Here is a 110761-nt window from a genome sequence, read left to right as displayed (position 1 = left end):
CGCAGATGAACCCCGCCGTCACCCTCGCCCTGGCCGCAAGGCGCGCGTTGCCCTGGGCCGATGTCCCGCCCTACCTCGCCGCGCAGACCCTCGGTGCCATCCTCGGCGTCTGGCTCGCCCACGCCATGTTCGACCTGCCGATCCTGCAAGCGTCCACCACCGCCCGCACCGGCGCGGGGCAATGGACCGGCGAATTCGTCGCGACCTTCGCCCTGCTCTCCGTCGTCTGGGGCTGCGCGCGCCGCAACCCGGCCGCCGCGCCCGCCGCCGTCGCGGCGGTCATCACCGCGGCGTATTGGTTCACCTCCTCGACGTCCTTCGCGAACCCGGCCGTGACGATCGCGCGCGCCCTCTCCGACACCTTCGCCGGCATCCGTCCCGTCGACGCACCCGCCTTCATCGCAGCCCAACTCCTCGGCGCCGCGGCCGCGACGGCGCTGGATGCCTGGCTCGCCGGCGATACGCGCCGCGCGCTCTACGCCCCGGGACGCCGCTCCACCGGATAGGCGCTCGAAAAGATCTCCTCCACCGGCGGATGCCCGAGCGTCCGCCGCGGATACCCCGCCATCACCCGCCCGAACTGCGCCTGCGCCCGCGCCGTGAAATCCTTCCAGTCCACGCCGGGGATCGCCCCGCCCTGCACCGACGCCCGCCCCCCCACGATCACGGTCGAGCAGTCTGTCCCCCGCCCCGCGATCATCATCGTCTGGATCGGATCGATCACCTGCCCCAGATGCGGTGCCGACAGGTCAAACACCGTGATGTCCGCCATCGCCCCGACCGCCAGCCGCCCGAGGTCCGGACGCCCCAACGCATCGGCACCGCCCACCGTCGCCGCGTCGTAGTAATCCTCCGACCGGCACGCCATCGCGTCGCTCTCCACGACGCGGCACAGCATCATCCCCGCCTGCATGTTCGCGACCATGTCCGCCGGCCAGGTATCCGTCCCCATCCCCATCCGGATGCCCGTGCGCCGGTACCGCGCGAAACTCTCGATCACGTTCCCGCCCCGCGCCGAGACCAGCGGGCAATGAACGATCGCCGCGCCGCTATCCCGGATGATCTCCAGGTCCCGCCCCGGCCGCGACACGCGCGACGACCCCGACACGAAGGTCCCGTGCGGCAGCAAGGCCCATGGCCCGAGCGCCCCAAGACTCTCCAACCACTCCGGCGGACTCATCCCGCGCAGCCGCAGCACCAGCTCGTACTCGATCCGCGACTGGCAGCAGTGCTGCCGGAGCGGTACGCCCATCTCCCGCGCCGCCGCGGCACCGCGCCGCACAAGCTCTGGCGTACACGTCTCCACGCGATCCGGCGCCAGCATCGTCCGCACCAACCCGCCCGCGCGCCCCTCGAAGGCCTCGCAGAACCGCACGGCCTCGGCCAACCCCGCCAGCCCCCGCTCCTCGTCGAAGACGGTCCCGATCGTCCCGTCCGCCTCGACGACCTGATTCCCTGTCCGATACGCCGGCCCGAGATACACCCGCAGCCCCAGCCCCTCCGCGATCTCCCCGGCAGACGCGAACTCGTCCCAGGTCTCTCCCCATTCCCGGTAGAACAGCGATGCGATCGGCAACGCCGTCGTGATCCCGTTCCGCAGCAGGTGCGCGAAGGCGTAGCGCTTCTGGAAGACCAGCTCGTCGGTCGAAACCATCTCCACCGGCCCGCCCTCGACGTAGTCCCGCGGCCAGACCCGCCCCTTCTTCCAGGCCGGCCCGTTGTCGTAGCCGAGGATCGTCGTATCGAGGTCCGACAGCGCATCCAGGTCCACGAAGCCCGGCCCGATCAGCGCCGCGCCGTAATCCACGCGCCGCGCAACCTCCCCCGGAAACCCGTGCCCGACGAAGACGACGCGCTCCCCCTCGAACACCAGTTCTCCCTGCTCGAACAGCCGGTGCCGCCCGCCCACATGCCCGACGACCCACCGCGCCGTCAGCAGCGTCCTCCCGTCGAGCCGTCCCCACGGCAGCATTGGCGACGCCACGCCGCTCACGCCGCCCCCACCACCGCGACCCCGTTCTCCGCCACGATCCGCCCCCGCCGGATCACCATCCGATCCGCTGACCGGTCCACGACCAGCGACGCAACGCTCTCCGCGGGAAGCAGCACGAGGTCGGCCCAGCACCCGACGTCGAGGCCGTAACCCTCGACCCCCATCGCCGCCGCCCCGCCCTCCGTGCAGACGCGCAGCGCCATCTCCACCTCGTCGTCGCGCCGCAGGTTGTTGCGCAGGCCCAGGATCATCGCCCGCTCCAGCATGTCCCCGTTGCCGTAGGGGCTCCACGTGTCGCGGATCCCGTCATTCCCTGCGCAGACCACCACCCCCGCGCGCCGCAGCTTCGCGACCGGCGGCACGGGACGCGATGGCGCCCCCGTCGTCATGATCGCGATCCCCGCCGCCGCGACCGCCTCGATCAACCCATCCATCTCCGGCGCGCCGAGGCAGAAGGCGTGGCTCACCACCACCCGCCCGGCCATCCCCAGCGCCCGCGTGCGCTCGACGATCAACTCCATCGAGAACCCACCCATCTCGCCGGGCTCGTGCAGGTGGATGTCCACCGGCCGCCCGTGCTTCTGCGAGAGCCCGAACACCGCATCCAGGTGCCCCTTCGGATCGCGGTCCATCGAACAGGGATCGAGCCCGCCCACGACCTCCGCCCCCATCGCCAGCGCCTGGTCCAGCAGCTCCAGCGTCCCCGGCCGCACGAGCAGCCCCGACTGCGGGAACGCCACCAGTTCGATGAACTGCACGTCGCGCAGCGCGTCGCGCGTCGCCATCACGCCCTCGATGCCCCACATCCCGTGTTCGGTATCCACGTCCACGTGGCTGCGGATATGCGTGGAGCCGTAGGCCAGCGACCGCACGGCCTGGCGCATGGACTGCGTCCCCGGCTCGATCCCCAGGCGCCGCTTGTTCAGCCGCTCGTTGTCGATCTTGTCGATCAGCCGCGGCCCGACCTCGTTCCGGTACCACGGCAGGCCCAGCATGTTCTTGTCGAGGTGCGTGTGTGCCTCGACCAGCCCGGGGATCGCGATGCGCCCCGCGCCCTCGATCACCCGCGCGCCCTCCGGCGCCGCCAGCCCCGCCCCGACCGCCGTGATCCGCCCGCCCTCGACGCGGATGTCCGCCTCCGCCCCGCCCCAGGGCCGCACGCCCCGCACCAGCAGCACGTCGTCCATTCCGCCCATTCCCCGTTCCGTTACGGCGGACGATGCGGCGACCCGGTGCCGGGTGGAAGGGCGTCGCAGGCCGGTGACCGTGCTTGGCGAGGAAGGCCTCGGGATGCTCGGTCGCCGAACGATGCAACCCTCTCCGGGAGGCACCTACGGATCAAGGAAATTATTGACAGAAGGAGACAGGTGGCCTAGGTTCCGCTGCTCGCGTTCAGGGAGGCACGACGTGGACCCGTCCGCTCATCCCGCTGGGCACCGCCCCTCTCTCAGCAACGCGCCGTTCACCGTCCTGCCGCCGGCCGAGCCGCGAGCCTGTCTCCTGTCCGACGGCAGCGGGCCCGGGCGCCGGATCACCAGCGCGCCGCACCGATATCAGCCCCCAGGCGCTCTTCCCTGCCACCAGAACGCGCTGCTCGCCGGCGCGCCGCGGCCCGCCCCTGCCTTTTGTCCGAAGCCCGCCGACGGCCCGCGAACCCCGAAGCCGGGGCACCGCACCGGTGACTCCACACCCGCTCCGCGCCGAGCCCATGCTCTTCGTCACGGACCTCCCGGCGGCCCTCACCTTCTGGTCCCGCCTCGGCTTCGCCGAACGCTTCCGCTGGGGCGACCCGCCCACCTACGCCGGCATCGCCCGCGGCGGCGCCCACCTTGCCCTCCGCCACGTGGACCGCCACCCCTTCACGGCAGCCTTCCGGGCCGAAACCCCTCAAGCCCTGTCCGCGGTCATCACCCTGGACGACGCCGAAGCCCTGGCCCGTGAGTTCACGGCCGCCGGCTTCCCCGTCACCCTCCGCGACGAGCCCTGGGGCGCCCAGACCTTCATCCTGGCCGACCCCGACGGCAACCTCATCCTCGTCGCCGGCCGTGGCTGACCCGCGCCCCTTTGGTCCGAAAGGCGCCCGCGCCCCGGAAACGGGGGCGCCCCCGCCGCCTTGGACCCGTGAAACTTCCGTGTTAGACGCCCGCCCCACCAGCGGCCGGGGGGTCCCCTCCGCTGCGACGGATCATGGGCCCGGCACCCCATCGGGGCGGTTCGCCCACAGGAGAGACGAGCGCGATGAGCGAGACCGCCGAGAAGGTGAAGAAGATCGTCGTCGAACACCTCGGCGTCGAAGAGGGCAAGGTGGTCCCGGAGGCCTCCTTCATCGACGACCTCGGCGCGGACTCGCTCGACACGGTCGAGCTGGTCATGGCCTTCGAGGAAGCCTTCGGGGTGGAAATCCCGGACGACGCCGCCGAGAAGATCACGACCGTCGGCGACGCCATCAAGTACATCGACGAGCACAAGGCGGCCTGAGCCGCCCCTGGTGCGTTGAGGGGGGAATCCTGCCGGGACGCGGCATGATTCCCCTTTTCCGCATCGGGAGCCCGTTTCAGGACGCGGGAGAGCACCCTTGTTCGGCCACTTGACCACCCCGCGGCGCGTCGTCGTCACCGGCATGGGCATCGCCTGCCCCCTCGGCGTCGGCGTGGAACACGTCTGGAAGCGCATGCTCGCCGGCGAGTCCGGCATCGGCGCCATCCAGTCCTTCGATGTCTCCAACCTGCCCGCCAAGATCGCCGGCCAGGTTCCGGTCGGTACGCGCGCCGAGGGCGGTCTCGACCTCAACGAATGGATCCCGGTCAAGGACCAGAAGAAGATGGACCGCTTCATCCAGCTCGCGCTGGTGGCGGCCTCCGAAGCGGTCGAGGATTCCGGCTGGACGCCGGAGACGGAGGAAGATCGCTGCGCCACCGGCGTGATGATCGGCTCCGGCATCGGCGGCCTGCCCGCGATCTATGAGGGCGCGCAACTCGTCCTGCAGGGCAAGCACCGCCGCGTCTCGCCCTTCTTCATCCCCTCCGCGCTGATCAACCTCGCCTCCGGCCACGTCTCCATCAAGTACGGCTTCAAGGGCCCGAACCACGCCGTCGTCACGGCCTGCGCCACGGGCGTGCACGCGATCGGCGACGCCGCGCGCCTCATCGCCCTCGGCGATGCCGACGTGATGGTCGCGGGCGGGACGGAGGCCGCGGTGAGCGATATCGGCATGGCCGGCTTCGCTGCCTCCCGCGCGCTCTCCACCGCCTTCAACGACACCCCGCCCAAGGCGTCCCGCCCCTGGGACAAGGACCGCGACGGCTTCGTCATGGGCGAAGGCGCCGGCATCGTCGTCCTCGAGGAATACGAACACGCGAAGGCCCGTGGCGCGAAGATATACGGGGAGGTCATCGGCTACGGCATGTCCGGCGACGCCTACCACATCACCGCCCCCGCCGAGGGCCATGAGGGCGCCTTCCGCGCCATGCGCGCCGCCTTCAAGTCGGCCGGCATCACCCCCGCCGACGTGCAGTACATCAACGCCCACGGCACCTCGACGCCGCTCGGCGACGACCTGGAACTCGAGGCGGTCGAGCGCCTCTTCGGGGAGGACGCCAAGGGCGTCGCCATGTCCTCCACCAAGTCCGCCATCGGCCACCTCCTCGGCGCCGCCGGCGCCGTGGAGGCCATCTTCTGCCTCCTCGCGATGCGCGACGACGTGGCGCCGCCGACCCTGAACCTGGACGAGCCGTCGAAGGAATCGCCGATCGACCGCGTGGCCAACCACGCGCAGCCGCGGAAGATCGACACCACCCTGTCGAACTCCTTCGGCTTCGGCGGCACCAACGCCTCGATCATCTTCCGCGAGGCGGCCTGACGGCCAACTCAAGCGGATGTTCCGCTTCCTCCGGTTCCTGCTGGTCCTCGTCCTCCTGCTTGGCGGGGCCGTGGCGGCGGCCGGCGCCTTCGCCTGGTCCCGCCTCACCGCCGCGGGCCCGTTGACGGAGCAGAAGACCGTCGTCGTCCCCCGCGGCGCGAATACGGAGGGCATCTCGGAAGCCCTCCTCCGCGCGGGCGTCATAGACAGCGGCCCCTCCTTCACCATTGCCGCGTGGGCGACCCGCCCCGAGGGCCCGCTCCGCGCCGGGGAGTACGTGTTTCCCGCCCGCGGCTCCCTGCGCGATATCCTCGAAATCCTGCGCACCGCGCGCCCCGTGCAGCGCCGCCTGACGATCCCCGAGGGCCTGCTCGCCCGCCAGATCGTCACGCTCCTCGACCGCACGGAAGGCCTGACCGGAGAGACCCCCGCCATCGAGGAGGGCGCCGTCCTCCCCGAGACCTACGCCTATCAATGGGGCGACACCCGCGCCGCCGTCGTGCGCAAGGCCACCGCCGACATGGGGGAAACCCTGCGCGAGGCCTGGGCCGCCCGCGCCCAAGGACTTCCGCTGCAATCCGCCCGGGAAGCCCTGGTGCTCGCCAGCATCGTCGAGCGCGAGACGGGGCAAGCCAGCGAACGCGCGAAGGTCGCGAGCGTGTTCATTAACCGCCTGCGCCGCGGCATGCCGCTGCAGTCCGACCCGACCGTCACCTACGCCGCGACCGACGGCGCGACGCTCGACCGCCCGCCGACGCGCGCGGAACTCGACCGCGACCACCCCTTCAACACCTACCGCGTGCGCGGCCTGCCTCCAGGCCCCATCGCCTCCCCCGGCAAGGACGCCATCCGCGCGGTCACGCGGCCGGAGAACACGGACTTCCTCTTTTTCGTCGCCGACGGCACGGGCGGCCACGCCTTCGCCCGCACGCTGGAGGAACACAACCGCAATGTCGCGCGTTGGCGCGAGGGCCGCGAGGCCGCCCGCGCCGCGACGCCCGCAGCCGCCTCCACACCCGCCACGCCGGCGCCCGCCCGCTGATGCGGGCCCCTTCCGCCGCACCACACCGATGCCCCTGACCGGCTGGCCGCTCTGGTGGCGGCTGCTCGTCATCTCCGCGATGTGGGGCACGGCCTTCCCGATGCTCCGCTACGCCGCCGCGCACATGCCGCCCTTCGCGCTCTCCTTCGCGCGTGGCGTCGTCTCTGCCGTCGCGCTGCTGGCCTTCGCCTACGCTACAGGCGCCCTGCGCGGGCTGCGCGGCGGCTTCGTGCGGAACGGCCTCATCCTCGGCACCACCAATGGCTGGCTGCCGAACGTGATGACCGCAACGGCTGTCATCACGCTCGCCGCCGCCTCAGCTTCGCTCATCCAGTCCACGGCGCCCCTCTTCGTCGCCGTGCTGTCCTTCCTCTTCCTGCCGCAGGAACGGCCGACGCCGCGCACCTTCGTCGGGCTGGCTGTCGGACTGGTGGGCATCGCCGTCATCCTCGGTCCCGGCGCGCTGGCGGGCGGCGCGGGGCTGCTCGCCGGATTGCTGATGGTCGCGACGGCGCTCTCCTATGCCACGGGCACGGTCTATGTCCGCTGGTACCGGCCGGGTTCGCCCGTCGCGCTGTCCGCGGGGCAGCAGGTCTTTGGGGCGATCGGGGCGGGGCTGCTGAGCCTCTCCTTCGATGCCCCCGCCGCCTACGACCAGCGGTGGCTCGTCTGGGGCGCCGTCGTGTGGATCGGCATCCTGTCCTCCGCCGTGCCGCTTACGATGTTCCTCTCGCTCGTGCAGCGTGCGCGGGCCACGGACGCTTCCATGACGGGCTACCTGCAGCCGGTCTTCGCCGCCATCGTCTCGGCGATCCTGCTGGGAGAGGTGCCGGAAGCACGCGTCTTCGCCGGCGGCGCCGTCGTGCTGCTTGGCGTCTGGCTCGCGACGGGACGGCGCGACAGATGAGACCGGGACGCGGTTGATCCGCACCCCACGGCTGCGCGAGGTTCCGCGCGCCAAGAGGTCCCACCATGCACATCAACGGAGAGCAGGCGGATGTCGTCCGCCGGCGTGCCCATGAACTCGTCACGGGTGTCCTGCCCTTCACGCGCGGCGACCCGACTTATCAGAAGGTTTGCGCCGGATACTCGCCGGGCTACGGCACGTCCTGCACCTTCCTGCCGCACTGGATGCTGCTCCAACTCGGCGTGTCGAAGGACAACGACACGCGCGGGGTGAAGGGCACGCATCGTGGCCTCATCAACCGCGAGGACGCGTCGCGCGGGACGAAGATCGTCCCGGGCGACGGGGTCTCGGTCATCGCGAACAGCAAGGCCTTCGTCCGGCGCACCGCGGCGAACAAGGGCGCAATGCCGCAACGCGGCGACATCGTCATCATCCAGGCCGATCCGTACAAGCAATCCTACGAGCACGTCTTCGTCTTCCTCGGCACCATCGACGACGGGACCTGGGACACGGGCGAGAGCGGGCAGGCGCGCTCCAACGCGGACAACGGCGCCTTCGAGGCCCTGCGCAAGCAGCGCAAGGTGAAGGCGGGCGACGCGAAGATCATCGCCCTGGCCGCGGACGGGATCCCGGACCGCTACGTGCAAGGCTGGCTCGACATCTCCCTCCTCGACTACGTGCCGGAACTGCTGCCGCAGTGACGGCCGATGCCGGGCCGTAATCGTCCTGCCTTCGTTCGAGTGTTGCGCCTGGTAGCCCCGGAGGAAGGCGCTGCCTTCCTCCGGACCTCCATCCGCCAGGGGACGCGTCCCCTGGACCCCACTCTGTAAACGCCCCGGTTCGGAAGGTGGTCCCCACGCGGCGCAAGCGTGCGTGGGGACCACCTTCCAAGCCGGCGCATCCTTTACGGAACGCGGTCCAGGGGGCCGTTGCCCCCTGGTGGGTGGAGGGTCCGGGTGGAGGGCAAAGCCCTTCTCCCGGAGCAGTTGGCGCAACACCCGAACGCGACCAGGACGATCGCTCCCGGCATCAGTACCCGCGCGCCGGGTCCACGCGGTTCGGGGCTGGGCGGCCAGCGGCGATGGCGTCGAGGTTGGCGAGCAGGATGTCGAGCGTGCGGTCGTTGTACGTCGCTGGGTCGTCGGAGGACACGTGCGGCACGACCGTCATGCCCGGCGTGCGCCACAGCCGGTGACCGGGCGGCAGGGGCTCGGGCACCGCGACATCGGTGACGCAGCCATCGAGGTGTCCCGCGTCCAGCAGGTCGCAGGCCGCGTCCTGGTCCCAGACCGCGCCGCGCGACATGTTCAGCACCTTCGCGCCGCGGGCCAGCAGCGACAGGCGGCGGCGGTCGATCAGGCCGCGCGTCGCTTCCGTCAGGGGGCAGCAGAGGGCGAGGAACTCTGCCTCCGGCAGCACCGCGTCCAGGTCCTCCGTCGCACGGACCTCGTCGCAATCGGGGTGCGGCTCTGCGCGGGTGCGGATGCCCGTGACGCGCATGCCGTGGGCGCGTGCGTGCCGGGCCGCGGCGCCGCCGATCGTGCCAAGGCCGACGACGGCGAGGCGACGTCCGGCGAGGACGGAGCCGAAGCGCGGCTCCCAGCGTTTCGCGCGCTGCGCCGCGGCGATGCGCGGCATGCCCGCCGCGAGCATCAGCAGGCCCATCAGCGCGAACTCGCCGGCCTTGTCGGCATGCGCGCCGCGGTTGTTCAGCAGCAGCACGTGGGGCGGCAGCCAGTCGAAGGGCGCGAGGCGGTCGAGGCCCGCCGAGGTGCAGGAGATCACGCGGAGACGCGGCGCCATCGCGCGGAGATCGGCGCCCACGAGCCGGGCGCGGACCTGCTTCGTCCAGGTGACCAGCACCTGCGCCTCCCGGATCGCGGCGGAGAAGCCGGCGTCGTCCTCGGCGAGCGACACGTCGTGGTCGCCGCCGTGTCGGTCGAGCGCGGCGCGCCACTGGACCGGGGTGACGGCGAAGAGAGCCTCGCCGGGCAGGTTCTGGATGTGCACGCGCATCGCGGCAGGCAGCGCCGGCGCGGGGCCCCCGGTCAAGCCCTCGCGCGGAGGGCATCCCCGCCATGAAGCAGGTCCACACAGGACGGAATTGCCCGACGGGGTGGAGCCGGCTCTCGGGTGGCGGCCTGGACCCGTCGAGGCCGAACGTCGGCCCGGGACCGCGTCGTTCAGGTCTTCGGCGCGCCGGCGAGGAGCAGGCCCTCGGCGTAGGCCTCCCGGTCCTCCCGCCGGCGGAAGGGGTAGGTCCGGATGAAGTCGTGGACGTTGAAGCCGGGCTCCCGCTTCAGCAGGGCCTCGAGGAAGGTCTTGGCTTCCCGCCCCTGCCGCAGGTGGCCCATCGCCGCGAGGAGCGGCTTGTAGGCATTGGTGAAGTCCGGCGTGGCGCGGACCGCGCGGCGCCCCGCCAGCACCGCTTCCTGGAAGTCGCCGGCGAAGAAGTGGGCGATCGTGAAAACGGTGCCGAGGACGCGGTCGTGCGGGTGGTTCGGCGTGAGGCGGCGGTAGCGTTCGAGCCGGTTCAACGCCTCCGCGGGCCGGCCGAGATAGGTCTGGGTCGCCGCGGAGAGCGCGAGGACGGAGGCCTGGTTCGGGTTCAGCTCGAGCGAGCGCTCGAGGTAGTAGTTGCCGCTGTCGAGGTCGCGGTGGAGGAAGGACGACACGTGGCCGTAGACCGCGAGGGCTTCCGAGCTCTCCGGGTCGAGGCTGATGGCCAGGGCCGCCAGGCGCTCGGCCTCGTCCATCGCGGCGACCGGGTCGCGGGCCCAGCCCTGGCCGACCTGGAAGACGTGCCAGCGCGCGGCCCAGGCGGCGGCGGTCGCGTTGTCCGGTTCCCGCACCACGGCCTCGGCCAGCATTTCCCCGGCATGGGCGAAGGAGTCGGAGCGGAGCGTGTTGAGGAGCGGGATGGCGCGCAGCACGAGGTCCCCGACGGAGGTCGCGTGGGGACGGGTACCCTCGATATGCGCGATCGCCGGGGCGAGCCGGGCGACGAGCGCGAGCAGCGGCTCCCGCTCCACCTCCCCGACCGAGCCGAGGTCGAGCGCAAGGCGCGCGCTCCAGAGCGGTCGGGCGAGGCCCGAGACGTCGAGGAGGGAGAGGACGACCGCCCGTTCCCCCGACCGGCCTCGCACGGCGCCATCCACGACGTAGTCCAGGCCATGCGCCCTGAAGGCCGCCTCGGCCCCGCCGCCGCGCAGGTGCATGAGGGCGATCGGGGCGATGACGTCGAAGTCGCGAGACCGGGCGAGCTCGAGTGCGGTCTCCTCGGCATAGGCCAAGCCCAGTGCCTCGGTCTCGGCGGGCCCGGTTGCGGCGAAGGGCAGGACGCCGACCCGCGGGCGGCGGGGCGCCGCGGGATCCGCCCGCGCCGGCGCCGCAAGCAAGGCCGGAACCCCGCGGGCGACGAGCGCGCTGCCGCCCCGGATCTGCGCCGCGAGGTCGCGGGTCTCGGGCGAGGGATCGACCTCCAGCGCGCGGCGGAGGGCGGCGCGGCAGCGCTCGTACTCGGCCAGCGCGCGGGCGCGGTCGCCGGCCTCGGCGTGGAGGCGCATGAGGGTCCGCCAGGCCCCCTCCTGCGTGGGGTCGAAGGCGACGAGGCGCTCGGCGAGCGCGATCGCGACCTCCGGTTCGCCGCGGGCGCGTTCGAGGGCCGCCTCGCAACGGGCCCGGAAGCGCGCGGCCCAGGCCTCGCGCTCGCCGATGAGCCATTCGGAGAAGGCCTCGCCGATGTTCTCGAGGCCGTCGAGGAGGGGGGCGGTCCCGACGTCCGGGATCACGTCCTCTTGGTCGAGGGCGAAGAGGTCCACGGCCAGCGAGGCCGGTTCTATCCGAAGGCTGTCCCGGTCGGCGCGGAGGATCCCGGTGTCGCCGATCGCGCGGGAGAGTTCGGCGACCGCGCCGCGCAGGCTTCCCCGGGCCTCCACCTCCCCAGAACGTTCCCAGAGGAGGCTCGCGAGGCGACCGCGGCTGACAGGCCGGCCGCGGGCCAGGACGAGGAAGGCGAGGAGCGCGCGGCTCTTGCGGGTGGGGAGGGGCCGCTCCGCGCCGTCCGGACCGGAAAGGCGGACCGGGCCGAGCAGGGTGACGCCGACGGGCCGCACTGCGCACGGGGAGGGGCTGCCAGGCGTTCTGCCTGGCGAAGCGTCTTCCAGCAGGGCGCGATGGCTTCGCACGTCAGCCGTATGGTGATCGAAAGGGGCGTCCGGTAAAAGCGTCCCGGCAGGTGGGGCAGCGTCCCATTCGTGGCACGGCGGCCGGATGGTTTGGGGCAGGTGACGTTGGAAGACGGTCGTTGGGGCGAGGACGGGCTGACGGGCGCGGGCAGGCTTGCCCGCGTTGCCGCCGGCCGGGGGCGCCACGATGCATGACGAGGCTTGGCGCGCCGCGCTGGCCGCCGCGGTCCGTTCGGCGCTGACGGAGGGCATGCGGGGGGCCGACGACCCCATGGCGTTCCTCGGCGCGTCGCGGGAGCAGCTCGGTGCCCTCGTCCGGGAGATGACGATCCGGGCGGACGGCGCCCCGGACGGCGAGGTCAACCTCGCCGTCGCGCAGGAGGTCGAGCAGGCGATCCGCGACATGATGACGCGCCTGTTGAACTGACCGGGCGCACGGCGCGATGCCGGCCGTGGCCGGGGTGGCGGGCCGTGGCGTCACGTGCTGCCGACGTGGCTGGCCCGCATGCGGCGAAGCATCGCGTCCGCCACCAGACCCCCGGGGAGGATCGGGGGAGTCGGTCCGCCACCCCGTCGCCGCGGGCGGGCTCGCCGGACCGGAGCAGGTGGTGGGCGAGGCCGAGCGGCGTCAGCGGATCGCCGCCGGGCAGGCTGAGGTCGTCCAGGTCGTACAGGGCGCCGGCCGGGGCCTCCACCTCCAGCCGGGTGACGCGGCCGGTTCGGTCGTCGCGCCGCCGGGGACGCAGGACCTCCGACGTCACGTCGTGGTTCCCGAGGAAGAGGATGCCCTCCGTCCGCAGGGCGATGACGCCGCGCGGGCCGGGGGCGGGGCGGGTGAGGTGGACCGCGCCCCGAACCGTATTCCAGGGGTTGAAGGGATTGTAGGTGCCGGCCGCGAAGGCGAGGACCGGTCCGGTCTCCCCCCGGGCGAAGACGTCGTGGCGCCAGAGGAGGTCGTCGGCGCGCACCTCCGGGCGGGCGAGGAGATCGCGGTAGAGCCCGAGCGTCTCGGCGGGCGAGGCAGCGGCGAGGGCCGACCATTCCTCCAGGGTCTCGGCGGTGAAGGTCAGGTGGACGAGTCGCCCACCCTCCTGCCGCGCGTGCCATTCGAGGTCCGGCGACTGCTGGCGACGGTGGACCGGCACCCGGATGAGGGTATCGCCACGCCGCTCATGCAGCAGGCCGAGGCCGAGGGTCGCGGCGGCGAGGTGCTGCCGCGGGAGGGCGGCGTATCGCGGGAAGGCCAGGTCGCGCATGGGCATCTCCGTCTGGGCCCGATCGGCCCGGGGAGCGGGGTCGCCCGCTCCGTGATCCGGACCTGCGGCCGCAGGGCGGGACAGGTCGAGGTCCGCCCAGGTCCGGACGGGAACGGGAGGGAACGGCGCGCCGGATGATCCGGCCGGACACGGCCCCCGCGCGGGATCAGCCCTGGGCGCCGATCAGCCGCTGCGCGACGAGCGCGCGCTCGACCGCGCCGAGGAGGTTCGCCGCGGCATCGCGCCCGGTCGCCTGCGCGTAGCAGGCGAGGTTCTGGACCACGTGCTCCAGGCGCGCACGCCCGTCGCGTGCAGCGATGTCGGTGGTGAGTTCGTCCTGGGTCATGGGACCTCCTGCATGTCAGGCCACCACGGGCCGGTGGGGGGTAGGCGGCGCGGCGCCGGCGGCGCCGTTCCGGTTCTCCGCCTCCGGGCGGAGGGCGTAGATGACGGCGCCCGCGACCATGACGGCCATGGCGAGCGCATCGGCGAGGGGCGGCACCTCGCCGAGGACCGGGAAGGCGAGCGCCGCGGTGATGGCGGGGGTGAGGGAAAGGCAGACCGTCGCGGGGGCCGCGCCCAGGAGGCAGATCGTGCGGTTCACCGCCACGAGCCAGCCCACGCCGACGACGAAACCCTGGAAGCCAACCTGGAGGGCGAGGGCGCTGGACGGGAGGGCGGCGATGTCTTCGAAGCCACCCGTCGCGGCGAGCGCGAGGACGCCGCCGGCGCCGGAGAAGACCGCGACGAACGCAGCGCCCTCGATCGCGCTGAAGCCCGAGTTCTTGAGGCGGGCGAAGTAGCTCGCGCCGAGGAAGGCGGAGCCGCAGAACATCGCGTAGCCGATGAGGGCTTCGCCGCCATCGGCGGCTTCGAGGCCGGCGAGGGCGGTCGCGCCGCCGGCGATGAGGAGGACGCCCGCGACGGCACGGCGGGAGGGGACGGTGCCGAGGAAGAGGCCGAGGATGACGCTCATCACGGGCATGAGGCCGAGGCCGAGCGCGGCGCCGTGGGCCGCGTGGACGTGGACGAGGGCGCCGGCGACGAGGAGCGCGAGCGGCGTGCCCTGGAGCACGGCGAGGATAGCACCTTCCCGCCATTCCGCTGCGCCGAGACGGCGGCCGCGGAGGAGCAGGGGGCCGAGCACGAGCGCCGCGACGGCGTAGCGCAGCGTCGTGATCTGGAGCGGCGACAGGCCCTGCGCGGTGACGCCGAGGCGGGTGATGACCGGGAAGGCCGCCGAGGTGAGCAAAGCGGCCCCGATCCAGGCCGCCTTCACCCACCAGGCGCGGGTCGGGGCCGGCCCGGCCATCAGTCGCCCCCGTGCGGGGAGTCGAGCCGCTTCCGGTCGCGGCGCGACTCCGCGGCGTAGGCGCCGGGACGGCGGTTCGGGTCCGTGTTGGGACGGACGAGGGTGTGCCGGAAGGCGTCCCATTCCGCGCCGCCCCAGGCGTCGAGCCCTTCGACGACCTCCATGCTCTCGAGCACGGCGTCGGTCAGGGTCGCGCGCTGCACGGGCTGCGCCTGGATCAGCGGGAAGCCGGCCTGGAGGCGCACGGGCTGGCCGGTGCGGCAGAGGCGGATGTTCGTGAAGATGGGGCCGAACCAGCGATCGGTCTCGACGACGCCTTCATACTGTTCGTAGCCGAGGTCGCGCGGGGCGTTGGCCGGCGGACGGAGAAGGAGGTTCCAGCCCGGCGCGGTGCGCGCGACGAGGCCGGTCCAGATCTGCACGACGCCCGGTTCGGTGAGCGCGGCCAGGAAGGTGGGTGAGAAGCCCTGCACGTCCGCCGGCGCGTGCGCGTCGAAATGCGCGGCGAAGTCCGGGAACTGCGCGACGCGAAGGGGATACCAACCTTCGGCCCCGTCATAGGTCCAGTTGACGGTGGTGCCGCCATCCCAGACGAATTCCATGTCCATCGGTGGGAAGAGGTGCCAGCCGAAGGCGGCGGCGGAGGTCACGGCCTCGCAGTGACGGTAGGCGCGGATGGGGAGCGTGCCGTAAGCGTCGCGTCCCGCGCGCTGCGGTGCGCGGGCGCCGGGAATGACGGAGAAGAATCGCGCGATGGGGCCCGCGACGGGCGCCGCCGCCGTCCCGCTCGCCGCCGTCATCGGTGCTTCATAGCCCATCGCGACCACATCCCACGGGGTAGAGGAGGACGCCCCTGTGCGCGCCGTACGGAACCTTGCGGCCCGGGGCGCGTGGCCCCGGGCCGGCATTCAGGGACGCGTCAGATCGCGCGCTGGAGACCGCCGAGCGAGACGCGGCCGGCGTCGGAGACGGTCTTCGAAGCGGTGACCAGGACTGCCTTCTGGAGGCCGCCCGTGGAGACGCGGCCGGCGTCGGACACCGCCTTCGGCGCCACGATGGTCTTCTGGAGGCCGCCGGCGGAGACGCGGCCGGCATCGGTCACGGTCTTCGGGGCGGTGATGACAAGGGACTTCTGGAGACCGCCGAGGGAGATGCGGCCCGCATCCGCCACCGCCTTCGGGGCGACCGCGATGGTCTTCTGGAGGCCGCCGGTGGACACGCGGCCGGCATCGGACACCGCCTTCGGGGCGGCGACGATCGCCTTCTGGAGGCCGCCCGTGGAGACGCGGCCGGCGTCGGACACCGCCTTCGGCGCCACGATGGTCTTCTGGAGGCCGCCGGCGGAGACGCGGCCGGCATCGGCCACCGCCTTCGGGGCGGTGATGAGGAGGACCTTCTGGAGACCGCCGAGCGACACGCGGCCCGCATCCGCCACCGCCTTCGGGGCGACCGCGATGGTCTTCTGGAGGCCGCCGGTGGACACGCGGCCGGCATCGGACACCGCCTTGGGGGCGGTCAGGAGGACGGGGGTCCGGAGATCGCTCATGCTGTCGTTCCTTCGCTCGGTGGATCGTTCGACCGCGGCGGACCTCGCGGGTCCGTGTTCGGTGGACGAAAGACAGCACGGCACGCGTCATCGCTGCGTCAGGGTATCGTGAGCGCTGCGTGAAATCGGCGACGCGGATCAGAAAGCCGTGCGCGTTCCGGCCGGCGGGCGTTTGACGCCGGAACGGGAAGAGCGCCGTCTGGGAGTAGGTCGGGAGGCCGGGCGGTGCCCGGCCTGCCCGTCAGGCGCGGCCGCCGGGGATCACCCGCAGTTCGGGCGCGCGGGGACGGGCGCGCGTCACGGGGCGCAGGGCGGGCCAGCCGTGAAGCAAGGCGAGGACGTCGGCAAGGAGCTCGTCCACGCCCTCAAGCCCCTCGGTGCGCGCGAACTCGGCCAGCCGCTCGATGCTGCGGAGCAGAGCGGGGTCCGGGCTGTTCGCGGACGCTTCGCGCGCCATGGCCTCTTGTCCTACGCGCACGCGTTCCGGGAAGGGCCGCGCCGCGACGCCGCATACCATCAGAAACCAATCCGCGTTGCAAACACGACGATGCGATCACGGGACGAGTGCCGCCGGAGGAGGCGTCGCCCGGGCGGGGCCTGGGGGGCGCGGTGGTCCGGGGCGCCGGGGCCGTCACGGGCGTGGTCAGCCCTCCTGGCACTGCTGTCGGGGCCCAACGGTCGGGGCCCAGCCTTTCGGCCCGTCCCCGAACCCGGCGGGCTCGCGGGCCGATGGATCTACGCGGCGGGCGTGCCGGGACCGTGGAGGTGGCACGCGACGCCACCCTGCCCGGTCGCGGTCCAACCGGGGTAGGCCGTGGCGCAGACCGGCAAGGCGCGGGGGCAGCGCGGGTGGAAGTGGCAGCCCCGCGGGGGACTGGCGGCGGAGGGGAGCTCGCCGGTGAGGCGGGGTAGCGCGCCGCGCAGGGCTGGATCGGGAACGGGCGAGGCGTCGCGCAGCACGCGCGCGTAGGGGTGCAACGGATCCCGCAGGACGCGGTCCACCGGCCCTTCCTCGATGATGCGACCCAGATACATCACCGCGACACGGTCGCAGAACCAGCGGACCACCGACAGGTCGTGGCTGACGAAAAGGAAGGAGAGCCCGCGCCGCCGCTGCAGGTCGCGCAGAAGCAGCAGCACCTGTGCCTGCACCGAGACGTCGAGGGCGGAAACCGGTTCGTCGGCGACGATGAGTTCGGGCTCGACCGTCAAGGCACGGGCGATGCCGATGCGCTGGCGCTGGCCGCCGGAGAATTCGTGCGGGAAGCGGTCGAGGGCCGAGGGCGGGAGGCCGACTTCCTCGAGCAACGCCGCGGCGCGGTCGCGGGCTGCGGGTCCGCGCGCGATGCCGTGCAGGCGAAGCGGTTCGATCAGGGCGGAGCCGATGGTCTGCCGCGGGTCGAGCGAGGAATACGGATCCTGGAAGACGATCTGCATGCGCTGCCGCAGTGCGCGCAGGTCGCCGCCGCGCGCGGCGGTCACGTCCTGCCCGCGGTAGAGGACGCGGCCCGCATCGGGTTCGATCAGTCGCAGAAGGGCGCGGGCCGCGGTGGACTTGCCGCAGCCGGATTCGCCGACGAGGCCGAGAGCCTCGCCGGGGGCGATGGAGAAGGAGACGCCGTCCACGGCGCGGACCGTCACCGTCTCCCGCTTCGGGAAGCCGCGCGTGACGGTGAAATGCTTCCGTAGCCCTTCCACCTGCAGCAGCGGGGCGTATTCGGGCGACCGGTTCACGTTGCGCGGCTGCGCCGCTTCACGATCGGTCGCCATCATTCCGCGCGGAGCTTCGGGTCGGTTGCGTCGCGCAGGCCGTCGCCGACCATGTTGAGGCCGAGGACGAGGAAGAGGATCGCGACGCCAGGCGCCACCGCGAGCCAGGGGGCGTCGAGGATGTTCTCGAACCCGTCGCGGGTCATGCCCCCCCAGGTCGGGGTGGGGGGCTTCACGCCGAGGCCGATGAAGGAGAGCGATGCCTCCACCCGCACCGCCGTCGCGAGCCAGAGGGAGGTCATCACCAGCACCTCCGGCAGGATGTTGGGGAGGATGTGCCGGAAGAGGATGCGCGCATGGGAGAAGCCGAGGGCACGGCCGCCCTCGACGAAGGCGCGTTCCTTCAGGGCGAGCGTCGGCGCGCGCGCGATGCGGGCGAAGGGCGCGATCGCGGTGAGGGCGATGGCGAAGACGAGGTTCTGGAGGTCCGGCCCGAGCAGCGCGACGACGATGAGGCCGAGGATGAGCGAGGGGAAGGAGAGCAGGACGTCCATCACCTGCATGGTGATGAGATCGGTGCGGCCGCCGATGTAGCCGGAGACCATACCGATGACCCCGCCGATCACCGCCGCCACGGCGATGGCACCGAGCGAGACGATGAGCGAAATGCGCGCGCCCCAGAGGAGGCGTGACAGCACGTCGCGGCCGAACTGGTCGGTGCCGAGGAGGAATTCGGCGTTCGGGGCGACGAGGCGGTTGATGACGTCCTGCTCCGCCGGGTCGGTCGGTGCGATCCAGGGGGCGAGGATCGCGGCCAGCGCGATGAGGATGCAGATGACGGCGCCGATCGCCGTCGTGGGGTTGGCGAGGGCCTTGCGAAGGGCGCGCGAAAGCGCGTTCGGGCGCGCGGGGGCGCCGGCCGTCGTGACGCTCACGCCTTCACCCTGGGATCGAGCACGCCATAGAGCAGGTCCGTGACGAGGTTCACGACGACGATGAGGAAGCAGTAGATCACCATCAGCCCCTGCAACATCGTGTAGTCCCGCTGGTTCAGCGCGCCGACGATGATCTTGCCCAGCCCAGGGCGGTTGAAGACGATCTCCGTGAGTACGGAATTGCCGATGAGGATACCGACGTAGAGGCCGACCACCGTGACGACGGGGATCGACGCGTTGCGCAGGCCGTGGACCCAGACCACGCGTCGCCAGGGGACGCCCTTCGCGCGCGCGGTGCGGATGTAGTCCTCCGACAGGCTTTGCAACATGGCGCTGCGCGTCACGCGGGTGACGTACGCGGCCATGACGAGGCCGAGGGTGATCGCGGGCAGGATCAGCTTGTGCAGGCGGTCCATCGGGTCCGACAGGTCGGCGTTGCCGATCACCGGGAAGATGCGCCAGTGCAGCGCGAAAGCCAGAAGCAGGAAGATGCCGGAGACGAAGACGGGGAAGGAGAGGCCGAGGAGGGAGAGCAGCCGCGCCGCGACGTCGATGACGCGGTTTCGATGGAGCGCGGCGGCAATGCCCGCGGGGATGCCGACGACCACGCCGATCACCAGGGAGGCGAGGGTCAGGTCGAGGGTATGGGGGAGGACGGCGGTCACCTCCTCCAGGATCGGGCGTCCCGTGACCATGGAGCGGCCGAAATCGCCGGTGAGCGCGGAGGTCACGAAGGACAGGTATTGCGCCCCGATCGGCTGGTCGAGGCCGAGGCGGGCGCGCACGGCGGCCGCGGCCTCCGGCGTCGCCTGGTCGCCGAGGATGACGAGGGCCGGATCGCCGGGGATGACGCGGACGATCAGGAACACCAGCGTCAGCACGGCCAGCAGCGTCGGCGCCGCCGCGAGGAGACGGCGCGCGACGAAGCCGAGCATTACCGGAACCGCGTCCCTTCCGTGATCAGCGGCCCGAGCGACATGGAGCCGCGGAGATCGTAGCCGTAGTCCAGGTTGTCGCGGCGGGCGAAGACCAGCAGCGTTTCGAAGAGCGGCACGCCGCAGACATTCTGGACGAGGATGCGCTGCGCCTCGGCCCAAAGGCGCATCTGCTCCTGCGGGTTCGTGGACACCCGCGCCGCGTCGATCTGGCTGTCGGCCTGGTTGCAATGGGAAAAGTTCGTCACGGCCGTGGGTGTCTGGACGATGCTGCGGCCATGGAAGAACTGGGTGAGGTAGATGTCCGCCACCGGGAAGCGCGCGGCGGCGTAGTAGACCATCGGGGAAAGGTTCTGGCGGATCTGCTGGTGGAAGGTCGCGTGCTCCACGACCTGCAGGTCCAGCGTGATCCCGGCGCGGCGGAGCTGCTGCTGCACGACCTGCATCGCGCTGAGCATTTCCGGCAGCTGGGTATGGATGGCGCGGATGGTGATGCCGTTGGGATGGCCGGCCTCGGCCAGCAAAGCCCGCGCGCGGGCCGGGTCGTGCGGCAGCAGGCCGACGTCGTTCGTGAAGCCGAGGTAGCCGCGGGGGACGAGCGATTGGCCTTCCCGCGATACGCTCTCACCGCGCCAGCGCACGAGTTCCGCGCGGTTCACCGCATGCGCGACGGCCTGCCGCACGCGGATGTCGTTGAAGGGCGGCATGGAGGTGTTGAGGTTGAGGATCGCGAGCTCGCCCGGCTCGAACACGTCCACGATCGTGTTGGGGATCTGCCGCGTGCGGTTCTGCCAAGCCTGGTCGGAACGGCCGTAGTTCAGGTCGAGTTCCCGGGCCTGGAAGGCGAGGTCGCGCGAGGCGTCCGACGGAATGAAACGGTAGGAGATCCGGGGGATCTGCGGCGTACCACGGAAGTAGCCGGCATGCGCCGTGAGTTCCGCCGACTGGTTCGGCGTGACGCGGTCCATCGCGAAGGGGCCGGTGCCCACGGGGTTGCGGGCGAAGTCGGCGCCGCGTTCCTCGACCGCTCGGCGGGACACGATGTAGCCGCCGGAATAGGCCGTGAGGATGCCGAGGAGGGAGGGCACGTTTTCCCGCAGCGTGATTCGGACGGTGTGGGGGTCCACGGCCTCGATCGCCTCGAAGGCGCGGAAGTCGGCGGAGAAGGCGGAGGACTGCGCGTTCGCGGCCTTGCGGAGGGAGAAGACCACGTCGTCGGCGGTGAGTTCGCCGTAGTTGCCGTGGAAGCGCACGCCGCGGCGAAGGTGGAAGGTCCAGGTCTTCCCGTCCTCGCTGCTTTCCCAGCGCTCGGCCAGGTCGGGCTCGACCTCCGCCGGGTTGATGGATCCGGGCTTGAAGCGGACGAGGCCGTTGAACATCCAGGCGACGACGACGCGGTCGGGCGTGGAGACCGCGAAGTGCGGGTCGAGCCGGCCGATGTCCTGCGCGGCCATGCCGACGCGGAGCGTCCCGCCCTGGCCCTGCGCGACCGCCGCGCCGGATGCCAGCGCGAAAGCCCCTGCGAGAAGTGCCGTCCCGAACCGCATCCCCATTCTCCCCGTTTTCGTGACGCGATCAGACCCTATTCCAGCCGGGTCTTCCAGGGGTCCTCGGCAGGCGCCGCGTGGCCGGCGAAGCGCTCGATGCCCAGGCCGTCGAGCGACGTGTCGCTGCGGCCGTCGAGGACGAGTTCGGCCAGCACCGCGCCGACGGCGGGGCCGAGCATGAAGCCCTGGCCGGAGAACCCGAAGGCATGGATCAGCCCGGGCGTCGTGCGGGACGGGCCCATGACGGGCAGCGCGTCGGGCATGCCGCCGTCGATACCGGTCCAGGAGCGGATGACCATCGCGTCGCGCAGGACGGGCAGGATCTCGATCGCGCGGGCCATCGCGTTGAAGGCCGGGGCGGGGAGCGGACGGGAGACGGGGATGGAGGCGTCGGATTCGCCGCGGCCGCCGCCGAAGATGACGTTCCCCCGGCTGATCTGCCGCAGGTACACGTCGCCGCCGACGACGCCGAGGTTGTGAGGGCAGATCGCGGGCAGCGGTTCCGTGACGAGCATGTTGGGATTCAGGGATTCGATCGGCACGGGCTCGCCGAAGGTCGCGGCGACGCGGCCGCCCCAGTAGCCCGCGGTGTTCAGCAGGATGGGGGCGATGAAGGTTTCGCCGTTGGCTTCCAGCGCGAAATCGTCGCCTTGCCTTGCCATCCCGGTGACGGCGTGGCGTTCCAGGATCGTCGCCCCGGCCTCCCGCGCGACGCGGGCCAGGGCGGGGGCGAGGAGGCGGGGGTTGGCGGCGCCGTCTTCCTCCAGCAGCGAACCGGCGACGACGCGGTCCGAGAAGGCGGGGACCTCCGTGCGGATGGCGTTGCCGCCGATCATGCGGGGCCGCAGGCCGTATTCGGCGGCCTTCGCGTTCCAGCGGAGGAGTTCGGCCTCCTCCGCCTCGTTGCGCGCGAGCTTCAGGTGGCCGCAGGCTTCGAACTCGGAGTCCGTGCCGCAGATGTCCCGCATCCGCGACCACATCTGGCGCGACCGCAGCGCCAGCGGGATCTCGGCGGGGTGGCGGCCCTGCTGACGCACGCCGCCATGGTTCACGCCGCTCGCCTGGGAACCGACGAGCCCGCGTTCGAGCAGGATCACGCGGGCGCCCCGTTGTGCCAGGTGCAGGGCGGCGGAACAGCCCGCGCCGCCGCCGCCGAGGATGAGGACATCGGCCTTCACGGAGGCCTTCATGCCGGTACTGCCACGGGAACGGGCTTCACCGGCGGCTGGCCGCGGAGGCGCCCGACCTCCTCGACCGTGCAGCCCAGCGCGGCGGCCAGCACTTCCGCCGCGGGCGGGCCACAGACGCGCCCCTGGCAGCGGCCCATGCCGACCCTCGAAAAGGCCTTGGCGCGGTTGACCTCGGGTGCCGCGCCGGTCGCGGCGGATTCGGATGCCGCGGCGCGGAGGTCGCCGGCGGTGACGGATTCGCAGCGGCAGAGAATCGTGTCGTCCGGCATCGCAGCCGCGAGGTGAGCGGGGAAGGGGAAGGCGGCGTCGAGGGCCGCACGGAAGCGGGACTGCCAGGCGAGGACGCGGTCAAGGCGCGCGGCCTCGCCCCCATCCACGGTCATGCCGTGGTCCGCCATCAGGGCGAAGGCGGCGCGGCGGCCCGCGAGTTCGGCGGCGTCCGCGCCGGCGATGCCCGCGCCGTCACCGGCCAGGTAAATGCCGGCGCGTGCGGTGCGGCCGACGGCGTCGCGCTCGGGCACCCAGGCATGGCCCGAATGGTCGAAGCGGAAGGGGATGCCGGCGAGGTCGGCGAGCTGCGCCTCGGGCTTCAGGTGCCAGCCCATGGCCACGGCGTCGCAGGCGATGGCGTGGTCCTTCCCGCCGGCATCGGTGAAGTGAACGGCACCGACCGCCGTATCGCCCGTGATCGCGCGGGGCGTCGCCCCTTCGAAGACCGGCACGCGGGCGGCGCGGAGGGCGGCGACGTAGTACAGGCCCTTGGCGAAGGTCGCGGGCCCCAGCAGCATCCGCGGCGCGGCGGCGGCTTTCGTGGCGAAGGGCGTGGTGTCCACGACGGCCGCGACCTCGGCGCCGGCCTTGCGGTACTGGTGGGCGCAGTACCAGAGCAGCGGGCCCGTGCCGACGAAGGCGACGCGGCGGCCGATGGCTGCCCCCTGCGTCTTCAGCGCGACCTGCGCGCCGCCGACCGTCGTCACGCCCGGCAGGGTCCAGCCGGGGATTGGGATGACCCGGTCCATCGCGCCGGTGCAGAGGATCGCGGCATCGAACGGGACCTCCGCGCGGTCGGTGCCGGCGGCCAGCGTGTCGATCAGGTTGGCGGTGCGGCGGATGTTCCAGACCAGCGTGTCGGGGCGCCAATCCGCCTTCATGCGGGCCGCGTCGGCGGCGGCGTGCAGCGACTGTGCCCGGCGGGCCTCGAAGCCGTAGAGGTCGCGGTGGGAGCGGGTGAAGCCGGCGGGCGGGCGCTGGTAGATGCGGCCGCCGCTGGTGGGGCCTTCCTCGATCCAGACGGGGGAGAGCCCGTGTTCGACCAGCGCCTCGACCGCGCGCGTACCGGCCGGGCCGGCGCCGACCACCACGACCTTCATCGGCGCGTCACGGCCATGCCGTCCTCCGCGAGGGTGGTGCAGGCGCGGCGGGTGCCGAGCCCGTCCACGCGCATCCAGCAATCCTGGCAGGCGCCCATGAGGCAGAAGCCGGCGCGCGGGCCATCGCCGAATTCGGAGGTGCGGAGATGGCCGAGGCCGCCGGCGAGGATGGCGGTCAGCAGCGTGTCACCGCGCTTCGCCGCGACGGGCGCGCCGTCCACGGTGAAGGTCAGCGCGGGGCGGTCCTGGTCTAGCAGGCGGATGAGGGTCACAGGCCCCTCCTCACAAGAACGGTTCCAGGCGCCAGTTCACGAGCATCTCCCCGACGGTGGCGGTGTTGGGCAGGCGCAGCGCGGTCTCGACGAGGGCGGCGACGTCCTCCGGCCGCGTCATGGCGTCGCGTGCGACGGCCGTCACGTGCGCGGTCATGTCGGTGTCCACGAAGCCGGGGCAGACCGCGGTGGCGCGGATGCCGGCATCCCAGCCCTGTTTCCGGATGGCCTGTGTCAGCGCGACCACCGCGAATTTGGACAGGGAGTAGCCCGTGTTCTCGTTGGCGACGCGCTTGCCGGAGAGGGATGCGATGTTGACGACCCGACCCTCCCCACAGGCCGCGAGGTGCGGCCAGGCGTGGCGTGTCAGGCGCATCGGGCCCTTCACGTTGACGCGCCACATCAGGTCGTGGGCGCCTTCGTCCTCGTCGAGGAAATTGGCCATGGGGTTGATCCCCGCGGCGTTGACCAGCGCGTCCACGCGGCCATGCGCCGCAACGGCCTCCGTGACGAAGGAGGCGGCGAGGGCCTCGTCCTCCGCCTCGTAGCGATGCACCGTCAGGTTGCCGCGGGGCTGGAGCGACGACGGATCGCGCACCCCCGCTGCGACGGCGTAGCCGATGTGCAGAAGGCGGTCGACGACGGCGGCGCCGATGCCGCGATTGGCGCCGGTGACGAGGGCGACGCGACCGAAGGGGTCAAGCACGGGTCTTCTCCGCGACGTGGCAGCGGACGGAATGGCCGGCCGCAATGGGGGCGAGGCGCTGCGGGTCGTCGCAGCCGTCCTGGCGCAGCGGGCAGCGGGCGGCGAAGCGGCATCCCCGCGGCATGGCGTCAAGCGGCGGCACGCGGCCAGGGATGGCAGCGAGTTGCTGGTGGTCCAGGTCCAGGCGCGGGATCGCGGCGAAGAGGGCGCGCGTGTAGGGGTGCGCCGGCGCTGCGAAGACGGCACGGACCGGCGCTTCCTCGACCACCTGGCCCGCATACATCACGGCGACGCGGTCGGCGATCTGGGCGACGACGCCCATGTTGTGGGTGATGAAGACCACGGCCATGCCGTGGCGGTGCTTCAGGTCATCCAACAGACCGAGGACCTGGGCCTGGATGGTGACGTCCAGCGCCGTCGTCGGTTCGTCGGCCAGCAGCACGGCGGGGTCGCAGGCCAGCGCCACCGCGATCATCACGCGCTGGCGCATTCCGCCGGAGAACTGGTGCGGATATTCGCGCAGGCGCGTCGCGGCGGAGGGGATCTTGACCTCCTCGAACAACTCGCGCGCGCGCTCCAGCGCGGCCTTGCGGGAAATGCCCCGGTGGATGCGCAGCACCTCCGCGACCTGGTCGCCGACCGTCATCACGGGGTTCAGCGACGTCATCGGTTCCTGGAAGACCATGCCGATGCGGTCGCCGCGGAGGCGTTCCTTCTCGCGCTCCGGCAGGTGCGCGATCTCCGCGCCGTCCAGGCGGATGGAGCCGCCGGCGACGCGGCCGCCGGGGGCTGCACCAGGCCCATGATGGACAGCGCGGTCACCGACTTGCCGCAGCCGCTCTCGCCCACCACGGCCAGGGTTTCGTCCCGCGCGACGCGGAGGGAGACGCCGTCCACTGCTGGATACCAGCGGCCGTTGATACGGAACTCCGTACGCAGGTCCTCGACGTCAAGCGCGGGAACCTTCAGCGCGGGACGGGGGATCACCTCGCTCATGGGCCGACCTTGGCCGCGAAGCGGGCCGGGGTGAAGAGAGGGGCCGGAAGAATCGCCTGGGGCGCGGACCCGGGACCGGCCGCGGCCAGTCCCGGTTCCCCTACGCCGCGTCGTGGAACGGGATGCCCAGAGTGTGGCGCAGGCCGGATCGCACGCGGCTGACGCCGTGCCGCATCGTGACCCGGTAGGTCCCGCGCGAGCCGCGGACCGGGCGGTGATGGGTGGCGAAGACCACGCCCTCCCCCTGCCGGAGCGGCACGACCTCCACGCGCGACTGCATGCGCGGGCGCTGTTCCGTCAGCACGAACTCGCCGCCGGTGAAGTCGCGCCCGGGATCGGAGAGGAGGAAGGCGACCTGCAGCGGGAAGACGTGTTCCCCGTACAGGTCCTGGTGCAGGCAGTTGTAGTCGTCGGCGACGTAGCGCAGCAGCAGCGGCGTCGGCCGGCGCTGCCCCGCCGCGTGGCAGGTGGCGAGGTAGTCGTCGTGCTCCGCCGGGAAGTCCCTACCCGTCCAGCGGGCGGCGAGGGGCGCGAGCCGCGCGTAGAAGGCCCGGCGCAGGCCGGCGACGAGCGCCGGTAGGGGCGCGGCATAGTACCCGTACTCGCCGCGCCCGAAGCCGTGCCGCGCCATCACGATCCGGCTGCGGAACAGCGACGCATTGTCGTAGCCCGCGGCCAGCGCGGCGCATTCGGAGGGCGTGAGGAGCGGGCCCGTCGTCGCGCAGCCCGCCCCATCCAACGACGCTGCGATCGCGTCGTAGTCCAGGGCCGCGACGCGCGGCGCGACCGTGTCGGCGACGGCGTTCATGCCGCGGCTCCCCGCCCCGCCTCGCCCCGGGCCTCGCGGTCGAGGAGGGCGCGCTTCCGCTCGATCCCCCAGCGGTAGCCCGCGAGGTCGCCGCCGATCCGCACCACGCGGTGGCAGGGGATGGCGATCGCGATCGCGTTGTTCGCGCAGGCCGCGGCGACGGCGCGGACGGCGCGCGGCTGCCCGATGCGCTCCGCGATTTCCGTATAGGTCGCGGTCGTGCCGGCGGGGATGTCGCGCAGGGCCGCCCAGACGCGCTGCTGGAAGGCGGTGCCCTGCACGTCGAGCGGCAGGTCGGTGCCGGTGGTCGGCCGCTCCACCAGCGCGACGACGCGCGCGACCAGCGCCTCGAACTCCGCATCGCCGCCGATCAGGCGGGCCTTGGGGAAGCGGCCCTGCAGGTCGTCCAGCAGGGCCGTCGGATCGTCGCCGAGGGCGATGGCGCAGATGCCCCGTGCCGTCGCGGCGACGAGGACGGCACCGAGCGAGCATTCGCCGATCGCGAAGCGGATCTCCGCCCCGCGCCCGCCGTCGCGCCATTCGCCCGGCCGCATGCCGAGGATGGCGTCCGCCTTCTCGTAGAAGCGGGAGGAGGAGCCGTAGCCCGCGCCGTACAGGGCTTCCGTCACCGACCCGGCCTCGGCCAGTTCGGCCCGGACGCGTACGGCGCGGTGCGCGGCGCCGTAGGCGCGGGGGTGACGCCGGTCACCTCCTTGAAGACACGGTGGAAGTGGAAGGGGGACAGGCCCGCGGCTTCGGCCAGCGCGGCTAGGGGCGGGGTCTCCTCCGCCTCCTCGATGGTGCGGCAGGCCTTCGCGACGGCGGCGGCGTGGCGCTCCGCGGGGCTTTCGCCGGCGGGGTGGCAGCGCTTGCAGGCGCGATAGCCCGCGCGCTCGGCCGCGGCGGGAGTCGCGTGGAAGCCGATGTTCTCCGTCCGCGCGGGGCGGGCGGCGCAGGAGGGGCGGCAGTACACGCCCGTCGTCAGCACGGAATAGACGAAGTGCCCGTCGGCCGCGCGATCGCGCGCCCGCACGGCGCGGAGGCGCGCGTCGTCGTCGGGGTAGGGGAGGGTGGTCTCCCGGGTCATCTCGGCCAGCATGGCAGAACTCCTTCGGGTCGTCCGTTTCGGATGGTCCGAAGATGCGGCGGGGGCTTTCCGGAAGCCCCCGCCCCTTGCGGCGCAATCGCAGATCGGGCGCGCCGGATTGGACCGCAAGCGGCGGAGCGCGGGGTTGGGCGGGGCGGGGCATGTCGGGACATCCCTGGAGGACCCTGCCGTGAACCCCTTGCCCCGTCTCCTCGCCGCCGCGGGCGGCATTCACCTCGCGGACCAGGTTACGGTCGCCGCGCTGCCGCTGACGGCGGTGCTGGTCCTGGGCGCCGGGCCGGGGACGGTGGGGGCGCTGCTGACGGCGCAGACCCTGGCCTGGCTGCTGCTGTCGCTGCCCGCGGGGGTGCTGGTGGACCGGGTGGGGCCGGTGCGGCTGCTGGCGGCATCGGGGCTGGCGGGGGCGGCGGGGTTGGCCGTGGCGGCGCTCGGGACAGGGTCGGCGGTGGTGCTGGGGATCGGGTCCTTCCTGGCCTCCGCGGGGACGGTGACCTTCGTCCTGGCGGCGGGGTCGGCGGTGCCGGCCCTGGCGGGGCGCGCCGACCTGCCGGCCGTGAACGCGCGGCTGGAGTTGGCGCGGGCCGTCGTGACCCTCGCGGCGCCGGCGCTGGCCGGATGGCTGGCGGAACACGGGGCGATCGCCTGGGCCTATCCGCTGGCCGCTGTCGGGGCCTTCATCTGCTGGGTGGCGGCGAGTGGATTGCCGGCGGCGCCGGTCCCGGCCGTGGACCGCCCGCCCCTGGGGACCCAGTTGCGCGAGGGCGCGGCCTTCGTGACCGGCCAGCCGATCCTGCGGGGTATCGCGCTGTGCGCCGTGTGCTGGAACTTCGGGTTCTTCGCGCTCCTCGCCGCGTACGTGCCGTTCGGGCTGGGTGCGGCAGGGCTGGATCCCGCGACGCTCGGGACGGCGGGGATGGGCTACGGCGCGGGGCTGCTGCTGGGGGCGGCGGCGGTGCCGGCCGCGATGCGGCGGCTCGGGGCGAATGCGGTGCTGGTCTTCGGGCCGGCGGCCTCGGTGGCAGCGCCGTTGCTCATCCTGGCAGCCGCACTGCCGGGGGCGCCGGGGGCGCTACTGGTCTTCGCGGGGCAGTTCCTGCTGGGCTTTGGGCCGATGATGTGGCTGGTGTGCCAGGTCAGCATCCGGCAGGCCGTGACGCCGCCGGCGCTGCTGGGGCGGGTGGGGGCAACGATCCAGGTTGCGATCTACGGCGTGCGGCCGATCGGGGCGCTGGCCGGCGGCGCGGTTGCCGCGACGCAGGGGCCCGCCGCCGGCCTGGTCCTGGCGGCGCTGGCCTTCGGATTGTCGCTGCTGGTGGCCGTGGTGTCCGACCTGCGCCGGCTGCGGGCCATCCCGGCCTGAGGCGGGCTGGCACGGCGGAGGACGCTTCGATGGCCAGAGCCCCCACGCCACGGGCCGAGCCGCGGGCCCGGTCGGGTGAAGCCCGCTGCCGGCCGGCTAGACGGGACGGTCGCCCTTCTCGACCTTGAGGGTGCGGTTATCGACGCCCGGGAGCATCTTGGCCGGGTCGCGCGTGACGATCACGTCCACGACGGTCGGGGTGGACGTGTTCGCCAGGCCTTCCCGAATCGCGTCGGGGATGCGGTCGGGATCCTCCACGCGGATGCCGCGGCAGCCCATGGTGTTCGCGATGGCCGCGTAGTCCATCTCGACGAGGTCGGAGGACTGGTAGTTGCCGTGGCCATACACCGCGTGCTGCAGCGCCTTCACGTAGCCGGAGGCCGCGTTGTTCACGACGAAGAGGATCGGGGCGACGCCGGTGCGCCGCGCCGTCTCGAGATCCCCGAGCGTCATGTTGAAGCCGCCATCGCCGGTCAGCGCGGCCACGCGCCGGTTCGGCCCGACGCCCAGCTGCGCGCCGATGGCACCGGGCAGGCCGTAGCCGATGGAGGCGAAGCCGCGGTCGGGGACGTAGTGACGTCCCGCCTTCTTCGTCTCGAACAGCAGCCCGGTCCAGTGTCCGGCGAAGCCGCCATCGGCCACGAGCACGCCGTCCTCCGGCATGAGCCGGTTCAGTTCGCCGATGAGGCGCGCAAGGTTGATGGGGCGCTCCGTGCTCTCCAGCCGGTCGCGGGCGTCGTGCTTCCACTTCGCCATGCGCGGCGCGACGGTGGCGGCCCATTCCGACCGTTCAGGGCCCGCACGGTCGTGCTTCCGGCCTTGCAGGGCATCCGCCAGATCGGTCAGGCCCGCCCCCATGTCGCCCCAGAGCGCGACGTCGCAGCGGGACGTCCGCCCGAACTCCTCCGCGAGGATATCGAGGTGGATGACGGGCACGCCCTCGGGCAGCAACTGGAAGCGCTTCGTCGCGATCTCCCCGAGCTTGCAGCCCGCAACAATCAGCAGGTCGGATTCCGCGATCAAGTCGTTGGCGATGCGCGAGTAGCGGCCGAAGAGGCCGGCGTTGAAGGGATGGGAACAGGCGATCGCGCCCTTGCCCGAGATGGTGTGGGCGAGCGGGATGGATCCCTCCTCCACCAGCCGCAGGCAGGGATCGTAGGCGACGGAGAGATGCGCGCCGCCGCCCACCAGCAGCATCGGGCGGCGGGCGCGGGCGATCATCGCCGCCGCACGCTCCACGTCCTCCCGCGCCGGGCGGGACCGCACGGCGGGGATGCGGGTGATCCGCTCGGGGACCTCGAAATCCGTGGGCGAGAACTCGTGTTCCCCGTGCGCCACGTCCTCCGGCACGTCGAGCACCACCGGTCCCGGTCGGCCGGAGGTCGCGACGGACAGCGCGCGGCGCAGCAGTTCGGGGATGCGCTTCGTGCTCTCGACTCGGATCAGTTCCTTCGCGGCGGGACGGAGAATCTCCACCTGCCGCGCCTCCTGCGTCATGTTCTTCCAGGCGTGGTCGCGGTTGGCGTCGCCCGTGATCGCGACGAGGGGCGTGCCGGCGTTCAGCGCCTCAACGAGCGCGGTGACGAGGTTGGTCGCACCCGGGCCGAGCGTCGCGTCCGCGAAGCCGACCCGGCCCGTGACGCGGGCATAGGCGTCGGCGGCGAAGCAGCCCGTGCGTTCGTCGTTGATGAGGAAGTGGCGCAGGCCGAGCGCCCGGCAGGCCTCGTAGAAGGGCAGCAGCTGGAAGCCGCCCATCCCGAAGATCGGGCCGGCGCCGGCGGCCTGGAGGGAGCGGGCCAGCGCCTCCCCGCCTGTCATCCGCACGGCGGTCGCGTTGGGGAGGGCGTCCATGTCGAAGCTCCTAGATGTCGGCTCGCCTGGAGCGCGGATGTCTGACCACGATTGGCCGATACGGTCGAACGGGGGTGCGTATGGCTTCCGACATCATTCCACTCCGCCTCGACCGCCCTTTGTGGAAGGTTTCTTCCTCGAAGCGGTATTGAGCGCCACCGCGGCGCGGACGAGCGCCTTGAGCGCTTCCTCGTCGATCCGATGGCCGTCGCGCAGGTCGATGGCGCGGCGGGTGTTGCCATCGAGGCTGGCGTCGAACAGACCTGACGGATCGTTCAGCGAGGCGCCCTTGGCGAAGGTCATCTTCACGACGCTCTTGTAGGTTTCGCCGGTGCAGATGATCCGGGCATGTGACCACACCGGCACGCCTCGCCACTTCCACTCCTCGACCACCTCCGGGTCGGCCTTGCGGATGAGGGCGCGGATCCGGGCGAGCAGCGTGCCGCGCCAGTCCTTCAGCTCCTCTATCCTCATGTCGATCAGGCGCGAGGGCGATTGCAGCGGCAGTCCCGGCCCGGCGCCGTTCTTCGTCGCCTGCATGGTCCTTCAGATCCGGACCAGCGCATGGGCGGCGCCGGCGACCTGCGCTTCGGTCAGGCGATGCAGGTCTTCCAGGGGCTTCGCGAAGGGTACGGGCGCGCGGGGACCGCCGAGGCGCACGGGGGCCGCCTTCAGGTCTGCATGGGCGTGCTCCACAATGTCGGCTACGATCTCCGCGCCGAACCCGCCGGTCTTCACGGCTTCCTGCACGACCAGCAGCCGCCCGGTCTTCCGGACGGAGGAGAGGACCGCGTCGCGGTCCCAGGGCCAGAGCGTCCGCAGGTCGAACAGGTCGACGCGGACACCATCGGCCACCAGCATCGGAACCGCCGCCTCGCAGATGTGGCGCATGCGGGACCAGGTGACGATCGTCACGTCCGGCCCTGCCGCGACACGTTCGGCGCGGCCGAGTTCCGCCGGCCCGGCATCCGGGTCCACGTCGCCGCGGACCTGCCAGAGTTCCTTGCTCTCCATGTACACGACGGGATCATCGCAGCGGATCGCGGCCTTCAGCAGCGCGTGGTTGTCCGCGGGCGTCGAGGGCGTCACCACGACCAGCCCGGGCACGTGCACCCAGAAGGCCTCGGTGGATTGCGAATGCTGCGCGGCGATGCCGGTGCGCAGGCCGATGGGCTGACGCACGACCAGCGGCACGCGGACCTGCCCGTCGAACATGTAGCGGATCTTCGCGGCCTGGTTCACGAGTTCGTCGGTGGCGCAAAGGGCGAAGTCGGCGAAGCGTAGTTCCGCGACGGGGCGCGTGCCGCAGACCGCGGCGCCGACGGCCGCGCCCATGATCGTGTTTTCGCTGATCGGCGTGTCCACGACGCGCTGCGATCCGAACATCTGCTGCAGGCCGCGGTACTGGCCGACGAGCCCGCCCTCCGGGCCCAGGTCCTCGCCCAGCGCCCAGACCAGCGGGTCCCGCTGCATCTCCTGCCGCAGGGCGAGGCAGGCGGCCTCGACATAGGTCATCTCGGTCATGCGAAGCGCGCCAGTTCTTCGGGGGCGCCGAGGTCCTGCACGTCCGTGAAGGCCTCGCGGAGCGGTGGGAAGGGCGCTACCTCGGCGTCCGCGACGTAGCCCGCGACCGCGGCGCGCGCGTCCGCCGCCGCGGCGTCGATCGCGGCGTCGGGCACGCCGGCGGCGCGCAGGGCAACTTCATAACGCTCGATGGGATCGTCCTTCATCCGTTCCGCGTGTTCGGCGGCGTCGCGATAGCCCGCCTTGTCCGGCGCGAAGTGGCCGCGCCGGCGGTAGGTGCGGAGGTGCAGGAAGGCCGGGCGGCGTTCGGCCCGCACTTCATTCACCATGCGCGTCGCGATGGTGACCACCGCGTCCAGGTCGTTGCCGTCGGCGCCTTCCGCCCGCACGCCCAGCGCCTCGGCGCGGGCCATGGGGCCGGGTCCTGCGGTCACGTCGGCGGTCCGGGTGGTCGCGGCGTAGCCATTGTCCTCGCAGACGAAAAGCATCGGCAGGCCGATCGCGGCGGTCCAGTTCAGCGCTTCCAGCAGCGGGCCGCGGTTCATCGCGCCGTCGCCGAACATCGCCGCGGCGATCCGGTCCTCACCCTTGATGATCGCGGCATGGGCGGCGCCGACCGCCAGCGTCACGCCATCTGCCACGACCCCGTTCGCGCCGAGCATGCCCACGCCGAAATCGGCGATGTGCATGGACCCGCCCTTGCCGCCGCAGGTGCCGCCGGCGCGCCCAAAGAGTTCCAGCATCATCGCCCGGGGATCGGCGCCCTTCGCGATGGCGTGGCCGTGGCCGCGATGGGTCGAGGCGAGCCAGTCGTCGCGCCGCAGCGCCGCGCAGACGCCGACGGCGACGGCTTCCTGCCCGATGGACTGGTGGACGGAGCCGCGGATCGCGCCGGCGAAGAAGCCCTCGGCGGCCGCTTCCTCGAAGGCACGGATGAGGTGCATCGTACGCAGGCGGGCCAGGCGGACGTCCGTGGACGGCGGGCGCCCGGCCTCGCGCGGGTCCGCGACACGCTGATCCATCCGGCGCTTCCCTCGATCCCTGGGCAGGATGGCAGCGCGGTTCGGCCGCCGGGGCAAGTGGGGGAGGCAGGCTTGCAGCACGCGCTGGTCCGGATGGTGCGCGACAGCGCGACGGTCTTCCGGCCGGAGGATGCGGGCGGGGTCCGGCTCGCCGCCTCCCATGCCGGGCGTTACGCGGCGCATCTCTGCGCCTCCGCCGGGCTGCGGGCGGCGATTCTGCACGATGCGGGGGTGGGGCGGGACGGGGCGGGGATCGGGGGCTGGACCTCGCGGACGGGTTCGGGATGGCCTGCGCGGCGCTGGACTACCGGTCCTGCCGGATCGGGGACGGGGCCGACGGGCTGGCGCGCGGCGTCGTCTCCCACGCCAACCGGGTGGCGCGGGCGACGGGGGTCCTGCCCGGGATGGCGGCGGCCGAGGCGCTCCGGCGGCTTGATGCCGCGGCGCCGCAGCCCCCTCCCGCCCGGCGCCGCCAACGGAGGCGCGGGAGTTGCTGCCCGGCTACCCCCGTCCGGTCTGGGCGCTGGATTCCAACGGGCTGGTGAACGCGGGCGACATCGGCGCGGTGATCGCGACGGGCAGCCATGGCGGCCTGCTCGGCGGACGGCCGGAGACGGCAGTGAAGCAGCCGGTCTTCGGCGCCCTCTACAACGATGCGGGGATCGGGGTGGACGAGGCCGGGGTGTCCCGCCTGCCCGCCCTGGACGCGCGGGGGATCGCGGGGGCGACGGTCTCCGCGATGTCGGCCCGGATCGGGGAGGGGCGGTCCACGGCAGCCGATGGCGTGCTGTCCCGCGTCAACGCCACCGCCGCCCGGCTGGGGCTGCGGGAGGGCATGCCGGCGCGGGAAGCCCTGATGATCCTGGCGAAGGCCGCTGCGGCCTCCGTGCGTTGACGGGGACGGGCCTGCGAATCATGGTGCCGCTTTAGCGGGACCCTGCCGGGATGGACCTCCCCACCCGTCCCACATCCGTCGTCGAATGCGACGCGCGGGTGCTGGACAGCGCGCCGGTCGGCCGGCGCTACCACCGCCTGGTCGTCGCGCCGGAGCATCCGCTTCCCGCCGTGCGGCCGGGCCAGTTCTTCCATCTGCTGTGCCGGGACGCGACCGGCGGCCCCTACCTGCGCCGCCCGATGAGCGTTTGGCGTGCGCGCGGCGACGGCGAACTCGGCTTCCTGCTGCACGTCACGGGCCGCGGCACGGCAGCGCTGGCGACCTTGCGGCCCGGCGACGTGCTGCCGATCGTCGGGCCGCTCGGCGAGGGCTTCCGCCTGGACCCGGCCTGGCGTCGTATCCTCATCCTCGCCCGCGGAGTCGGCCTCGCGACCCTCGCCCCGCTGGCCGAGGCCGCGGCGGCCGGGGGCTGCGCGGTGGATGCCGTGCTGTCGGCCAAGGCCGCGGCGGACCTGATGGCCGAGGAGTTCGTCGGCACCTCCCGCACGGAGGTCTTCCCCGTCCTGGACGAGGACGGCACCTCGGACCTGCCGACGGTCGAGGCCCTGCTGCGGCAACGCTTCGCGGAGGCGCGGCCGGACGCCGTCTTCACCTGCGGGTCCAACCGGCTGCTGCTGTTGCTGCAGCGCCTCTCGGCGGAACACGGCATCCCCGGCCAGGTCGCGCTGGAACAGCAGATGGCCTGCGGCCTCGGCATGTGCTTCTGCTGCGTACGCCCGATCCGCGGCGAGGACGGCACGCTGGAGAACCTGCGCGTGTGCACCGAAGGGCCGGTCTTCGACCTGGCAAAGGCGGTGTCGTGGTGACCCCGGACCTGTCCGTCCGTATCGGCAACGTCGTGCTGAAGAACCCGGTCATGCCCGCCTCCGGCACCTTCGGGCCGGAGATGGCGAAGGCATTCGCCTTGGACCGCCTCGGCGCGCTCGTCACGAAATCCGTCACGCCGGAACCGCGCATCGGCAACCCGCTGCCCCGCATCGCGGAAACGGAAGGCGGGATCCTGAATTCCATCGGCATCCCTGGCAAAGGCCTGGACGCCTTCATCGCGAAGGCCATGCCGGAGTGGAGGTCCTTCGGCGCGCCGGTCGTCGTCTCGCTCTCCGCGCCCAGCGTCGCCGCTTTCGCCGAGGCATGTGCGCGGCTGGACGACGTTCCCGGCATCACGGCGATCGAGGGCAACATCTCCTGCCCCAACCTCGAGGAAGACGGCCGCGCCTTCGCCGTGGCGCCCGAGCCCGCCGCCGCCGCGACGGCCGCGATGCGCCGCGCGACGCGGCTGCCGCTGTGGATCAAGTTGTCCCCCAATACCGGCGACATCGCCGCCGTCGCGCGGGCGGTTGAAGATGCCGGCGCCGACGCGGTTGTCGCCGTCAACACCATCCTCGGCCTCGCCATCGACATCGAGGCGCGGCGTCCCCGCCTCGGCAACGTCATGGGCGGCTTTTCCGGCCCGGGCTTCAAGCCCATCGCGCTGCGCATGGTCTGGCAATGCGCCCACGCCGTCCGCCTGCCCGTCATCGGCTGCGGCGGCATCGCGACGGCGGAGGACGCGATCGAGTTCCTGATGGCCGGCGCCGCCGCGGTACAGGTCGGCACCGCCACCTTCGTCTCGCCGAACGCGATGCCGCGGGTGATCGAGGGGCTGTCGGAGTGGTGCGCGCGCCGTGGCGTCGCCTGCGCCTCCGACCTGATCGGTGCCGCACTTCCCGCCCGCCCCGTCCCGAACGCCGCGGCCCCCGATGCCGAAGGCATCGCTGCGGCCCCCGATACCGAAGGCATCGCCGCGGCCCCCGATGCCGAAGGCATCGCCGCGGCCCCCGATGCCGAAGGCATCGCCGCGGCCCCCGATGCCGAAGGCATCGCCGCGGAATGAGGAACGACCCGGACGAGGCGTCGCTCGCCGCGACGCTGCTGGAGGGCTTCGCCGCGCTGTCCGCAGACGGCCACGGCATCACGCGCCCGGCCTACAGCGCGATCGAATCCGACTGCCTGAACTTCGTCGCAGAGGTTGCGGCGCCGCTCGGGCTGGAGGCGCACCGCGACGCCGTCGGCAACCTCTGGCTCGCCCCGCCGGGCCTGGGCGACGCGCCGGCTCCGGCCTGCGGGTCGCACATGGATTCCGTGCCGCAGGGCGGGAACTTCGACGGCGGGGCGGGCGTCGTCGCGGGGCTGCTGATCGCGCTGCGCGCGGCGCGGGATGCGCTCCCGATGCGCGCGCTGGCGCTGCGCGGCGAGGAATCGCCCTGGTTCGGCGCGCCCTATGTCGGCACGCGCGCGGCCTTCGGCGCGCTCGACGCGACGGAACTGGCACGCCCGCGCCGGGACACGGGCAAGTCGCTCTCGACCCATCTGCGGGAGATCGGCGGCGACCCGGCCGTCGCGGGCGGCGGCAAGCCCGTCCCCGAACTCCTCCGCACCACCGCCTTCCACGAGCTGCACATCGAGCAAGGCCCGGTCCTGGTGGATAAGAGCCTTCCCGCCGCCGCCGTCTCCGCCGTGCGCGGCCACCGGCGATGGTCCGAGGCCTCCTGCACCGGGGAGGCCGGGCATTCCGGCGTCGTCCCCCGCCACCTGCGCGCGGACCCGATGATGGCGGTCGCCGAACTCCTCTACGACCTCGACACGCTCTGGGCGAAGTCCATCGAGGACGGGGCGGACATGGTCATCACCGCGGGCATGGTGAGCACCGAGCCCGACCTCGCCGCCGTGACGCGTATCCCGGGACGCGTTGCCTTCTCCCTCGATATCCGCAGCGGCGACCGGGCGACGCTGGACGCGGCGCAGCGCTTCGTCGCGCGGCGCTGCGCCGACATCGCGGCGGTGCGGCGCGTGCGCTTCGACATGGGCCCGCTGGTGCAGGCCGCGCCGATCCGGCTGGATTCCGGCGCCGTCGAAGCCGCGCTGCCCGAACCGATCACCCTTGTCTCCGGCGCCGGCCACGACGCGGCGGAGTTCGCGCGGCGCGGCATGCCGGCCTCCATGGTCTTCGTCCGCAACCGCAACGGATCGCACAACCCGCAGGAGGCGATGGAGATTCCGGACCTCATGGCGGGGGTGGACGCGCTCTACGCCGCGCTGCGCCCGCGCGCCTGACCGCCCCTGGCGCGCCCCCGCGGAAAGGTGGAGCCTTCGGCCAACCCCGAGGAGCCTCCATGCCGGACCCCGACGCGATCCTCGACCACTTCCTGAGCGCGCCGGCGGCGACGCTGCCCTCCTACGCCGCGGACGGCCGCCTGTACTTCCTGAACGACGCCGCAGGATCGGCCCAGGTCTGGGAGATGATGCCCGACGCCACCGCCCGTCCACGCACCGCCCACCGGGACGCGGTCTCCTGGGTATCCGGCAGCCCCGTGGATGGCGGCGCCGTCTTCGGCCGCGACGCGGCGGGCGACGAGCGCATCCAGCTCTACCATCTGCCGCCGGACGGCGACCTGCGGGCCCTGACGGCCGCCCCGACGGTCATGCACGGCTGGGGCGCCTGGTCGCCGAACGGCATGGCCGTCGCCGTCACGGCGAACGCGCGCGACCCCGCCCACGCCGATCCCTGCATCGTCCCGCTGGATGGTGGCCCGATGCGGCGCCTGCGCGACGTGCAGGGCCCGCACGAACTCGCCGCCTGGCACCCGGATGGCGGTTCCATCCTCCTCGCCTCCGCGCCGCGGGCCTTCGAGAGCGTGCTGCACCGCGTGGATGCCGTGACCGGCGACGCGGCGCCCGCGACGCCGGGCGGCGAGGACCGGCGCCACAACAACCCGCGTTGGCGGAAGGACGGCGCGGGCTTCTGGCTCCTGACCGACCGCGGCCGCGAATATCTCGGCGTCGCCTGGATGGAACCCGGCGGCACCCCGCGCTTCCTGCACACGCCCGACGCGGACGTGGAGAAGCTGGAGGTCTCGCCGGACGGCCGCACGCTCGCGGTCGTCGTCAACCTCGGCGGTTGGTCGCAGCTGCGCTTCCTGGACGCCGCGACGGGAGGAATGGTCGCGACGGCGGCGCACCCGCCGGGCGTCATCCAGAGGATCACCTGGCACCCGGATGGCACAGGGGTCGCCTTCGACCTTCTCCAGCCCACGCGTCCCGGCACGATCTGGGAGGCTGCGACCGACGGTACCGCGCGCCTGCTCTTCGCGGCGAGCGGAGCGCCGGCCGGCGCCCGCCCATGGGAGGAGGACTCGTTCGAGGCCCATGACGGCACGGAGATCCCGACTTTCCTGATGCGCCCCGAAGGCGACGCACCGGAAGGCGGCTGGCCCGTCCTGATCTGGGTCCATGGCGGGCCCGAGATGCAGGCCCTGCCGAACTGGCGCCCCGACCTGCAATCCATCGTGGCCCTCGGCATCGCGGTGATGGTGCCGAACGTCCGCGGATCCACCGGCTATGGCCGCGGCTACGCGGCGCTGGACGACCGGGAACTGCGCATGGACGCGGTGCGCGACGTGGCCTCCGCGCATGCCTGGCTGTCCGGCCGCCCCGACGTGGATTCGGGCCGCATCGCCGTCATGGGCCAGTCCTATGGGGGGTGGATGACACTCATGGCCGTGACTCACCATCCCGGCCTCTGGGCCGCGGGCGTCGAGTACTACGGCATCGCGCGGTGGAAGACCTTCTTCGAGCGAACGGGGCCCTGGCGCGTCGGTCACCGCGCCGCGGAATACGGCGACCCCGTGCGGGATGCCGACCTGCTCGAAACCCTGTCCCCGCTGCACAAGGTCGATGCGATCCGCTGCCCGATGTTCGTGGCCCAGGGCCTGACAGACCCGCGCGTCCCCCCGCATGAGAGCGAGCAGATCGTCGCCGCCCTGCGGGCCCGAGATGTCCCGGTGGATTACCTGACCTTCCCCGACGAGGGTCACGGCTTCCTGAAGCGCGACAATCGCCGGACCGCCTACCGTGGCGTCCTGGCCTTCCTGGCGCGGCATTTGCTCCGAACTGAATAACCGAAGGGGAGACGACGATGCGACGCAGGACCTTGCTGGCCGCCACGGCGGCGCTGCCGACCCTTTCCGCCCCGGCGCTGGCGCAGAACGCGAATCGCGTCCTGCGCTTCGTGCCGGAGGGCAACCTCAACAACCCCGATCCCGTCTGGACCACCACGACCGTCGCCCGGAACCACGGGCTGATGATCTGGGACATGCTCTTCGCCCTCGACGACACCTACGCCCCCCAGCCGCAGATGGTCGAGGCGCACGAGGTCTCCGAGGACCGCCTGACCTGGCGCTTCCGCCTGCGCGAGGGCCTGCGCTTCCACGACAACGAACCCGTCCGCCCCGTGGACTGCATCACGAGCATCCAGCGCTGGGCCCGCCGCCGCCCGCTCGGCCAGACGCTGCTGGAGCGGACGGAGGAGATGACGTGGCCGGATGACCGGACGATCGTCATCCGCCTGAAGCGCCCTTATTCGCTCATGCTCGAGACGCTCGCCGACTACTGCTTCATCATGCCGGAGCGCATCGCGAAGACCGATCCCTTCACGCAGATCACCGAATTCGTGGGGTCCGGTCCCTTCTCCTTCCCGCGGGATCAATGGATCTCCGGCTCCCAGGCCATCTACCTGCGGAACGAGAACTACCGCCCCCGCTCCGGTGCGCCGAACTTCGTGTCCGGCGGCAAGGTCGTGCACTTCGACCGCGTGGAATGGCGCGTCATGCCGGACTACGCGACGGCCGTCTCCGCCCTCGGCAACGGGGAGGTTGACTGGGTGCAGCAGCCCCAGGTGGACCTGCTGCCGCTGATGCGCCGCAACCGTCAGATCCGCGTCGCGGTGAACGACAGGATCGGTGTCATCGGCATGGTTGCGTTGAACCAGACGCAGCCGCCCTTCAACAACCAGAAGCTGCGCCAGGCCCTGCTGCCCGCGCTGAACCAGCAGGACTTCGTCACCGCCGCGCTCGGCACGGAGCCTGAGCTGTTCAAGGTCCCGGCGGGCATCTTCACCCCCGGCATGCCCATGGCGAATGACGAGGCGCTGGACGTCCTGACCGGCCCGCGCAACCTCGAACGCGCCCGCCAGATGGTGCGGGAGAGCGGCTACAACGGCGAACGCGTCGTCCTGATGTCGCCGACGGACTACCCCGCGACGATGGCGATCGCGCAGGTCGCGAACGACCTGTTCAAGCGCATCGGCCTGAACGTGGACTTCGCCGTGATGGATTGGGGCACCCTCGTCCAGCGCCGCGCGAGCAAGGAGCCGATCGACCGCGGGGGCTGGAGTGCCTTCTGCACGACCTATGAAGGCCTGACCGTTGCCAACCCCGCGACGCACATTCCGCTGCGCGGCAACGGCCCGCAGGCCTGGTTCGGCTGGCCGGTGTCGCCGCGGCTGGAGGCGCTGCGGGAGCAATGGCTGGACGCGCCGGACCGCGATGCGCAACTCTCCATCGCCCGGCAGATGCAGCGCATCGCTTTCGAGGAAGTGCCCTACCTGCCGACGGGCCAGCACTTCAACCCGACGGCCTACCGCACGAACCTCGTGGACATCGTGCCCGCGTCCTTCCCTATCTTCTGGGGCGTGCGGAAGACCTGACGCCCCGGCCGGACCGGGGCACCACGCCCCGGTCGCCCTCCCCTCAGGGCGCACGTAACGACGCGTTTCTCCGGTTCTCCGGATGTTCACCGCTACCCCGGCGCATCCTACATCCGGGCGTCTCCACCCGAACGCCAGGAACGCACCGATGTCCGGCAAGAAGATCGTTCCGCTCGCGGCCCTCCTTGGCCTCTCGGCCTGCGCCGTCGTCCCGCCCAGCGCACCGAGCGTCTACGTCCTTCCCCCCGCCGGGAAGGACTACGCCCAGTTCCAGCGGGAGGACCTGGGCTGCCGCGCCCAGGCCCAGGCGCAGGTCGGCGACGTCACCGGCGCGCAGCTCGCGTCCAACAACACGGCCGTGGGCAATGCCGCCGTCGGCACGGCGCTCGGGGCGGTGGCGGGCCTCGCCATCGGCTCGCTCACCGGCAATGCCGGCGCGGGCGCCGCGATCGGCGCGGGGACGGGCCTGGTCGCCGGTTCCGCCACCGGTGCGAACGCGGCGGCAGCGACCTCCGGCGGGCTGCAGCGGCAGTACGACGTCGTGTACCTGCAATGCATGACCGCGGCCGGAAACACGCCGCCGCCCGCGCCGACCGTCGCGGTGGTGCCGGGCGCCCCGTACTACGGCTACGTCGGCCCGAGCGTCGGGCTGGGCTTCGGCTTCTATGGCGGCCGGTACTACTACCCCCACCGATACGGCTACTATCGCGGCTGGTGATCGGCGGTCAGGCCGCGCGACGCTCCTGCGCGCGCGGCTGCCACCCGCTGCCGTAGAGCCAGTCGAAGACGTCCAGCCATTCCGCCTGCGACTTCGCCCCCATGATCTGGTTGCGCAACGCGGCATGGGCGCCGACGGGGTGGTACACGTGCTCCCCGATCGCGCGGGACTGCAGCACGACGCGCGCGGTCCGCAGCACCCGCGCGTCCTGGTAGGCGACTAGCGCTGCGGGGATGTCGCGGGGATGGTCGGACAGGCACTCGCCGAGCGTCACCGCGTCCTCCATCGCCATGCAGGCCCCCTGCGCCAGGTATTGCAGCGTGGGGTGCGCGGCGTCGCCCAGCAGCGCGACGGGGCCATCGGTCCAGCGCGTCACCGGCTCCCGGTCGCAGAGGACCCAGTACTTCCAGTCGCGGCCCGCATGGATCAGTTGCTGCGCGCGGGGATGCACGTGCGCGAAAAGGCGCAGCACCTCCCCGTGCGGCACGGGGACGCCTGCGGCGGGTTGCGTCGCGTCGTTGTGCGCGGTGACGACGAGGTTGAAGGTCTTCCCGTCCGACAGCGGGTAATGCACCAGGTGCACCTTCGGCCCGCACCAAAGCGCCGCGGCGTTCCAGCGGATGTCCGCCGGCATCTGCTCCGTCGGGATGACGGAGCGGTAGGTGGTGTGGCCGGACACGCGGGGCTTGCCGTCGCCCACGAGTTGCGCGCGCACCATGCTCCACAATCCGTCCGCGCCGATCAGCGCGGCGGCCTCGAGCCGCTCGCCGGAGGCCAGCACGGCCGTGGCCCCACCGCCCGCCGTCTCGTAGCCAGCGATTGCCGCGTTGGTCCGGAGCGTGATCCGCGGGTCGGCCTCGCAGGCACGCAGCAGCACGCGGTGCAGTTCCCCGCGGTGCACGACGGCGTAGGGGTTGCCGAAGCGGGCGCGGAAGGCCTCGCCCACGTCGACGTGGCAGACTTCCTCGGCCGTCGCCGCGTCCATCATCACCAGGCGGTCCACGTACACGGCGGTCTTTCGCGCACCCGCCGAGACGCCCAGCGCCTCGAAGGCTCGGAAGGCGTTGGGGCCGAGCTGGATGCCCGCCCCGATCTCTCCCAGCTCCGCCGCCTTCTCCAGCACCAGAACGGGGAACCCCGCGCGGGAGATGGCCAGCGCCGCCGCCAGCCCGCCGATGCCGCCGCCGGCGACGATGATCCGTTCGTCCATGTTCATCCCACCGCGCGCAGGGGTGCCGAAGTGACGTCGTTGTGCAGGGCCGCGAGTTCCGCCAGCAGCCGCAGCGCCGTCCGCCGGTCCGCGGCGGAGAGCGGTTCCAGCAGCCGATCCTGCACGCGCCGCACCGCCGGCGCCGCGCGCCGCAGCAGCGCGTGCCCGGCCGGCGTGGCGCGCAGCAACTTCACCCGCCGATCCCCCTCAGCAGCGTCACGGACGATCCAACCCTTCGCCTCCAGCCGCTCCAGCACCCCGCCGAGCGTCGAGCGGTCGAAGGCGATGAGGGAGGACAGCCGCGTCGCATCCACCCCCGGATGGGCCGCGATCGCCGACAGCGCCGCGAACTGCAACGAGGTCAGGTCAAGCGCCCCGCATTCCTCGGCGAAGATGGCGCCGTGGGCCTGGTGGATGCGCCGGATCAGGTGCCCGGGCATGGCGTGGATATCCAGCACGATTGACAGCATACGGATTGAACGTATGCTGTCAAATGAGGAAACACGGAAGCGCCGGATGCCACAGGACCTGCACGCCCTTCTCGGCGACCTCGTCATCGCCAACCGCATCCTGGCGCATGAGGGCGTGCTGGACGATTTCGGCCACGTCGCCGTGCGGCACCCGGAACGTCCTGATCGGTTCTTCTGCTCCCGTTCCCGCTCGCCCGAACTCGTCACGCGCGACGACCTCCTGGAATTCGACCTGGACGGCACGCCGACCGACCCGAAGGGCCTGAAGCCCTACCTCGAGACGGTCCTGCACGCCCGCCTCTTCGCCGCGCGCCCCGACGTGAAGGCGACGGTGCACCACCACGCCCCGGCCGTCCTGCCCTTCACCGTCACCGACGTGCCCCTGCGCCCCGTCTTCCACATGGCGGCCAGCCTCGGCGGCCCCGTGCCGGTCTGGGACAGCCGCGACGAGTTCGGCGACACCAACATGCTCGTGGACACCATGGCCAAGGCCGACAGCCACGCGCGCGCCCTGGGCGGCGGCACCTCCGTCCTGCTGCGCAACCACGGCGCATCCAACGCGGCGCATTCCCTTCCCGCGCTCGTCTTCATCGCCGTGCGCATGATGCAGAACGCGGAATTGCAGTACCGATCCATGTCCCTCGGCACGCCACGCTTCCTGACGGAGGGCGAGATCCGGTTGACCGCCGACATGCAGATGAGCGAGCGGCCGCTCGACCGCGCCTGGGCCTATTACCGGGCACGCGCGGGCTACGGGGGGATCTGACGTCATGGAACGCCGCGCGCTCCTTGCCCTCGCCGCCGCCCTGCCCACCGCGGCCCCACGGACGGCCCGGGCACAGCGCCGCGCCGTCCGTCTCATCGTCCCCGCCGCGCCCGGCGGCGCCATCGACGTCCTCGGCCGCCTCTACGCGCCGAAACTTGCGGAAGCCCTCGACCAGACTTGGGTCGTCGAGAACCGCTCCGGCGCCAACAACACCCTCGGCGCGGCCGAGGTCGCGCGCTCCGCGCCGGACGGCCAGACCTTCCTCGTCAATGCCGACATCCACGTCATGGCGAAAGCCGTGATGCGGAACGCGCCCTACGACCCGGTGACCGACTTCACCCCGATCGCCCGCCTCGCCAACGCACCGATGGTCCTCGTCGGCCACCCGCGAAGCACGCCGGAGGGCGGCGTCCCCGCCCTCGTCGCCGCCATGAAGGCGAACCCCAACCGCTTCTCATTCGCCAACTCCGGCACCGGCGCCATGGGCCACCTGGCCACCGCGTCCTTCCAGTCGCGCGCCGGAACCGAGGCGATCATCGTCGCCTATCGCGGCACCGCGCCCGCCCTGACCGACGTCGTCGCGGGCAACGCGCAGCTCATGGTCGCCCCGCTCGGCTCCGCCCTGCCGCAGATCCAGGACGGGCGCCTCCGCGCCTACGCCATCATGGGCCCGAACCGCTCCTCCCGTGCGCCGACCATCCCGACAGCCGCCGAGGGCGGCTTCCCCGACCTGAACTTCACCCTGTGGTACGCGATCTGGGCCCCCAAGGGCTTCCCGGACGCCGACGCGGACCGCCTGAACGCCGCCGTACAGGCGGCGTCCCGCGACCCCGCCATCGCGGCCCGCGTCGCCGAGCAGGGCGCCGAACCCGTCACCGAAGACCGCGCCGCCTTCACCCGCTTCGTCGCCGCGGAGGCCGAGCGCAACGGCGCCATCGCCCGCGCCGCGGGGATCGAGCCGGAATAGGCCGGCCGTCGGGCCTCCCTGCCCCCAGCCCCGTTCCTCATGGACGGCGACGGAGCCGCCGCGTCAGAAGTCGCTGACGCGGCCCTTCCGCTCCCAATCGCCGAAGCGGGTGGGCTCCGGCCCGGCCGGCCCGCCGATTTCCTTCGGCAGGGGCGTGGGGACAGGCTTCGGGGCCTCGTTGACCGCTGGCGCAGGCGGCGTCTTCGTGTCTTCGTGCGTGGTCATGCCGTCCCATCTTGGGGGTCGGGACGGGCCTGTCATGGGGGATGCTTCGATGGGCGGCTATGCCCGCACCGCGCTGCTCATGGCGGCGCTCACGGCGCTTTTCGTGGCCCTCGGCTATGCCCTCGGCGGCGCCGGCGGGATGCTCGTCGCCTTCCTCATCGCCGCGGCGACGAACCTGTTCGCCTGGTGGAACTCGGACGCGGTGGTGCTGCGGATGCACAACGCGGTCCCGATCGGGCCGGAGGTCCACCCCCGCCTGTACCGATTGACCGCCGCCCTGGCCCAACGCGCCGCCCTGCCCATGCCCGCCCTCTACGTGATCGAGGAGGACCAGCCCAACGCTTTCGCCACGGGCCGCTCCCCCGAACGCGCCGCCGTGGCGGTCACGGCCGGCCTGCTGAACACGATGCCGGAGGAGGAACTGGCCGGCGTCATCGCGCACGAACTGGCGCATATCCGCAACCGGGACACGCTGGTGATGACGGTCACCGCCTGCCTCGCCGGCGCGATCGGGATGATCGCGCAGTTCGGCGGGCTGTTCGGCGGGCGCGACCGGAACTCCCCCTTCGGCGCGATCGGACTGATCCTGCTGATCATCCTCGCCCCGCTCGCCGCGATGCTCGTCCAGATGGCGATCAGCCGTTCCCGGGAATACGAGGCGGATCGGGTGGGCTCGGCCATCGCCGGCTCGCCTGCCGGCCTGGCGAACGCGTTGCGGCGGCTGGAATCCTACCGCCACCAGCTCGTCAACGGCGCTGCCGAGGCAAACCCCGCGACCGCGCACCTCTTCATCATCAACCCGCTCTCCGGCGCCCGCTTCGACAACCTGTTCTCGACGCACCCGAGCACGGAACACCGCCTCGCCGCCCTCGCGCAGCTCGGGGGCGGGGACGGCGGCGCCCCCTTCGGCGGTTCAGCTGCCCCACGCGCGCCCCGGCCCTGGGACCGCTTCACCAACCGGGCGGCGGCTCCGCGCCGCGGTCCTTGGGGGTAGCGCAGCCCCTGGTCTGGCGCCCGGGCATCGCTTGCGGCAGACGCCGCCCGGGCGTCTCATGCCGCCATGTCCAGCACGTCCCGCGACGGTCCCGACGACCGACCCATCATGCTCCTCACCGGCGCCAGCCGAGGCATCGGGCACGCCACCGTCAAGCTGTTCCAGGAGAAGGGTTGGCGCATCCTCACCGTTTCCCGCCAGCCCTTCGACGAGGCCTGCGCCTGGCCCGCCGCGCGCTGGAGCCACATCCAGGCGGACCTTGCCGAGCTCGCGCAGGTGGAAACCCTAGCCGCCACCGTGCGGTCGCGCCTGCCAGCCGGACGCCTCCACGCCCTCGTCAACAACGCAGGCATCTCGCCGAAGGGACCGGACGGCGCGCGCCTCGGCGTGCTGCTGAGCGACGCGGATGCCTGGACCCGCGTCCTCAACGTTAACCTGATCTCCACCGCGCTCCTCGTCCGCGCCCTGCTGCCGGAACTCGAGGCGGCGCGCGGTTCCATCGTGAACGTCACGTCCATCGTCGGCTCCCGCGTCCATCCTTTCGCCGGCGTCGCCTACGCCGCCTCGAAGGCCGCGCTCGCGACGCTGACCCGTGAACTCGCCGGCGAACTCGGCCCGCGGGGCATCCGCGCCAACGCCATCGCGCCGGGGGAGATCCGGACATCCATCCTATCGCCCGGCACGGACGAACTCGTCGCCCGCGACGTCCCGATGGGCCGCCTCGGCGAGCCGCGGGAGGTCGCGGAAACCATCCACTTCCTCTGCTCGCCCGCCGCCTCCTACATCAACGGCACCGAAGTCCACATCAACGGCGGCCAGCACGTCTGACGTAGGGTCTCCCGGGGTTTTCTTCTTCGGGGTGTTGCTCTTCGTGGCCCCGGAGGAAGGCGCTGCCTTCCTCCGGGCCTCCATCCGCCAGGGGACGCGTCCCCTGGACCCCATCTTGTTGAACGCCCCCGGCTGAGGGTTGGTCTCCGCGCGAGCTTCCGCCGCGCGGAGACCAACCCTCAGCCACGGGCATCTCTTTGAGGAACGCGGCCCAGGGGGCCGCTGCCCCCTGGTGAGTGGAGGGTCCGGGAGGAGGCAAAGCGCTTCTCCCGGAGCAACAGGCGCAACAGCCCGAAGAAGCGGACCCCCGGGGAAACCCGGCGTCAGTCCACCTCGGCGCCGGCCATGGCGAGGATGGTGGCGAAGGCCAGTTGCATGTCATGGAGGGACCGCGTGGGCTCGACGTCGATGTACTCGTCCAACGTGTGCGCGCCCGCGCCCGCGCCGGCCGACACCGCGATGCCCGGGATGCCGAGCGAGATCGGGATGGACGCGTCGGTCGAGGACGCGACCGTCTTCGGCGCGAAGCCCAGCGCGTCCGCGGCCGCTCGAGCGTGCGCGACCAATTCGCTGGACGTGTCGATCGCCCCGGCGGGGCGGTCGCCGATGACCTTTACCTCGGCGGTCACGGGGCCCTTGGACGTGTCGCGCGCCGCGTTCTCCTCGGCTACCGCGCGCTGCACGATCGCGTTGAAGTCCTCGTCGATCCGGCGCAATTCCGCAGCGTCGTCGGATCGCAGGTCCACCTCCAGCCACATCTCGTTGGGAATGGAGTTCACCGACGTCCCGCCGCCCACCACGCTAGCGGAGAAGGTCGTGCGCGGCGTCTCCGGTACGCGCATCCGCGACAACGCGGACATTGCTCCGGCCATCGCAAAGGACGGTGAGACGATCCCGAAATCCATGAAGGAATGCCCGCCCGGCCCCCGGAAGCTCACGCGGTAGCGCCGCGAGCCCGTGGCACCGGAGACGATGGTTCCCATCCCCATCGGCCCCTCGACCGACACGAACCCCTGGATGCGCCCTGCGTGGTCGCCCTTCGTGAACAGGAACCGCACGCCCCGCAGGTCGCCCAGCCCTTCCTCGCCCACATTGCCGACGAAGAGGATGTCGTGCCGCGTCCGGATCCCCGCCGCGTTCATCGCGCGCAGGAAGGCCAGGTTCATGGCGAGCGACCGCGTGTCGTCCCCGATTCCCGGCGCATAGATCCGCGTCCCCTCCCGCCGCGGCGTCAGGTCCGTGCCGGCCGGGAAGACCGTGTCCAGATGGGCCGCGACGCAGACGAGCGATCCGTTCCCGGTGCCGCGCCGCAGGCCGAAGGCATTGCCCTCCGCATCCATGGCGCAGTCCTCCAGCGCCTCGGCCCGCAGCATGTCGAGGTAGTGGCGCCCCCGCACCTCCTCCCCGAAGAAGGGCGCGGGGATCTGGACGAGTTCCAGCGTTTCCTCGACGAAGCGGTCGTGGTGCGCGGCCAGGTGTGCCAGCGCGGCCTTCCAGGCCGGGCTCGCCATGATGCGCGCCACCGTATCCGTCATCGCTCCGTCATCCTTGCTACCCTGCGGGGATGGGCCAGAGGCGTGTTCGTGACAAGGGCGGTCCGGCCGGACCGCGGTGCGGCACGCCTCGGTTACACCCCCGATCCATTTTGCTGGCGGGCGCGCCGACGTCCCCCGTAACGTCCGGACGATGGGCGACCGGGCGGCCCCGTCCGGGTTGCCGGCTTTTCCATCGATCAGAGGGAATGCCCGACGATGCGCATGAAATTCCTGGCAGGCGGCGGCGCCGCGCTCTCCCTGGCCTTCCTGGTCGGGCTCGCCTTCGGGCAAGCCGGCTTGGCGCAGCCTGCAGTGCCGACCCAGAACGTCGGTGTCGTGGTGAACCGGACCGCCACGATGGACCTCGGCCCGGAGATCGAAGGCATGGCGGGGCGGCAGCTGCGGCTGCGCGTCATCACCATGGCACCGGGCGGGCTCTTCGCCGAGCACAGCCATCGCGACCGCCCGACGGTGGAGTTCGTCCTGAGCGGCGGTGCCGTCGAGTTCCGTGGCAGTGCGCAGCAGACGGTCCGGGAGGGCGAGTCGATCCTGTCGGACCGGAACACGACGCATTGGTGGCGGAACGACGGCTCCGTGCCCGTGGTGTTCATCGCGGCCGACATCTTCCGCCCGCAGTGAGACCCGCGGCCAGGGCGCCACGTGCCGCGCGGGGTTTGCCCGCGAGGCCGCGACCGCCTGGCCAGGACAGTCTTGGCCGGGCGGCCCGCGCGGCCGACGGCCGTTAGGGCACCATCACCCGGATCGGCGCCGGCGCGTCCTCTACCACCAGCGGTGCCGTTCCCGCCGGGTCGCCATCCGCCTGGGCCGGCGCCCCCGCACCGTCCAGCGTCACGCGGCTGGCGCGATGGATCGCGATTCCCGGCAGCCGCGGCAGCAGGTCCAGCGGCAGCAGCGCCCCCGCCAGCGCTGCCCGCCCCCAGGCACCGGGCATCAGCGCGACGTGGAAGCCCGGCGCCAGCGGCGTCGCGCCTGGCGCCAGCAGGTGCCGCCCGGCGTAGAGCCGCCCCTTCGTTACGACGACCGAGGACGCCAGCCGCGCCGGCGCGCCATCCATCGCCACCGACAGCGTCGGGAAGCGGTAGCGCGGCAGCCCCACCATCGCCTGCCACACATAGGCCCCGCGCCCGATCGCACGCTTCAGCCCGAGGTCCAGCCCGTGCACGACCGAGGCATCGAAGCCCACCCCCATCATCTGCACGAAGATCCGCACCCGCCCGTCCGGGAACCGCCCGAGCCCCGGCCACAGCGACAGCGCGCGTCCATGCCGCAGCACCATCGCCGCGTATTCCGGCCGCAGCGGCACGCCCAGCTCCAGCGCCAGCACGTTCGCCGTCCCGAGCGGCAGGATGCCCAGCGCGGCCTCGCCGCCCATCAGCCCCGACGCCACCTCGCTGATCGTCCCGTCCCCGCCCGCCGCGACGACGAGCGTCGCGCCGTCCCGCGCCGCGTCGCGCGCGATGTGCTCGGCATGGCCGGGATGCGTCGTTTCCATGACGGTCGCGCCGGGCAGCAGCGCGAGCGCACGTTCCAGCCTGCGGCGGCGGCGCGCGCCCGCCGCGGGGTTGAACACGATGAGCAAGGCATCCCCGGAGCAGCCCGAATCCGCGCCCCCTAACGCAGGGGAAACCCGCGACGAAACCTGCCGGCATCAGGATTCAACGAAGCGTCACATAACGCGGGAACCGATGCGGGATTCAAGGAACCTTCACAAGCCATGAGGGAATCGCAGCGTTACAGGCGCAGCAACACAACTCCGGATGGAGTCGGATGCACGACGCGCAGACCCAGCGACGCTACCGCACCGTCTTCCTCTCCGACGTTCACCTGGGCACCCGTGGCTGCCGCGCCGACTTCCTCGCGGACTTCCTGAAGTCCGTGGAGTGTGAGCGCCTCTTCCTCGTTGGCGACATCGTGGATGGCTGGCGCCTGAAGAAGTCCTGGTACTGGGACCCCACGCATGACGAGGTCATCCGGCTGATCCTTCGTATGGCCCGCCACGGCACCGAGGTCACCTACATCCCCGGCAATCACGATGAGATGTTCCGAGACTGGCTGGGCCTGGAGATCGCCGGCGTAAAGCTGGCGCGCGACGCGGTGCACGTTACCGCCGACGGTCGCCGCCTGCTGGTGATCCATGGCGACGAGTTCGACGGCGTCATCCGCTACGCCAAGTTCCTCGCCCATCTCGGCGACTGGGCCTATGACTGGGCCCTGACGATCAACCGCGTCTTCAACGCCGCGCGCCGCCGCCTGGGCTATCCCTACTGGTCGCTCTCCGGCTGGCTGAAGCGCGGCGTGAAGGAAGCCGTGAAGGCCATCGACCGCTTCGAGGTCGCCCTCGCGAACGAGGCGCGGACCCGCGGCCTGCAGGGCGTCGTCTGCGGCCACATCCACCACGCCGAGATGCGCGACATCGGCGGCATCGCCTACATGAACGACGGCGATTGGGTCGAATCCTGCACCGCCCTCGTCGAGCATGCCGACGGCCGCCTTGAACTCGTGGACTGGGCGGCGGAGCGCCGCATGTCGCTCTGGCCCGCGACGCGCGGCGGCCAGGGCCGCGTGCCCGTCCCGGCATAAGGGGTCCGCGCACTGCCCGACTCCGCACCGGCCGCCGAGGGGCTGCCGCCGCCACCCGCCAGGATCCTCATCGTGTCGGATGCGTGGCACCCGCAGGTCAACGGCGTGGTGCGCACGATGGACCGCGTCGTCACGGAACTCCGCGCCGGGGGCGACACGGTCGAGGTGATCGGGCCCGACCGCTTCCTCAACATCCCCGCCCCGTCCTACCCGGAAATCCGCCTCGCCGTCCTGCCGCGGCGGCGACTGACCGCGATCGCGGACGCATTCAAGCCGGATGCCGTGCACATCGCGACCGAAGGCCCGCTCGGCTGGGCCGCGCGCGGCCTCTGCCGGCGTCGCGGGTGGCGCTTCACGACCTCCTACCACACGAAGTTCCCGGAATACGTCCACGCTCGCATCCGCGCGCCGGTGTCCTGGTCCTGGTCCGTGCTGCGGCGCTTCCACGGCGCGTCCCGCGCCGTCCTCGTCGCGACGCCGTCCCTCGCGCGCGAACTGCACGCGCGGGGCATCCACCATACCCTGCCCTGGACGCGCGGCGTGGACCTCGAGCGTTTCCGCCTCGAACCGCGCGAGCTCTTCGAGGGCCTGCCGCGCCCCGTCTTCCTTTATGCCGGCCGCGTCGCCGTCGAGAAGAACATCGAGGCCTTCCTCTCCCTCGACCTGCCGGGATCCAAGGTCGTCGTCGGCGAAGGCCCGGCCCGCGCCGGGCTGATGGCCCGCTTCCCCGACGCGCACTTCACCGGCTACCGCGACAACGGCGTGCTCGCCGCGTCCTATGCCGGGGCCGACGTCTTCGTCTTCCCCTCGCGCACCGATACCTTCGGCCTGGTGCTGCTGGAATCGCTCGCCAGCGGCACGCCCGTCGCGGCCTTCCCTGTCACCGGGCCGCTCGACGTGATCGGCGACGCCCCGGTCGGTGCTCTCTCCGAGGACCTGCGGGACGCGTGCCTGAAGGCGCTGGGCGCGGACCGGGCGGCGTGCCGCGCGCATGCCGAACGCTTCTCCTGGGCGACCTGCGCCGCGCAGTTCCGCGCAGCCCTCGCCCCCGTACGGATGGAGGAAATGGCCTGATGGACGGCAGCCTGGGCACGGCCCGCTCGACGAAGCGGGACGCTGCCCCCGATCGGGGCCGGCCCGCCGGCGGCTTCGCCTTGTTCCTGAAGCGCTGGGCGGCGAACCCGCTGCAGATGGGAAGCGTCGTCCCCTCCTCTTCCTCGCTCACCCGCCGCATCGCGCGCCTGACCACCTGGGGCGAGGACGAGATCGTCGTCGAGCTCGGCGCCGGCACCGGCGTCGTTTCCCGCGCGCTGCTTGCCGCAGGCCTGCCGCCGGAGCGCCTGCACGTCGTGGAAATCGTGCCGGAGATGGCCGAACACCTCCGCGAAACGCTCCCGGGCGTGCGAGTCGTGACCGGCGACGCTTTCACGTTGCCCGACCTGATTCCGCGCCACCTGCACGGCCGCGTCGGCACGGCGATCTGCGGCATTCCGCTGGTGCTGCTGCCGCTCGACCAGCAGCGCCGCTTCGTGCAGGCGGTTGAGGCGGTGTCGCCGGGGCGCGGCTTCCTCCTCTACACCTACTGCATCACCTCGCCGCTTCCCTACCGCGCGCTCGACCTGTCGGCGAAGCGGGAGGCCTGGACGCCGCTCAACCTCCCTCCCGCGAGCGTCTGGCGCTACGTGCCGCGGTAGCCCGTAAGGTCAGGTCGCCCCGCGTACCGCCCGCAGCGTCTCCGGCAGGCTCAGCGCCAGCGTCGCCATCGAGATCAGCGACGCGGTCTGGCAGTAGGCGCAGAGCGCCTGGTTGTCCCGCCATTCCTCCCGTGCGAGGCGCAGATTCGTCGCGACGTCGAATGCCGCCTTCAGTGTCAGCGCGACGGGGATGGCGGGATTCCGCTCCGCCCGGGTCCGCCCGCCCGCCGCGGCCAGCGCCGCCGTCAGCCCGTAGGTGATCGTCATGAGGAAGGCGTCGGGCGTCTGCAGCCGCGCATAGGCGTAATCCGAGGCGTTCACCCGTTCGCTGTCGAAGACATCCACCGGCGGATCCGGCAGCCGCCGCAGCATCCCGAACTGGTACAGCGAGACGACCTGCCCGATCGCCGTGCCGATGAGCGACAGGCCCACCATCCAGCGCCTCCGACGCAGGTCGGGGTCGGTCTCCAGCCGCATCTCGCGCGACAGTCGGGCAGGGGGCGGGGCCATGGCAGGTCTCCGATGAACCCCGGCCGAACGACGCGCCCGCCGCGCGGGTTGCCCGGCCCGGATCGCCGGCCAGGCGCCGTCACGCGGTCGAGACGAAACGGTCTTGCACCTGACCCGCGGCTTACGTCGGCGCGTCACGCCCCGGTGCTACCCGCCGCGTGATCGCCGCACGGCGGCGAAGGGGGGAATGAAGCACCGATGATCCGGACCGTGCTCGCCGGCGCCTTCGCGCTCGGCCTGACCGTCAGCGCCACCACCGCCGAGGCGCAGCAGCGCCAGCGCTTCGAATACTGGTACGGCCTCACCGGCCAGCTCGGCGAGGTGATGGAGCAGCACTGCCGCCGCTTCAACGAATCGCAGACCCGCTACGAGGCGGTCTGCGTCGGCCAGGGCGGCTACGACCGCGCGGAGCAGAACACCATCGCCGCCTTCCGCGCCCGCCAGCACCCGACGCTGGTGCAGATCTACGACGCGGGCACGGTCAACTTCATGCTCTCCGGCGTGACCTACAACGCCGTCCAGTTCGCCCGCGATTTCGACATGCGCCTGAACTGGGCCGACTACTTCCCGGGTATCTCCGCCTACTACGCGACCTCACGCGGGGACATGTGGTCCTTCCCCTACAACTCCTCGACCGCCGTGATGTACTGGAACCGCGAGGCCTGGCGCAGCATCGGCCGCAACGAGCCACCCGCGACCTGGGAGCAGATGGAGCGCGACATGCGCGCCCTCCGCGCCGCCGGCCATGCCTGCCCGCACACCTACGACTTCGATACCTGGCAGTCCGTCGAGCAGATGTCGGCCATCCACGGCGAGCCGATCGCGACGCGCAACAACGGCTATGACGGCCTGGACGCGGAACTCCTCGTCAACCGCGGCCTGATCCCGCGCCACCTCGGCAACCTCCAACGCTGGACGGGCGAAGGCCTGGCGCGCGTCAACACCGCGCAGACCGGCCGTACGATCATCCAGGCCTTCGCCGACGGCACCTGCGCGTCCATGCTTTCCTCCATCGCAAATCACGGCGTGGTCGGCCAGACGGCGCGGGAAGGCCTGGACTGGGGCGTCGCGATGATCCCGCTCTACGAGGGCTACCAGCGCCGGAACTCCCTCGTCGGCGGCGCCTCTCTCTGGGTGCTCCAGGGCAAGTCGCGTGAGGAATACCAGGCCGCCGCCGCCTTCCTCGACTTCGTGCTGACCCCGGCCGAGGTGAAGTGGATGCCACGCGTGACCGGATACATCCCGATCACCCGGCCCGCCTTCCGCGAGATGCAGCAGGAAGGCTTCTACGCGGCCCCGCCCTATGCGGGCCGAGAGATCGCGATGCAGTCCCTCACAGCCACCGAGCCGACGCCGGTGACCCGCGGCATCCGCCTTGGCAACTTCACCTCGATCCGTGCCGAGATCCGGTCGGAATGGGAAGCCGCCGCGTCCGGCCGCAAGACGATCCAACAGGCGCTCGACGACGCGACGATCCGCAGCAACCAAGTCCTCCGCCGGTTCGAGCAGACGATGCGCGGCCGCCAGCTCCCCTGATCCGTGCCACGGCCCGCGGCGGGTGCCGCCGCGGGCCGGACATTCCCCTTCCCCTCGGGTGTCCATGACCGGCAAGCGCGTCACCTTCGACAACATCCCGCTCGCGGTCGCGCTCATCGCGCCGCAGCTCCTCCTCGTCTTCACCTTCTTCTACTGGCCGACGGGCGAGGCGCTCTACTGGGCCTTCACGCTGGAACCGCCCTTCGGCGGCGACAACCAGTGGGTGGGGTGGCAGAACTTCACGACGGTCTTCGGCGACGCGCTCTACTGGAACTCCGTGCGGACCTCCGTGATCTTCGCACTCGCCTCCACGGCGATGGCGATGGGGATCGCGCTGCTGCTCGCGCTGTTCGTGGATCGCCAGTTGCCGGGCTACAAGGCGTATCGGTTCCTCTACTTCCTGCCCTACGCGGTGGCAGCACCGGCCGTGGGCCTCGCCTTCCGCTTCATCTTCGCCCCCGACGCCGGGCTGATCTCCGCGGTCAACGCCTTCTTCCCCGGGATCTGGAACCCCGCGCTGGATGGCAACGACGCGCTGATCCTCGTCACGGTGGCCAATGCCTGGAGCATGGTGGCCTACAACTTTGTCTTCTTCCTCGCGGGGCTCCAGTCCATCCCGCGCTCGTTGACCGAGGCCGCGGCGATGGACGGGTCCGGCGCGGTGCGGCGCATGCGGGACATCCAGTTGCCGCTCCTCGCGCCAACGGTGTTCTTCCTCATTGTCATCAACGTCACCGACAGCTTCGTGAACTCCTTCGGCATCGTGGACATTATGACGGGCGGCGGTCCCGCGCGCGCGACGGACCTGATGGTGTACCGCATCTATTCCGACGGCTTCCGCGGGAAGGACTACTCCCTCGCCGCCGCGCAGAGCATCGTCCTGATGCTCCTTATCGTCGTCCTGACCTTCGTCCAGTTCCGCTACGTCGAGCGGCGCGTGCACTACGTCTGAGGGGAAGCCGCCATGGTCGAACGTACGCCGATCCTCAACGCCCTGACGCATCTGGTCATGCTGTCCGGGCTGATCCTGCTGCTCTTGCCGCTGTACGTCGTCTTCGTCGCCTCGACGCATGACTTCCGCACCGTCAATACCGTTCCCCTGCCGCTCTTCCCCGGCGACCGCATGATCGAGAACTGGACGGCGGTCTGGAACAGCGCGGGCTTCGGCCCGAAGATGCTGAACTCCCTGATCATGGCCACCGGCGTCACGGTCGGGAAAATCGTGCTTGCCGCACTGTCTGCGTTCTCCATCGTGTATTTCCGCTACCGGCTGCGGATGGTCTTCTTCTGGCTGATCTTCATCACGCTCATGCTTCCGCTGGAGGTGCGGATCGTCCCGACCTACGCCGTGGCGGCCGACGTCTTCCGCCCGCTCGGCGCCACGGTGAACACGGTGCTCGACACCATCGCCGGAATCCGCGTGGCCTTCCCGGAATGGAGCCTCCTCAACTCCCATGCCGGCCTGATCCTGCCGCTCGTGGCGACGGCCACCGGAACCTTCCTCTACCGCCAGTTCTTCCTCACCGTCCCCGACGAGCTGGCCGAGGCCGCGAAGATGGACGGGGCCGGCGCCTTCCGCTTCTTCCGCGACGTGCTGATCCCTCTGTCCCGCACGAACATGGCGGCGCTCGCGACGATCATGTTCGTCTATGCCTGGAACCAGTACCTCTGGCCGCTTCTCATCATCACCGACGTTGCGAACTACGGCACCGCGACGATGCAGTTGCAGCGCCTGGTGCCCGGGCCGAACTTCGGGGAGCCGCCGCGCTGGCACACCGCGATGGCCGGCACACTGATGGTGATGCTGCCGCCACTTCTCGTCGTGATCTTCATGCAGCGCTGGTTCGTGCGCGGCCTCGTCAACACCGACCGGTAGGTTCAGCCCATGGCCGACATCACCCTCCGCGGCGCCCGCAAGTCCTACGGCAAGATCGAGGTCGTGCACGGCGTGGACCTTGCCATCGCGCATGGCGAGTTCGTCGTCATCCTCGGCCCCTCCGGCTGCGGCAAGTCCACGCTGCTGCGGATGATCGCGGGGCTGGAATCCATCTCCGCCGGCACGGTTGAGATCGCGGGCCGCGTCGTGAACGACCTGGAGCCGCGGGAGCGCGGCTGCGCCATGGTCTTCCAGAACTACGCCCTCTACCCCCACATGAGCGTGGAGCAGAACATCGGCTACGCGCTGAAGGTGGCGGGCGTTCCGCGGGCCGAGCGCCGGAAGCGGGTAGAGTCCGTGGCTGCCGTCGTCGGCCTCGGCGACTTCCTGGACCGCAAGCCGATGCAGCTCTCCGGCGGCCAGCGGCAGCGCGTCGCCATCGCCCGCGCGATGATCCGGGAACCGAAGGTGTTCCTGTTCGACGAGCCGCTGTCGAACCTCGACGCGAAGCTCCGTGTCCAGATGCGGGTGGAGATCAGGCGGCTGCATGCGCGGATCGGGGGGACGTCGGTCTTCGTCACGCATGACCAGACCGAGGCGATGACGCTCGCCGACCGGATCGTCGTGATGAATGCCGGTCGCATCGAGCAGGTCGGCACGCCCGCCGAGGTGTACCGCCGGCCGGAAAGCCGCTTCGTCGCGGGCTTCATCGGCACGCCGCCGATGAACCTGCTGGAGGGAGAGATCGCGGGACCCGGGCAGGTGCGCCTCGCCGACGGGACGGTGCTGCCCTTCGATCCCGCACGCTTCTCGGGGCGCCCCGGGCAGGCCGTGACCTTCGGCATCCGCCCGGAGAACCTGCGGCCCGCCGAGGCGGGGATCCCGATGGCGGTGGACGTGGTCGAGGAACTCGGCGCGGGCCGGCTGGCGCACGGGGTCTTCGCCGGGCGCGAGTTCGTGGCGGCGCTGCCGGAGGAGAACGAGGTGCGGGCCGGGACGAGCCTGTCGCTGCACCTCGATCCCGGTCTGGTGCATCTCTTCGAGGCGGGGACGGGTCGGCGCTTGCCGGCGGCCGGGGCGACCGCGACGGAGCCGGCGCGGGACCTCGCCCCAGCCTGACGCGGGGCCGCAACCCCGCCCGACCCGCCCCGTTCCGCCCCCGCCCCCACGGGGGACCGAACGGAGCCCCGCTTGCCCGAAGTCCGCTTCGTCGCGATGACGATCGTCTGCGTCGGCGTCCTGCTGGCGATCGCGCGGCTGCTGCGCCTGCCGCCTTCGATCGTCGTGTTCTCGGGCGGGCTTGCCTCGATCCTGCTGCCGGGGCCGCTGCCGCCGGTGCGCGTGGACCCGCTGATCGTGCTGGGGCTGCTTCTGCCGCCGGTGCTGTATGCGGGGGTGACGGACCTGTCGCCGGCGACGCTGCGGCACGCGGCCTGGCGGGGGTCGCGACGGGGGCCGTTCTGACGATCTCCCTCGTCGCGGCGGCCGGGTACGCGACGCATCTGCTGTTGCCGGGGCTGGATCCTGTGGCCTGCCTCGCGGTCGGCGTCGCGGTCGCGGTGGCGGAGCCACGGATCGCCGTGGACACCGGCGCGATCCGCGCCCTGCCGCGGGCGATGGCGGACGCGCTCAGCGCGCAACTCGCCTCGGCGCCGCTGGTCGGCGTGTCGCTCTCGCTCATCGCGGCGAAGGCAGTGGGTGGGCCGCTGCCGACGGCGGGCGGGATCGCGCTGACCTTCCTGAAGGATCTGGCGATCGGCGGGACGCTCGGGGCAGCGCTCGGCTTCGCGATCGCGGCGCTGCGGCGGCGGCTGACGGATGCACCGGCCGAGGCGGCGCTGTCCTTCGCGACGCCCTTCGCGGCGGCGGCGGTGGGGGACGTGCTCGGGCTCAATCCCATCGCGGTGCTGATCGCGGCGGGGCTGGTGCTGGCCTGGCGGTCGGTGGACCGGGAAACCGGGAGTCGATCGCCTCGCCGGAGGCGCGGCTGCTGGTGCGCGACCTTTGGGCGGCGCTGGCGGCGGTACTGAACGGGGCGCTGTTCTTCCTGATGGGGCGGGCGCTGCCGGAGGCGCTGGGGGTGCCGCGGCGCTGCCCTGGACGACCCTCGCGGCCACGGCGGCGGCGCTGCTGCTGCTGTGTGCCGTGGTGCAGTTCGCGGTGTCCTGGGCGACGCTCGCGGCACCGGCGGCGCCGGGCGTGCCGCGTGAGGGCGGGGGGCGCGTGCCGTCCTGGCAGGCGGCCGCCGTGCTGTCCCTGACGGCGGGGCGGAGCGTGGTGGCGCTGGCGATCGCGCTGGCGCTGCCGGCGCAGGCCCCGGACGGGACGCCGTACCCGGCGCGGGACGCGGTGGTGGCGCTGGTGGCGATCGCGGTCATCGCCTCGCACCTGCTGCAATGGGCTGTCCTGCCGGGGATGCTGCGCTGGGCGCGGCCGGCGGGGGAGCAGGAGGCGGAGGAGGAGACCGCGGAGGCGCGGCATGCGGCCTCTGCCGCCGATGCTGACGACCCGGAGGCGGCGCGCCGGCGGCTGCGGGCGCTGCGGGACGAGGACCGGATCGGCGACGCCGCGATGCATGCCGGGGAGACGGCGGCGGCGCTGCGGGCCCGGGCGGCGGAGGTGGCGGAGCCGGAGGCGGGCGGGCGGGGGTGATACCCGCGGGTGACCCGCGCGCGGTGACGGGGCGCGTCGGCCCTGGGCGGACGAGGGGTTGGCTTGGTGGTTGCGGGCGTGGAGCATCGGCCGCGCCCGGTCCGCAGCGACGGAGCGTGGTGCCGGGCGGGAGGTCAGCGCTTCCGGAGATGGGTTCGTGAGCGGGCGTGCCGGGTCGGTCGGGAGGTGGTTCGGACCGAAGGCGGCCGGGGCGGTTCCGGCGGGGGTGTTGCGGGCGTTCGGGCGGGGCGTCAGGTGCCGAGCCGGGCCACGGGGGCGGCGGCTTCGAGGGTGAGGCCTTCGGGCGCGAAGCGGAGGGCAGTGGTGCCGTGCCAGGCACGGCGGAGGTTGTCCTCGATCAGGCGCGTACCGAAGCCGCGGCGGGTTGGGGGCGTCACCGGGGGGCCGCCGGCTTCGACCCAGCGGAAGCGGAGGATGCGGTCGGGGCCCGCGCCCTCGAGCGTCCAGGTGACGGCGACGCGGCCGCCGGGGACGGAGAGGGCGCCGTATTTCGCGGCGTTCGTGGCGAGTTCGTGCAGGGCGAGGGCCAGGGCGAGGGCGGCGTTGGAGCCGAGGCGGACGGGCGGGCCTTCGGCCACCAGGTGGTCGCCGCCGGCGCCGTGGAGGGCGATGATGCCGCGGAGGAGGTCGCGGAGGGTGGTGTCGGCGCGGCCTTCGGCCAGCAGGTCGTGGGCACGGGCGAGGGCGCGGAGGCGGGCGCCGAAGGCGTCGCGCGCGGCGTCCAGCGTCGGGGCGCTGCGGAAGGTCTGGGCGGCGAGGGCCTGGACGAGGGCGAGATTGTTCTTCACGCGGTGGAGGAGCTCGGCCATCAGGAGGCGCTGCTTTTCCTCCGCGCGCTTGCGGTCCGTGATGTCCTGGACGACGCCGCGGAGGCGGAGGGGCTGGCCGGAAGCGTCGCGCACGATCTCCCCGCTGCGGGAGAGCCAGCGTTCTTCCCCGGTGTCGGCGCGGTGGATGCGGAACTCGACGCTTGGCTGGATGCGGCCGGCGGCGCGGTCGGCGGGGCTGGTGACGGCGGACCAGTCTTCCGCGAAGACCTGGGCGCGGATGGAGGCGGGGGTCATCGGCGCGTCCGGGGCGACGCCGTAGATCGCGCGGAAGCGGGGGAGGCGAGGAGGATGTTGGTGGCCACCTCGATCTCGAAGGCGCCGATGCCGCCGGCTTCCTGGGCGAGGCGGAGGCGTTCTTCGGCGTCGCGCAGGGCCTGGGCTTCCGCGGCGCGGTCGCGGAGGGTGCGGCGGAGTTCGAGCTGGATCATCACCTGGCGGGCCAGGCGGGAGAGGGTGCGGCGCTGGAAGTCCGTGAGCCTGCGAGTGCGGGTGTCGAGGACGCAGACGGTGCCGATCGGCAGGCCTTCCGGCGTTTCGAGCAGGGCGCCGGCGTAGAAGCGGATGCCGTTGGCCGGCGTGACGAGGGGGTTGCGGGCGAAGCGGGGGTCTTCGCGGGCGTCCGGGACCTCCGTGATGCCGGGGGTGAGGATGGCCTTGGCGCAGAAGGAGGAGTCGAGGGGGGTGGAGTCCACGCCGATGCCGACTTCCGCCTTGAACCATTGGCGGTCGGTCGCGACGAGGTTCACGACGGCGATGGGGGTGCCGCAGATCTCGGCGGCCATGGCGGCGATGTCGTCGAAATCCGCTTCGCGCGGGGTGTCCAGGATCCCGTAGCGGAGGAGGGCGCGGAGGCGTGCGGATTCGTCCCAGGGCGGGGCCGGTGGGCCGCGGTCCGGGGCCTCGGCGGCCGGGGGCGGCGCGACCAGATCCATCGCGGGGAGGAACGCACCTGAATCGGGCGCGGCGCAAGCGGCGGATGGGGTGGGTTCGGGCCGTTGGGGAGGGTTTCGGACAAAAGATTCCGTGCGGGGCGGCGGCGGGGTGCCGGGGTGGGTCGGTGCCAGGGCCGCACCGGGCCCGCGCTGGACCCGCGCTGGGTGCGGACGGGCTTGCGCCGGTTGCGGGCGGGACCGCGCGGAGCGGGGACAGGGTCGCGCCGAGTGCGCGCAGGCTCGCGCAGGGCGCGGGAGGGCTGGCGGGGAGCGCGGGCCGGCGCGCGGTGGGGTCATGGCCAGGCGAGGCGGACGGAGCGGCGGATGTAGGGGCGGCCACCGGCCATGCGGTGGAGGCGCTTGAGCGTGGCGATGAGGGGGCGGGCGCGCCGGCGCCAGGCGGGCCAGGGCTCGGACGGGCCCTGGGCGAGGGTTGGGGCGACGCGGTGGCGGAGGATGTCGGCGAGCCAGGGGTCGGGGAGGAGCCAGGGCGGGCCATCCAGCGCGGATTCGAGGCCGAGGCGGCGGATGAGGAAAAGAAGCCGCAGGCCGCCGAGGCGGGCGGCGCGACGGGCGGCGCGGACGATGAAATGCTCGATCCGGCGGAGGGGGTGGTTGGGGTAGTCGCCGAGGTCGGCCAGTTCCTCCAGCAGGCGATGCCAGAGGCCGTTATGCGTGGCGCGGCGGAAGAAGCGGGCGATGGTGTCGGGCTTGCCGGAGAAGCAGGAGACGTCGCGCCAGGGGATGGTGGGGCCGCGGACGACGAGTTCGAAGATGGCGTCCATGCGGGCGCGGAGGTCGGCGACGGTGCGGCCCTGGGGGGCGCGGTTCCAGAGGAAGGGGTGGAGGGCGAGCCACTCGTCCTCGGTCAGGGGCATCCAGGGGCGGGGTGGGGTGAGGCGGTGGGGGTGGGTCGGGTGGAACATGGGCGATCCCTGTATCGGAAGATGATCCTATGACGCTCTAGGACTATTGTCAAGAACCGGCTGACCTAGTATCCTTGCTTGATCGGGTCGGTAGCCGGGCTCTGTGCTGTTCTCGAAAAGAGCTAACTACCGAAGACTTGTTTGGTCGAAGTTATCGTTCGAAGGAGGTGAAAGGTCCTGAGTTACAGATCGATCTCCGACCCTGGCGCCATCAAAAAACATGCTAACGCGATCCGCGATTTGGCGGACGCCGAGAAGGAAGCCCTCGGTTTCCTGCCAGCCGCGGCCTACGATGAAGCAATAAGTCGGAATCGCGTTATCGCAATGCTTGACTTATCTAAGTCGCCGCACCAACTGGCTGGATTCGTTCTTTTTAGTGGCGTTTTTCCAAATGCACGCATTCAACAGATCGCTGTGGCGAGCGAGCACAGGCAAAGGGGCGTAGCCACGGCGCTACTTACTGAGGTAGTTGCAAGACATGAGGCGCAGGGATACCTACGCATAACTGCTGCGGTTGCAGATGATCTGTTGTCGTCACAGGCGTTTTATGAAAAAAATGGCTTCGTCGCGACAATAACCCGTAAGGGCGGTAGCGCGCGTGACCGCACCATAATCGTGCGCGCCAGAGACCTGGACAACGATCATCTTTTAGTTGCGACTGACCCCTCATCGAACATCCGTACTCCGGCAGTCGATCTAGGTTTGCGCATCAGGGGGGCTGGCTTGGCGCCACTCTATTCGATGGATCTGAATGTCCTTTTCGACGCTATTCGGGATGGGAGGGCGAGAGCGGAGGTTGCTCAGCGGGTGATTGGTGCGGCACTCAAGCATAAGGTTCGTCTGGCTGTAGCGCATGAATTCTTGGTAGAGTTGAACCGAAATGCCACTCCTGGAAAAGAGGATCCGATCCTTGCTCTGGCGCGTCACCTTCCGCGCTTGACGGCCACGAACGGGGAGGAGGTCGTTGCGCTCGCAAGCAGGATTCTGAGAATTGTCTTTGGTTCGGAACCATCTACCGGAGGTTACACCGTTCAGGCCAAGAGCGATGCGCGTCATCTGGCCGAAGCTGCTTTGGCAAGAGCGTCCGGTTTTCTGACAAGCGACGGCCAAGTACTTAGTGCAAGGCGGCGTTTGTTTGAGGAGGTTGGAATTGACGTGCTCTCGCTCGATGATTTCGCGCTAATGATTGACGACCTCTCAGCGTCTCAGGGGCTTGGTTCGCTCATACCCCAATCGGACATGACATGGGAGCAGGTCACGCCCGCACTTGGTAGAGCTTATTTTGAGCAAAGTGTTGAAGCTGCTCGGATATTTATGCAGTTTCAAGAGGCCCAGTCAGCGAACTTAGTCGTTGAGGGCCTCAAGGAAGGAAATGAGCTCGTTGGGCTGGCTGCTCGTTTACGCCACCCTGCACTTGACTCGGCGGCTCAGGTTCTGATCCACGTGCGACCGGACCATGTTCGGAGCGATCTCCTGGCGGATGCTCTCCTGAATAGCCAGTGCGAGCAAGCGTGCATAAATGGCCCGGTAATGATCGAACTTCAGGATCTGCCTGGACAAACCGTGCTGCGCCGTACCGCTCTGATGCATGGCTTCATGTCCCCCGAACGTGGCATCATGGCCAAGGTAGCAGTTGGAAGGCCCATCACGGAAAGGAACTGGCCCAGAATTTCCCGAGTTATCCAACGGCGGGCAAATCTACGTCTGCCCGACAGCATCTTTGGCCACGATCCTGGATACGAGATCGCTTTCAACAATTCTGCTGGCCAATCTGTAAAGGTAACGCTTGCCGGGCTGGAAAAAGCCCTCGGACCAACTCTTTTTGCTTGGCCTGGTCGTCTTGGGGCTATCGTACCGATTGCGCAGCACTTCGCTGACGAACTACTCGGAACTGCGCGGCAGGCGAGTATGTTCAGCCCTAAAGAGGCGGGGATATCTAGCATCAAGACTTATGTCTGTACGCCGCGCGTTGCGCCGATGCTTAATCCCGAAATGCCTATTCTATTCTATGAGTCTGTGCGGTCGGGCGGCCGTGGCGCTGTGATTGCATCGGCAAGGATCGTTGATGGTATCATCGTGAACAAGACACGTCTGCCTGCTCAGCAAATGCGACGCTCGGTGATAGAGGACGTCGATTCTTTCTCCTCTTCCGAAGAGGTCTTGGTTGTGACATTCAATAACGTCCTTCGTTTTCCGAGGCCAGTTAATCTTCCGAAGCTTCGCCTAATTGGGGCGGTTGGCCCAAATAATCTAGTCACTACTACCCCTATCTCATCCGAGACGCTTGTTGCTATTCTCGAGTTTGGCTGGAACAATGTCTAACTTCCAGGACGCACTCATATCTATACACCGCATCCATGTCGATCGTATTCTGGCTGGCAGAAAGACAATCGAGGTTAGGCGGCGTTTCCCCGGCATATCTCCAGGTACGCGACTATGGATTTACGAGACGCGACCCACTGGCGCACTCGTCGGCTTTGTTACGGTAAGCTTCTTAGACCGTGCAAATCCTGATACTCTTTGGAATCGTTATGGCTCGGATACTGGACTGGCGCTGACCGACTTTTTAGCGTACCTACAAGGGACGACGACAGCGGTTGCTATAGCCCTTTCAGATGCAAGACGCATTGCGCCTGTAGCACGTGAGACATTGTCCTCGATTCGCACCCGCTTCCATCCGCCCCAAGTTATGACCAAACTGACTGAAAAGGAACAGGTCATTCTGCGTAACTTGGTGGAAGGCGATGGATCTCTCTTGGGCAGTCAGTAAGACTCGTCCCAAACCTACGAACTTGACTCCACGAGATCAGGTCAAGATATCCGGTCAGATCGTCAGTCGTGCGCTGAGATGCGGGGTGACCTGACCATCTCCCAGAACTAGTTTGGCTAGCCTCTGCTTCCCGCCCGGAACACCAACAACAACCCCGACAGCGTCAGCGCTCCCCCGACGACGTCGGCCCAGCCCAGGACTTCGCCTAGGAAGGCCCACCCTAGGACGGCGGCGACGGGTGGGGCGAGGAGTTGGAGGGCGGAGGCGGTGCTCGCGGGGAAGCGGCGGAGCATGAGGAAGAGCATGGCGTAGCCGCCGATGCCGACCACCGTGATGGAGTAGAGCATCCCGGCCAGCACGGCGGGGGAGGCTGCGGTGGGCGGCGCGCCCTCCTTCAGCAGCGCGAGGGGGAGGAGGAGCAGGGCGCTGACGAGGCTCTGGCCGAAGGTGGCGGACCAGAGGTCCACGCGGCCGCGGGCCGGGGCGAAGGCGAGCAGGCCCGCCGCCTGGGCGGCGGAGGCGAGGAGGGCGAGGGCGACACCCAGGGCCTCGTCGGCCGCGGAGGTGTCGGCGTGGGGGGCGGCGATGCGGGCGCCGCCGAGGACGGCGACGCCGGCCCAGCCGAGGGCGAGGCCGAGCCAGGCCATGGGGGCGGGCGGCGGCCGGCCACGACCTCGCCGAGGGCGACCATGAGGGGGTGGAGGCGCAGATGAGGGCGACGAGGCCGGAGGGGATGAGGGCCGTCGCCCACCAGGAGAGGGCGAGGTAGGCGCCGGTGCCGAAGAGGCCCATCGCCGCGATGCGCGGCAGGTCGGCGCGGGCGGGCCTGCGGGCGCCGGTGGTCCAGGCGATGGCGCCGAGGAGGGGGGCGGTGATCGCGAAGCGGATGGCGAGCGCCCAGAAGGGCGGCCATTCCAGCACGACGACGCGTGCCGAGTTGAAGGCGGAGCCCCAGACCAGGACGAAGGCGGCGGCGAGGGCGAGGTCGGCGGGCTTCATCCGCGCGTGGGGTGGGTGGTCACGCGGGGGATGATGGCGGGGGTGGGCGTTCCGGGCCAATGCCGGGGCTGCATGGGAGGGGGTCGTGTGGGTGGCCCCGGGGAGGCGCTGCCTCCCCAGACCGATGCGCGAACGCGAGCGTTCGCGCAGCGACGGGGGGTGAACGCACCCCCCGGATCCCGCGATCTGTTTTGAGCGTCCCCTTGGTGAGGCCCCCCACTTCGGGAGCCTCACCAAGGGGACATTCCCATAGTCCGCGGGTCCAGGGGCGCGTTCGCCCCTGGCGGAGAGGGGTCCGGGGAGAGGCAGGGCCTCTTCCCGGGGCCGATCAGCGCGACGCTTCCAGCCGCCGGAGGCGTTCGAGGATCTCCGCCCGCTCCGTTTCGGCACGGCGGGCCATGCGGCCGAGCGTGCCCATGGCGAGGAGGGTGAGGGCGGAGACCGCTCCGGCGCCGGCGTAGAGGATGCGGGCGCGGGACCATTCGGGGCCGAGGAGCGGGGTGCCCTGGAGGGCGAGGGCGGCGCAGCCGAGGAGGGCGAGGGCGCCGATGGCCTGGAGGGCGCGGAAGAGCATCGGCGCGGGTCAGGCGACGTTGGGGGCGTGGCCGTAGGAGACGTCGGGGCGGGGCTCGGGCGGGGCGGCGCCGCCGTTGGGGGCGAGGGTCAATACGCCGCGGCGGGCGAGGGCGGCGTCGAGGGTGTTTTCCAGCAGGCAGGCGATGGTCATGGGGCCGACGCCGCCGGGGACGGGGGTGATCCAGGCGGCGCGGGGGCGGGCCTCGTCGAAGGCGACGTCGCCGGTGAGGGTGTTCTCGGGGAGGCGGTTGATGCCGACGTCGATGACGGTGGCGCCCTCGGCGATCCAGTCGCCGCGGACGAGGTTGGGGCGGCCGACGGCGGCGATGAGGATTTCGGCGCGGCGGCATTCGTGGGCGAGGTCGCGGGAGCGGGAATGGAGCATCGTCACCGTGGCGTCGGCGGCCAGCAGCAGGGCGGCCATGGGGCGGCCGACGATGGCGGAGCGGCCGAGGACGGCGGCGCGCGCCCCGGCCAGCGGGATGCCGGCGTCGCGGAGGAGGTGCATGACGCCCTTGGGCGTGCAGGGGACCAGGCCGGGGAGGCCGGCGGCGAGGCGTCCCGCGTTGACGGGGTGGAAGCCGTCCACGTCCTTCGCGGGGTCCACGGCCTCGATGATCGTCTGGGCGCGGATGTGGGCGGGGAGGGGGAGCTGGACGAGGATGCCGTCCACGGCGGGGTCGGCGTTGAGGCGGCCGACGGCCGCGAGGAGTTCGGCTTCCGAGGTGGATTCGGGGAGGTGGAGGGTGGCGCTGTCGAAGCCGGCGTCCTTTGCGGCCTTGTCCTTGTTGCGGACGTAGACGCCGGAGGCCGGGTCCTCGCCGACGCGGACGACGCGGAGGCCGGGGCGGAAGGGGAGTTGCGCGATGCGGTCGGCGAGGGTGGCGCGGAGTCGGGCGGCCGCGGCCTTGCCGTCCAGGATGCGGCCGCGGGTTCCGTCGGGCACGGGGCTCAGGCCGTGAGGCGCCAGAGGGCGGGGAAGACGGTGACGTTGAGGAAGATGCGCAGGGCCTGGAGGAGGAGGATCAGGACGAGGGGGGAGAGGTCCACGTTGCCGAGGTTCGGCAGGATGCGGCGGATGGGGCGCAGCGCCGGTTCGGTGACGCGCCAGAGGAAGTCGCCGATGGACCAGACGAAGCGGTTGCGGGTGTCGAGGACGTTGAAGGCCGTGAGCAGCGAGTAGATCGCGGCGGCGATGAGGAGCCAGATGTAGACGGCGATGACCTGGTCCACGAGCCAGAAGAGGGCGGTCATCGGCGGTGCTGTTCCTTGCGGGGCCTTGGATGAGGCAGGGCCGTGGACGGGAGATTGCGGGCGTGTATGGCGAGGCCGGGGGGCCGCGACAAGGCGCGGGGCGGGCGGTTCGGGGCGGGTGTGGCGGCGTGGCGGGGCCTGGGTTTCGGCCGCTTGACGCGGGGCGCGGGGCGGAGGATACCGCCGCCTCTCGCGACGGGGCCCAAGCCGTCGTGCTGGTGGTTACGGGGCTGTAGCTCAGTTGGGAGAGCGCGTCGTTCGCAATGACGAGGCCAGGGGTTCGATTCCCCTCAGCTCCACCATCCACCGTTCCGATCGCATCGTCTGGACGCGCCGTTGAGCGGGCGGTTGCTCGCGGTTTGCACGCTGGCGCCTTGGCCCGTGCGGAACGGGTATGCGCTGCGCGTCCACAACCTGTTGCAGGCGTTGGCGGGGCGGTGGCGGGTCACGCTGGTTTCGCCCGCGGGGGCGGAGGGGCTGGGGCTCGAGGGGGTGGAGCATCGGCCGGTGGATTTGCGGGGGCCGGGGCTGACCTATCCGTGGCGGTTCGACGGGGGCGGGCTGGCGGCGGCGATCGGGGCAGCGGTGCGGGACGTGCGGCCGGACCGGGGGTTAGTCTGGCCTGGGGCCGAAGTGGCCTGGCTGTCCGGGGGCGGGCGGCCGCCGGCGGTCATGGACATGGTGGATTGCAACCCGCTGGAGTTCTGGCGCGGCGCCCTCGCATCCGGCGGGGTGCGGGAGCGGTGGCGGCACCTGAGCCAGTTGCCGGTCGCGGCATGGTCCGCGCGGCAGGTGGTGCGGGGCTTCGCGGCGGTGACCTGCGTGGGTGATGCGGACGCCGGGTGGATGGCGCGGATCGGCGGGCGCGGGGCCGTGCACGTGTCGCCGAACGGGGTCGCGGTACCGGATCAGGGTGCGTTGGCGGGGGAGGCGGAGGTGCCGACGCTCGCCTTCACGGGGACGCTGGACTACGGGCCGAACGTGGATGCGGTGCGGTTCGCGGTGGACGCGATCTGGCCGGCGGTGCGGGCGGCGGTGCCGGGGGCACGGTTCGTCGTCGGCGGGCGGCGGCCGGTGCCGGAGATCGCGGCGCTGCACGGGCGGGACGGGATCGAGGTGGTGCCGGACGTGCCGGACATGGTGCCGCTGCTCGGGCGGGCCTGGGTCGCGGTGGCGCCGATGCGGACGGGCGTGGGGATCAAGAACAAGGTGCTCGAGGCCTGGGCCTGCGGGCGGCCCGTGGTGATGACGCCGATGGCGACGAACGGGCTGGTGCTGCCCGCGGGACATGAGGGGTTGGTCGCGGCGCGGGCGGAGGGGCTGGCGGAAGCGGTGGTCGGTCTGCTCCGCGACGGCGCGCGGCGTCGTGGGCTTGGGATCGCGGCGCGGCGGCACGTGGAGGCGCACTGCACCTGGGCGGCGGTGGCGGAGGGGATGGACCGGCTGCTGCGGGCCGCCGGGCCGGCCCGATGATGCGCGGCGGCCGGGCGGATCCGCCGGCTGGGTTGTTGCGCCCGTTGTTCCGGGCGGAAGGCTGCGCCTTCCTCCGGGGCCACGAGCGCCAACCCCCAGTCACCGAATCAGTCGTCGCGGTCGGTCAGCAGGATGAGGGTGGCGTAGGCGACCCAGGGGACGACGGCGCCGATGAGGAGGCCGGCGGTGGCGTCGCGCTTGTGGGCTTCGGCGGCGGTACGGGCGGCTTCGAAGCCGACGACGGCGTTGCCGATGTAGCTCAAGGTGCGGGAGCGCATGCCCAGCGTGTAGAGCGGGTAGGTCGCGCAGAGCAGCCAGAGGCGGTCCACGCGGTGCTGCCGCGGCTTGTCCAGGCGCCCGCGGGCAACGCCCATCATCGCGAAGAGGATGGACCAGGCGATGCCGAAGCCGACCCTGGGCGGGGCAAGGGGGAGTCCGGTTCCCGGGGCGGTGCGAGGAGGGCTTCGACGGCGGAGAGGGCGCCGCCGCCCACGACATAGCCGGTGGCGGAGAGGGTCGGGCTGGACATGGCGCCACAACGCGGGGCGGCGCCGGGCGTTCCCGACGACCGCGGTGTCGCGTCAGCCGGGCAGGAGGCGGGTGACGGAGGGGGCGGGCTTCTTCGGGCGCTGCTCCGCCTCGTAGACGACTTCCTCGCCCTTGCGGAGCTCGCGCCGGCCGGCGTCCTCGACGACGGAGGCGTGGACCATCACGTCGGGGCCGCCATCCTCGGGGCGGATGAAGCCGTAGCCCTTGTGGGGCTGGTACCAGACGACGGTGCCGCGGGGCATCGTGGCCTCCTGCAACGAAGAAGGGCGGCCCGCTGCCGGGCCGCCCCCCTCAGGTAGACCTGATCCTGCCGGATCAGAAGTCCATGTCGCCCATGCCGCCGCCCATGCCGCCGCCGGGGCCGCCCTGGCCGCCAGCGGACGCCTTGGCCGGCCGCTCGGCGACCATCGCCTCGGTCGTGATCAGCAGGGAGGCGACGGAAGCCGCATCCTGCAGGGCCGTGCGCACGACCTTCGTCGGGTCGATGATGCCGGCCGCGACGAGGTCCTTGTACTCGTCCTTCTGGGCGTCGTAGCCCCAGGCGTAGGTGTCGGTGCGGAGCACCTCACCGGCCACGACGGCACCGTCCTTGCCGGCGTTCTCCGCGATCTGCTTGGCGGGCACCTGGATCGCGCGGCGCACGATCTCGATGCCGACCTCCTCGTCGCGGTTCATGCCCTTGAGCTGGCCGAGGTTCTGCGAGGCGCGCAGGAGGGCGATGCCGCCGCCCGGCACGATGCCTTCCTCGACCGCGGCGCGGGTCGCGTGCAGCGCGTCGTCCACGCGGTCCTTGCGCTCCTTCACCTCGACCTCGGTCGAGCCGCCCACGCGGATGACGGCGACGCCGCCCGCGAGCTTGGCCAGGCGCTCCTGCAGCTTCTCGCGGTCGTAGTCCGAGGTGGTCTCCTCGATCTGCGCCTTGATCTGCTCCACGCGGCCCTGGATCGCCGACTTCTCGCCGGCGCCGTCCACGATCGTGGTGTTCTCCTTCTCGATCCGCACGTTCTTGGCGCGGCCGAGCTGGGCGAGGGTGACGTTCTCGAGCTTGATGCCGAGATCCTCGGAGATAACCTCACCGCCGGTCAGGATGGCGATGTCTTCCAGCATCGCCTTGCGGCGGTCGCCGAAGCCCGGGGCCTTCACCGCCGCGACCTTCAGGCCGCCGCGGAGCTTGTTGACGACGAGCGTGGCCAGGGCCTCGCCCTCGACGTCCTCGGCCACGATGATCAGCGGGCGGCCGGACTGCACGACGGACTCGAGCAGCGGCAGCAGCGGCTGGAGCTGCGACAGCTTCTTCTCGTGGATGAGGATGTACGGGTTCTCGAGCTCGGCCGTCATCTTCTCCGCGTTCGTGATGAAGTACGGGGAGACGTAGCCGCGGTCGAACTGCATGCCCTCGACGACGTCGAGCTCGGTCTGGATGCTCTTGGCTTCCTCGACCGTGATGACGCCCTCGTTGCCGACCTTCTCCATCGCCTTGGCGATCATCTCGCCGATCTCGACTTCGCCATTGGCCGACAGCGTGCCGACCTGGGCGACCTCGGCGGAGGTCGTGATCTTCTTGGTCTTCGCCTCGAGCTCGGCGACGACGGAGGCGACGGCCTTGTCGATGCCGCGCTTGAGATCCATCGGGTTCATGCCGGCGGCGACGGACTTCGCGCCCTCACGGACGATGGCCTGGGCGAGCACGGTCGCGGTGGTCGTGCCGTCACCCGCGATGTCGTTGGTCTTCGAGGCCACTTCGCGCACCATCTGGGCGCCCATGTTCTCGAACTTGTCGGCCAGCTCGATCTCCTTGGCGACGGTCACGCCGTCCTTGGTGATCCGCGGCGCGCCGAAGCTCTTGTCGAGCACGACGTTGCGGCCCTTCGGGCCGAGCGTCACCTTCACGGCGTCGGCCAGGATGTCCACGCCGCGCAGCATGCGGTCGCGGGCATTGGCGCCGAACTTGACGTCCTTCGCAGCCATAAGCGTCTCCTAAATCTGTTGCGTTTGAAAGGTCGGAGTGATCAGGCGGCCTTGGCCATCGTGGTCTTTTCCACGATGCCGAGGATGTCGGACTCCTTCATGATGAGGAGCTCCTCGCCGTTCAGCTTGACCTCGGTGCCCGACCACTTGCCGAACAGGATGCGGTCGCCGGCCTTGACGTCGAGAGGGCGAAGGTCGCCCTTGTCGTTGATCGTGCCGGAACCCGCGGCGACGACTTCGCCTTCCTGCGGCTTTTCCTTCGCGGTGTCGGGGATGATGATGCCGCCGGCGCTCTTCTCTTCCGCGGTGACGCGGCGAACCAGGACGCGGTCGTGCAGGGGACGGAAGCTCATGCGGTCCTCTCCTGTGCCTTATGGGGTTGGGTTGAAACCCGACCAGGAGAAACCGCCTTCGCCGATTGGCGTTAGCAGTCCGCCCCGGTGAGTGCCAGGGGTGTAGTCGATCGGACTCTACCGCGTCAAGTCCGGCAGCACTCTGCGTGTGCGAGTGCTAAGTCCTTGTTTCGCAACATTTCTCTTGTCCTCGCGTTGCATCTTCGTGGCAGCATGGCTGTCCCGGCGCGGTCTGCGCCGGTTGCGACGGAGGTCAAACGGGAATGCTCCTGCGGGACATCGAGCGCGTGGTCCGTATCCCCGACTGGCGGCTGACGACCGCCGAAATCCTCTACCGGATGCCCGATCATCCGACGGTGCTGCAGACCTTCGTCTGGCAGAAGGTGGACCAGGCGCCGGGCTTCCCGGAGCTGCATGGGTTCCTGGAGTTCTGGCGGCGGGAGATCGAGGGGCCGCTGCATTCCGTGCGCGTGGCCTCGGCGGCGCTCTGGCGGCCGGCGGAGTTCACCTATGCGGACGGAGAGTTGCGGCTGCACTAACGCGCCGGACTGGTACGCCGGACTGGTGCGCCGGCGTGTCGCGGCGCGGCGGGGCGTCAGCCCGCGCGCCTGATGGCGGGGACGTCCGGGCCGGCGGCCTGGCTGGCGAGCCAGCCATTGCCCCAGTCGCGGAGCGACGCGATGACGGGGCGCAGGCTCCGGCCCAGCGGCGTCGGCGCGTATTCGACGCGGGCGGGAACCGCGGCGAAGATGGTGCGGGCGATCAGGCCGTGCTGCTCCAGTTCGCGCAGCTGGCGCACGAGGACGCGCGGCGTGGCGCCGGGCATGCGCCGGCGGAGTTCGGTGAAGCGGAGGGTCCCTTCCTCCAGCAGGTGGTGCAGGACGACGCCCTTCCACTTGCCGCCGATGAGCGCGAGCGCGGCCTCCACGGGGCAGCCGGGGCCGCAATCGTAGCGGGGGTGGCGGTGCGCCATGCCGGTATCCTTCCTGTCACCCCGCGACAAACTTGTCGGCTTGGCGCGGCCGGGGCAGTGGGCGATCTGGCGCGGCAGACCACCCGACACAAGGAATGCCGCCATGAGGGCCGTGGGCTACCGCCGATCCCTGCCGATCGAGAATCCGGAGTCGCTGCAGGACCTGGACCTACCCGCGCCCGTGCCGCAGGGGCGCGACCTGCTGGTGCGGGTGCGCGCGGTCAGCGTGAATCCGGTGGACTACAAGGTGCGGCTGCGCGCCGATCCGGGCGGCGAGCCCAAGGTGCTGGGCTGGGACGCGGCGGGCGTGGTCGAGGCGGTGGGGCCCGGCGCCACGCTGTTCCGGCCGGGCGACGAGGTCTTCTACGCCGGCGACATCACCCGCGCCGGCACGAATGCCGAGCTGCACCTGGTGGATGAGCGGATCGTCGGTGCGAAGCCGCGGAGCCTGGGATTCGCCGAGGCGGCGGCGCTGCCGCTGACCTCCCTCACGGCGTGGGAGATGCTGTTCGACCGGCTGGAGGTTCGGACCGCGCGGCCGGATGGGAGCAACGCGCTGCTGATCATCGGCGGGGCGGGGGGCGTGGGATCGGTCGCGATCCAGCTGGCGCGGCGGCTGACGGGGCTGCGCGTGATCGCGACGGCGTCCCGGGTGGAGACGCGGGACTGGGCGCTGTCGCTCGGGGCGCACGACGTGGTGGACCATGCGGGGGACCTGCCGGCGGCGCTGCGGGGGATCGGGCTGCCGGAGGTGTCCTTCGTGTTCTCGACGACGCATTCGGACCGGCACTGGGCCGCGATCGCGGAGGTGGTGGCGCCGCAGGGGCGCGTCGGGCTGATCGACGACCCGGAGCCGGTGGACGTGCGGCTGCTGAAGCGGAAGTCGGCGTCGCTCCACTGGGAGCTGATGTTCACGCGATCCTCCTTCGCGACGCCGGACCTGGACGCGCAGCATCGCATCCTGTCCGAGGTATCGCGGCTGGTGGATGAGGGGACGATCCGGACGACGGTGGCCGAGCGGTTCGGGGCGATCAACGCGGCGAACCTGCGGCGGGCGCATGCGCTGCTGGAGAGCGGGCGGTCGCGGGGCAAGATCGTGCTGGAGGGGTTCGGCGACTGAAGGCGGTCGTTGCCGGTACGGCGGCGCCGGGCCTACCGTTCCCTGAAGGGGTCAACCCGACGGGAGTAAGAACGCCATGCGGGTCGCGCTGATCGCCGCCCTCGCCTCGATACTCGTCGTGCCGGCGGGGGCGCAGGCGCCGCCACGGCCGGGGGACCAGCCGGCGGCGCGGCAGGCGGATGGGCCGCCGCCGGTTGGGGCACCAGTCGGGGCGCCGCAGGCCTCCGCGCAGCCGGCGCCGCGGCGCGGGGCCTGGGTGGCGCGCGATTTCCGGTTCCACACCGGCGAGGTGATGCCGGAGGTGCGGCTGGCCTACGTCACGCTCGGTGATCCGACATCGCCGGCGGTGCTGGTGCTGCACGGGACGGCGGGGAGCGCGGCGAGCCTTCTGACGCCGGCCTTCGCGGGGCGGCTCTTCGGGCCGGGGCAGCCGCTGGATGCGTCGCGGTACTTCGTCATCATCCCCGATGCGCTGGGGGCGGGCGGTTCGTCGAAGCCGTCCGACGGGATGCGGGCGGCTTTCCCGCGCTACAACTACGACGACATGGTCGCGGCGCAGCACCGTTTGGTGACGGAGGGGCTGGGGGTGCGGCGGCTGCGGCTCGTCCTCGGCAACTCCATGGGCGGGATGCATGCCTGGATGTGGGCGGTGGCGCATTCCGACATGGTGGACGCGGTGGTGCCGATGGCGTCGCAGCCCACGCCGATGGCAGCGCGGAACTGGATGCTGCGGCGGATGATGGTGGAGGCGATCCGGCGCGACCCGGCCTATGCGGGCGGGAACTACATGGCGCAGCCTCCGTCGCTGACGCTGGCCAATGCGTTCTACGCAGTGGCCACGAATGGCGGGACGCTGGCCTGGCAGGCGGCGGCGCCGACGACGGTGCTGGCGGACAAGCTGGTAGAGGAGCGGATCGACGCGCCGCTGTCGGCCGATGCGAACGACTTCGTGTACCAGTGGGACGCGTCGCGGGACTACGACCCCTCGCCGGGGTTGGGGCGGATCCGGGCGCGGGTGCTGGCGATCAACGCGGCGGATGACGAGCGGAACCCGCCGGAGACGGGCGTGATGGCGGCGGCGATGGCGCGCATCCCCGATGCGCAGATGCTGCTGATCCCGGCGGGGCCGGAGACGCGGGGGCATGGGACGACGGGGAATGCGGCGCTCTACGCGGAGGCGCTGCGGGAGTTCCTGGCGATGGAGCGCTGACGGACGGCCCGGCATGCAACGGCGGCAAAGCCTTCACCGGCGGTGCGTGGAGCCGCGCGACACCGACGCGACACGCCGCACCCTGCCGCCGCCGTGCCAGCGCGACCTAGCCTTCTGACGCGCCAGCGACAGCCGCCGCGCGGCGGCTGATGGCCGGGATCGGTCGCGGTCCGCTGCAGTGGGAGGTTGCCGTCATGCCATGGCCGCGTGCGAGGTTTAGGCCTGCGACGAGGTTCCCGGGGTCGGGAGGGCCGCGGCCCGGTGCCCTGATGCGCGGCGTCGGGCTGGCGCTGCTGTTCTGTCTCGCGGAGGCGGCGGCCGCGTCGGGACCCGCCCCGGCTGCCCCCGCGCTGCCGCCGACCCGCCTGTCCGACTACGTCCATGGCTTGGTTCCGTGCCGCGGCTACGCGGAGGTGGTGCCCCGGAACTGCACCATGCGCCTCGCCTATCCCGCGACGGGCATGTCAGAACTCGACGCAGCACTGCGGGTTGCGTCCGCGGCGCCGGCGCAGGCGGTCGCGCGGGCGGAGCGCGGCGACCTCGCCGGGGCGCTCGAGTTGATTCCGAGGGATGGGCTCCTCCGCGCGCACCTCCGCCGCGCGGCGGGCGACCTCGCCGGGGCGCTCGCGGAACTCGAGGACCTCGTCGGGCGGGCGGGCCCGGCCGGACCGTCGCGCGACGCGCTGGCGGATCTCTGCGCGGTGCGCCTGCGCCTCGGCGACCGCGAGGGCGCGATCGCGGCCTGTGACCGCGCCCTCGCCCACGCCGAGTTCACGGTGGATCCGCTGGCCTACGTCAGGATCGTGAATGCCGGACTGGGGCTCGCGATCGGAGATCGGGCCCGGGCCGAGCGCGAGTTCGAGGCGCTGGGCCGCCGGGACGACGGCGCGCTCGGCTGGCCGCTGACGATGCGTGTGCGCGGCTGGCTGAGGACCGTGAAGGGCGACGTCGCCGGGGCCGCCCGCGACGTTGCGGGGGCACGTGCCCGCCCGCAGGTAGAGGCCGAGGTCTTCGAGCTGTTCGGCGTGGTTCCGCCGGAACCGCCCGCGCGGGCGCCGGCGCGGCCGGGGGCCGAGCGGCGCCGCTGAACTGCATGCCGGTCGTTTCGCATCCCCTCTCGCGGTCCTCCTGGCAGGACGGGTGAGGAGACGCCGGCGGTGGCCGGCGAGGTGGCGGGAGTCAGGTCGCCGCGCCCTGACCCGAGGACGGTCACGCGCTGCGTGGCGCAGGCCCGCGCAGGATGGGGTTGCCCGCCGTGGACGGACCGTCCAGCGGAGGATGACGCGGACGCGTGCATCGAGGATCGTCAGCCCGGGACGTGTTCCGCCGACGTCGTGCCGTCATCGAGGTGGCGACGCGCTGGCCGCCTTGGCGCGCTGGCCCGGCCGTAGGATGTCGGGCCCGTCGAGGAGAGTTGCCCATGACCGACCTGCCCGCCCGCGTAGAGATCCAGGAGGAGGGGCCGCGCGAGGGGTTCCAGATCGAGTCCGCGGAGATCCCGACCGCGGACAAGGTGGCGCTGGTGGATGCGCTCTCGGCGACGGGGCTGCGGCGGATCCAGGTGGCATCCTTCGTCAGTCCGAAGCTCGTGCCGGGATGGGCGGATGCGGAGGATGTCGTGCGCGGGTTCGCGCCGCATCCGGGCGTCGAGTACCACGCGCTGTGGTTCAACGCGCGCGGGCTGGAACGGGCGCTGGCGTCCCGGGACCGGCTGACGGTGTTCGGATCCGTCACGGTGTCGGCGTCGGAGGCGTTTTCCCGGCGGAACCTCAATCGCGACCATGTGGGGCAGTTGGCGGCGCAGCGGGAGAACGTGGCGGCGCACTTGGCGGCGGGGGTCGCGGTGACGCGGGTCGGCGTGCAGGCGGCCTTCGGGTGCAACTTCTCGGGCGACGTTCCCGTGGCGAAGGTCGTCGGTGCGGTCGCGGATGCGCTGGCGATCGCGGAGGAGGCGGGGGCGGCGATCGAGCGCGTGTCGCTCGCGGATACGATGGGCTGGGCGACGCCGGCACGGGTCGAGGCGGTGGTAGGGGTGGTGCGGTCGCGCTGGCCGGAGATGCGGCTGGTGCTGCACCTGCACGATACGCGGGGATTGGGAATCGCGAATGCGATGGCGGGGCTGCGGCTCGGCGTCACGACCTACGATGCCGCGGTCGGGGGCCTGGGGGGTGTCCCTTCGCGGCACAGCCGGGGGCGCCGGGGAACGTGGCGACGGAGGAGCTGGTCTTCCTCTGCGAGGAGATGGGGATCGAGACGGGGGTGGACCTCGACGCGCTGCTGGAGGCGGGGCGGCTGGCGGAGCGGATCGTCGGGCGGCGGCTGCCGAGCGCGATGCTGCGGGGCGGCGGGTTGCGGGCGCTGCGGGGACGCGCGGCGGCGTGAGGCTGCGCCGGGCTGCCGGCTGAGGCGGCGGGGCGGATGGACGTCCGGCACGCCGAGGTGTGCGGGTTTCAGCGGCCGGGAAAGGCGATGAGGACGGCGGAGAGGGTCAGCACCGAGAGCGCGGTCGTCAGGACGACGGCGGCGCCGGAGCCGGACAGGCCCACCGCGTAACGCCGCGCGAGGAGGAAGGCGTTGGCGCCGGTCGGCGTCGCGGCCATCGCGATGGCGACCGCGGTTTCGAGCGGCGCGAGGCCGGCGGCGCGGCAGAGGAGCCAGACGGTCAGGGGCAGCGCGAGGAGCTTCAGGGCGGCGATGACGAGGGCGTCCAGCGCCTCTCGCCGCGCGGAGAGGTCCTTCAGCGAGGCACCGAGGCAGAAGAGGGCCACGGGCGGCATTGCGTTGCCGAGCAGTTCGAGGAAGCGGCGGATGGCGCCTGGGACGGGCGGCATGAGCGCGGCCCAGGCCAGGCCGGCGGCGACGGCGAGGATGATGGGGTTTCGGAGGACGGCCTTGACCGCGCCGATCGCCGCGGCCGTGGGGGAGCCGCCGCGGCCCAGGCCGATCTCGGCGATGACGGTGGTCAGCGGGAGGAGCAGGAGCGAGTTCAGGCCGACGATGGCGATGGCGACGGAGAGGCCCGCGTTGCCGTAGGCCGCGACGACGACAGGCAGGCCGAGCATGAAGGTGTTGCCGAAGGAGGCGTTGAGGGCGAGCACCGCGGACTCGGCGAGGGGCCTGGCCATCATCCGTGCGACGAGCAGGGCGGCGGCGTAGATCAGCAGGACGCCTGCGAAGAAGACGATCCCCACGCGGCCGCCGGCGAGCGTAACCTGGCTGGCGCCGGCGAAGAGGAGCGCGGGGGCGGCGAGGTAGAAGGCAAAGTCGTTCAGGCCGCGCAGGCCCTCCGGCGAGATCAGGCGGCGGACCGCCGCGCCGTAGCCGAGGAGGATGAGAGCGAAGACCGGGGCGACGAGGCCGAGGACGTTCACCATGGGCGCGGGCAGCATCGGGCGGGGCAGCATCGCCGGGCGCTGTAGCGTGGCGTCGCGGCGCCTGCGGCTGCGCGGTCGCACGAAAACCGGGTGCGGCGGGGCGCTGGCGTGGCGAAGTGGGTGGCTCGAGGCGGCTGCGGGTTGGCGCTGCGGGCGCGGCGACGGGGCGCGCATGCTTGCCGGGGTGCGCCGCGCGCGGCCAGGGCCTGGCGTGGCACGGCGCTACGCCGACATCCCCGCGACGAAGTCGGCGAGCCACGGATTGCGGGAGCGCGCGGTGCGGGCGGCGTGGAGGATGGCGGAGACGGCGGCGACGGTCGCGTCGAAGTCGCGGTTGATGAGGATGTGGTCGGCATCCTGCCAGTGCGAGGCGTCGTCGCGGGCCTTGCCGAGGCGGCGGAGGATCTCGTCCTCGGAGTCCTGGCCGCGGGCGCGGAGGCGGCGTTCGAGTTCGGCGAGCGAGGGCGGCAGCAGGAAGACGCCGACGACGTCGCCGGGGAGCGCGGCCTTCAGCAGTTGGTGGCCCTGCCAGTCCACGTCGAAGAGGACGTCGCGGCCGGCTTCCAGGGCCTCCAGCACCGGCGCGCGGGGGTGCCGTAGCGCCGGCCGTAGACGTTGGCGTGTTCGAGGAAGTGGCCGGCGGTCGCCATCGCCTCGAACTCGTCGGCCGAGTGGAAGAAGTAATGGACGCCGTGGGTCTCGCCGGGGCGGGCGGCGCGGGTGGTGGCGGAGATGGAAAGGGAGAGCTCGGCCTCCTGCCGCAGGAGGGCGCGGGAGACGCTTGTCTTGCCGGCACCGGAGGGGGCAACGAGGACGAGGCAGAGGCCGCGGCGGCGGCCGGCGGCGACGGTCATGCGGGTTGCCCCGGGAGGGCTTTGCCCTCCGGGACCCTCCCACCAGGGGCGAACGCGCCCCTGGACCGCGATCCATTTCTCATGTCCGCGACTGGCGGGGCCTCGGGAGGCAGCGCCTCCCCATGGCCACCTGCGCGCCCCTCCGTCATTCGACGTTCGCCGCCTGCTCGCGCAGGCGCTCCACCGCGGCCTTCAGGTCGAGCGACAGGCGGGTCAGGCCCAGCGTGCCGGCCTTGGCGCCGAGGGTGTTGGATTCGCGGCCGAACTCCTGCGTCAGGAATTCCAGGCGCCGGCCGATCGGGGCGTCGTCCGTCAGCATCGTGCGCGCGGCGTCGAGGTGGGCGGCGAGGCGGTCCAGTTCCTCGCGCACGTCGGACTTGGCGGCGAGGAGGGCGACCTCGGCGGCGAGGCGGTCTTCGGGGACGCGCGCCCTCGCGCCGTCGGAGGCGCCCTCCAGCAGGGTCGCGAGGGTGGCGGTCAGGCGGGCGCGGTGGGCCTCGGGCTGGCGGGCCGCCTCTCCGGCGGCAGCGTCGCGGAGGGTGGCGATCTCATCGAGGAGGGTGGAGAGGACGGCCTGAAGGCGGGCGCCTTCCTCGGCGCGGGCGCGGATCAGGGCGTCGAGCGCTTCCAGGAAGCCTGACGTGACGGCGTCGCGGCGGGCCTTCTCGGCGGCCTCGTCGGGGACGGCGACCTCGGTGCGGAGGATTCCGGGGAGGGCGAGGACGGCCTCCGCGCGCGCGGGGGCGGCACCCAGGGGGAGTCCTTGAGGCGTTCGGCGATCTCGGCAACGAGGGCGATGGCGCGGTCCAGCGCGACGGGATCGAGGACGAGGGACGCCGTGCGGTCCTCCCGCTTCACGGAGAGGGTGGCGGAGACGTTGCCGCGGGCGAGGCGGGCGGCCGCCGCTTCCTTCAGCGGGGTTTCGAGGACGTCGAGGCCGGGGGAAGGCGCAGGCGCACGTCGAGGCCGCGGCCGTTCACCGAGCGGAGTTCCCAGGTGAAGGCGGCGCCGTCCGGGAGGGTGCCGGCCACGCGGGAGAAGCCGGTCATGGAGCGGAGGGGCATGGGGCGGTTGTGTGGCGGGGTGCCCCGGGTGGCAAGGTGGCGGCTCAGCCCTCGCGGCCGGGTTGACCTCGCGCGGGACGCAGCGCTGGCTGGCCACGGTGCCACTCCCGCGCGAGGCGGAGCGGAGGCGGCCGGCGAGTCCGGGGCAGCGGTACGGCATGCCGAGGGCATCCATGTCGGCGGCCGTCGGACCGTCCGTCACCGGGGCCTCGCCGTAGCCGGTGGTCGGCATCACGGCGAGGCCGGGGCGGCGGCAGCGAAGTTCGCCAGCCAGCACCAGGCCGTTCACGCCGCCGGGCATGACGAGGTCGGTGACGAGCAGGTCCATGTCGTCCCGACTCCCTGGAAGGCGCGCCTCGCCTCGTCGGCGTCGCGGGCGGAGAGGACGCGTTAGCCACGGCGTCCCAGGCGGTCCTCGCCGAGGGTAAGGACGCCGTCGCCATCCTCGACGACGAGGATGCCTGCGGAAGCCCCCCGGGGTCCGGGCGGTCCTCTGGGCGGGCGGGCGGGTGGTTGGGGACGGCCGCCGCGCGGGTGGCGGCGGGGAGGATGACGTGGCCGGTGCTGCCGCCGCCGAACTCGCTCTCGATCCCAGGCGGCCGCGGGATGGCCGTCAGCGGGCCGGTAGCAGGGGGATGACCCCCCAGGACCCCCAGTTATCCGCCGGCGCCGCCGGCCGGCCGGCGGGCGCGTTCGAAGGCCAGGCGGGCGGCGCGGCTCACGTCCAGCAGGCTCGTCGGCTTCTCGAAGATGGCGTCGGCGGAGATGCCGAGGTGCTGCAGGGCCCGGTCCTGGTCCGGGTTCATGTAGCCGCTGAGCACGATGACGGGGATGGGGTTGCCCAGGGCGCGAAGGGCGCGGACCAGGTCGGCGCCGTCGAGGCGGGGCATGCGGACATCGGTGACGAGCAGGTCGTAGGACCTCTCCTCGAGGCGTTTCAGGGCGGCGGCGCCGTCGGGGACGACGGTGGTCTCGAAGCCCTCCTCCTCCAGCGCGTCGGCGACGAGGAGGGCGATGGCCTCCTCGTCGTCGGCGATGAGGGCGGCGGGGCGTGTGCCCGCCGGCTGGGCTGCCGCATCGGGACCGTTCGTTGCCACCTCGTCTCATATCCTGTTCATCGGTCGGGCGAAAAAAGACCAGAACGGGTTCCGCGTAACGGGGTGGGGCGCCGCATCGGCGGTCACGATCGGGCGAACCTTCACGCGGGGGGAGGAGCACGCAGGGGGTGGGAAGGGTCGGACAGCCGACGTCCGGGTCGGTCCAGCGTCCGGATGGCCCGGCGGGTTGCGGGGCTCCCGTCCCGGATGGTCCAAGGCGGCATGAGTGAAAGCCACGCGGCGCCCGCCGCCACCCTTCCCTGGCGTTCGGCCGCGGTCACCGGGGCGTCGTCCGGGATCGGGGCGGCGCTGGCGCGGGCGCTGGCCGTGCCGGGGCGGGTGCTGCACCTCGCCGGACGGGATCCGGGGCGGCTGGCGGCCGTCGCGACGGCGTGCCGGGCGGCCGGGGCAGAGGTGCGCGAGGCGACCTTCGACGTGCGCGACGCCGCGGCGTGTGAGGCATGGATCGATGGGGCGGGGCGGCTGGACCTGGTGGTGGCGAATGCCGGGACCTCGGCGGGGACGGGGGATGGGCGGGAATCGCCGGCGCAAGTGCGGGAGGTCTTCGCGGTCAACCTCGACGGCGCGCTGAACGTGATGCTGCCGGCGATCGAGGCGATGCGGGCGCAGGGGCCGGGGACGGACGGGGTGCGGGGGCGGGTGGCGGGGATCGCCTCGATCGCGGCCTTCCTCGCCTCCCCCGGGGCGCCGGCCTATTGCGCGTCGAAGGCGGCGCTGCAGCGCTGGATCGAGGCGAGCGAGCCGGTGCTGCGGCGGGAGGGCGTGCGCCTGCACGCGGTCTGCCCGGGCTTCGTGCGGACGCCGATGACAGCGCGGAACCGCTTCCCGATGCCCTTCCTGATGGAGGCGGAGGAGGCTGCGCGGCGGACGCTCGCGGGGATCGCGGCGGGGCGGGTGCGCATCGTGTTCCCGCGGGCGACCTACGCGGCGGCGCGGGCGGCGGGGCTGGTGCCGGTCGGGTGGCTCGGCGGGATGCCGGCGAAGGCGGCGCGGTAGGCGGCGGCCCGGATCATCCCGGCCCGCGGCCGTGCGGGGGTAGGCCGGGACCGCCCTGCGGTCGGGATCAGGCGGGGCGGGTCTCGGTCAGGCCGACGGCGTCCACGACCATCTTGTTGAGGAGACGGGTGCGGTCGAGGCGCGAGAAGGCGCGGTGGGCGACGAGGAAGGCGACGATGTCGGCCTCGCGCAGGGCGGTATCGGCGTCCACGAGGCGGAGGTTCGGCAGGCCGGCGAGCGGTGGCGGCAGGGCGGTGACCCAGGGATCGCAGGCGAGGATCGTCGCGCCGTCCTCCCGGGCGAGGGAGGCGACGATGTCGAGGGACGGGCTCTCCCGCAGGTCGTCCACGTCGGGCTTGTAGGTCAGGCCGTAGCAGGCGATCACCGGGGCGCGGAAGCGGCGCGCGAGATCGGCGATGCGCGCCGTGACCCAGTGCGGCTTGCCGTCGTTCACCTCCCGCGCGGTACGGATGAGGCGCGCGGCTTCGGGCGCGCCGTCCACGATGAACCAGGGGTCCACCGCGATGCAGTGGCCGCCGACGCCGGCGCCCGGGCGGAGGATGTTCACGCGCGGGTGCTTGTTGGCGAGCGCGATGGCACCCCAGACGTCGATGTCGAGGGCAGCGCAGATGACCGAGAGTTCGTTCGCGAAGGCGATGTTGACGTCGCGGAAGGCGTTCTCGGCGAGCTTCACGAACTCGGCGGTGCGGCAGTCCGTGAGGAAGGTCTCGCCGGCGACGAAGGATTCGTAGACGGTCAGCGCCCGCCGCGCGCAGGCCTCCGTCACGCCGCCGATGATGCGGTCGTTCGAGACGAGCTCGCGCATCATCTGGCCCGGCAGGATGCGTTCGGGGCAGTGGGCGACGGCGACGTCGGCCTCGGTGCCCTCGGACTTGTAGGTCGGCAGGCGCAGGTCGGGGCGGGTTGCGGCGAGGCGGCGGGCGAGCGCTTCGGTCGTGCCGACCGGCGAGGTGGATTCGAGGATGACGGTGCAGCCGGGGCGCAGGTGCGGCGCGATGCTGTCGGTCGCGGCCTCGACGTAGGTCAGGTCGGGCTTCCGGCCGTCGCGGAAGGGCGTTGGCACGGCAAGGACGAAGGCATCGGCCTCGACGGGGGCGGTGCCGGCGGTCAGGCGGCCCGTGCTGACGGCCGCCGAGAGCAGCATGTCCAGGTCCGGCTCCCGGAAATGGGACTGGCCGGCGTTCAGGCTCTCGACGACGCGAGGGTTTGTGTCGCAGCCCACCACCTCGTGCCCGCGGCTCGCGAGCATCGCGGCGGTGGGGAGGCCGATATAGCCGAGACCGACGACGCAGACCTTCATGCCCGTGCTCCGGCCATCGCGAACCTCTCCTCGAGGCAGTCTGCGATCCGGCGCGCGGCGGTGCCGTCGCCGTAGGGGAAGACCGGGCGCGCGACGCGGGCGTAGAAGGCGGGGTCGTCGAGGAGCGCGTCGGCGGCGCGGGCGAGGACATCGGGGTCGGTGCCGACGAGCCGCACGACGCCGGTCTCCAGCGCCTCCGGCCTCTCCGTCACCTCGCGCAGGACGAGGACGGGCTTGCCGAGGGCCGGGGCTTCCTCCTGGATGCCGCCGGAATCCGTCACGATCACCGCGGCCCGGCGCAGGAGCCAGACCATGTCGAGGTATTCGACGGGGTCGATCAGGTGGACGTTCGGCTGACCGGAGAGGCGTTCCCGAACGATGCCCTGGACCTGCGGGTTGAGGTGCACGGGATAGAGCACGTCCACGTCGCCGCGCGCCGCGATCCGGGCGAGGCCTGTGCAGATGCGTGCGAAGCCCTCGCCGAAGCTTTCCCGGCGGTGGCCGGTGACGAGGACAAGGCGGCGGCCGGGGTGGAGGAAGGCGTAGCGCGCGGCCAGGCCGGCTTCGAGCGCCGCATCGGCGTCGAGGCGCGCGGCCGTGTGCAGCAGCGCGTCGATGCCGGTGTTGCCGGTGACGAGCACCCGCCCGCTGCCGTATTCGCCTGCGAGGTTGGCGGCCGCAGCCTTGGTCGGCGCGAAGCGCAGCGCCGCGAAGGCGTCCACGGCCACGCGGTTGAGTTCCTCCGGCCAGGGGCGGTCGAGGTCGGAGGAGCGCAGGCCGGCCTCGACGTGGCCGACGGGGATGCGGGCGTAGAAGGCGGCGAGGCCGGCCGCGAGCGCCGTCGTCGTGTCTCCGTGCACGAGGACGAGGTCGGGGCGTTCCCGAAGCAGCAGGTCGGTCATGCCGGCCAGCACGCGGCCCGTCAGCGAGGCGAGCGTCTGCGCGGACTGCATCACGTCGAGGTCGTGGTCCGGCGCGCCCATCCCGAAGGTGGCGAGAACGCCGTCGAGCATGCTGCGGTGCTGGCCCGTCGCCACCGCGACGGGATGCAGGCCGGGCCTCGCGCGGAGCTCGCGCAGGACAGGCATCATCTTGATCGCTTCCGGGCGGGTCCCGAACACGACCATGATGCGGGCCGGGGTGCCGTCGGCCCCGTCCGCCTCGGCATTGGCAAGCATTCGGGGGCCCTGGTCTACGCTGCGGCAATGATAACGAAATCGTGATCATTCCGGAAGACGGGTGCCGAGGACGAGTCTGCTCGCGATCGTTGTTCCGTTAATGTTCTTGACTTCACCCGGAGTGGCTGCCCAGATAAGCGTGAACGGAACGCGAACAGGTCAGGAGGGCCGATGCCCGACGGCAGCCTTGGCAATCCCGGATACCGCAATGGCTTCCGCCACGCGGAGACCGGCGACGCCGTCCCCGGCCTGCGCCGCGGCCGGGGTGCGGTGTCCAACCCGCCGAACCGTTTTGTCCGAAGCGCGCGCAACCCGTTCGACGACGGCTGGGGCACGCTGGAGCAGGCCTTCGCCGAACTCCCGCCGCTGGCCACCGAACTGACGCCAGACAAGGCGAAGACGGCGCTGACCTGGAATGACAGCCCGGACGTCGGCTTCGACCGCTCGGTCAACCCGTATCGCGGCTGCGAGCACGGCTGCATCTACTGCTACGCGCGGCCGAGCCACGCCTATATCGGGCTCTCGCCCGGCCTCGACTTCGAGACGCGCCTTCAGTTCAAGCCGGACGTCGCCGCGCTGCTCGAGAAGGACCTTTCGAAAAAGGGCTACGTCGCGCGGCCCATCGCGCTGGGATCGAATACCGATCCCTACCAGCCGGTCGAGCGCACGCTGAGCCTGACGCGGGCGGTGCTGGAGGTGCTGGACCGCCACGACCACCCCGTGACCATCGTCACGAAATCGGCGGGCGTGACGCGGGACCTCGACATCCTCTCGCGCATGGCGGAGCGGAACCTCGTCCAGGTCTGCCTGTCCGTGACGACGTTGGACCCGCGGCTTGCCCGGATGATGGAGCCGCGCGCGGCCGCGCCGTTGCGGCGCCTAGCGGCCATCCAGGAACTGTCGCGTGCCGGCATTCCGACGGGCGTCATGGCTGCGCCGATGATTCCCGGCATCAACGACGCGGAGATGGAGCGCATCCTGGAAGCCGGGCACGCGCACGGCGCCCGTGCCGCCGGCTACGTGCTGCTGCGCCTGCCGCTGGAGATTCGGCGGATGTTCGAGGAATGGCTGGCCACCCACATGCCGGACCGCGCGGCGCGCGTGCTGGCGCTGGTGCGGGAGACGCGGGGGGGCAAGCTGAACGACATGCAGTTCGGCACGCGTTTTACCGGCACGGGCCCTTACGCCGACATGCTGTCCAAGCGCTTCGGCGCGGCCATGCGCCGCCTGGGCCTGGACGACGCGGAGGTGAGCGAACGCGGGAAACTTGACTGCTCCCGGTTCCGTGCGCCGTCGGCGGGGGAGGAGCGGCAGTTGGCGTTGCTCTAGGTGGCCCCGGAGGAAGGCGCTTCCTCCCTCCAAGGCCGCCCGGAGGTGCCGCCTACTGCCCCACCCGCACGAAGCGCAGCGGGAAGTAGTTGTCGGCCATCTGCTGCAGCGTGATGGTGTTGCGCGCCGCCCAGACGACGGTCTGCTGGTGCAGCGGGATGTGGCCGACCTCGTCGGCGTGGATGCGCATCGCCTGGTTGATCATCTCCTGGCGGCGCGCGGGGGTCGTCTCGACCGCGATCGCGTCGGTGAGGCGATCGAACTCCGCGTTGCTCCACCCGCCGGAGTTGAACACGCCGCGCTGCCGCGACGGGTCGCGGGAGGCCATGATGTTGTACAGCGTGTTGTGCGCATCATAGGTCGCGGGCGTCCAGCCCAGCAGGTAGAAGCTGGTGTTGTAGCGGGGCGCCAGGATCTCGGCGAAGTAGCGGGCGCGGGTCTGGGCGTTGAGCTGCACGCGGATGCCGATTCGTGCCAGCATCGGGACGATCGCGGTGCAGATCGCCTCGTCGTTCACGTAGCGGTCGTTCGGGCAGTCCATCGTGACGCCGAAGCCGTTCGGATAGCCGGCCTCTGCCAGCAGGCGCCGCGCCGCCTCGATGTCCGGGCGCGGGATCCGGTCCTCCGCCTCCACGAAGCCGTTCACGCCGGGGCCGATCATCAGGTTGGTGGAGCGCGACTGGTTCCGCATGATGCGCGTGCGGATCGCCTCGCGGTCGATCACCATGTTCATCGCGCGGCGCACGCGGACGTCGCGGAAGGGGTTACGGCCCCGGACGTCGGACTTCAGCAGCTCGTCCCGCGCCTGGTCCATGCCGAGGAAGATCGTGCGCAGTTCCGCCTGCTGGTGGATGCGGATGTTCGGCGCGCGGGAGAGACGGTCCGTGTCCTGCGGCGGCACGGTGTAGATCATGTCGATCTCGCCGGAGAGCAGCGCGGCGACCCGCGTGCCGTCGTTGGCGATTACGTTGAACTGGACTTCCTGCAGGTTGTGCTCGGCACGGTCCCACCAGTTGGGGTTCGGGCGCAGCACGGTGCGGCGGTCGGGCTCCCGCGACACCAGGACGAAGGGCCCGGTGCCCATCGCGTTGCGGGTCGCGAAGTTTTCCTGGCCGGAGGTCAGGTCCATGCTGCGCGTGGCGTTGTTCGCCTCGGCCCAGCGGCGGGACATCATCGTCCAGGTCGTGATCTCCTCGAGGAAGATCGGATTGGGCTGGCTGGTCTCGAACTCGACGGTGAAGTCGTCGATCTTGCGGATCTCCTTCACCGAGGCGAGGACGGCGGTGAGGTTCGACCCCTGCGCCCGGACGCGCTCGGCCGAGAAGACAACGTCGTCCGCCGTGAAGGGCGTGCCGTCGGAGAAGCGGACGTTGCGGCGCAGGTTGAAGCGCCAGACGGTGGGGGAGGTCTGCTGCCAGGACTCGGCCAGCGCGGGTTCCACCTTCAGTTCCCGGTTCCGGCGGACGAGCGGCTCGTAGATGTTCGCGGTGAAGGTGAGGAGGAAGGTCTCGTTCCGCGCGTAGGGGTCCATCGAATTGACGTCGCCGTCATTGGCCCAACGGAAGGTCTGCGCCGAGGCCATGCCGGCGGTCCCGCAGAGGGCCAGCGCCGCGGCGCCTGCCAGAAGAAGCCGTCGCATTCGCGTCTCCGGATGCCTAGTTTCGCGACAGGCTAGACCGGAACGGCGGGGGCCGGGAACTACGGGGCCGAAGGAATCTTCGGATGCCCGATGCCCTTCGGGCCGCTCGTCATGCGTCCGGCGTCGGGCGTCGGGCGTCCGGGGGCAGGGGCGCGGTGGCGCGGACAGACCCTCCAAACGAAAACGGGCGCCCGGAGGCGCCCGTCACCGGCCCCGGAGGGGCGCTCTTCAGGCCGCGCGCAGCACCCGCGGTAGGTCGGCGACGGCGCGGTCAACCATGGCGGCGTCGGCTTCGGGCGTCAGGCGCTCGGCAATGACGGTCCGGGCGGCGGCGGTCGCGACCTCGGCGGCCACGGCGCGGACCTCTGCCAGGGCGGAGGCCTCGGCGGCGGCGATCCGGTCCATCGCCATGCGCTCGCGCCGGGCCGCGGCGGCCTCGGCCTCGGCGGCGGTCGCGGCGGCGACACGCTCGGCCTCGGCGCGCGCGCGGGCGATCATCTCCGCCGCCTCACGGGCGGCGGCGGCGCGGTCGGCCTCGGCACGCTTGCGCATCGCCTCGGCCTCCTCGCGCAGGCGCGACGCCTCGGCCAGTTCGGTGCGGACGGCGGCGGCGCGGGCGTCAAGCATGCCCGTCAGCGCCGACCACATCTTCCGGCCCGCGAGGACGAAGAAGAGGACGAAGGAGACGGCGACCCAGAACTTCGGGTCGAGCCAAAAGTGCTCGTAGTGGTGCATCGTCAGGTCGCCCCCTTCAAGCGGCGTTTTCGAGCTTGCGGGCCGCGAGCTCCCCGCCGACTGCCGCGGCAACCGCCTCGCGGTCCGAGAAGCCGGCGAGACGATGGACGATGGCGTCCCCCGCGTCGGTCGAGGCCTCGCGGAGGCTTCGCATGGCCGTATCGCGGGATGCGGCGATCCGCGCCTCGGATTCGGCGATGCGGGCGCTCAGGCGGGCGTTCAGCTCCTCCGCCTGCGTTGCGGCCTGGGCCTGGGCGGCCTTTGACGCGTCGGCGATGGCGGCTTGGGCTTCGGCCCGCGCGCGTGCCGTCGCGTCGCGGTGGGCCGCCTCGGCGGCCTCGGCCGCCGCGCGCGCATCGCGGGCGACGTCGAGGTCGCCCGCGATGCGCGCGCGGCGGTTCTCGATCACCTCGGCCACCGGTGGGAGCAGGTAGCGGGACGCCAGGTAGACCAGCAGGCCGAAGATGATGAAAAGCCAGATCACCTGGGCGATTGTCAGGGGATTGGCGAAATCCAACTGCGGCATGCCGCCGGCATCCGTCGCCGTGTGGCTGCCCGTCGCCGGCGCCTGGGCGGCCGCGCGCTGGCGGTCGCTGTCGGAGGCGACGGGGACGGAGACGCCGCCCGGCGTGACGGTGCCCTGCGCGGCCGTGCCCGTGGCGCGCCCGTTGGTCACGGAGGGCGAGGTCACGACCGCCCCGTGTCCCCCGGATTGAGGGACCGCCTGCGGAACCTGGGCGGTCGCGGTCCCGGCCAAGACGGCCAGGGCGGCGGCGAGGAGGAGGCGTCGGGCCACGTCGTGCTCCGCGAGACGGGGGCGAGGCCCCCGCCCAAGACAGCGAGAAAGGATCAGGCGAAGAGGATGAGGAAGGCGATGAGCAGCGCGAAGAGCGCGACCGCTTCCGTCAGGGCGAAGCCCAGGATGCCGATCGGGAAGACCGCGTCGCGCGCGCCGGGGTTCCGGGCGACCGAGGTGATGAGCGACGAGAAGATGTTGCCGATGCCGAGGCCGACGCCGAAGAGGGCGATGACGGCGAGGCCGGCGCCGAGGGCCTTGTAGGCGCCGAGGTAGGCGGCGGGATCGTTCATCGGGATGCTTCCTTGGTTGTCCGATGGAGGGGTCTGCGGCGACGTCCGACGCGACTGGTGCCAGGTGCTCTGGGATCAGTGCAGGTGGACGGCGTCGTGCAGGTAGATGCTCGTCAGGATCGCGAAGACGTAGGCCTGCAGGAAGGCCACGAGGATCTCGAAGCCGACGAGCGCGACGTTGACGGCGAGCGGGAGGGCCGCGCCGAAGATGCCGACCGCGCCGAAGCCGCCGATCAGCACCACGAAGGTCGCGAAGACCTTCAGCATCACGTGCCCCGCGACCATGTTCGCGAAGAGACGGATGGAGAGGCTGACCGGCCGCGAGAGGTAAGACACGATCTCGACCGGGATGATGATCGGCGCGAGCCAGATCGGCGCGCCTTCGGGGAAGAAGTAGCCGAAGAACTTCCGCCCGTGGATCGCCAGCGCCACGACCGTCGTCACGAGGAACACCAGCACGGCGAGGCCGAGGGTGACGGCAATGTGGGAGGTGTAGGTGAAGGCGTAGGGCAGCAGGCCCAGCATGTTCCCGAAGAGCACGAACATGAAGAGCGAGAAGACGAAGGGGAAGTAGCGGCGGCCTTCGTGGCCGACCTGTCCCACGACGAGCCCCTCGACGAATTCGTACAGCATCTCGGCGGCCGCCTGGAGCCGGCCGGGTACCACGGCGCGGTGCCGCATCCCGTACAGCATGAGGGCGGTGATGAGGCCGACGGCCAGCAGCATGTGCGCGTTGGACTGGGAGAAGCCGACGGCACGGCCGATCGGGCCGAGCACGGGCGCGAGCTCGAACTGGCTCAGCGCGTCAATCGTCTTCCCCTCGGCGGCCACTGTCGGTCCCTTACTTCTTGCCTTCGCCCGGACGCGGACTGAACAGCCGGTAGACGTTCACGATCCCCGCCGCGCCACCGACCAGGAAGAAGACGAGGAAGAGCCACGGCCAGGTGCCGAGCCAGCGGTCGAGGACAAAGCCGATGCCCGCCCCGACGACCAGCGCCGCCACCACTTCGACACCCGCACGGAAGCCAATTCCCCACGATCCCGTGGGCAATCCCGATTCACCCCCACCGGGTTTCGGGTCCAGGCCCTGCCGGGCCCTGGCCTGCCGCAGGCGGTCGTCGAAGCCGTCCCGGTTCTCCGCCATCGTTTCCTCGCGGTGCTGTCGCCCCGCGCGGCGCGGGCGGTCCCTAAACAGGCGTCCATGTGGTGTCAAGCGCGTGCACCGCAGCAACGCGGGCCCAGGCATCATCCACGCCGCGGACTCGACACGCCGGCGGAGGCGCCGTCCTGATGCGCCGCGACGCACCAGCCGGAGAATCGCCGCCATGGCGGGCCTGTCCACGCACGTCCTCGACACCGCCCATGGCCGCCCCGCCGCGGGGATGCGCGGGGAACTCTGCCGCCTGCTGCCGGAGGGGGGCGGGAGGTCGTGGCGACCTTCGTGACGAACGCCGACGGCCGCGCGGACACGCCGCTGCTGCCGGAGGGCGCGACGCGGGCCGGGACCTATGAACTGACCTACGATGTCGCGGCCTATTTCCGCGGCCAGGGCGTGGACCTGCCGGACCCGCCCTTCCTCGACCGCGTCACGCTGCGCTTCGGCGTCGCGGAGGACGGCCGGCACTACCACGTGCCGCTCCTCGTCTCCCCCTTCGGCTACACGACGTACCGGGGGAGCTGAAACCCGGACCTGCTGCGCCGGCGGCACCGTTCCTGCTAAGCCCGGGGCGCGCCGACCAGGACGACACGGCCGGCGCCGCCTGGAGACCCGATGGACCCGATCCTGCACGAATGGGGCGGCCTGCTGATCCGCTGGACCCACGTCATCGCCGCGATGGCCTGGATCGGCGCGTCCTTCTACTTCATGCACCTCGACGCCAGCCTGCGGCGGGAGTCCGACCAGCCCGCCGGCACGACGGGCGACGCCTGGGAGGTCCATGGCGGCGGCTTCTACCACGTCCGCAAATACGTCGTGGCGCCCGAGCGGATGCCGGAGCACCTGATCTGGCACAAATGGCAGGCCTACATGACCTGGTTCTCGGGCTTCGCGCTGCTGTGCTGGGTGTATTACGGCTCGGCCGATCTCTACCTGATCGATCCGACCGTGCGGGACATTTCCGCCCTGACGGGGGCGGCCATCGGGATCGGCGCGCTCGTCCTGGGGTGGTTCGCCTACAACCTTCTGGTGCAGTCGCGGCTGGCGGAGAGCGAAATGCTGCTCGCCGGCGTCGGCTTCGCCTTCGTCGTGGCCCTGGCCTGGGGATTCCAGCAGGTCTTCTCCGGCCGCGCCGCGATGCTGCACACCGGTGCGGTCATGGCGACCTGGATGGCGGGCAACGTCCTCCTCGTCATCATCCCGAACCAGCGGGTCGTCGTGCGCGACCTCATCGCGGGGCGAACGCCGGACCCGAAATACGGGAAGACGGCGAAGATCCGTTCGATGCACAACAACTACCTGACGCTGCCCGTCGTGTTCTTCATGCTCGCGAACCACTACCCCACCGCCTGGTCCACGCCGCTGCTGCCCGTCGTCGTCGCGCTGGTGCTGATCGCGGGCGCGGTGATCCGCTACTTCTACAACGAACGGAACGCCGGCCGCGGCTCCCCCTGGTGGTCCTGGGGCGTCGCCGCGGCCTGCCTGCTGATCGCGGCCTTCATCGGCATCTCCTCCTCGCCCATCGGGCGGGAGCGGCTGGGGCTGGCGGCCGTCATGCCCGCCGCCATGCCGCTGCCGCCCGGCCAGGCCGCGCCGCCGCAGCAAGTCGTGGAGGTCGTCACCGGCCGGTGTTCGATGTGCCACGCCGCGCAGCCCGTCTGGACGGGGATCCACATCGCACCGAAGGGCGTGCTGCTCGACACGCCGGAGCACATCGCGCGCCAGGCCGAGGGCATCCTGATCCAGGCCGTGATGACCCACGCCATGCCCCCGAACAACCTGACGGGGATGGAGCCGGAGGAGCGCCGCATCCTCGCGGACTGGTTGCGCCGCCGGGGCTGACGCCGGACGAGGGGGCGCTATCCTCCGCGCGACCCCGCGGCCGAGATTGCGGGGCGGAGGAATCGCCGTGACCCCAGCCATCCCGCGCCGCGCCGCCCTGGCCGCCGCGCTGTTCGCCGGCGCTGCCCGTGCCCAGGAAGCGGACTGGCCCCGCCGCCCCGTCCGGGTGGTCGTGCCCAACGCGGCGGGCGGTGCGGCCGATGCCTCGATCCGCATCGTCTCCGAGAGGCTCTCCGCCGTGCTCGGGCAATCCGTCATCGTGGACAACCGCGGCGGCGGCGGCGGCACCATCGCCGGCGCCGCGGTCGCGGGCGCGCCTCCCGACGGCACCACCTTCCTTGTGGACAACTTCGCCAACGTCGTGAACCCGCTGGTCCACCGGAACCTCGGCTTCGACTACCGCGCCTTCGTGCCGGTGACGCAGGTCATGCGCATGCCCATGGCCGTGGTCGCGAAGCCCGACCTGCCGGTGCGGGACCTGCCGGGGCTCCTGGCGCTGGCGCGGCAAAGGCCGGGGGCGGTGTCCATGGGCCAGTCGGGCAACGGCACCGCGGCGCACCTGACGTTGGTGCTGCTGCAGCTCCGCACCGGCGTGACCTTCAACGAGGTACCGTACCGCGGCGGCGGCGAGGTCTCGCGCGACCTCGCAGGCGGCACGCTCGACAGCGCGGCGATCTCGACCGCGGCGGCGCTGCCGCTGATGCAATCGAACCGCGTCCGGGTGCTCGCGGTGACGAGCCGGGAGCGCTCGCCCCTCATGCCCGAGGTGCCGACGTTGACAGAGGCCGGGGTGCCCGACGCGGTGCTGGAGGAGTGGTTCGGCCTCTCCGCCCCGCGCGGCACGCCCGCGCCGATCGTGGCCCGGATGGCGGAGGCCGTCGCGACGGCGCTGCAGGACCCCGTGGTCCGGGGCCGATACGCGCAGCTGGGCGCCGAGCCCGTCGGCAGCAGGCCGGAGGACTACGCCGCGACCGTGGAGGGTAGCCGCGCGGTGATCGAGCGGATCGTGCGCGAGGGGAACGTGCAGCTGAACTGAGGGACGTGCTCCCGCAGTCCAGGGCGCCGCCGGATGGAGCGCCGCCTTGTCGCAGGGGGACACGGCGCTGTGTCTCGTACCGTGTCGCCCCGACCTCTCGAGCGCGGGTCCGGTGCCGCGACCACGGGGTCGCCGCGACGGTGACCTGCCGGCTGCCGCCACGGATCGGGCCCGGCAGGACCAGGCGAAAACACCACGTTTACGCTTTCAGAACGATCCGGGCCCTGCTATCCCGACGCGGCCAGCGGCGGGGTCATCGCCGGAGGCCGACCGCCGGGCCGCCCGCGGTCGTCCCATCGCGAAGCGCAGGAGGTCGCGAGGCCGGTGCCGCCCTTCACGAACCTCCTCCATGCGGCCTTCCGGCATGGCGGAGATGACGCCGGGGCCCGACCGGCGCAGCCCGACGACGGCCGCCCCAGCGGGCCGGCCGGCCAAGCCTCCTCTGCCGTCGCGCGGCCCGGGCCGGATCCCGCCATACCCGCGCAGACCGGCGGGGCCACGACGAAGTGCGGCGACGGCCTGTTCAGCGACGTCCGCCTCGTCATCTGGGACCTCGACGAGACCTTCTGGGCCGGAACCCTCACCGAGGGCGGACTGACCTACAACCGCGCACACCACGACATCGTCGTGGAGCTCTGCCGGCGCGGCATCATGAGTTCCATCTGTTCCAAGAACGACCATGCGGCGGTCGAGACGGTCCTGACCGAGACGGGTCTCTGGGACCACTTCATCTTCCCGAGCATCGACTGGTCGCCGAAGGCCGAACGCGTCGCCCGCATCATCGAGGCCGTCCAGCTCCGCCCGGAGACCGTCCTCTTCGTGGACGACAACCCTGGCAACCGGGCGCAGGTCGCGGCGGCCGTGCCGGGAATCCAGGTGGCGGACGAAACGGCGATCGCCTCCTTCCTCTCGGACCCTGGCTTCCGGGGCAAGTCCGACGCCGGAATGAGCCGCCTGAAGCAGTACAAGCTGCTCGAGGCGCGGCACGCGGAGAAGATCCGCGCAGGGGGCGATCCCCGCGCGTTCCTGCGCGGAAGCAACATCACCGTCGAGATCGTCTACGACGTCGAGACGCACATCGACCGTGCCGTCGAGCTGGTGAACCGCACGAACCAGCTCAACTTCACGAAGCTGCGCCTCCCCGAGGACAAGGAGGCGGCGCGCGGGGAACTCCTGGAACAGATCGCGCCCTTCCACGTGCGGGCCGGCCTTGTCCGGGTGCGGGACCGCTACGGCGACTACGGGCTCTGCGGCTTCTTCCTCGTCCGCGGCCTGGCCGCCTGGGGCCGGCCGCATCTGCAGCACTTCGCCTTCTCCTGCCGGACGCTCGGCATGGGCGTCGAGCAATACGTCTACGACATCCTCGGACGGCCGCAGGTCCAGGTGGTGGGGGAGGTGCTGTCCGACCTCGCCGAGCCTGTGGACTGGATCAACCTCCCGCAGGGCGGGGACGCGGACGGCGCAGACGGCGCGCGGCTCTTCCGGGACGTGCGGATCCGCGGCGGTTGCGAGCTCGAGGTGATCGGGCACTTCTTCCGTGCCCATGCCGAGAGCGTCGACCTCGAGGTCCTGGAGGCGCGGGGCGCCCTCTACGTGCCCCGGCAGAACAGCCTGCTCCTCGCCCAGGCCGCCTCGGGGATCACGCCGGCGCAGCAGGCCGCGGCCGCGAAGCTGGGCATGGACGCCCGCTTCTTCGACGCCGCGATGTTCGGGCCCTGCGGCGACGGCACGCTCCTCCTCTACAGCCCCACCGGCGACAGCGGCCTCGCGATTCACCGGCACCGGGAGACCGGCCTCGAGGTGCCTCTCTGGATCCGCGAGATCCTGCGGCCGGAGCATCCCCACCGTTCCGAGGCGGATGCCGCGGAATACGACCGCATCGGCGCGGTGCTGCGGGAGGAGTTCGACACGCTCCTGCCGGACGACATGGCACGCTACGCCGCCAGCTGCGAAGCCATCCTGCGCCGGGTTCCCGGAAACGCCCTGCTGATCGTGGTGCTGCCGAACGAACTCGGGAACCAGAACGGCACTGCCGTCGAGATCACCTTCCAGCGCCAGCTCAACGACGTCTTCCGCTCCGTCGGCGCCCGCCATCCGAATCTGCGGTTCATCGAGATGACTGCGATGATCCGGGCTGCGGACGAGATCGACCGCCACTACCTGCATTTCAGCCGAGCGGTCTATTTTCGGCTCTTCGAGGAGGTCGCCCGCGTGTACCGCGCCTGGCTCGCGGGTCGGCCGGCGCGCCGGCCCGGTGGGGATGCCGGCACGGCCCCGGCGGAGTGGGCAACGGCCTGACCCGCCGCCGCGCCGGAGCAGGACGCGGCCACGAGCCGCTCCGGCTGCGGCAGGCGCTCACTCCACCCCCACGAAACCCCCGGACTGCCGCGCCCAGAGCCGCGCATAGACCCCGTCCCGCGCCAGCAGCGCCTCATGGGTCCCGTCCTCCGCGATCCGGCCTTGCTCCAGCACCACGAGGCGGTCGAGGCGCGCGATGGTGGAGAGGCGGTGGGCGATGGCGATGACCGTCTTGCCCGTCATAAGCGTGTCCAACTGGTCCTGGATCGCTGCCTCGACCTCCGAGTCCAGCGCGCTCGTCGCCTCATCGAGGATGAGGATCGGCGCGTCCTTCAGCAGGACGCGTGCGATGGCCACGCGCTGCCGCTGCCCGCCCGAGAGCTTCACGCCGCGCTCGCCGACATGGGCGTCGTAGCCGCGGCGGTCGCGCCAGTCGCGCAGGCGGAGGATGAAGTCGTGCGCCTCCGCGCGCCGGGCGGCGGCCTCGATCTCCTCCTGCGCCGCGTCGGGGCGGCCGAAGCGGATGTTGTCGCGGATGGAGCGGTGCAGAAGCGCCGTGTCCTGTGTGACCATCCCGATCGCGCCGCGCAGCGATTCCTGCGTCACGCCCGCGATGTCCTGCCCGTCCACGGTGATCCGCCCGCCCTCCGGCGTGAAGAACCGCAGCAGCAGGTTCACCGCCGTCGTCTTGCCTGCACCGGAGGCGCCGACGAGGCCGACGCGCTCCCCCGGCCGGATGTGCAGGTCGAAGGCGTCCAGCACCGGCGCGCCCTTGCTGCCGTAGCCGAAGCGCACGCCCTCGAACCGGATCTCGCCGCGGGTCACGCGCAGCGGCACGGCGGCGGGCGCATCGGGGGCGGTGGGCGGGACGGCGATGCTGCCCATCCCCTCCTGCACCACGCCGATATTCTCGAAGATGCCCGCGACGTTGAAGGCGACCCAGCCCGAGATGTTCGCGATCTGCCAGGCCATCGGAAGCGCCGTCGCGACGAGGGCCGTCCCAATCTCCCCCCGCGACCAGAGCCAGACGGAGACGGCGGCCATCGAGACCAGCAACAGGGCGTTCAGCGTGGAGAGCAGCAGGCCGTTCAGCGTGATCAGCCGCATCTGGTCCTGGAAGGCGCGGGTGAGATTCATCACGCCGTCCGCGATGAAGGCGTCCTCCCGCTCCGCCCGCGCGAAGAGTTTCAGCGTCACGATGTTCGTGTAGGCGTCGACGATCCGCCCGGTCAGAAGGGAGCGCTGTTCCGATGCAGCGCGGGACCGGTCGCGCAGGCGGGGCACGATGTAGCGCAGCAATACGGCGTAGAGGGCGAACCAGACGAGGATCGGCAGGACCAGCCTTACGTCCGCGGAGCCGAGCCAGAAGGCGGCGGAACTGCCGTAGACCAGGATGTACCAGACCGCGTTGACCGACTGGACCACGCTTTCCCGCAGCGCGGGGCCGGTTTGCATGACGCGGTTGGCGATGCGACCCGCGAAGTCTTCCTGGAAGAAGGCCCAGCCCTGTCGCACGACGCCCCGGTGCGATTGCCAGCGGATCAGGCTGGTCACGGACGGGTTGATCACCTGCTGGGTCACGAGGTTCTGCGCCAGGATCGCCATCGGCCGGCCGATGAGGATGACGGCCGCCATCCCCAGCATCGCCGGCCAGGCTTCTGACAGAAGCGTGCCCGGCGCGTGCCTCTCCAGCAACGCGATCACCCGGCCGATGAAGACAGGAATGAGGCTGTCGAGGAACGCGACGACCATGCCCGCGGCGAAGAGCGCGGCGAAGGGCGCGCGGGCCTGCCGCACGAAATGCCAGTAGAAGGGCAGGAGCGATTTCGGCGGCTCCTGCTCCGGCACGGGCACGCCGAGCACGCCGGTGGCGGCGGTTCCCGGCGGCGCGACAGGGTCCACCATGCGCTCGAAGAAACGGAAGGGCATGGGGACTAGGTAGGCCTGTCCGACGGAGCCACCAAGGCGGAACGGGCCCCGCGCCCGGCCGGATCAGCCATGCGTGAAGGCGGAACGGGCCTCATCCCGGCGCGGTGTATCGCCGCTCGACCGCCGCGTGCACCCGCTCCCGCGCCGTCGAGAAGGGCAGGTCGGACGCCTCGATGGACGCGACCTCCTCGGCCAGGTCGGAATCCTTCACGCAGCGCCGCATCCAGTCCGAATAGTCGCCGCGGCGGCGGTGGTGTTCCCAGGTCGCCTCGTCCACGCCGTCGCCCATCTGGATGAAGAGGACGAGGTTGTGGACGCGCAGGCGCAGCCTGTCATCCGGTCCTCGGTAGTAGAACACGCTCTCCTCGCCGAGCTTGCCTTCGGCGTATTTGCGGATGTGGCGGCGGCGGGAGCCGATGCCAGGGATGACCCCGACGCGGCGGATCGTCCCCGGCTGGTCCGTGCGGAACATCAGGGCCTGGCCCGTCGCGATCGGCGGGGCCTCGGCCGGCGGTTCCAGGCCGCGCGCGGCGCAGAAGGAGCGTGCGGATTCCAGCGGCTCCGCGCCCACGATGAGGAAGGTGTCCACCGTGTCCAGCAGCCGGCGCGGCAGCAGTTCCGGCCGCATCGTGATGAAGAGGAACCCGTGCAACTCCGGCGGCATGTTCGCGGCGCCGGGGTCCCAGTCCGCCGGCAGCATGTGATGCGCCTCGTCCACCACGACGACGTGCGGGCGCCCGACCTTGGCCCGCAGCGACATGAGTTGCGGCACCAGCGCCGCGAGGAAGGCGGGGCGGTCCGCCAGTTTCACGCCGAGCAGGTTCACGACGACGCCGTTGGCGGTCCGGTGCAGCAGCTCGATGATCCGCGCGGGGTCGGGCGCGGCGTCGGGCCCGCCTTCCTGCACGGTATGGGACGTGCCCTCGTAGTCGCCCTCCGGGTCGAGGATGCAGGCCTGGAAGCCCGCATCCCGCAGGCGTTCGAGGACGCCAAGGGTGAAGGTGGACTTGCCGCCGCCGGAATGGCCGGTCAGCAGCAGCGACTGGCGGCGCGGGAAGACCGTGATCTCCCGCCCGTCCTCCTCCCGTGCCAGGGCGATGCGCTGCTTCGGCGCGGTCGCGTCCATGCCCCGAAGATCGTCGGAGAGGATGCGGTCGACCAATTGCGCGACGCCCTCGCCCCGCTCGCCCGGCGTCACCCAGGCCGCGCGTTCCTTCACCGTGTCCAGCGCGTTGGCAACGGCGACAGCGAAGCCGCAGGACTCGAGCAGCGCGATGTCGTTCTCGGCATCCCCGACGCCCGCGACGTTCAGGGGCGAGAGGCACAGCCGCCCCAGCGCCGCGCGCAGGCCGGAGGCCTTCGTGACCTCGGCCGGCAGAACCATGACCGCGCCCTTGTTGAAGGCGATCCGGTATTCCAGCCCGAGGTCGCGGATGGCGGCGAGCACGGCTGTCTCGTTCGGCTGCCAGGTCGCGACGATCGTCCGGCCGACGGAAAGCGGCGTCACGCCCTCCGCCCGCAGGCGCGCGACGAAGCGCTCGTCCGGCGGCGGGGAGAGGGGCGTCTCTTCCTGCGTCGCCGGGTCGTAGAGAAGCGCCCCGTTCTCCGCCACGACGAGGTCGAAGAGGTCCAGCCGGTCGCAGACCCGTTGCAGGTCCGGCAGTTCCCGGCCCGTGACGAGGATGACCTTTCGTGCCCCGGCGCGGAGCCGTTCCAGCGCCGTGACGGTGTCGTCGCCGATCACCCCGTCCCGCGCGACGGTCCCGTCATAGTCGGTGGCGAGCGCGATGACGTGCATGGACCTGTCCGGGTGAACCGCGAACGGGAACGGCGGAGGGGGCGGAGGGTTCCCGCCCTGCGGTCAGGTCACGGCGATGCGGGTCGTGGCGCGGGCGGTGCGGCCGGCCTCGTCGGTCCAGGTGAAGTCCAGGTCGCTCGTGCGTTCCAGGCGGAGAAAGAACACGTGGTAGGGGTTGGCGGAGGTGCCGTTCCGGAGCTCGGCCTGCAGGGCGAGTTCTCCGTTCACGCGGACGGCCATGCGGGTCAGCATGCTGCGGCCTCCCGTGGGCGTTCCGTCGGCCCGCAGCCCCGTCTCCATCGGGTGCTCGACGAGGGTGCGGATCTCGACCGGCTCCCCGGCCCGGGCGGTGCGTGGGGCGCGGATGCGGGGAAGGGACAGGGGCCCGCTCACGACACGCAGCCCCCGGTCTGTACCTTCAGTTCCGCGGTCGCGCGGCGGACCCGCCCATCATTCGTGACGGCGAGGACGACGATCCGCTGGTCCTCCGCCAGCCGGATGCGCGTCTGCACCTCCGCACGCGCGAGGTGCGGCGTGAGGCGGAAGGAGGCGACGCCTGGCGTCGGGTTGCGCGTCGCGAAGACGTGGATCGCGGTGACGTGGTCGGCCGCCGTCTGGGGACCGTCCACCAGCACGGTCAGCGGGACCTGCCCGCCATTCTCCGCGACCGCCGGCACGCGGAGCGTCATGCCCGAATCCTCGACCGGCACGTCGCCCACCGCTTCACGGATCGCGGCGGCGACCGCCTCCTCCCGCGCCAGGGCGGCGGCGGGGAGGGCGGCGAGGGAGAGGGCGGCGAGGAGGGCGCGGCGCTGCATCAGCCGAACATGTCCTTCGTGATGCTCTCGTACCAGGCGTCGGCGTAGATCGCCTCCAGGCGCCGCTGCTCCGGCAGGTTGCCGCGGGGGGAAACGCCGCCGGAGTTCGGCACCTCGATGATCGCCGTGCCCTCCGCGTTCGGGCGGAAGATGCCGACGACGGAGATGCCGTAGTCCGGCCCGACATGGGAGTAGCAGGTGTTGTAGTACACCGGCTCGGGCGGCGCCTCGCCGCGCAGCAGGGCGGCGGCGCTGGCCACGGCCTGCTTCGCCGTGGAGTTCGCGACGTAGCCCGATTTCGGCATCGGCCCGGGGATGTTCGCGTCGCCGATGACGTGGATGCCCTGGGCCGCCCGCGCCTCGAGGGTGCGCGGGTTCACGGGGACCCAGCCCGTGCTGTCCGCCAGCCCCGCCTGCACAGCGATGCCCGCGGCGGACTGGGGCGGGATGACGTTGGCGACGTCCACCTTGTGGCGCGTGCCGAACTCGGTCTCAAGCACGCGCTCCCGCGGGTCCACGCGGACGACCTTGCCGTCCCGGTTGCCCGGCACCCACTCGACCATGCCGGGATAGAGGGCGGCCCAGGCGTCCTGGAACAGGCCTTGCTTGCTGAACGCCTCCTTCGCGTCCAGCGCCAGGATCTTCGACCGCGGCTTATGCTGCTTGAGGTAGGACGCGATCATGCTGATCCGTTCGTAGGGCCCGGGCGGGCAGCGGAACGGGTTGGGCGGGATGGACAGGCCGACAACGCCGCCATCCGGCATGGCTTCCAGCTGCCGGCGCAACAGCCGGAGCTGCGCCCCGTCGCCGGCGATCCAGGCATGCGGCATGACCTCGGCGGCGGCCTCGTCGTAGCCCTCGAGCGCGCCGTAGCGGATCGCGATGCCCGGGGAGAGGATGAGGCGGTCGTAGGTCAGCGTCTCGCCCCCGCGCAGCCGCACGCGGCGCGCGGCGGCGTCCACGCCCTCGGCCCAGTCGTGGACCACGCGCACGCCGCGGGCGCGCAGGCCGTCGTAGGAATGGGTGATGTCCTCGACCTGCTTCGCGCCGGCCAGGACGAGGTTGCCGTAGGGGCAGGTGATGAAGCGCGTGCGCGGCTCGACGAGGGTGACGTCGAGCCACGGATGGGCACGGCGCGCGAAGTTCGCGGCGGATGCGCCGCCGAAGCCGCCGCCGACGATCAGCAGCCGCGCCGCGGTCTGCGCGCGGACGGTCGCGGGCGCCGAAAGGAAGGCGGTGGCGGCGACGCCCGCGGAGAGGAGGCCGCGGCGGGTGGTCTGCGTCATCGTCGTCCCCTTCAGCGCTGCGCCGCGAAGTGCTCGGCCGCCGCCGCGAGTTCCGCGTCGGAGTAGCCGCGGACGATCCGGTTCATGATCGTGGCGGGGCGCTCGTTCGCGCGGAAGGCGGCCATGAGGGCGACGAGTTCGGCCTTGTCGCGCCCTGCGAGCGTCGGCACGCCCGTGGCGCCCGCCCCGCGCGGCCCGTGGCAGCCGAGACAGCCTTCCGCGACGAGCGGTGCGCCCTGGGCGAGCGCGGGTGGCGCGGCCAGGGCGGCGAGCAGGAGCGTGGCGCGGAGCATCGGGGGTTTCCTTTCGCGGCCGATGCTACCGCGACCACGCGGCGGCGCCAAGATTACGCGATCCACGCCGGTTCATCGGGGATGAAGGCTCAGGCCGAAGGCGGGCCGGAGCCGCAGGCCGACCCAGTTCCCGATCAGGGCCGGCACGATCCAGATCCAGCCGTGCAGGCTGCCGGAAGCGATGCCGCCGAAGAAGGCGGAGACGTTGCAGCCCGTGGCAAGCACCGCCCCGATGCCGAGCAGCAGGCCGCCGAGGACGGAGGCGACCGCCTCGCCAATCCGCGGCACGCGCCAGCCCGCGCTGCGCCCCGCGGCGAAGGCGGCCAGAGCAGCGCCGAGCATGAGGGCGAGGTTCATGATGGTGGTGCGATCAGAGAGGAGCGGACGCAGCAGCGCTTCCGTCCTCGTCGGGTCCTCCCAATAGGACCAGAAGGCAGGGTCGTCCCATCCTGCCGCCTCCACGGCCAGCGACCCCCAGAGCGGGAAGGCCGCGGTGATGGCCCAGGGACGACCGGCGAGGAGGAGGGTGGCGACGTTGAGGAGGGCGAGCGCCACTCCGCCCCAGACGAAGGGCCAGGGGCCGGTGAGGAGCACACGCCAGCCCGCGCCGCGCCAGGCCAGCCGTTCCGCAGCGCCGTGCCGGCGCCGTTCCAGCGCGGCCGACGCCACCCAGGCCAGGGCGAGGAGGGCGAGCGTCGCGGCCAGCGCCCCCGCCGTTCCGAGCTGCGCGGGGAGGGAGAGCGCGGGCAGGGCGGGCCAGGACGACCACCGCTCCGCGTCCCAGGCGGCGAGGGTGGCGCCGGCGACGAAGGCCGCGAGCGTGATCCACATCCGCGCGGCGCCGCCGCCCGCCGTGTAGAGCGTGCCGGAGGCGCAGCCGCCGCCGACCTGCATGCCGATGCCGAAGAGGAAGGCCCCGAGCAGCAGCGCCCAGCCCACGGGGAAGACGAAGCCCCGGACCGGCTGGCCGAGGGCCGTGCCCGCCGCCAGCACCGGCAGGAACAGCGCCGCCGCGAGTCCGAGCATGAGGAGTTGCGCGCGGAAGCCCGCGCCCCGCCCGTCGCCGAGCAGCCGGCGGAAGGCCCCGGCGAAGCCGAAGGACGCGTGGAACAGCACGACGCCGAGACCCGCGCCGACGAGGGCGAGCGCGCCGTGGCGCCAGCCCTGGTCTGCGCCGAGCCAGGCGGCCGCGGCGACCAGTGCCAGGAACAGGAGGCTCGCCGTAACCCGCGCCGCCATCGCCGACCGGGGCGGCGCTACGCCGCCTCGACCATCTCCACGGCGCGGCCGAGGTCCACCGACAGCAGCCGCGACACCCCGCGTTCCTGCATCGTCACGCCGTAGAGCCGGTCCATCCGCCCCATCGTCAGCGGGTGGTGCGTGACGACGAGGAAGCGCGTCCCGCTCTCCGTCGCCATGATCTGGAGGAGGTCGCAGAGGCGTTCGACGTTGGCGTCGTCCAGCGGCGCATCGACCTCGTCCAGCACGCAGACCGGCGCGGGCTGGCAGCGGAAGACGGCGAAGATGAGCGACAGCGCCGTGAGCGCCTGCTCCCCGCCGCTGAGCAACGACAGCGACGACAGCTTCTTCCCCGGCGGCTCCGCGTAGATTTCCAGCCCCGCCTCCAGCGGATCGTCCGACCCGACCAGCGCGAGATGCGCCCGCCCCCCGCCGAAGAGCCGCGTGAACAGCGCGCGGAAGCCGGAATCCACCCGGTCGAACACGGCGCGCAGCCGCTCCCGCCCCTCGCGGTTCAGATGGCCGATGGAGCCGCGCAGCTTCGCGATGGCCTGCGCCAGTTCGTCGCGCTCGCGGTCGAGGTTGGCGAGGCGGGTCTCCACCTCCTCCATCTCGATCTCTGCCCGGAGGTTGACGGCGCCCATCTCCTCGCGCTCGCGCGCCAAGCGCTCCGCCTTGCGGCGCGCCTTCTCCTCGGCGGCGTCGGACAGGTCCTCCGGCGCGGCGGGGAGTTCGGCGGCCTCGCCGAGGCGCTCCATGATCCGCGTCGCGACGGCGCGGGCCTCGTCCTCGGCGTGGCGCGCCTCGCCCTCCGCGCGCACCTGCGCCTCGCGGGCCGCGGCGAAGCGGGCGTCGGCGAGGCGGCGTGCCTCGGCGGTGTCGCGCGCCGTGCGTTCGGCTTGCGCCAGGGCCGCGGCGGCGGCGGCGTGGGCGGCCTCGGCCTCGCCCAGCGCGCGCGCGGCGCCGGTCAGTTGCGCGGCCGCTTCGTCCGGGGCCTCCCTCGCCCCGTCCACCTCGGCCCGCGCGGCGTCGTGGCGGGCGGCCATCTCGGCCCGGCGTGCCCCGGCGGCGGCACGGCGCTCGCCCCAATCGGCGCGTTCGGTCGCGACGGCCTGGGCGCGCGCCAGCAGCCGGTCGCGCTCGGCCGCGAGGACGCCCTCGGCCGCCCGCGCATCGGCTTCGGCCTGGCGCGCCTCGGCCAGCGCGCCCCGTGCGGCCTGGGCTTCGGCGCGCGCAGCGTCCGCGTCCGGCATGTCTTCCGCGAGCGCGGCGTCGCGGAGGGCCTCGGCGTCCGCGCGCTCCTCCGTCAGGCGGGCCTCGCGCGGGATCAGCGACGCCAGCCGTGCTTCCGCCGCCGCGCCCCGCGCCTGGAGGGAGGACAGGGCAGCGCGCGCCGCGTCCAGGCGTGCCTCCGCCTCCCGCCGCGCGGTGCGCGCTGCCTCGGCGGCGGTGTTCGATTCCCGCAGGGCCAGCGTCGCGCGGTGCAGTGCCTCCCGCGCCGCATCGGCGGAGGGCAGCGCGGCGAGGCCCACGCGGGCCCCTTCCAGCGCGGCCTTCGCGTCCCGCAACTCCGTCGCGGCACGTTCCAGGCCGGGGGCCAGGGCGGTCAGGCGGCTATCCGCCGCGGCGGCCTGCGCCGCGAGGCGCGCCGCCTCGGACCGGGCGGCGGCAAGCCTTGCCTCGGCCTCACGCCGCGCCGCCCGGGCGGCCGCCTCGGCCTGGGTGGCGGCGGCGTCCCGCGCGCCGGCCACGCGCGTCGCGTCGGCCGCGGTGGCGAGTCGTGCATCGGCCGCCGACCGCGCGGCCTCCCGCGCCCGCAGGCGGTTGCGCTGCCGCAGCCGCTCGGCCCCGGCGCTCGGGGCGCCGGGCTTCCCGCCGTGCCCGTCCCAGCGCCAGAGCCCGCCGGTCCGCCCGACCAGCGCCTGCCCCGGCCGCAGCGCGGCCTGCATCGCCGGCCCCGCGGCGTCATCCTCGACCAGCCCGACCTGCGACAGGGCGCGCGCCAGTTCAGGCGGCGCGGCAACGAGGTCTGACAAGGGCGTCGCGCCCTCCGGCAACCGCGGCGCCGGGTCCAGCACGGGCAGCGCGCGCCAGTACCAGGGGGCGTCGGGATGCCGGTCCGGGTCGGCGGGCGCATTCAGCGCCTCGCCCAGCGCCGCGCCGAGCGCGGCTTCCAGGCCCGGCGGCACCGTCACGTCGTCGAGGATGGGGAGGCCGCGCCGTCGCCTTCGCCCGCGCGCAGCAGTGCGGCCAGGCCTTGCGCTTCCGCGGCCGCGCGGGCGCGGGTGGCGCCGGCCTCGGCCTCGGCGGCGCGGGCGGAGGTCAGGGCGGCGGCGGCCTCCGCGCGCTCGGCCTCGGCGGCGGCCAGGGCTTCGGTCGCCTCGCGCAGGCGGGTGCCGGCGGCGGTCTCGGCGGCGCGGGCCGCGTCCTGCCGTTCGGCGGGGACGCAGGCGGCCAGCGCGGCGTCGTGGTCGCGGGTCAGCGTCGCGTGGGCGGCGGTCGCCCGGTTCAGCCGGACCTCCGCCGAGCGCGCCTTCTCCCGCGCCTCGGCCTCCGCGGCTGCGGCGCCCGTGGCCTCGCGGCGGGCATTGGCCTCCGCCTCGGCGGCGGCCATGCGCGCAGCCTCGGCCGCCTCCAGCGCGGAGCGGGCACCGGCGACGGCGGCCTCGGCCTCGGCCAGGCGGGCTTCCGCCGCGGGGCGGGCTTCGGCCGGAGGGACGGCGCCTTCGATTTCTTCCCGCTCCGCGGCAAGGCGGGCGATCTCGCCCATGACCCTCCGCAAACCGGTCTCGGCCGCGGCGCGGGCCGAGGCGACGCGGCCCGCGCGGATCGCGGCCTCGGAGGCCGCTTCCGCCGCGCGTTCCGCCGCAAGTTCACGCTCCCGCGCCGTCTCCGTCGCCTCGACCGCGCGGTCGCGGGCCTCGGCCTGCCGGCGCGGCAGCTCGGCGAGGGCGGCGGCGAGGGTCGTCGCTTCCCCGGCGAGGCGTGCTTCGGCCTCGGCCGCGTCCCGCAGCGTGCGGTCGGCGCCGTCCAGGTCGGCGACGATCTGGTTCAGCCGGACCTCGGCCGCGGTCAGGGCGGCGCGGGCGCGGGACTCCGCGGCCGCCAGGCCCTCGCCTTCCACGCGGCGTCGTTCCAACGCGGTGCGCGCTTCCGCCTCCGCCCGCCTGACACCCGGATCGGCGTTCAGGACGCGGTCCGCCTCGAAGGCGGCGCGGGTCGCGCCCTCCGCCTCCCATTCCGCCTCGCCCGTCGCCTTCCGCGCGGCGTCCAGCGCCGCGCGGGACGACATGAGCGACGCCTCGGCCCGGGCGGCGAGGATCGCCATCCATTCGGCTTCCGCGCTGCGGATCAGGCCGGACAGGTTGCGGTACCGCGCGGCCTGGCGGGCCTGCTTCCGCAGTGATTCCCGCTGCGCCTCCAACTGGGTCCGCAGGTCGTCGGCGCGGGTGAGGTTCGTCTCGGCCTGGCGCAGCTTCAGCTCGGCCTCGTGCCGCCGGGCGCGGAGGCCGGCGGTGCCCGCGGCTTCCTCCAGCACCGCGCGCCGCCCTCCGGCTTCGCGCCGATGAGTGCGGCGACCTTGCCCTGGCTGACCATGCCCGACGCCCGCGCGCCGGAGCCGATGTCGGCGAACATCGTGGCCACGTCGCGCCCGCGGACCTCGCGCCCGTTGATGCGGTAGCCCGTGCCCTCGCCGCGCGCGATCTTGCGGCTGATCTCGAGTTCGCCGGCCTCGGCATGGGGCGGCGGGGCCAGGCCCAGCGCGTCCTCCAGCCACAGCGTGACCTCCGCGTGGTTGCGGCCCGGGCGGGTGGAGGTGCCGGCGAAGATGACGTCGTCCATCTCGCCGCCGCGCATGGTCCGGGCGTTGCTCTCGCCCATGGCCCAGCGCAGGGCCTCCACGACGTTCGACTTTCCGCATCCGTTGGGGCCGACGATGCCGGTCAGGCCCGGCAGGACCTCGACCGTCGTGGGTTCGGCGAAGGACTTGAAGCCGGCGAGACGGAGCCGCGACAGCGTGGCCGTGCGGGGGGCCCGGACCGTTGTGGCCGGCTCGTTCGCAGCCTCGTCGCCGGCGAGGGCCTCCGGCGCGGCCTCGCCGGCTTGGGCGGGACCATCCTCGACGCCGGCCTCGGATCGAGGTCCGGCGGTTTCGGCCGTCGTCGCGAGCTCGGCCCGGGCATCCTCCCCGGCAGCGCCGCCGGGGGCAGCAGGTCGGCCGCGGGCCGGTCCATCAGACGCCCGCCAGTTCCTTGAAGCGCTCGAAGGACACGCTGCCCGGCTGGGTGCGGCTGCCGAAGACGAAGGTGGGCGTCGAGTTCACGCGGTGCTCGCGCTCGGCCTGGAGGCGGTTCTCAAGCACGATCTGCTGCAGGCCCCGGTCGGTCGCAGCGGCCTCGACCTGCTGGCGCGACATGCCGGCGACGGCCGCGACCTTCGCGATCTCGCCGAGCCGGTCCGCGCCCTGGGCGAAGGCCCAGCGGTCCTGAGAGGCGAGCAGGGCGCCCACGAAGGCCTCGTAGCGCTCCGGCGGCAGGGCGCGGGCGATGGCGTGGGCGGCAACCGCCAGCTGGTCCAGCGGGAAGTCGCGCCAGACCATCCGGACCTTCCCGGTCTCGACCAGTTCCGACTTCACGCGGGGCCAGACTTCCCGGTGGAACTGGGCGCAGTGGCCGCAGGTCATCGAGAAGTATTCGATCACGGTGGCCGGCGCGTCGGCCTTGCCGGCCGACCGTTCGGCGCGGCGCGGGTCGTTCGGGTCGATCGTCGCGGGGGCCGGCGCCTGCGCGGCGGCCGGCCGGATGCCCATGGGCAGGGCCAGGGGAAGGGCCAGCGCGCCGCTGGCCAGCAGGAGGGTGCGTCGGGGCAGGGTCATGCGAAACTCCGGTCCGCCTGGGGACGATCAGCGCGAGCGATAGACGCCGCGGGCCAATCTTGCCAGGGCATCCCGCAAGCCTGTGTCACCGACCGTCTCGATCCGTTGCCGGACGGGTTCGGGGATGATGGCTGGCGCACGGGGCGCCGGGGCGCCGGGGCGGCGGCGGGGGCCTGGACGAAGCGCAGGGACGCCACCGTTACGCTGCCGAGGGCGGCGTTGATCCGGTGGATGAGCTGCGGGGCGAGGTGCTGGAGCTCCATCGCGACCGGCCCCGCGCAGGCGATGGTGAGCGTCCCGGCCGACAGGCGCTTCGGCATGGTGACCGCGGCGATAGCCGGCCCGACCAGTTCCGCCCAGTCCGAGAGCAGCAGGGCCCCGGCCGGTGACCGGCGCTTGAAGGCCGGACGGGTCAGGCGAGGGACGAGGCTGCCGATGGGGCGGGGGCCGAGCTCGGGCCGCCGGACGTCCTCGGCCGGCGCGGAGACGACCACGCGCCGGGCCGGCTTCGGCCGGGGGCTTGCCGGGGTGCCGCCTGGACCCTCCTTCTCCGCCTCACCCATGCCCGACCTGCCTTCCACGCTGCCACCCTCTGGCGCCCTGCTCGACTGGTACGACCGCCACCGGCGCAGCATGGGCTGGCGGGGCGCGAGCGACCCTTATCGCATCTGGGTGTCGGAGGTGATGCTCCAGCAGACGACGGTCGCCGCGGTCGGGCCGCGCTACGAGCGGTTCCTCGCCCGCTTCCCGACCGTTCGGGCGCTGGCCGAGGCGCCGTGGGAGGAGGTCGCGGCGGAGTGGGCGGGGCTCGGCTACTACGCCCGGGCGCGCAACCTGCACGCGGCGGCGAAGGCCGTGCTGGGGCGCGGCGGGTTCCCGGAGACGGAGGCCGGCCTGCGCGACCTTCCGGGAATCGGGGCCTACACGGCGGCCGCCGTGGCGGCGATCGCCTTCGGGGTGCCGACGGTGCCGGTGGACGGGAACGTGGAGCGGGTGGTGTCCAGGGTTCTCGCGATCCGCGAAGCGCTGCCCGGGGCGCGGCGGATCATCGCGCCCGCCGCGGCGCGCTTCATGGAGCAGGGGGCGGCGCGCGGCCGCCCCGGCGATTTCGCGCAGGCGCTGTTCGACCTCGGCGCCACGATCTGCACGCCGCGTCGCCCGGCCTGCGCCCTCTGCCCCTGGCGCGGTGACTGCGAGGCGCAGCGGTCGGGCATCCAGGACGGCCTGCCCGTGAAGGCGCCGAAGACGGCACGCGGGCAACGCTACGGCACGCATTTCCTCGCGCGCGATCCGGCGGGGCGGATGCTGCTGCGGCATCGGCCGCCCACGGGCCTGCTCGGCGGCATGCTGGAGATCCCCGGCACGCCCTGGACCGGGGCGCCGCCGGACGATGATGCGGCGATGGAGCACGCGCCGCTTCCCGGCCTGGCCTGGCGGGCGCTGCCCGGCACGGCGCGGCACGGGTTCACGCACATGGACGTGGACATGCGGCTGATGGCCGCCGAGGTCCCGGCCGGCCCGGCGCCCGAGGGGTTCCTGTGGATGGAGGCCGCAGCGGCGCGGGTCGCCCTGCCGACGCTCATGAGGCGGCTCCTGGCCCTGGCGGATGCGGCGGCGCCCGCGGCGGCCGGCGGCGGGTCGGCCCCGGGCCGCCGCCGGCCGCGGGCGGGTTGATCGCGGGCGGCTTGATCGCAGGTGGGGCGGGTGGCAAGCGGGCGCCCGGATCCGGAGACCGTCATGACCCCTATCGCCCGCCTCGCCGCCCAGCCGGCCCTGCGCTTCTGGTCGCTCGCGCTGCTTGGCTCGGCCGTCCTCGCGGCCTCGGCGCAGGTCGCGCTGCCGATGTGGCCGGTGCCGGCGACGCTCCAGACGCTCGCGGTGCTGCTGCTCGGGGCGCTCGGCGGGTCGCGGATGGGGGTGGCCTCGGTCGCGCTCTACCTCGGGGAGGCGGCGCTGGGGCTGCCGGTGCTCGCGAACGGCGCGGGGGGCCCGCGGCGCTCGCGGGGCCGACGGCGGGCTACCTCCTCGGCTTCCTCGCCGCGG

General features: G+C 72.2%; 115 protein-coding genes, 1 tRNA gene and 3 pseudogenes (2 of these 119 only partly in view). 48 read left to right on the top strand and 71 right to left on the bottom strand.

The annotated features are described in order from the left end of the window. On the top strand, positions 1-506 hold the 3' portion of the coding sequence (locus tag ACE7GA_RS04510) for an aquaporin (RefSeq protein ID WP_376096237.1). The gene continues 196 nt to the left of window position 1, outside the view; the window shows 506 of its 702 coding nt (coding positions 197-702); the start codon falls outside the window, past its left edge; its stop codon occupies positions 504-506. On the opposite strand, the gene ACE7GA_RS04505 is transcribed toward ACE7GA_RS04510, so the two are convergent. Together ACE7GA_RS04505 and ACE7GA_RS04500 are read right to left on the bottom strand one after the other, a co-directional pair. Further along, complete coding sequence (locus ACE7GA_RS04505; protein WP_376096234.1) at positions 476-1993, bottom strand: amidohydrolase family protein; 1518 nt, start codon at positions 1991-1993, stop codon at positions 476-478. The genes ACE7GA_RS04510 and ACE7GA_RS04505 overlap by 31 nt on opposite strands. After that, on the bottom strand, positions 1990-3180 hold the full coding sequence (locus ACE7GA_RS04500) for an amidohydrolase family protein (RefSeq protein WP_376096231.1): 1191 nt from the start codon (positions 3178-3180) through the stop codon (positions 1990-1992). Before ACE7GA_RS04500 ends, ACE7GA_RS04505 begins: the two co-directional genes overlap by 4 nt. A 491-nt stretch (positions 3181-3671) precedes the next feature. Between ACE7GA_RS04500 and ACE7GA_RS04495 the strand changes: the two genes are divergently transcribed. From ACE7GA_RS04495 to ACE7GA_RS04470, 6 genes are all read left to right on the top strand, one after another. Next, the gene (locus tag ACE7GA_RS04495; RefSeq protein WP_376096228.1) at positions 3672-4046 is read left to right on the top strand and encodes a VOC family protein; all 375 of its coding nucleotides are present in this window, start codon (positions 3672-3674) and stop codon (positions 4044-4046) included. A gap of 185 nt (positions 4047-4231) precedes the next feature. Continuing rightward, complete coding sequence (locus ACE7GA_RS04490; protein ID WP_376096225.1) at positions 4232-4471, top strand: acyl carrier protein; 240 nt, start codon at positions 4232-4234, stop codon at positions 4469-4471. A gap of 109 nt (positions 4472-4580) precedes the next feature. Continuing rightward, positions 4581-5852 (top strand): beta-ketoacyl-ACP synthase II, encoded by a 1272-nt coding sequence (fabF, locus tag ACE7GA_RS04485; protein WP_376096222.1) that lies wholly within the window; start codon positions 4581-4583, stop codon positions 5850-5852. A 16-nt stretch (positions 5853-5868) separates the two neighbouring features. After that, positions 5869-6894, top strand: coding sequence for an endolytic transglycosylase MltG (gene mltG / locus ACE7GA_RS04480; protein WP_376096219.1), 1026 nt, complete (start codon positions 5869-5871; stop codon positions 6892-6894). Between the two features lie 28 nt (positions 6895-6922). Further along, a complete protein-coding gene (locus ACE7GA_RS04475) occupies positions 6923-7801 on the top strand; it encodes a DMT family transporter (RefSeq protein WP_376096216.1) in 879 nt (292 codons plus the stop codon). Between the two features lie 65 nt (positions 7802-7866). Continuing rightward, the gene (locus ACE7GA_RS04470) at positions 7867-8502 is read left to right on the top strand and encodes a hypothetical protein (RefSeq protein WP_376096213.1); all 636 of its coding nucleotides are present in this window, start codon (positions 7867-7869) and stop codon (positions 8500-8502) included. A 328-nt stretch (positions 8503-8830) separates the two neighbouring features. Here ACE7GA_RS04470 and ACE7GA_RS04465 read toward each other — a convergent pair whose 3' ends face one another. Together ACE7GA_RS04465 and ACE7GA_RS04460 are read right to left on the bottom strand one after the other, a co-directional pair. After that, positions 8831-9853 (bottom strand): NAD(P)-dependent oxidoreductase, encoded by a 1023-nt coding sequence (locus ACE7GA_RS04465; protein WP_376096210.1) that lies wholly within the window; start codon positions 9851-9853, stop codon positions 8831-8833. A 131-nt stretch (positions 9854-9984) separates the two neighbouring features. Continuing rightward, positions 9985-11916: a BTAD domain-containing putative transcriptional regulator gene (locus ACE7GA_RS04460; protein ID WP_376096207.1), complete on the bottom strand. Its 1932-nt coding sequence runs from the start codon at positions 11914-11916 to the stop codon at positions 9985-9987. A gap of 259 nt (positions 11917-12175) precedes the next feature. On the opposite strand from ACE7GA_RS04460, the gene ACE7GA_RS04455 reads away from it, so the two are divergent. Then, complete coding sequence (locus tag ACE7GA_RS04455; RefSeq protein ID WP_376096205.1) at positions 12176-12415, top strand: hypothetical protein; 240 nt, start codon at positions 12176-12178, stop codon at positions 12413-12415. Here the strand turns inward: ACE7GA_RS04455 and ACE7GA_RS04450 are convergent. The 19 genes from ACE7GA_RS04450 to ACE7GA_RS04360 form a co-directional block, all read right to left on the bottom strand. Continuing rightward, complete coding sequence (locus ACE7GA_RS04450) at positions 12348-13244, bottom strand: hypothetical protein (protein WP_376096202.1); 897 nt, start codon at positions 13242-13244, stop codon at positions 12348-12350. The two genes, ACE7GA_RS04455 and ACE7GA_RS04450, sit on opposite strands and share 68 nt — an antisense overlap. A gap of 166 nt (positions 13245-13410) precedes the next feature. Further along, positions 13411-13590 carry a hypothetical protein gene (locus tag ACE7GA_RS04445; protein WP_376096199.1) on the bottom strand — a complete coding sequence of 60 codons (180 nt, stop codon included), beginning with the start codon at positions 13588-13590 and terminating at the stop codon, positions 13411-13413. Between the two features lie 15 nt (positions 13591-13605). After that, on the bottom strand, positions 13606-14556 hold the full coding sequence (locus tag ACE7GA_RS04440; RefSeq protein ID WP_376096196.1) for a DMT family transporter: 951 nt from the start codon (positions 14554-14556) through the stop codon (positions 13606-13608). Next, positions 14556-15374: a DUF6065 family protein gene (locus ACE7GA_RS04435; protein ID WP_376096193.1), complete on the bottom strand. Its 819-nt coding sequence runs from the start codon at positions 15372-15374 to the stop codon at positions 14556-14558. Before ACE7GA_RS04435 ends, ACE7GA_RS04440 begins: the two co-directional genes overlap by 1 nt. A 101-nt stretch (positions 15375-15475) precedes the next feature. Continuing rightward, entirely contained in the window at positions 15476-16102 is a 627-nt protein-coding gene (locus tag ACE7GA_RS04430; protein ID WP_376096190.1) for a hypothetical protein, read from the bottom strand. A 241-nt stretch (positions 16103-16343) separates the two neighbouring features. After that, the gene (locus tag ACE7GA_RS04425) at positions 16344-16559 is read right to left on the bottom strand and encodes a hypothetical protein (protein WP_376096187.1); all 216 of its coding nucleotides are present in this window, start codon (positions 16557-16559) and stop codon (positions 16344-16346) included. A gap of 278 nt (positions 16560-16837) precedes the next feature. Next, positions 16838-17875: an ABC transporter ATP-binding protein gene (locus ACE7GA_RS04420; RefSeq protein WP_376096184.1), complete on the bottom strand. Its 1038-nt coding sequence runs from the start codon at positions 17873-17875 to the stop codon at positions 16838-16840. Next, positions 17872-18747, bottom strand: a complete 876-nt coding sequence (locus ACE7GA_RS04415; protein WP_376096181.1) for an ABC transporter permease — start codon at positions 18745-18747, stop codon at positions 17872-17874. The genes ACE7GA_RS04420 and ACE7GA_RS04415 overlap by 4 nt, the downstream gene beginning before the upstream one ends. Then, the gene (locus tag ACE7GA_RS04410; RefSeq protein ID WP_376096178.1) at positions 18744-19682 is read right to left on the bottom strand and encodes an ABC transporter permease; all 939 of its coding nucleotides are present in this window, start codon (positions 19680-19682) and stop codon (positions 18744-18746) included. The genes ACE7GA_RS04415 and ACE7GA_RS04410 overlap by 4 nt, the downstream gene beginning before the upstream one ends. After that, positions 19682-21229 carry an ABC transporter substrate-binding protein gene (locus ACE7GA_RS04405; protein ID WP_376096175.1) on the bottom strand — a complete coding sequence of 516 codons (1548 nt, stop codon included), beginning with the start codon at positions 21227-21229 and terminating at the stop codon, positions 19682-19684. Before ACE7GA_RS04405 ends, ACE7GA_RS04410 begins: the two co-directional genes overlap by 1 nt. Positions 21230-21264: 35 nt before the next feature. Continuing rightward, positions 21265-22407: an NAD(P)/FAD-dependent oxidoreductase gene (locus ACE7GA_RS04400; RefSeq protein WP_376096172.1), complete on the bottom strand. Its 1143-nt coding sequence runs from the start codon at positions 22405-22407 to the stop codon at positions 21265-21267. 8 nt (positions 22408-22415) lie between these two features. Continuing rightward, entirely contained in the window at positions 22416-23789 is a 1374-nt protein-coding gene (locus ACE7GA_RS04395) for an FAD-dependent oxidoreductase (RefSeq protein ID WP_376096169.1), read from the bottom strand. After that, positions 23786-24061, bottom strand: coding sequence for a (2Fe-2S)-binding protein (locus tag ACE7GA_RS04390; protein WP_376096166.1), 276 nt, complete (start codon positions 24059-24061; stop codon positions 23786-23788). Before ACE7GA_RS04390 ends, ACE7GA_RS04395 begins: the two co-directional genes overlap by 4 nt. 10 nt (positions 24062-24071) lie before the next feature. Further along, complete coding sequence (locus tag ACE7GA_RS04385; RefSeq protein WP_376096163.1) at positions 24072-24767, bottom strand: SDR family NAD(P)-dependent oxidoreductase; 696 nt, start codon at positions 24765-24767, stop codon at positions 24072-24074. Beyond that, the gene (locus ACE7GA_RS04380) at positions 24760-25497 is read right to left on the bottom strand and encodes an ABC transporter ATP-binding protein (RefSeq protein ID WP_376100095.1); all 738 of its coding nucleotides are present in this window, start codon (positions 25495-25497) and stop codon (positions 24760-24762) included. The genes ACE7GA_RS04385 and ACE7GA_RS04380 overlap by 8 nt, the downstream gene beginning before the upstream one ends. Further along, a complete protein-coding gene (locus ACE7GA_RS04375; RefSeq protein WP_376096160.1) occupies positions 25431-25763 on the bottom strand; it encodes an ATP-binding cassette domain-containing protein in 333 nt (110 codons plus the stop codon). The genes ACE7GA_RS04380 and ACE7GA_RS04375 overlap by 67 nt, the downstream gene beginning before the upstream one ends. 100 nt (positions 25764-25863) lie before the next feature. Next, positions 25864-26571 carry a 2OG-Fe(II) oxygenase gene (locus ACE7GA_RS04370; RefSeq protein WP_376096157.1) on the bottom strand — a complete coding sequence of 236 codons (708 nt, stop codon included), beginning with the start codon at positions 26569-26571 and terminating at the stop codon, positions 25864-25866. Continuing rightward, complete coding sequence (locus ACE7GA_RS04365; protein WP_376096154.1) at positions 26568-27200, bottom strand: methylated-DNA--[protein]-cysteine S-methyltransferase; 633 nt, start codon at positions 27198-27200, stop codon at positions 26568-26570. Before ACE7GA_RS04365 ends, ACE7GA_RS04370 begins: the two co-directional genes overlap by 4 nt. Next, on the bottom strand, positions 27197-27670 hold the full coding sequence (locus ACE7GA_RS04360) for an Ada metal-binding domain-containing protein (protein WP_376096151.1): 474 nt from the start codon (positions 27668-27670) through the stop codon (positions 27197-27199). The genes ACE7GA_RS04365 and ACE7GA_RS04360 overlap by 4 nt, the downstream gene beginning before the upstream one ends. 178 nt (positions 27671-27848) lie before the next feature. Here ACE7GA_RS04360 and ACE7GA_RS04355 point away from each other — a divergent pair, with 178 nt between their 5' ends. Then, a complete protein-coding gene (locus ACE7GA_RS04355; RefSeq protein ID WP_376096148.1) occupies positions 27849-29039 on the top strand; it encodes an MFS transporter in 1191 nt (396 codons plus the stop codon). A 96-nt stretch (positions 29040-29135) separates the two neighbouring features. Here the strand turns inward: ACE7GA_RS04355 and ACE7GA_RS04350 are convergent, their stop codons facing one another. The 4 genes from ACE7GA_RS04350 to ACE7GA_RS04335 all read right to left on the bottom strand — a co-directional run bounded on the left by ACE7GA_RS04350 (position 29136) and on the right by ACE7GA_RS04335 (position 33436). Continuing rightward, positions 29136-30890 carry a thiamine pyrophosphate-binding protein gene (locus tag ACE7GA_RS04350; RefSeq protein WP_376096145.1) on the bottom strand — a complete coding sequence of 585 codons (1755 nt, stop codon included), beginning with the start codon at positions 30888-30890 and terminating at the stop codon, positions 29136-29138. A 93-nt stretch (positions 30891-30983) separates the two neighbouring features. Continuing rightward, entirely contained in the window at positions 30984-31430 is a 447-nt protein-coding gene (locus ACE7GA_RS04345; protein WP_376096142.1) for a DUF1801 domain-containing protein, read from the bottom strand. Positions 31431-31436: 6 nt separating this feature from the next. After that, positions 31437-32414 (bottom strand): alpha-ketoacid dehydrogenase subunit beta, encoded by a 978-nt coding sequence (locus ACE7GA_RS04340; protein WP_376096139.1) that lies wholly within the window; start codon positions 32412-32414, stop codon positions 31437-31439. Beyond that, the gene (locus ACE7GA_RS04335; protein WP_376096136.1) at positions 32411-33436 is read right to left on the bottom strand and encodes a thiamine pyrophosphate-dependent dehydrogenase E1 component subunit alpha; all 1026 of its coding nucleotides are present in this window, start codon (positions 33434-33436) and stop codon (positions 32411-32413) included. The genes ACE7GA_RS04340 and ACE7GA_RS04335 overlap by 4 nt, the downstream gene beginning before the upstream one ends. Before the next feature lie 490 nt (positions 33437-33926). Between ACE7GA_RS04335 and ACE7GA_RS04330 the strand changes: the two genes are divergently transcribed. The 7 genes from ACE7GA_RS04330 to ACE7GA_RS04300 all read left to right on the top strand — a co-directional run bounded on the left by ACE7GA_RS04330 (position 33927) and on the right by ACE7GA_RS04300 (position 41632). Beyond that, positions 33927-34331, top strand: coding sequence for a hypothetical protein (locus ACE7GA_RS04330; protein WP_376096133.1), 405 nt, complete (start codon positions 33927-33929; stop codon positions 34329-34331). A 50-nt stretch (positions 34332-34381) separates the two neighbouring features. Next, positions 34382-35197 (top strand): dihydroorotate dehydrogenase electron transfer subunit, encoded by an 816-nt coding sequence (locus ACE7GA_RS04325; RefSeq protein WP_376096130.1) that lies wholly within the window; start codon positions 34382-34384, stop codon positions 35195-35197. Continuing rightward, positions 35194-36264 (top strand): dihydroorotate dehydrogenase, encoded by a 1071-nt coding sequence (locus ACE7GA_RS04320; RefSeq protein WP_376096127.1) that lies wholly within the window; start codon positions 35194-35196, stop codon positions 36262-36264. Before ACE7GA_RS04325 ends, ACE7GA_RS04320 begins: the two co-directional genes overlap by 4 nt. After that, a complete protein-coding gene (locus ACE7GA_RS04315; RefSeq protein ID WP_376096124.1) occupies positions 36261-37484 on the top strand; it encodes a hydantoinase/carbamoylase family amidase in 1224 nt (407 codons plus the stop codon). The genes ACE7GA_RS04320 and ACE7GA_RS04315 overlap by 4 nt, the downstream gene beginning before the upstream one ends. Positions 37485-37543: 59 nt before the next feature. Continuing rightward, a complete protein-coding gene (locus tag ACE7GA_RS04310) occupies positions 37544-39328 on the top strand; it encodes a S9 family peptidase (protein ID WP_376096121.1) in 1785 nt (594 codons plus the stop codon). A gap of 17 nt (positions 39329-39345) precedes the next feature. Then, complete coding sequence (locus tag ACE7GA_RS04305) at positions 39346-40914, top strand: ABC transporter substrate-binding protein (RefSeq protein WP_376096118.1); 1569 nt, start codon at positions 39346-39348, stop codon at positions 40912-40914. Positions 40915-41062: 148 nt separating this feature from the next. After that, positions 41063-41632: a glycine zipper family protein gene (locus ACE7GA_RS04300; protein WP_376096115.1), complete on the top strand. Its 570-nt coding sequence runs from the start codon at positions 41063-41065 to the stop codon at positions 41630-41632. Positions 41633-41639: 7 nt separating this feature from the next. On the opposite strand, the gene ACE7GA_RS04295 is transcribed toward ACE7GA_RS04300, so the two are convergent. Continuing rightward, positions 41640-42842 carry a 3-hydroxybenzoate 6-monooxygenase gene (locus ACE7GA_RS04295; protein ID WP_376096112.1) on the bottom strand — a complete coding sequence of 401 codons (1203 nt, stop codon included), beginning with the start codon at positions 42840-42842 and terminating at the stop codon, positions 41640-41642. A 2-nt stretch (positions 42843-42844) separates the two neighbouring features. Further along, entirely contained in the window at positions 42845-43300 is a 456-nt protein-coding gene (locus ACE7GA_RS04290) for a MarR family winged helix-turn-helix transcriptional regulator (protein WP_376096109.1), read from the bottom strand. Between the two features lie 58 nt (positions 43301-43358). On the opposite strand from ACE7GA_RS04290, the gene ACE7GA_RS04285 reads away from it, so the two are divergent. Next, positions 43359-44078 (top strand): class II aldolase/adducin family protein, encoded by a 720-nt coding sequence (locus ACE7GA_RS04285; protein ID WP_376096106.1) that lies wholly within the window; start codon positions 43359-43361, stop codon positions 44076-44078. A 4-nt stretch (positions 44079-44082) separates the two neighbouring features. After that, entirely contained in the window at positions 44083-45045 is a 963-nt protein-coding gene (locus ACE7GA_RS04280; protein WP_376096103.1) for a Bug family tripartite tricarboxylate transporter substrate binding protein, read from the top strand. Positions 45046-45108: 63 nt separating this feature from the next. On the opposite strand, the gene ACE7GA_RS04275 is transcribed toward ACE7GA_RS04280, so the two are convergent. Further along, entirely contained in the window at positions 45109-45270 is a 162-nt protein-coding gene (locus ACE7GA_RS04275; RefSeq protein WP_376096100.1) for a DUF1674 domain-containing protein, read from the bottom strand. Between the two features lie 49 nt (positions 45271-45319). On the opposite strand from ACE7GA_RS04275, the gene htpX reads away from it, so the two are divergent. After that, complete coding sequence (htpX, locus tag ACE7GA_RS04270) at positions 45320-46264, top strand: zinc metalloprotease HtpX (protein WP_376096097.1); 945 nt, start codon at positions 45320-45322, stop codon at positions 46262-46264. 66 nt (positions 46265-46330) lie between these two features. Next, the gene (locus tag ACE7GA_RS04265; protein ID WP_376096094.1) at positions 46331-47092 is read left to right on the top strand and encodes an SDR family NAD(P)-dependent oxidoreductase; all 762 of its coding nucleotides are present in this window, start codon (positions 46331-46333) and stop codon (positions 47090-47092) included. 323 nt (positions 47093-47415) lie between these two features. Here the strand turns inward: ACE7GA_RS04265 and ACE7GA_RS04260 are convergent, their stop codons facing one another. After that, on the bottom strand, positions 47416-48627 hold the full coding sequence (locus ACE7GA_RS04260) for a M20/M25/M40 family metallo-hydrolase (protein ID WP_376096091.1): 1212 nt from the start codon (positions 48625-48627) through the stop codon (positions 47416-47418). A 216-nt stretch (positions 48628-48843) separates the two neighbouring features. Between ACE7GA_RS04260 and ACE7GA_RS04255 the strand changes: the two genes are divergently transcribed. Next, positions 48844-49266 (top strand): cupin domain-containing protein, encoded by a 423-nt coding sequence (locus ACE7GA_RS04255; RefSeq protein WP_376096088.1) that lies wholly within the window; start codon positions 48844-48846, stop codon positions 49264-49266. Between the two features lie 103 nt (positions 49267-49369). On the opposite strand, the gene ACE7GA_RS04250 is transcribed toward ACE7GA_RS04255, so the two are convergent. Continuing rightward, entirely contained in the window at positions 49370-50218 is an 849-nt protein-coding gene (locus ACE7GA_RS04250) for a diacylglycerol/lipid kinase family protein (protein ID WP_376100093.1), read from the bottom strand. Positions 50219-50415: 197 nt separating this feature from the next. On the opposite strand from ACE7GA_RS04250, the gene ACE7GA_RS04245 reads away from it, so the two are divergent. The 3 genes from ACE7GA_RS04245 to ACE7GA_RS04235 all read left to right on the top strand — a co-directional run bounded on the left by ACE7GA_RS04245 (position 50416) and on the right by ACE7GA_RS04235 (position 52922). Then, entirely contained in the window at positions 50416-51228 is an 813-nt protein-coding gene (locus tag ACE7GA_RS04245; protein WP_376096085.1) for a UDP-2,3-diacylglucosamine diphosphatase, read from the top strand. Between the two features lie 72 nt (positions 51229-51300). After that, positions 51301-52302 carry a glycosyltransferase family 4 protein gene (locus tag ACE7GA_RS04240; RefSeq protein ID WP_376096082.1) on the top strand — a complete coding sequence of 334 codons (1002 nt, stop codon included), beginning with the start codon at positions 51301-51303 and terminating at the stop codon, positions 52300-52302. After that, positions 52302-52922 carry a class I SAM-dependent methyltransferase gene (locus tag ACE7GA_RS04235; protein WP_376096079.1) on the top strand — a complete coding sequence of 207 codons (621 nt, stop codon included), beginning with the start codon at positions 52302-52304 and terminating at the stop codon, positions 52920-52922. Before ACE7GA_RS04240 ends, ACE7GA_RS04235 begins: the two co-directional genes overlap by 1 nt. Before the next feature lie 9 nt (positions 52923-52931). Here ACE7GA_RS04235 and ACE7GA_RS04230 read toward each other — a convergent pair whose 3' ends face one another. Continuing rightward, entirely contained in the window at positions 52932-53432 is a 501-nt protein-coding gene (locus ACE7GA_RS04230; protein ID WP_376096076.1) for a vitamin K epoxide reductase family protein, read from the bottom strand. A 198-nt stretch (positions 53433-53630) separates the two neighbouring features. Between ACE7GA_RS04230 and ACE7GA_RS04225 the strand changes: the two genes are divergently transcribed. The 7 genes from ACE7GA_RS04225 (at position 53631) to ACE7GA_RS04195 (ending at position 59496) form a co-directional block, all read left to right on the top strand. Further along, the gene (locus ACE7GA_RS04225; protein WP_376096073.1) at positions 53631-54968 is read left to right on the top strand and encodes an extracellular solute-binding protein; all 1338 of its coding nucleotides are present in this window, start codon (positions 53631-53633) and stop codon (positions 54966-54968) included. A gap of 64 nt (positions 54969-55032) precedes the next feature. Next, the gene (locus ACE7GA_RS04220) at positions 55033-55920 is read left to right on the top strand and encodes a carbohydrate ABC transporter permease (protein WP_376096070.1); all 888 of its coding nucleotides are present in this window, start codon (positions 55033-55035) and stop codon (positions 55918-55920) included. Between the two features lie 12 nt (positions 55921-55932). Further along, complete coding sequence (locus tag ACE7GA_RS04215) at positions 55933-56844, top strand: ABC transporter permease subunit (protein WP_376096067.1); 912 nt, start codon at positions 55933-55935, stop codon at positions 56842-56844. Between the two features lie 9 nt (positions 56845-56853). Beyond that, positions 56854-57963 (top strand): ABC transporter ATP-binding protein, encoded by a 1110-nt coding sequence (locus ACE7GA_RS04210; RefSeq protein ID WP_376096064.1) that lies wholly within the window; start codon positions 56854-56856, stop codon positions 57961-57963. Between the two features lie 72 nt (positions 57964-58035). After that, on the top strand, positions 58036-58308 hold the full coding sequence (locus ACE7GA_RS04205; protein WP_376096061.1) for a hypothetical protein: 273 nt from the start codon (positions 58036-58038) through the stop codon (positions 58306-58308). A 44-nt stretch (positions 58309-58352) separates the two neighbouring features. After that, on the top strand, positions 58353-58874 hold the full coding sequence (locus ACE7GA_RS04200) for a cation:proton antiporter (RefSeq protein ID WP_376096058.1): 522 nt from the start codon (positions 58353-58355) through the stop codon (positions 58872-58874). Between the two features lie 115 nt (positions 58875-58989). Then, complete coding sequence (locus tag ACE7GA_RS04195; RefSeq protein ID WP_376096055.1) at positions 58990-59496, top strand: hypothetical protein; 507 nt, start codon at positions 58990-58992, stop codon at positions 59494-59496. Between the two features lie 251 nt (positions 59497-59747). Here ACE7GA_RS04195 and ACE7GA_RS04190 read toward each other — a convergent pair whose 3' ends face one another. The 3 genes from ACE7GA_RS04190 to ACE7GA_RS04180 form a co-directional block, all read right to left on the bottom strand. Beyond that, the gene (locus ACE7GA_RS04190; RefSeq protein ID WP_376096052.1) at positions 59748-60581 is read right to left on the bottom strand and encodes an HWE histidine kinase domain-containing protein; all 834 of its coding nucleotides are present in this window, start codon (positions 60579-60581) and stop codon (positions 59748-59750) included. Continuing rightward, entirely contained in the window at positions 60578-61279 is a 702-nt protein-coding gene (locus ACE7GA_RS04185; RefSeq protein ID WP_376096049.1) for a GAF domain-containing protein, read from the bottom strand. The genes ACE7GA_RS04190 and ACE7GA_RS04185 overlap by 4 nt, the downstream gene beginning before the upstream one ends. A 293-nt stretch (positions 61280-61572) precedes the next feature. Beyond that, a complete protein-coding gene (locus tag ACE7GA_RS04180) occupies positions 61573-62205 on the bottom strand; it encodes a transposase (protein ID WP_376096047.1) in 633 nt (210 codons plus the stop codon). A 240-nt stretch (positions 62206-62445) separates the two neighbouring features. Here ACE7GA_RS04180 and ACE7GA_RS04175 point away from each other — a divergent pair, with 240 nt between their 5' ends. Next, a complete protein-coding gene (locus ACE7GA_RS04175) occupies positions 62446-64527 on the top strand; it encodes a GNAT family N-acetyltransferase (protein WP_376096044.1) in 2082 nt (693 codons plus the stop codon). A gap of 564 nt (positions 64528-65091) precedes the next feature. Here the strand turns inward: ACE7GA_RS04175 and ACE7GA_RS04170 are convergent. The 5 genes and pseudogenes from ACE7GA_RS04170 to ACE7GA_RS04150 form a co-directional block, all read right to left on the bottom strand. Beyond that, positions 65092-65622: an EamA family transporter gene (locus ACE7GA_RS04170; RefSeq protein WP_376096041.1), complete on the bottom strand. Its 531-nt coding sequence runs from the start codon at positions 65620-65622 to the stop codon at positions 65092-65094. Positions 65623-65680: 58 nt separating this feature from the next. Beyond that, positions 65681-65974: pseudogene (locus ACE7GA_RS04165) on the bottom strand (EamA family transporter); the annotation flags it as partial. Positions 65975-66302: 328 nt separating this feature from the next. Beyond that, positions 66303-66548, bottom strand: coding sequence for a hypothetical protein (locus tag ACE7GA_RS04160; RefSeq protein WP_376096038.1), 246 nt, complete (start codon positions 66546-66548; stop codon positions 66303-66305). A gap of 9 nt (positions 66549-66557) precedes the next feature. Beyond that, positions 66558-67496, bottom strand: coding sequence for a bifunctional methylenetetrahydrofolate dehydrogenase/methenyltetrahydrofolate cyclohydrolase FolD (folD, locus tag ACE7GA_RS04155; RefSeq protein WP_376096035.1), 939 nt, complete (start codon positions 67494-67496; stop codon positions 66558-66560). 5 nt (positions 67497-67501) lie between these two features. Then, positions 67502-67804: a YggT family protein gene (locus tag ACE7GA_RS04150; RefSeq protein ID WP_376096034.1), complete on the bottom strand. Its 303-nt coding sequence runs from the start codon at positions 67802-67804 to the stop codon at positions 67502-67504. A gap of 226 nt (positions 67805-68030) precedes the next feature. On the opposite strand from ACE7GA_RS04150, the gene ACE7GA_RS04145 reads away from it, so the two are divergent. Next, positions 68031-68106: transfer RNA gene (locus ACE7GA_RS04145), tRNA-Ala, on the top strand. 79 nt (positions 68107-68185) lie between these two features. After that, on the top strand, positions 68186-69277 hold the full coding sequence (locus ACE7GA_RS04140; protein WP_376096031.1) for a glycosyltransferase family 4 protein: 1092 nt from the start codon (positions 68186-68188) through the stop codon (positions 69275-69277). 107 nt (positions 69278-69384) lie between these two features. Here ACE7GA_RS04140 and ACE7GA_RS04135 read toward each other — a convergent pair whose 3' ends face one another. The 4 genes from ACE7GA_RS04135 to groES all read right to left on the bottom strand — a co-directional run bounded on the left by ACE7GA_RS04135 (position 69385) and on the right by groES (position 72147). After that, positions 69385-69816, bottom strand: a complete 432-nt coding sequence (locus ACE7GA_RS04135; protein ID WP_376096028.1) for a tryptophan-rich sensory protein — start codon at positions 69814-69816, stop codon at positions 69385-69387. Between the two features lie 42 nt (positions 69817-69858). Further along, positions 69859-70068: a cold-shock protein gene (locus ACE7GA_RS04130; protein WP_376096025.1), complete on the bottom strand. Its 210-nt coding sequence runs from the start codon at positions 70066-70068 to the stop codon at positions 69859-69861. Between the two features lie 73 nt (positions 70069-70141). Beyond that, entirely contained in the window at positions 70142-71794 is a 1653-nt protein-coding gene (gene groL, locus ACE7GA_RS04125; protein WP_376096022.1) for a chaperonin GroEL, read from the bottom strand. A gap of 41 nt (positions 71795-71835) precedes the next feature. Next, positions 71836-72147 carry a co-chaperone GroES gene (gene groES, locus ACE7GA_RS04120; protein WP_376096019.1) on the bottom strand — a complete coding sequence of 104 codons (312 nt, stop codon included), beginning with the start codon at positions 72145-72147 and terminating at the stop codon, positions 71836-71838. A gap of 263 nt (positions 72148-72410) precedes the next feature. On the opposite strand from groES, the gene ACE7GA_RS04115 reads away from it, so the two are divergent. Then, entirely contained in the window at positions 72411-72686 is a 276-nt protein-coding gene (locus ACE7GA_RS04115; RefSeq protein ID WP_376096016.1) for an usg protein, read from the top strand. Positions 72687-72742: 56 nt separating this feature from the next. On the opposite strand, the gene ACE7GA_RS04110 is transcribed toward ACE7GA_RS04115, so the two are convergent. After that, entirely contained in the window at positions 72743-73120 is a 378-nt protein-coding gene (locus ACE7GA_RS04110) for a winged helix-turn-helix transcriptional regulator (protein ID WP_376096013.1), read from the bottom strand. Positions 73121-73223: 103 nt separating this feature from the next. Between ACE7GA_RS04110 and ACE7GA_RS04105 the strand changes: the two genes are divergently transcribed. The 4 genes from ACE7GA_RS04105 to ACE7GA_RS04090 all read left to right on the top strand — a co-directional run bounded on the left by ACE7GA_RS04105 (position 73224) and on the right by ACE7GA_RS04090 (position 77923). Continuing rightward, positions 73224-74240 carry a zinc-binding alcohol dehydrogenase family protein gene (locus ACE7GA_RS04105; protein ID WP_376096010.1) on the top strand — a complete coding sequence of 339 codons (1017 nt, stop codon included), beginning with the start codon at positions 73224-73226 and terminating at the stop codon, positions 74238-74240. 76 nt (positions 74241-74316) lie between these two features. Next, positions 74317-75450, top strand: coding sequence for an alpha/beta fold hydrolase (locus tag ACE7GA_RS04100; RefSeq protein WP_376096007.1), 1134 nt, complete (start codon positions 74317-74319; stop codon positions 75448-75450). A 269-nt stretch (positions 75451-75719) separates the two neighbouring features. After that, on the top strand, positions 75720-76538 hold the full coding sequence (locus tag ACE7GA_RS04095) for a hypothetical protein (protein ID WP_376096004.1): 819 nt from the start codon (positions 75720-75722) through the stop codon (positions 76536-76538). Positions 76539-76870: 332 nt separating this feature from the next. After that, positions 76871-77923: a hydroxymethylglutaryl-CoA lyase gene (locus ACE7GA_RS04090; protein ID WP_376096001.1), complete on the top strand. Its 1053-nt coding sequence runs from the start codon at positions 76871-76873 to the stop codon at positions 77921-77923. Here the strand turns inward: ACE7GA_RS04090 and ACE7GA_RS04085 are convergent. The 3 genes and pseudogenes from ACE7GA_RS04085 to ACE7GA_RS04075 form a co-directional block, all read right to left on the bottom strand. Beyond that, positions 77901-78839 (bottom strand): AEC family transporter, encoded by a 939-nt coding sequence (locus tag ACE7GA_RS04085; RefSeq protein WP_376095998.1) that lies wholly within the window; start codon positions 78837-78839, stop codon positions 77901-77903. The two genes, ACE7GA_RS04090 and ACE7GA_RS04085, sit on opposite strands and share 23 nt — an antisense overlap. 207 nt (positions 78840-79046) lie before the next feature. Continuing rightward, positions 79047-79678 (bottom strand): annotated as a pseudogene (gene gmk / locus ACE7GA_RS04080) (guanylate kinase). Positions 79679-79823: 145 nt separating this feature from the next. After that, a complete protein-coding gene (locus tag ACE7GA_RS04075; RefSeq protein ID WP_376100091.1) occupies positions 79824-80135 on the bottom strand; it encodes a DUF1732 domain-containing protein in 312 nt (103 codons plus the stop codon). Between ACE7GA_RS04075 and ACE7GA_RS04070 the strand changes: the two genes are divergently transcribed. Then, the gene (locus tag ACE7GA_RS04070) at positions 80016-80318 is read left to right on the top strand and encodes a hypothetical protein (RefSeq protein ID WP_376095995.1); all 303 of its coding nucleotides are present in this window, start codon (positions 80016-80018) and stop codon (positions 80316-80318) included. The two genes, ACE7GA_RS04075 and ACE7GA_RS04070, sit on opposite strands and share 120 nt — an antisense overlap. A gap of 271 nt (positions 80319-80589) precedes the next feature. Here the strand turns inward: ACE7GA_RS04070 and ACE7GA_RS04065 are convergent, their stop codons facing one another. Both ACE7GA_RS04065 and ACE7GA_RS04060 read right to left on the bottom strand, forming a co-directional pair. Beyond that, a complete protein-coding gene (locus ACE7GA_RS04065) occupies positions 80590-80727 on the bottom strand; it encodes a YicC/YloC family endoribonuclease (RefSeq protein ID WP_376100089.1) in 138 nt (45 codons plus the stop codon). Between the two features lie 671 nt (positions 80728-81398). Continuing rightward, positions 81399-81839 (bottom strand): response regulator, encoded by a 441-nt coding sequence (locus tag ACE7GA_RS04060; protein ID WP_376095992.1) that lies wholly within the window; start codon positions 81837-81839, stop codon positions 81399-81401. Between the two features lie 222 nt (positions 81840-82061). Between ACE7GA_RS04060 and ACE7GA_RS04055 the strand changes: the two genes are divergently transcribed. Then, complete coding sequence (locus tag ACE7GA_RS04055) at positions 82062-82856, top strand: SDR family NAD(P)-dependent oxidoreductase (protein ID WP_376095989.1); 795 nt, start codon at positions 82062-82064, stop codon at positions 82854-82856. A 67-nt stretch (positions 82857-82923) separates the two neighbouring features. On the opposite strand, the gene wecC is transcribed toward ACE7GA_RS04055, so the two are convergent. Continuing rightward, the gene (gene wecC / locus ACE7GA_RS04050; RefSeq protein WP_376095986.1) at positions 82924-84177 is read right to left on the bottom strand and encodes a UDP-N-acetyl-D-mannosamine dehydrogenase; all 1254 of its coding nucleotides are present in this window, start codon (positions 84175-84177) and stop codon (positions 82924-82926) included. Continuing rightward, the gene (gene wecB, locus ACE7GA_RS04045; RefSeq protein ID WP_376095983.1) at positions 84174-85355 is read right to left on the bottom strand and encodes a non-hydrolyzing UDP-N-acetylglucosamine 2-epimerase; all 1182 of its coding nucleotides are present in this window, start codon (positions 85353-85355) and stop codon (positions 84174-84176) included. The genes wecC and wecB overlap by 4 nt, the downstream gene beginning before the upstream one ends. Before the next feature lie 171 nt (positions 85356-85526). Here wecB and ACE7GA_RS04040 point away from each other — a divergent pair, with 171 nt between their 5' ends. Continuing rightward, positions 85527-86684, top strand: a complete 1158-nt coding sequence (locus tag ACE7GA_RS04040; RefSeq protein WP_376095980.1) for a PA0069 family radical SAM protein — start codon at positions 85527-85529, stop codon at positions 86682-86684. A gap of 52 nt (positions 86685-86736) precedes the next feature. On the opposite strand, the gene ACE7GA_RS04035 is transcribed toward ACE7GA_RS04040, so the two are convergent. The 6 genes from ACE7GA_RS04035 to ACE7GA_RS04010 all read right to left on the bottom strand — a co-directional run bounded on the left by ACE7GA_RS04035 (position 86737) and on the right by ACE7GA_RS04010 (position 91291). Then, positions 86737-88323, bottom strand: a complete 1587-nt coding sequence (locus tag ACE7GA_RS04035) for an ABC transporter substrate-binding protein (RefSeq protein ID WP_376095977.1) — start codon at positions 88321-88323, stop codon at positions 86737-86739. A gap of 228 nt (positions 88324-88551) precedes the next feature. Beyond that, complete coding sequence (locus ACE7GA_RS04030) at positions 88552-89058, bottom strand: F0F1 ATP synthase subunit B (RefSeq protein WP_376095974.1); 507 nt, start codon at positions 89056-89058, stop codon at positions 88552-88554. Between the two features lie 16 nt (positions 89059-89074). Then, a complete protein-coding gene (locus ACE7GA_RS04025; protein ID WP_376095971.1) occupies positions 89075-89854 on the bottom strand; it encodes a F0F1 ATP synthase subunit B' in 780 nt (259 codons plus the stop codon). A gap of 53 nt (positions 89855-89907) precedes the next feature. Continuing rightward, positions 89908-90147 (bottom strand): ATP synthase subunit C family protein, encoded by a 240-nt coding sequence (locus ACE7GA_RS04020; protein ID WP_376095968.1) that lies wholly within the window; start codon positions 90145-90147, stop codon positions 89908-89910. Positions 90148-90222: 75 nt separating this feature from the next. Then, a complete protein-coding gene (locus ACE7GA_RS04015) occupies positions 90223-90978 on the bottom strand; it encodes a F0F1 ATP synthase subunit A (protein ID WP_376095965.1) in 756 nt (251 codons plus the stop codon). A 10-nt stretch (positions 90979-90988) separates the two neighbouring features. Next, on the bottom strand, positions 90989-91291 hold the full coding sequence (locus ACE7GA_RS04010; protein ID WP_376095962.1) for an AtpZ/AtpI family protein: 303 nt from the start codon (positions 91289-91291) through the stop codon (positions 90989-90991). Positions 91292-91588: 297 nt separating this feature from the next. Between ACE7GA_RS04010 and ACE7GA_RS04005 the strand changes: the two genes are divergently transcribed. From ACE7GA_RS04005 to ACE7GA_RS03990, 4 genes are all read left to right on the top strand, one after another. After that, positions 91589-91828, top strand: a complete 240-nt coding sequence (locus ACE7GA_RS04005) for a hydroxyisourate hydrolase (protein WP_376095959.1) — start codon at positions 91589-91591, stop codon at positions 91826-91828. 90 nt (positions 91829-91918) lie between these two features. Further along, positions 91919-93145 carry a urate hydroxylase PuuD gene (locus ACE7GA_RS04000; RefSeq protein WP_376095956.1) on the top strand — a complete coding sequence of 409 codons (1227 nt, stop codon included), beginning with the start codon at positions 91919-91921 and terminating at the stop codon, positions 93143-93145. A 67-nt stretch (positions 93146-93212) separates the two neighbouring features. Continuing rightward, positions 93213-94181: a Bug family tripartite tricarboxylate transporter substrate binding protein gene (locus ACE7GA_RS03995; RefSeq protein ID WP_376095953.1), complete on the top strand. Its 969-nt coding sequence runs from the start codon at positions 93213-93215 to the stop codon at positions 94179-94181. A gap of 324 nt (positions 94182-94505) precedes the next feature. Further along, the gene (locus ACE7GA_RS03990) at positions 94506-96479 is read left to right on the top strand and encodes an HAD-IIIC family phosphatase (protein ID WP_376095950.1); all 1974 of its coding nucleotides are present in this window, start codon (positions 94506-94508) and stop codon (positions 96477-96479) included. A 57-nt stretch (positions 96480-96536) separates the two neighbouring features. Here the strand turns inward: ACE7GA_RS03990 and ACE7GA_RS03985 are convergent, their stop codons facing one another. The 12 genes from ACE7GA_RS03985 to ACE7GA_RS03930 all read right to left on the bottom strand — a co-directional run bounded on the left by ACE7GA_RS03985 (position 96537) and on the right by ACE7GA_RS03930 (position 109281). Beyond that, positions 96537-98408 (bottom strand): ABC transporter ATP-binding protein, encoded by a 1872-nt coding sequence (locus ACE7GA_RS03985; protein WP_376095947.1) that lies wholly within the window; start codon positions 98406-98408, stop codon positions 96537-96539. 91 nt (positions 98409-98499) lie between these two features. After that, entirely contained in the window at positions 98500-100206 is a 1707-nt protein-coding gene (locus tag ACE7GA_RS03980) for an HAD-IIB family hydrolase (protein WP_376095945.1), read from the bottom strand. 63 nt (positions 100207-100269) lie between these two features. After that, positions 100270-100599 (bottom strand): thiosulfate oxidation carrier complex protein SoxZ, encoded by a 330-nt coding sequence (locus ACE7GA_RS03975; RefSeq protein ID WP_376095942.1) that lies wholly within the window; start codon positions 100597-100599, stop codon positions 100270-100272. Next, positions 100596-101024, bottom strand: coding sequence for a thiosulfate oxidation carrier protein SoxY (locus ACE7GA_RS03970; protein ID WP_376095939.1), 429 nt, complete (start codon positions 101022-101024; stop codon positions 100596-100598). The genes ACE7GA_RS03975 and ACE7GA_RS03970 overlap by 4 nt, the downstream gene beginning before the upstream one ends. Continuing rightward, positions 101024-102310 (bottom strand): FCSD flavin-binding domain-containing protein, encoded by a 1287-nt coding sequence (locus ACE7GA_RS03965; RefSeq protein WP_376095936.1) that lies wholly within the window; start codon positions 102308-102310, stop codon positions 101024-101026. The genes ACE7GA_RS03970 and ACE7GA_RS03965 overlap by 1 nt, the downstream gene beginning before the upstream one ends. An 11-nt stretch (positions 102311-102321) precedes the next feature. Continuing rightward, positions 102322-102603, bottom strand: coding sequence for a c-type cytochrome (locus ACE7GA_RS03960; RefSeq protein ID WP_376095933.1), 282 nt, complete (start codon positions 102601-102603; stop codon positions 102322-102324). Between the two features lie 72 nt (positions 102604-102675). After that, positions 102676-103842, bottom strand: coding sequence for a YeeE/YedE thiosulfate transporter family protein (locus tag ACE7GA_RS03955; RefSeq protein WP_376095930.1), 1167 nt, complete (start codon positions 103840-103842; stop codon positions 102676-102678). 17 nt (positions 103843-103859) lie between these two features. After that, positions 103860-106037: a hypothetical protein gene (locus ACE7GA_RS03950; protein WP_376095927.1), complete on the bottom strand. Its 2178-nt coding sequence runs from the start codon at positions 106035-106037 to the stop codon at positions 103860-103862. Then, the gene (locus ACE7GA_RS03945) at positions 106034-107380 is read right to left on the bottom strand and encodes a hypothetical protein (protein WP_376095924.1); all 1347 of its coding nucleotides are present in this window, start codon (positions 107378-107380) and stop codon (positions 106034-106036) included. Before ACE7GA_RS03945 ends, ACE7GA_RS03950 begins: the two co-directional genes overlap by 4 nt. Then, positions 107320-107799, bottom strand: coding sequence for an AAA family ATPase (locus ACE7GA_RS03940; protein WP_376100087.1), 480 nt, complete (start codon positions 107797-107799; stop codon positions 107320-107322). Before ACE7GA_RS03940 ends, ACE7GA_RS03945 begins: the two co-directional genes overlap by 61 nt. A 277-nt stretch (positions 107800-108076) precedes the next feature. After that, positions 108077-108718 (bottom strand): DsbA family protein, encoded by a 642-nt coding sequence (locus ACE7GA_RS03935; RefSeq protein WP_376095921.1) that lies wholly within the window; start codon positions 108716-108718, stop codon positions 108077-108079. Next, the gene (locus ACE7GA_RS03930) at positions 108715-109281 is read right to left on the bottom strand and encodes a DciA family protein (RefSeq protein WP_376095918.1); all 567 of its coding nucleotides are present in this window, start codon (positions 109279-109281) and stop codon (positions 108715-108717) included. Before ACE7GA_RS03930 ends, ACE7GA_RS03935 begins: the two co-directional genes overlap by 4 nt. Here ACE7GA_RS03930 and ACE7GA_RS03925 point away from each other — a divergent pair. Both ACE7GA_RS03925 and ACE7GA_RS03920 read left to right on the top strand, forming a co-directional pair. Further along, entirely contained in the window at positions 109280-110392 is a 1113-nt protein-coding gene (locus tag ACE7GA_RS03925) for an A/G-specific adenine glycosylase (RefSeq protein WP_376095915.1), read from the top strand. The two genes, ACE7GA_RS03930 and ACE7GA_RS03925, sit on opposite strands and share 2 nt — an antisense overlap. 63 nt (positions 110393-110455) lie before the next feature. Further along, positions 110456-110761: pseudogene (locus ACE7GA_RS03920) on the top strand (biotin transporter BioY); it runs 215 nt beyond the window's last position.

It is taken from the genome of Roseomonas sp. CCTCC AB2023176, assembly GCF_042259275.1.
Classification (GTDB): Bacteria; Pseudomonadota; Alphaproteobacteria; order Acetobacterales; family Acetobacteraceae; genus Roseomonas.
The sequence above is the reverse complement of the archived record's forward strand: the minus strand, read 5'-3'. Positions and strand labels throughout refer to the sequence as shown.

Coding starts and splice junctions, on each gene's coding strand:
- ACE7GA_RS04160 (WP_376096038.1), bottom strand. CDS start 66,548: ATGCTCTTCCGCGCCCTCCAGGCCATCGGCGCCCTCGCCCTCCTCGGC.
- ACE7GA_RS04450 (WP_376096202.1), bottom strand. CDS start 13,244: ATGCGCGACCTGGCCTTCCCGCGATACGCCGCCCTCCCGCGGCAGCAC.
- ACE7GA_RS04295 (WP_376096112.1), bottom strand. CDS start 42,842: ATGGACGAACGGATCATCGTCGCCGGCGGCGGCATCGGCGGGCTGGCG.
- ACE7GA_RS04410 (WP_376096178.1), bottom strand. CDS start 19,682: ATGCTCGGCTTCGTCGCGCGCCGTCTCCTCGCGGCGGCGCCGACGCTG.
- ACE7GA_RS03965 (WP_376095936.1), bottom strand. CDS start 102,310: ATGACGCAGACCACCCGCCGCGGCCTCCTCTCCGCGGGCGTCGCCGCC.
- ACE7GA_RS03970 (WP_376095939.1), bottom strand. CDS start 101,024: ATGCAGCGCCGCGCCCTCCTCGCCGCCCTCTCCCTCGCCGCCCTCCCC.
- ACE7GA_RS04115 (WP_376096016.1), top strand. CDS start 72,411: ATGCTCCTGCGGGACATCGAGCGCGTGGTCCGTATCCCCGACTGGCGG.
- ACE7GA_RS04455 (WP_376096205.1), top strand. CDS start 12,176: ATGCATGACGAGGCTTGGCGCGCCGCGCTGGCCGCCGCGGTCCGTTCG.
- ACE7GA_RS04110 (WP_376096013.1), bottom strand. CDS start 73,120: ATGGCGCACCGCCACCCCCGCTACGATTGCGGCCCCGGCTGCCCCGTG.
- ACE7GA_RS04445 (WP_376096199.1), bottom strand. CDS start 13,590: ATGACCCAGGACGAACTCACCACCGACATCGCTGCACGCGACGGGCGT.
- ACE7GA_RS04225 (WP_376096073.1), top strand. CDS start 53,631: ATGATCCGGACCGTGCTCGCCGGCGCCTTCGCGCTCGGCCTGACCGTC.
- ACE7GA_RS04235 (WP_376096079.1), top strand. CDS start 52,302: ATGGACGGCAGCCTGGGCACGGCCCGCTCGACGAAGCGGGACGCTGCC.
- ACE7GA_RS04490 (WP_376096225.1), top strand. CDS start 4,232: ATGAGCGAGACCGCCGAGAAGGTGAAGAAGATCGTCGTCGAACACCTC.
- ACE7GA_RS04040 (WP_376095980.1), top strand. CDS start 85,527: ATGCCCGACGGCAGCCTTGGCAATCCCGGATACCGCAATGGCTTCCGC.
- ACE7GA_RS04265 (WP_376096094.1), top strand. CDS start 46,331: ATGTCCAGCACGTCCCGCGACGGTCCCGACGACCGACCCATCATGCTC.
- ACE7GA_RS04185 (WP_376096049.1), bottom strand. CDS start 61,279: ATGGATCTGGTCGCGCCGCCCCCGGCCGCCGAGGCCCCGGACCGCGGC.
- groES (WP_376096019.1), bottom strand. CDS start 72,147: ATGAGCTTCCGTCCCCTGCACGACCGCGTCCTGGTTCGCCGCGTCACC.
- ACE7GA_RS04150 (WP_376096034.1), bottom strand. CDS start 67,804: ATGACCGCCCTCTTCTGGCTCGTGGACCAGGTCATCGCCGTCTACATC.
- ACE7GA_RS04215 (WP_376096067.1), top strand. CDS start 55,933: ATGGTCGAACGTACGCCGATCCTCAACGCCCTGACGCATCTGGTCATG.
- ACE7GA_RS04090 (WP_376096001.1), top strand. CDS start 76,871: ATGACCGACCTGCCCGCCCGCGTAGAGATCCAGGAGGAGGGGCCGCGC.
- ACE7GA_RS04245 (WP_376096085.1), top strand. CDS start 50,416: ATGCACGACGCGCAGACCCAGCGACGCTACCGCACCGTCTTCCTCTCC.
- wecB (WP_376095983.1), bottom strand. CDS start 85,355: ATGCTTGCCAATGCCGAGGCGGACGGGGCCGACGGCACCCCGGCCCGC.
- ACE7GA_RS03985 (WP_376095947.1), bottom strand. CDS start 98,408: ATGCCCTTCCGTTTCTTCGAGCGCATGGTGGACCCTGTCGCGCCGCCG.
- ACE7GA_RS04405 (WP_376096175.1), bottom strand. CDS start 21,229: ATGCGGTTCGGGACGGCACTTCTCGCAGGGGCTTTCGCGCTGGCATCC.
- ACE7GA_RS04065 (WP_376100089.1), bottom strand. CDS start 80,727: ATGACCGGCTTCTCCCGCGTGGCCGGCACCCTCCCGGACGGCGCCGCC.
- ACE7GA_RS04030 (WP_376095974.1), bottom strand. CDS start 89,058: ATGCACCACTACGAGCACTTTTGGCTCGACCCGAAGTTCTGGGTCGCC.
- ACE7GA_RS03955 (WP_376095930.1), bottom strand. CDS start 103,842: ATGGCGGCGCGGGTTACGGCGAGCCTCCTGTTCCTGGCACTGGTCGCC.
- ACE7GA_RS04085 (WP_376095998.1), bottom strand. CDS start 78,839: ATGCTGCCCGCGCCCATGGTGAACGTCCTCGGCCTCGTCGCCCCGGTC.
- ACE7GA_RS03960 (WP_376095933.1), bottom strand. CDS start 102,603: ATGCTCCGCGCCACGCTCCTGCTCGCCGCCCTGGCCGCGCCACCCGCG.
- ACE7GA_RS04475 (WP_376096216.1), top strand. CDS start 6,923: ATGCCCCTGACCGGCTGGCCGCTCTGGTGGCGGCTGCTCGTCATCTCC.
- ACE7GA_RS04100 (WP_376096007.1), top strand. CDS start 74,317: ATGCGGGTCGCGCTGATCGCCGCCCTCGCCTCGATACTCGTCGTGCCG.
- ACE7GA_RS04425 (WP_376096187.1), bottom strand. CDS start 16,559: ATGGCGCGCGAAGCGTCCGCGAACAGCCCGGACCCCGCTCTGCTCCGC.
- ACE7GA_RS04170 (WP_376096041.1), bottom strand. CDS start 65,622: ATGGCCTGGCTCGGCCTCGCCCTCGGCTGGGCCGGCGTCGCCGTCCTC.
- ACE7GA_RS04130 (WP_376096025.1), bottom strand. CDS start 70,068: ATGCCCCGCGGCACCGTCGTCTGGTACCAGCCCCACAAGGGCTACGGC.
- ACE7GA_RS04360 (WP_376096151.1), bottom strand. CDS start 27,670: ATGCTGGCCGAGATGACCCGGGAGACCACCCTCCCCTACCCCGACGAC.
- ACE7GA_RS04035 (WP_376095977.1), bottom strand. CDS start 88,323: ATGCGACGGCTTCTTCTGGCAGGCGCCGCGGCGCTGGCCCTCTGCGGG.
- ACE7GA_RS04255 (WP_376096088.1), top strand. CDS start 48,844: ATGCGCATGAAATTCCTGGCAGGCGGCGGCGCCGCGCTCTCCCTGGCC.
- ACE7GA_RS04430 (WP_376096190.1), bottom strand. CDS start 16,102: ATGAGCGATCTCCGGACCCCCGTCCTCCTGACCGCCCCCAAGGCGGTG.
- ACE7GA_RS04010 (WP_376095962.1), bottom strand. CDS start 91,291: ATGGCGGAGAACCGGGACGGCTTCGACGACCGCCTGCGGCAGGCCAGG.
- ACE7GA_RS04190 (WP_376096052.1), bottom strand. CDS start 60,581: ATGACCCCCGCCTCCATCCGCGCCCAGGTCTTCGCGGAAGACTGGTCC.
- ACE7GA_RS03980 (WP_376095945.1), bottom strand. CDS start 100,206: ATGCACGTCATCGCGCTCGCCACCGACTATGACGGGACCGTCGCGCGG.
- ACE7GA_RS04340 (WP_376096139.1), bottom strand. CDS start 32,414: ATGACCGAGATGACCTATGTCGAGGCCGCCTGCCTCGCCCTGCGGCAG.
- ACE7GA_RS04210 (WP_376096064.1), top strand. CDS start 56,854: ATGGCCGACATCACCCTCCGCGGCGCCCGCAAGTCCTACGGCAAGATC.
- ACE7GA_RS04220 (WP_376096070.1), top strand. CDS start 55,033: ATGACCGGCAAGCGCGTCACCTTCGACAACATCCCGCTCGCGGTCGCG.
- ACE7GA_RS04350 (WP_376096145.1), bottom strand. CDS start 30,890: ATGGACGCCCTCCCCAACGCGACCGCCGTGCGGATGACAGGCGGGGAG.
- ACE7GA_RS04395 (WP_376096169.1), bottom strand. CDS start 23,789: ATGAAGGTCGTGGTGGTCGGCGCCGGCCCGGCCGGTACGCGCGCGGTC.
- ACE7GA_RS04280 (WP_376096103.1), top strand. CDS start 44,083: ATGGAACGCCGCGCGCTCCTTGCCCTCGCCGCCGCCCTGCCCACCGCG.
- ACE7GA_RS04300 (WP_376096115.1), top strand. CDS start 41,063: ATGTCCGGCAAGAAGATCGTTCCGCTCGCGGCCCTCCTTGGCCTCTCG.
- mltG (WP_376096219.1), top strand. CDS start 5,869: ATGTTCCGCTTCCTCCGGTTCCTGCTGGTCCTCGTCCTCCTGCTTGGC.
- ACE7GA_RS04000 (WP_376095956.1), top strand. CDS start 91,919: ATGGACCCGATCCTGCACGAATGGGGCGGCCTGCTGATCCGCTGGACC.
- ACE7GA_RS04095 (WP_376096004.1), top strand. CDS start 75,720: ATGCGCGGCGTCGGGCTGGCGCTGCTGTTCTGTCTCGCGGAGGCGGCG.
- ACE7GA_RS04335 (WP_376096136.1), bottom strand. CDS start 33,436: ATGGATCAGCGTGTCGCGGACCCGCGCGAGGCCGGGCGCCCGCCGTCC.
- wecC (WP_376095986.1), bottom strand. CDS start 84,177: ATGAAGGTCTGCGTCGTCGGTCTCGGCTATATCGGCCTCCCCACCGCC.
- ACE7GA_RS03935 (WP_376095921.1), bottom strand. CDS start 108,718: ATGACCCTGCCCCGACGCACCCTCCTGCTGGCCAGCGGCGCGCTGGCC.
- ACE7GA_RS04020 (WP_376095968.1), bottom strand. CDS start 90,147: ATGAACGATCCCGCCGCCTACCTCGGCGCCTACAAGGCCCTCGGCGCC.
- ACE7GA_RS04375 (WP_376096160.1), bottom strand. CDS start 25,763: ATGAGCGAGGTGATCCCCCGTCCCGCGCTGAAGGTTCCCGCGCTTGAC.
- ACE7GA_RS04325 (WP_376096130.1), top strand. CDS start 34,382: ATGGACCTCCCCACCCGTCCCACATCCGTCGTCGAATGCGACGCGCGG.
- ACE7GA_RS04275 (WP_376096100.1), bottom strand. CDS start 45,270: ATGACCACGCACGAAGACACGAAGACGCCGCCTGCGCCAGCGGTCAAC.
- ACE7GA_RS04440 (WP_376096196.1), bottom strand. CDS start 14,556: ATGGCCGGGCCGGCCCCGACCCGCGCCTGGTGGGTGAAGGCGGCCTGG.
- ACE7GA_RS04370 (WP_376096157.1), bottom strand. CDS start 26,571: ATGAACGCCGTCGCCGACACGGTCGCGCCGCGCGTCGCGGCCCTGGAC.
- ACE7GA_RS04055 (WP_376095989.1), top strand. CDS start 82,062: ATGAGTGAAAGCCACGCGGCGCCCGCCGCCACCCTTCCCTGGCGTTCG.
- htpX (WP_376096097.1), top strand. CDS start 45,320: ATGGGCGGCTATGCCCGCACCGCGCTGCTCATGGCGGCGCTCACGGCG.
- ACE7GA_RS04260 (WP_376096091.1), bottom strand. CDS start 48,627: ATGACGGATACGGTGGCGCGCATCATGGCGAGCCCGGCCTGGAAGGCC.
- groL (WP_376096022.1), bottom strand. CDS start 71,794: ATGGCTGCGAAGGACGTCAAGTTCGGCGCCAATGCCCGCGACCGCATG.
- ACE7GA_RS04435 (WP_376096193.1), bottom strand. CDS start 15,374: ATGGGCTATGAAGCACCGATGACGGCGGCGAGCGGGACGGCGGCGGCG.
- ACE7GA_RS04310 (WP_376096121.1), top strand. CDS start 37,544: ATGCCGGACCCCGACGCGATCCTCGACCACTTCCTGAGCGCGCCGGCG.
- ACE7GA_RS04420 (WP_376096184.1), bottom strand. CDS start 17,875: ATGATGGCGACCGATCGTGAAGCGGCGCAGCCGCGCAACGTGAACCGG.
- ACE7GA_RS04230 (WP_376096076.1), bottom strand. CDS start 53,432: ATGGCCCCGCCCCCTGCCCGACTGTCGCGCGAGATGCGGCTGGAGACC.
- ACE7GA_RS04500 (WP_376096231.1), bottom strand. CDS start 3,180: ATGGACGACGTGCTGCTGGTGCGGGGCGTGCGGCCCTGGGGCGGGGCG.
- ACE7GA_RS03930 (WP_376095918.1), bottom strand. CDS start 109,281: ATGGGTGAGGCGGAGAAGGAGGGTCCAGGCGGCACCCCGGCAAGCCCC.
- ACE7GA_RS04470 (WP_376096213.1), top strand. CDS start 7,867: ATGCACATCAACGGAGAGCAGGCGGATGTCGTCCGCCGGCGTGCCCAT.
- ACE7GA_RS04305 (WP_376096118.1), top strand. CDS start 39,346: ATGCGACGCAGGACCTTGCTGGCCGCCACGGCGGCGCTGCCGACCCTT.
- ACE7GA_RS04315 (WP_376096124.1), top strand. CDS start 36,261: ATGAGGAACGACCCGGACGAGGCGTCGCTCGCCGCGACGCTGCTGGAG.
- ACE7GA_RS04345 (WP_376096142.1), bottom strand. CDS start 31,430: ATGCAGGCGACGAAGAACGGCGCCGGGCCGGGACTGCCGCTGCAATCG.
- ACE7GA_RS04285 (WP_376096106.1), top strand. CDS start 43,359: ATGCCACAGGACCTGCACGCCCTTCTCGGCGACCTCGTCATCGCCAAC.
- ACE7GA_RS03925 (WP_376095915.1), top strand. CDS start 109,280: ATGCCCGACCTGCCTTCCACGCTGCCACCCTCTGGCGCCCTGCTCGAC.
- ACE7GA_RS04180 (WP_376096047.1), bottom strand. CDS start 62,205: ATGTTCCACCCGACCCACCCCCACCGCCTCACCCCACCCCGCCCCTGG.
- ACE7GA_RS04105 (WP_376096010.1), top strand. CDS start 73,224: ATGAGGGCCGTGGGCTACCGCCGATCCCTGCCGATCGAGAATCCGGAG.